Source organism: Halodesulfurarchaeum sp. HSR-GB (assembly GCF_031432215.1).
Taxonomy (GTDB): Archaea; Halobacteriota; Halobacteria; order Halobacteriales; family Halobacteriaceae; genus Halodesulfurarchaeum.
Window position 1 is genome coordinate 1,221,748 of sequence record NZ_JAVKGN010000001.1, and the last position, 109,147, is coordinate 1,330,894.

Sequence of the window (109,147 nt, forward strand, 5' to 3'; positions counted from 1 at the left end):
GCTCATCGAGGCCGGGATCGAGTCCGTGCCGGATTTGATTTCGGCCGACCCGGAGGAGTTGGCTGGCAACGTCGATGGGGTCTCGGCCGACCGGATCCGTGACTGGCAACAGAGCGTGGGCTGACCCCGAGAGTTTTAACCCGATCCCGGCCCTGGATTCCAGTAATGCGCCTCGACGAGTACATCGAGGGCTTCCAGCCCGACGAGTCGGCCCGCCGTCGCCGCCTCGCCGAGGAGAAGTCCTACGAGATCATCGATTACGTCGAGGACCTCCAGACCGGACTCCAGTCCTCGCTCCAGGGTGATTCGCTCGTGGGGAGTACCTCCCCGTCAGTGTTCGTGGGCCGCTCGTCGTATCCGAACGTGAGCACCGGGATTCTCGCGCCGGTCGGCCAGGAGGACACCGCGGCCGAGTTTGCCACCAGCGGCGAGTGGTACCAGCGAGGACTGGACATCGAGAACGTCCTGCAGTACCGCACCGGCTTGCTCAACTCCCGGCGTTCGGCCAAGGTGGACGTCGAGGACGTCTGGGACGGCTTTGTGGGCACCCAGCGGGAGGTCGCCATCGCTGATCGCCCGGTCGACGTCGAAATCGGGCTCCGGGACACCCCGGAGATCGACCTGGACCGGTATCGCAACCCGCAGGCCAACGCGCCGAGCGGTCCGAGCGCGACTGCCGACCGGGCGGAGTTGGGTGAAAATCCGCACGTGCCCCGGCAGGTCAAAAAGACCCTGGAGGACGACGACTGGCGGGCCGAGGGTGCGATGACCTACCTCTATCGCCGTGGCTTTGACGTGTACGACATCAATCAGGTGCTCTCGGTGGGCGCACTCGGCCAGTCGCAGAACCGACGGCTCGTGCCCACCCGTTGGTCGATCACGGCCGTCGACGACACCGTCTCGAAGTTCCTGCGGGGGTCGATCCGGAACGCGCCGTCGATCGACCAGGTGCAGGTATTCGTCAACGAGTACATCGGCAACCGGTACTGGGTCGTGCTGGCCCCCGGCTCCTGGGAGTTCGAACTCGTGGAGATGAAAGCCCCGGGCAGCATCTGGAACCCGGAGCCGACCGGCGAGATCTTCATGTCGAGTGCCTACGAGAACTACGAGGGCCGCTCGGGCTACGTGGAGGAGACCGCCGGGGCGTACTACGCCGCCCGTCTGGGCGTGCTCGAATACCTGGAATCGATCGGGCGGCAGGCCAAAGCGCTGGTGCTCCGGGAGGTGTCGGACGATTACTGGGCTCCAGTCGGGGTCTGGCAGGTCAGAGAGAGCGTGCGCAACGCCTTTGAGGAGGGGCCAAAGCCCGATCTGGCGGGCGAACCCGGCGTCGCCGAGACCTTCGAGTCGGCGATCGGACAGACCGTCCCCCACCTGCCGGTCTCGCTGGGTGCGCTTCGCCGGAAGTCAGAACTCGTCGCGGGCCGGCAGGCCGGCCTGGCGGACTTCCAGGCGTAGTGCCGGGGCCAGAAGGATTAATCGGGTTCCGCTCCCAGGTCGGGTATGAGCGATACTGACCCGTGGCGACCGGTGGCCCCCCGTGGTTCCCATCAGGGGTACGCCCTGCTCGGGGCGATCGCGGCGGGTATCGGTGGCATTCTTTTGGCCTTCGGGCTCTCAGCAGTCCTCGGTCTGGCTATTGGCGGGTTCTTTCGTGACCTGTCGCTTCTGGTCATGGTCGGTCTCCTCTTTCTCACGAGTGCCCTGGGGCTCGTGGGTGGGGGCGTCCTCTATCTCCGATATCGTGGCCTCTCGCCGCGAGCCTACGTCCCTGCGGACGTTCCCGGACTGCGTGATCTACTCTATGCAGGGGGTGGCTACGTGGCGGCGATGGGGCTTGTCTTCGCCGCCGGCGTGGCGCTCACCGTCGGTGGGGTTCAGCCGGAGACCACAAACCAGGCCGCGGAACTGGGCATCGAGAACCCGGAACTGCTGCTCTGGCTCGTCCCGCTCTCCCTTTTCGTGATTGCACCCAGCGAGGAGTTCCTGTTTCGGGGGGTCGTCCAGGGACGACTTCGCGAGGCGTTTTCGGCCCAACTCGCGATCCCGCTGACGGCCGCACTCTTCGCGCTGGTTCACTACTTCTCGTTGACGGGCGGCAGCGGGGCCCGATTCATCGCCATCGCGATCCTCTTCCTGCCGAGTCTGGTCTTCGGGGTGGCCTACGAGCGCACCGAGAACCTGGTGGTCCCAATTTTGATCCACGGCGTGTACAATTCCACCCTGGTGCTGTTGCTCTACGTCTCGATCTCGGTCATGGGAGACGTGCCCGCCGCGATCTGATTACTCCTCGGTCGGAACCGGGCCGGTACCGATGACCCCTTCGACGGCCTCGCGGAAGGCCTGTCGAGTGGGGAAGTACGTCTCGTCGATCTCCGCCAGGATGTCGGTGAGTTCCTGGGGCCCATCCGGCGTCCGGACGACGGTGTCGCCCTCTTTGCGGTCGATTTCGCTCTTCTGGATCGCCCAGGTCAGTCGCTCGGCGATCCGGGCGATCGGGGCGCCCTCCACGTCGGGGCCCGAACCCAGTTCGACGCCGTCCGCTTCGTCGGTGTCCTCGGCCATGGAAGGGGCTTTTCCCGGCCGCCGATTCAAGCTTTCGATGCACTGCGCCGGCGGCCCGTCTGACATAGTGTTATGGGCCTCCGGTTCCAACGGGGCCGTATGCCAAGCCTGGGGGAGACCTACGAGCGCCGGGTCGGGGTTGCGAGCCGCAAGCAGGTGCTCCTGGGAACCGGGCTCTTCGTCGCCGGGGCCGTCCTCCTCGTGGCCGCGATCCTGATCGGTGGCACTGGACTCCTGGTGGAGAACGGCTTTGGCGTCCTGGAGAGCCGGGAGATAGCGGGTATCCTCGGCGGCGTCGGGATCCCGGCGGTGTTCCTGGGGGTGACGATCGTCCTCCCAGCGACGCGGTTCCACAAGACCGCTGCCGGACTCGGGGCCGCCCTGGCCCTCGTCGGCGTGGCGCTCTTCCGGCATGCCTACCCCGAGAACTGGTATGCCAGCCCGGGTGTCCCCTCGACGCTGGTCCTGGGCCTGCTGCTGGTCTACTTCGCCGGCATCCTGGTCTCCTTCTGGACGCTTTTCACCGCCGTCGCGACCTTCAAGACCCGAAACGATCCCGGGGGCACGGTCTCGCTCTCTGTCGACAACCCGGGGGCGACGGTGCGGGCGGTCGAGGCCGTCCAGACCGAGTTCCAGAACGCCGGGAAGGCCATCAGCAGCGGTCTGGGCGGTATCGGGACCTTCGGGGACGAGACCGAAACCACGGATCTCGGGCCACAGCCCCACCAACAGGCCGGCTCCGTATCGGACGGCGGGGTCTCGGCGGACGCCGAGATCGTCGAACCGGGCGCGGAGCGTACGGCCCAGGCAGACGACGGCGAGGTGATGGACGAACCCGCAACCGGGCCGGATCAGTACTGTGGGAACTGTACGCACTTCGAGTACACCGAGCGGGACGGCGACATGCACCCCTACTGTGGGCTCTCAGAGGAGCCGATGGACGACATGGCGGCCTGCCAGTGGTGGCAGGGGAACGCGAGTTAATCGGGTAACTGCGCCCGGAGGTGTTCCCAGTGGCTCCCGATCCAGTAGAACTGCCCACAGTCCCGACACTGCCAGACCCGCTCGTCGGTGGGGTCGGGCCCGGCTTCTGGACCCGGTCCCGATTCGACCCGCGCTAACGGCCCGTTACAGCGCGAACAGCGGGTCGGCTCCGTCAGTTCGAGTTCGAACCCGGCGTCGGCCAGTTCCGCGAGCTGGTCCTGTGGATCGAGTTCCTTCAGCAGCAGGCTGTCACCCGCTCGCTCGGCGACGTCAACGTCCCGCGTGAGAAGCAGTCGCCCCTCCTGCTCGGCCCAGGCGAGGATCGCCTCGTCGGCCTCGATGTCCCGGTCGAGTGCGTAGGCCGTGTCGTAGCCAACCATCCGGAGAATCGAGACGAGCCCGCCGAGCATCACGTCGAGGAGAAGTCGGGTGTCCGCGGGCCGGGCCATCAGTGGAGGAACTCGCGCAGGCCGTCGATGTCACGGGTATTGAGCACGTCCTCGGCTTCTGCCCAGCCGCGACGGGCGGTGTGGACACCGAACCGCTGGTAGGCGAACTCGCTGGGCGCATGGGCGTCGGTGTCGATGGCGATGGTCGCGCCGGCTTCGATCGCCGCCTTGACGGCACGCCCCCAGAGGTCCAGCCGGTGGGGGTTGGCGTTGACCTCCAGGGCGACGCCGTTTTCGGCCGCCGCCGCGCCGAGCCGATCGGCGTCGAACGTCATCGCGGGCCGCTGGTTCAGCAGCCGACCGCTGGGATGGCCGAGCACGTCGACAGCCGGGTGTTCCATCGCTTTGATCAGGCGTTCGGTCCGATCCTCGTCGTCTCCCAGGTCCGCGTGTGGCGAGGCGATCACCACGTCAAGTTCACCCAGCACGGCCGCGTCGGTTTCGCCAACCGCGCCGTCCGGGCCGACGTTCGCCTCGATTCCGGTGAGGACCTCGATGGGTGCGTCCGCGGCGACAGCCCGTACCTCCTCGATCTGCTCGCGAATCTCCTCGTCCGCGAGCCCGCTGTCGCCGAACACGCCCGGTCCGGCGGCGTGATCCGAGATGACCAGATAGTCGTGGCCGTATTCGGCGGCTCCGGCCACCATCTCCTCGATGGAGTGGTTGCCGTCCGACCAGGTGGTGTGGGCGTGGAGATCGCCACGGAGATCCCCTGCTTCGACCAGATCGGGGAGCGAGTCCTCAGCGGCCGCCTCGATCTCCCCGCGGTTCTCCCGCAACTCCGGCGGTATCCAGGGCAGATCGATCGCCTCGTAGACACCTGTCTCGTCCTCGCCGGCGAGCCTGGTCCCGGCCCGGGTGTCCTGCTCGGCGCGCTCTGTGTCGGTGACGGCGAAGACCCCATACTCGTTGACCTTGCGCTCGCGTTCGATCGCCCGGTTCCGCAGGGCGATGTTGTGATCGCGACTGCCGGTGAAGTACACGAGTGCGCTCCCGAACTCCGCGGGATCCACCAGCCGAAAGTCGACCTGCATATCGGCCACGCGGAGACTCGTCTTGGTCTCGCCCGATTCGGCCACGGACTCCACACGCTCCCAGTCGGTGAGTTGGGCTGTGACCTCGGCCTTCGAGTCACTCGCGATCAGTACGTCCACGTCGCCGATCGTGGGTCGCCAGCGCCTGAGCGAACCGGCCAGGGCAGCCGCTTCCACGCCGTCGAGGTCTCTCGCGTACGCGAGGACGTCCTCACCGACCGGTCGGGCGTTCCCGAGCAGGACCCGTTCGCCGGCCTGTCTGGCGAAGGGGATGTTCGCCAAAATGTTCTGCTCGGTCTTGGCCCCGAACCCCGAGACGGACTGGATCTCGCCGGCCTCGGCGGCGGCTTCGAGATCGTCGAGGGTCTGGATGCCGAGTGCCTCGTAGAGCGCCCCAACCGTCTTCGGACCCACGCCCTCGACGCGGGTGAGTGCCGCCATGTCCACCGGCAGGTTCGCTCGCTCTGTTTCGAGTTCCTCGATCGAGCCGGTCTCGACGTACTCGATTATCTTCTCGCCGATGGCCTCGCCGACCCCCTCGATCGCCGTGACGGCATCCAGTCCCGACGCGGCGAGGTCCTCGATCGGCTCCGGGTGGGAGCGAACGTTCGCGGCCGCGTTCCGGTAGGCTCTGGGTTTGTACTCGACGTCTTGGGCCTCCAGGAGGGCCGCGAATTCCTCCAGCCGGTCGGCGACCGTGTCGTTTGTTACCACGTGTTCCCCCGGCGACCGCCTCGCTTCTCGTCCTCGCCGGTCACCGAATCGAGAAAGGATCGCCACCGCTTCTGATCGGCCCGTTCTCGTCGTCGCGTTTCGGCTTCGAGGTCGGTATCGGCGTCGGATTCCAGGGCCGTCAGCGCCCGATCGATCCCGAGAATCGACTCCGCGAGCCGTTCGCCGCGATCCCGGGAAATTTCCCCGGCCTCGATTTCGGCCCGGCGTCGCTTCCGCTCGGCTCGCAGCTCCCGGATCAGCGACTGGACATCTTCTTCCGATGGTTCGGGGCCTTCGCTTCTCGCGTCGAGGACGAACGCCGCGAGATCGATCTGCTCGCCGGCCACCTCCAGGGTGTCGGGGATCGAGGCCCCGACCGTGGCGCCCTCACGATCGATCCGTTCGAGGAGTCGCTCGCGTTCGTAATCCTGCACACCAGTTCGTACTCGGCCAAACCCCAAAAATCCACACGTCCGCCGTCGGGAGTTTTATCCCGAGGACTGACAAACCCGTGCCCATGGTGCGATGTGACTACTGTGGGCGCGAGGAGGGCATGCCGTACCAGTGTCGCATGTGCGGCGGCACGTTCTGTTCCGAGCACCGGCTCCCCGAGAATCACGACTGTCCGGGACTGGATCAGTGGGAGGACCCGGGCGGGGTCTTCGACTCGGGATTCGACGACTCGGTCTCGGGCTCCTCCACGCGGGCCGGGCGGAGTGTCCTCGAACGGCTCGGTCTGGGGAGCGGCCCGGGTGGGATCGGGGGGTACGTCCGGCGGAACATGACCTACGTCTTCCTCGCGATCATCTGGCTTGTCTTCCCGCTGGAACTCCTGGTCGCGTTCGGCCTCCAGGACGCACAGCTCTTTAGCGCCCTCTTCACGCTCGATACGAACCACATCGAGTACGTCTGGACCTGGGTCACCTCGATCTTCGCTCACTCCCCGACGAACTTCATGCACATCTTCTTCAACAGCATCGTGCTGTACTTCTTCGGCCCGGTCGTCGAGCGGAAGATCGGGTCGAAGGCCTTCGCGGCGCTGTTCCTCGTCAGCGGGGTCGCCGCCGGTCTGGCCCAGGTCCTCGCGACCCTGGCCGTCGGCGGGACGGCCACGGTCCTCGGCGCGAGCGGGGCCATCGCGGCGCTGCTGGGTGTCTTGACGGTGCTCAACCCGAACCTCCGGATCTACCTGTACTTCATCCTGCCCATGCCCCTCTGGGTCGCGACCGCGCTGTTCGCGGGCTACTCGGTGCTCGTGAGCACCGCTGGCGGAGTCGGATTCGGTGGCGTCGCGCAGATCGCCCACCTCGCGGGACTCGGAATCGGCCTGCTGTACGGGCTGTACCTCAAGCGGACTGGAACCCGCGCCCCCCAGCAGCTCCGGATCGGGGGCAGCGGGCCCAATCGCCGTCGTCGCCGCTGAGATGAAGCCGGTCCGTCCGGAGTACGTTCCGAACCCCGACGCCTCGCGGGACGAAATGGACGCCCTTCAGCGCGAAATCGCGAGTGTCGCCACGTTTGCCGACGCTGGCTGTCCCGCCCCCGCAGCCGTCGAGATCGAGGGGCCACTCGACCTCGACCAGCGGACTTCGCCAGCGGGCAACGAGCCAATCGTCGCCGGCGTCGATCAGGCCTTTCTGGACGGGGTCGCGGTGAGCGCCGTCGTCGCAATTCAGGGCGACTCGGTCGTCGAGGTCGCCTGTGGTCGGACCGAACTCTCGATCCCCTACATCCCCGGCTTGCTCTCCTTTCGCGAGGGCGGGCCGATAATCGACGCGCTCGACTCGCTCTCGGTCGATCCGGACCTCCTTTTCTTCGATGGGAGCGGGCGTATCCACTACCGACAGGCCGGGCTCGCGACCCATCTCGGGGTGCTCTACGACCGCCCAGCCATCGGCGTGGCGAAGAACCTGCTCTGTGGCCAGCCGGCCGAATCGCTGGCTGAACCGCTGCCGGCTGGCACCCAGGTACCGATTTATGCGGACGAATCGGTGACGGCTGAGCCGGGGACGATTCTCGGATACGCCTACCAGTCACGGCAGTTCCCGAACCCCGAGGTCCGGCACGTGAACCCCATTTACGTGAGTCCGGGCCATCGCGTGAGCGCCGAGACCGCCGTGTCGCTGGTCGCCGCGATGGGAGCCGGCTACAAGCTACCCGAACCGGTGCGCCTGGCCGATCGGGCCGCATCGGACTGCAAGCATTAACTGCCTCTCGGGCGAGGGTGGGGTATGGAACGGACCGTACTCGTCACCGGTTGCTCCTCGGGCATCGGCCATGCGACGGCCGAGGCCTTTCTTGCGGAGGGGTGGACGGTGATCGCGACCGCTCGCGAGGAGGCAGACATCACGGACCTCGCCGAGAAGGGAGCCCTCACCCACGAACTCGACGTGACTAAACCTGCCCAGTGCCAGGACGTGATCGACTGGACGATCGCGGAGACCGGGCGACTGGACTGTCTCGTGAACAACGCGGGCTACGCGCAGTTCGGCCCGCTTGAGGACGTGCCGACCCGACACGTCGAGTCCCAGTTCGACGTGAACGTCTTCGGCCCGCACCGACTCGTGAGGGCCGCCCTCCCCCACATGCGCGAGGCCGAACGCGGGACCATCGTCAACGTCTCCTCCGTTTCCGGGCTGCTCTCGGCGCCAGGAATGGGCGTGTACTCCGCCTCGAAGGCCGCCCTCGAATCGATGAGCGACGCGCTCCGGGCGGAGGTCACGCCCTTCGACATCGACGTGGCCCTCGTCGAGCCCGGGCCGGTGAACACGCAGTTCGAGGACCGCGCACAGTCCTCGCTCGTTGATCTCGACCGAACGGGAGCCTACGAGGACCTCTACGGTGCGCTCACCGATGCGGGAATCGTCGGCGAGATGGGTGCTGTCCCACCGGAACGGGTGGCCGCTGTGATTCTCGAAGCTGGGACCTCGACGGATCCGCAGTCGCGGTATACCGTCGGCCCGGCCGCGAAATACCTCACGATGGCCCGGTTGCTTCCGGACCGGGTCCGGGACCGCATCTTCTCGCTTTTGCGGAGGCTCGGTGCATGACACGGATTCAGAACCGGGCGGCACTCGCCCAGTCGCCGGCCCACGAGACGGTTCTCGACGCGCTGCTCGCTGGCATCGAGGCGAGTGACCCGGCGACGGTCGTCGAGTCGACGGTCTCACTCGACGGTGACCAGCTCCGGGTTGGAGAGACGACCTACGACCTGGCAGCCTACAGCGAGGTCGTCGTCCTGGGTGGCGGGAACGCCGCCTCGCAGGTCGCTCGGGCACTCGAAGCGGTCCTCGGCGACCGGCTCGACGGCGGGCTGGTTGTCACCGACGATCCCGTGGAAACCGAGCGGGTGACGGTGCGGCCCGGGGATCACCCGGTGCCGAGCGAGCGCGGCGTCGAATCCACCCGACAACTCCTGAACCGGGCCGCGGCAGCGACCGAGGAGACTCTCGTCCTGGGTGTAATCACCGGTGGCGGCAGTGCGCTGATGCCGGCCCCGGCGGCGGGCATCGAACTCGACGATCTGGTCGCGACAACCGATCAGTTGCTCCAGAGTGGCGCGCCGATCCAGGACATCAACGCCGTCCGCAAGCACCTCTCGGCGATCAAGGGCGGTCAGCTCGCGGCCCTGGCGGCCCCGGCGACGGTCGTTTCGCTCGTTCTCAGTGACGTCGTGGGGAACCATCTGGATGTGATCGCCAGTGGCCCGCTCGTTCCCGATCCGAGCACCTTCGCGGACGCCCAGGCCGTGATCGATCGCTTCGATCTCTCGCTGCCGGATTCGGTCAGCGAACGCATTCGAGCCGGCGTCGCCGGGGACCTCGAAGAGACGCCGAAACCGGGCGATCCGGTCTTCGAGCACGTCTCGACACACGTCATCGCGGACGGGATGACGGCCCTCACGGCCGCTGCGGACGTGACCGAGGCGGCGGGATATGACTCGCTCGTGCTCTCCTCGCGAATCGAGGGTGAGGCCGCCGAGGCGGCAAAGACCCACGCCGCGATCGCGAACGAGATCCGAGCCACGGGAACGCCGGTCGAACCACCAGCAGCGATTCTCTCCGGCGGCGAGACCACCGTCACCATCGACGGCGATGGGGGCTCCGGCGGGCCGAACCAGGAGTTCGCCCTCTCCGCGGGGCTGTCTCTGGACGGTTCGACTATCGTCGGCGCGGTCGACAGCGACGGGATCGACGGCGCGAGCGACGCCGCAGGCGCGCTCGTCGACGAGTCAGTCGTGGATCGCCAGGCGGCCCAGGCCGCCCTCGACGCGAACGACACCGGGGCGTACCTCCAGGCCCGGGACCGCACCATCGTGACGGGACAGACCGGGACGAACGTCAACGATCTGCGAATCCTGCTCGTCGAGGAGAACTCATTCCAGACAGGCGGCGACGAGTCGGAGTAACTCCTCCCCGCGAACTTCTTCGGCGAAGAGCGGGACCCGCTTCACGTCATAGCCCATGAAAAGCTCCTGGGCCGTTCCGAGTGCGGACTGCTGGACGTCCCAGCGTCGCTGACAGAACTGACAGCCATCGAGGTTCGGAGCGACGTACTCCCCGGGGGCCACGCCGTCGACGATCGATTCGAGTGGCTCCATCACGCGATTGACCACGACCGTCGAGACCGGAATTCCAAAGCCCTGCAACTGGTTCTCCAGTCGCTTTGCCTCCTCGACGGCCATCTCCTCGGGCACGGTCACGATCCGGAAGTCGGTCCGCTCCGGATCGGCGAGCAGCGCTCGCAACCGTTCGACGCGCTCGATCTGGGCGTCGAGATCCGGGCCTTCAGCCCCCTCCGACTCGCCGAACAGGCCCGTCAGGCTCTCGCCGAGCGAACCGAGTCGGTCCCGCAACCGGACGAACCGGCCCATCATCGTCTCCATCATCTCGGGCAGTTCGAGCAGTCGCAAGGTATGTCCGGTCGGGGCCGTGTCGATGACGATCCGGTCGAACCGGTCGTCGTCCAGGTACTCAAGCAAGAGTTGCATCGCCGCGGCTTCGTCCGCGCCGGGGAACTGGCCGTCCAGCAGGGGATCCGGCTCCTCGCCGCCCAGCAGGTCGCCGACCCCGCCCATCGAGAGGTCGCCACCGAACGCGCCGACCTCCTGGAGGGCCGTCTCCGGGTCGATCTCGACGGCGAAAAGCGGGATGTCCTCGCGGATTCGGGTCGGGGCGGATGGAATCGAGACGCCGTAGGCGTCTCCCAGCGAGTGGGCCGGGTCGGTCGAGACGACGAGGGTGTCGGTCCCGTCGAGAGCGCTGGCCAGCCCGGTCGCCGCGGCCATCGTGGTCTTTCCGACGCCACCTTTCCCGCCGTAGAGCACGTACTCGGCCGTCCCACCGGCCACGCCCGGTTCGAGGGAGTCGACCGCTTCGACCTCGATGTCGTCCATGCATTGTCTTCGCACGGAGCCGGGAGTATCTTTTCTTCGAGCGGCCCACAGGTTCTTGGCGGCGGCCGAGCGAGAGCCCCCATGGACGAACCCATCGAGGCCCGTCTGGGAGCGGCCCTCGACGACCGGGACCAGACGCTCGCGACCGTCGAATCGTGTACTGGCGGCCTGATCGGCTCGCTCGTGACCGACGTGTCGGGGTCGAGTGCCTACTTCGACCGTGGCTTTGTCACCTACTCGAACGCGGCCAAACTCGACCTGGGGGTCACCCGGGAGTCCCTGGACGAACACGGCGCCGTGAGCGAACCGGTGGCCCGCGAGATGGCCCAGGCCGCCAGAGACGCGGCGGGCACTACCTGGGCCGTTTCGAGCACTGGCATCGCCGGCCCGACCGGCGGGACGGCAGAAAAACCAGTTGGGACGGTGTACGTGGGGGTTGCGTATGCTGGGGAGTGGGGCACTGGAACCACCGGGACGACGGTCAGCCACCACGAGTACGACGGGTCGCGGACCGCGATCAAGTCACAGGCCGCCCGCGACGCGCTCAAGTCCGTCCTCGAAGCGGTCCGGGATCAGTAAACGGCCACGTCGTCGAACCGGCCGTCGTAGGCGACGTGGTCCGGATGGGTCGGCTCGGTCCCGGAGAGCAGCAGTCGGTCGAACTTCTTCCAGGTGTTCTCCCAGGCCAGGTGGGCGAATTCGGCCCGACAGCGCCAGTCGTGTCGCGAGCCGTTCCGCCGCTCGACACGGCGGTCACGCCCCTCCCGAAACGCTTCGAGCAGGGCCGCCTCCGAATCGATATCCCCCGAGATGGCCGTCCAGACCTCGCCGATCGTCTGTTTTCGATGGGCATACGAGGACCCGAACTCCGGCATGTCCAGAGTTTTGGCCATCTCCACGGCCCGTTCGTTGTGCTGTTCGAGGTGCTTTGGATTGTACACCTCCAGGGCGTCGATCTGGGATTCGTAGGCCCGCAGATCGCCGCGGTCGAGACTCACGGTCAGGAATTCGGGGTGTGGGGCCAGGACCACCGCGTCCTGACGGTCGAGTTCCCGCATGGCTCCCTCCAGGGTAATGAAGTCCGGGACCGGTTCGTCCAGCCCCAGCGCCAGCACGTGTTTGCGGTGTTGCCAGGGCCCGGTGAAAATTTCGCGGGCTGGCACCACGAGCAAGTCCTCGTCGCTCAGGCGCTCGGCCCGTCGGCGGGCCGCGGGAAGTCTGGTGAAGTGTGGTGCGTAGACCAGGACGTCGAGCCCGCGGGATTTCGCCCGTTCGACGACCTGTTCGTCGAGGATTTTCACGTGGGGATCGATACGCGTTTCCGACACGATTCGGGTTATACACGGCCCGGTAATCTCCCTTGCGAAACTGATCCCGCCGTGGGAAATCTTATGGGATCGCCTCGCCAAGGGCCGCTATGTCGCGCTGGCTCTGTGCGATCGAGGGCTGTATGGTGGGCTTCGAGGACGTCGAGTCCCTCCTCGCACACCAGAGAGACGATCACGAGGGTCACACCTGTGAAATCTGTGGGGAACGGGTCCCCGCGGGCTTTTTCGCCATCAGGCATGCCTTCGAGGAACACACGCGAGCCGAGTATGTCAGACACTACGACGGGGACTCCGACGCGATCCGGTGGCGAGAACAGATTTTGGCCTCCGTCGGGGAGCAGCTAACGGCCGCCGAGTAACTTACCGTTCGTCGCTGTCGAGCACCCGGATCTGGTCCCCACGGACCGTGACCGGGATCGGAACCGTCGCCTCGTAGAGTTCGACTGTCACCTGGTCCTTGCCCTCGTCGATCCGCTGGACCTGGGCCTTCTCGCCCTTGAACGGGCCGGCGATCAGTTCGACGATGTCCCCCTCCGCGATGCCCTCGACGTCGGGCTTTGGCGAGAGGAAGTGTTCGACTTCCGTGATGCTGCTCTCCCCGGGCACGATGCTCCGGGCGTGGGGGATGTCTTCGAGCACGCGCTCGAGCACGCCCGTGTCCTCGGCCTCGACCATGACGTAGCTGGTGAGTGACTCCGGGGCGAGCACGGCGTGGACTTTCTTCTCCTCGCGGTTCGCGATCATGCTCGCCACGGTCTGTTCCTGACTGGCCGTGGTTTTGACGGCGTATATCGACATGATCAGGCCCCCGGCAGTACACCCATGATGAGGAAGATGAGAAAGCCGATGAGGCCGATGAGGAGGATCCCGGCGGCCGCGATGAGCGAGATGCGGGAGAACTCCTCCCAGTCCGGAGTGCTGGCCAGTTTCAGCACCCGCGTGTAGGCGTTTAACTCGTAAGGTACGTCCATGGGCCTCCGTTTGGGGCGGGTGCTTTTCTATCTATTGGAAAACGCTCTCGCTACTCGACGTAATCGAAGTCCTCGAGTTCCTGGGCCGGGGTCTGCTCGGTCGCCTCCTCCTGCCGGCCGTAGATCTGCGGGGACTGGACGCCGGTGACGACCACCATCGTCCGCATGTGCCCGTCGAGGTCCTCGTCGATCGAGGTCCCCCAGATGATCCGGGCGTCCGGATCGATCCGGTCGTAGATCTCCTCGACGACGCCCTCTGCCTCCTCGATGGACATGTCTGGGCCGCCAGTGACGTTCACCAGCGCGGAGTTCGCACCGGCGATGTCCACGTCCAGAAGCGGCGACCGCAGGGCCTCCTTCACCGACGCCGTGGCCTTGCTGTCCGAATCCGCTTCGCCCAGGCCGATCATCGCGACGCCGCCTTTCTCCATGACCGTCCGCACGTCGGCGAAGTCCAGGTTCACGAGCCCCGGCTTGGTGATCAGTTCGGTGATTCCCTTGACCGAGCGCATCAGGATCTCATCGGAGATCTTGAAGGCCTGGCGGACCGGCAGTTGGCCGACCGAGTCCAGCAGTCGGTCGTTCGGAACGACGATGACAGTATCAGCCACGTCGCGCAGGCGTTCCAGCCCGGCCTCGGCGTTCGTCCGCCGTACCTCGCCCTCGGCCGTGAAGGGGGTCGTGACAACTGCAATGGTCAACGCGTCGGTCTCACGCGCGGCCTTCGCGACGACCGGCGCGGAGCCGGTGCCCGTGCCACCACCCAGGCCGGCGGTGACAAAGACCATGTCCGAGGTGGAGATCGTCTCGCGGATCTCGTCCTGGCTCTCCAGGGCGGCCTCCTCGCCGACCTGAGGGAGCGACCCGGCTCCGCGGCCCTGGGTCTTCTCCCGACCCATCAGGATCTTCTTGTCGGCCTGAATGTCGACCAGATGCTGGACGTCGGTGTTGGCCGCGACCAGCGACGCGCCGTGAATGCCCTCCTCGAACATCCGGTTGATCGTGTTGCTTCCGGCCCCGCCACAGCCCACGACGGTGATGTCGGTCTTGAGGTCCTCGAGGACCGCCTCGAGTTCCTCGTTTGTCATCTCCCCCGTTGGGTGTTCAGTGTCCCCCGAGGCCGCGCTCCCCGTTTCGGCCTCGTCGATCGCGTCCTCGACGATAGAGTCCATCTTGGCTATCGGTTACCGGATGAACCTTAATTACCTTTCCCCTATCGTCACGCGGCCGTCAGACGTCGAATCGCTGGGTTTCCCGACTGGAGACTGTCTCCGGTTCGATGGTCTCCCCGTCGACAGTGACCGACTCGCCCGCCGCGAGCCGGCCGAACAACGGCCCTTCGGGCACTCCGCGCTCGGCTGCCAGCGCCGGATCGAAGCCCTCCCGTTCGGCGATCACTTGCCCGTCGACTCGCTTCACCGTCTCGAACTCCCGTTCGAGCAGCCCGAGGAGGCCATCGATCAGCGCGTCGTAGGCCGCCTCGTCCGGAAGCGCGGCGCGATCGCCGACCCGGTTCCCGTTCTCCTCGCTCTGGTAGGCGACCGTGTGTGCCGCGACGGTCGCCACAGTATCCGCCGGGTCGATCGCCGCGGCGGCATCGAGCAGTTCGTCTGGAAGTGCGCGCACGTCCAGGTCCTCAGTCGCCGTCCGCTCGCCGAACCGAAGCCCGGATTCGACAGTCCCCAGTTGGGATTCCATCCGCTCGACGACGGCCGGATCGACGCCGCTGGTTTCTCTGATCCACGTCTCGCTCACGATCTCGTAGCCCAGTGACTCGAGGACTGCGGCCACCTCGGGGTAGTCCCCGTCGAAGACCGCGGCGGACGTGTTGCTACGCTCGAAAAGTGCCTGGACGAGATCCCGATTGGCTTCGGGGTCGCCGAGTTCCTCGAGACTCCAGTCCGCGGCCACGTGTCCGATCGCGGCGTCGGTCTCCAGGAGGAGCCGAGTTGGCTGGGGAGCGTAGTGGTTCCCGCCGACGGCGACGAACGTTCGTTCAGCGTCGGGGCCAACCCCTGCCAGTGACAGGATGGCCTGGGCGACCGCCCGGCCGCCAACCGAGTCGTCCCACTGCTCCGGGCCGCTGCCGAGTTCCACGAACATCGCGGGCGCGCCGTACTCGGTCGGGCCGTGGTGGGTACACTCCATCGCGACTTCGTATGGCTCCGGTGCGAGATAGTCGAGTTCGCGAATGACGTGTTTGAGCGCGCCAGGCGCGGGCTGGGAGACACTGCGCGGCTCGCCGCCGTACTCGGCGTCACCGAAGTTCCCCGTGAAGTGTGCACTCAAAAGCGGGCCGCTGTCCCCGGAGTGTTTCGAGGCCACGACGACATACTCCGGGTCGTCGAAGGCCGCCGCCACCTCGTCCAGTTCCAGGTGGAGCCGATCGAACTCGCGGAGTTCGAACGCACCGTGATGGTAGACCCCGGGTTCGGACTCGGTCCAATCGACGAGGTCCAGCAACTCCTCGGCGATCGTCACCGAAGCCTGATCCGCGGTGCTGCAGACGATTCCGATCACGGATTCGTGTAGTATCGAGCGGCGATTAAGGCCGTCGAAGCCCGTGGAAGTTTAGTTGCTCGCGAGCGTGAATCCAGACGATGAGTACTGGGCAACGGTTTGAAATCTTCGAGGACAGGGCCGGTGAGTGGCGATGGCGACTCGTCGCCGCGAACGGGAACATCATCGCGGACAGCGGCGAGGGCTACAGCTCGAAACAGGGCGCGAAACGTGGTATCCAGAGCGTGAAACGGGGCGCAGCCGACGCCGCCGTCGAAGTACTCGAGGACTGAACGGGCGGGAATCAATCGATCTACAGGCGGAACAGGCCGAGTGCCTCGGGGCTTGACCCCGAGGGTGAAGGCCGTAAGCTCGGCTAAACGTGTTCCGTTCGCTCGATGTACTGTTCAATCGTGCTGGTCGAAACATCACCAGCCGTCCCGACGTAGTACGATTCCTCCCAGAACCCACCGCCCCACAGGTATTCCTGTAATAGAGGTTCGTGCTGTTGCCACATCTCTCGTGCTGTAATGCTCTTGACTGTCCGTACAATCTCACTCGGGGCGTGTTTGGGATGTGCCGACAGAAACAGGTGTACGTGGTCGGGTGAGATGTGCAACGACAGAATCTCGTAGTTGTACTCGTCGCACACCGCTCGAAAACTCAATTCCAGTGAATCTTCTATCACACACACACAGTATTGGGTGTCGATACTTCGGACACCACACAAAGTGGTAGTTGACGTTGTATACCCTATGGTTTGACCGTTTCTCGCCCATACAGTCAGTGAGTGGACAAGATTTAAGCATTTCAGTGAATAAGCAATACGTGTGAGATGACTAAACGACTCACCGTGGACTTCGAGGACGAGCTATACAAGGAGTTCTCGAAGCAATGCATCGACGCTGAGAAAACTAAGTCCGAAGTCGTGCGTGGACTCGTCCAAGACTGGCTCAACGAATCCGAAGAATGACCGACGTACAGACTCTCGTGAAGACGCTGGATTTCCAACTGAACATCCATAGTGACAACGAGAGTCTGCTGGAAGACGCCACGCTCGAATCCCGGTGGGCGTACAACGAAACTATCCGTCTCGCCAAGCAGGGCGTTGACTGGGATGAAATCCCCGACCGTGTGGCCGACGACGCCGACCTCGTGAAAAATACCACACAGCGCGTCGTTGCGAAAGCACTCGGCGCGATGGAAAACTACCACGAGTACGAGGACTTCGGCCTGCCGAGCCACACCAAAGACGGCGCGTACCCGCTTCGAGCCAACTACAAAGAAGGCTACAACCTCACGCTCCGAGACGACGGTACTATCGAGTTCCGTATCAGTGCCAAACCGTACAAGCACGTCAAAGGCGTGCTGGAGGGCGACGACACCCATCTCGACATTCTGCGGACGGCACTCGCTGGTGACGAGTGGTCCATCGGGACAGCCGAAGCCCTGTTCCACGACGGAACACCCGAGTTGCACGTCAATGTCACGAACACCGAGCGTACCGTCCGAGAGAAACAGGACTCTCGGACAGTCATTGGCGTGGACGTGAACGAAGACAACATGGCACTGTCGGCACTGTCAGCAGAAGGCGTTGAGGATACGCTTGTCATTGACTTCCCCGAAATCAAGTTCGAGCGTCACCGCTACTTCACGATGCGAAAGCGGGTGCAGAACGCCGAGAAACCGAGTATGCACGATACGCTCGAAGGTCGGGAAGAACGGTTCGTCCGTGACCGACTCCACAAGGTGAGCCGTCACATCGTGGAATGGAGCCACCAGTTCGAGAAGCCGTGCATCGTCTTTGAAGACCTCAAAGAGATGCGCGACAGTATCGACTACGGCACTCGGATGAACCGACGCCTGCACCACCTGCCGTTCCGTGCGCTCCAATACTACACGTCGTACAAAGCCGCTTTCGAGGGCGTGCCAACGGCGTGGATTGACCCTGAATACACGAGTCAGCAGTGTCCGATGTGCGGACACACAGAACGGGCGAACCGCCACAGAAAGCGGTTCAAGTGCCGGTCGTGCCAGCATCAGGACCACGCCGACCGAAGTGCGAGCGTCAACATCGCTGTGAAAGGTATCGAGAAGCATCAAGACTGGAATGTGCCTGCTCTCAACAGCCTTCCCCAAGTGCGGAAGGTGTCGACCGAGAGACGAAGTCTCTCGTGATCCCGAAAATCTTCGATTTTCGGACGACGACGGCAGGCATCGGGGGCCGTGGACGCCCCGACCGTGACCTCGGATACCGCGAGAGGGCACCATCCCAATGGTATCCGAGGCGTGTCCGACTAATCCACGGGAAGCCTCGGGGTCGTTCGAGAGAGCGAAGCTCTCTCGTGATGACGAGACGCCTCCGGCGTCTCGAACCACTTGACCCCGAGGCAGTTCACTGGTCTGATTGGACATCGAAGGACCGACTGGTCAGGCTGAACATCGAACGATCTATCGCCGATAGTGGTGTTTCTCTCCGTTTCAGGCCTCCTCGGCGCTGTTTTGCCCCCTGGTCGGTCTGTCTCACTTCCCGGACGCGAAGAGCGGTCCCACCCTGGGGAACTGCCAGTTTCGAAGGATCTTGTGGCTTTTAAGGGTCCCCGGAGTGACCTGCAAACAGTAGCGATGTCCTGGTGCACTCGTGGATCGGACGGGGATTCGACGGCCGTGTCGGGACCGGGAGGGGCGGCGCCATGAATCGGCAAACAGTCGGTGCGTTGCTCGGTGCGATCGGGTTGACCGTCCCCTGGCTCGTCGTCTGGCTGTTCTCGGTCGAGGGGCTGTCGACGAACCTGACCGTGTTCGTCAGCGGCATCTCGGTGCTGGGAGCGGCGTTCCTCCTCGCCTGGGCGGCCGAGACGGCCGAGCGTGACGTGCCCCGGCCATTCGCGATCGCGGTGCTCGCGGTGCTGGCCGTCGCGCCCGAGTACTCAGTCGACGCCCTCTACGCCTGGAACGCGGGCGCCTTCGCCGGGACGCCCAGGGGGATCGAGGCCGGAAACCTCGCGGTTGCGAACATGACCGGGGCCAACCGGATTCTCATCGGGATCGGGTGGGCGGGAATCGCCCTGTTCACCGTCTATCGCAGTGGGGCGGACCTCGATCCCGCCGTCGAGCATCGGGACGGCTTGCTCGCTGACGCCGTGACCGTCCACAAGGATCTCGCGCTCGACATCACCTTTCTGCTGGCTGCGACGCTCTGGGCGTTTTTCGTCCCGCTCTTTGGCGGGATCGACGCCCTGGACATGGCGATCCTGGTTGGCATCTACGTGACCTACATTCTGGTCATTCTCCGGGGTGATATCGAGCCAGAGGAGGAACACGTCGGGGTGCCGGCGGCCCTCCAGGCCCAGCCGAAGTGGCGACGGGTCTCGACGGTTCTGGCGCTGTTTGCCTACTCGGGACTGATCATCTTCACCGCCGTCGAGCCCTTCGCTCACGGCCTCGAAACGATCGGGACGAACATCGGCGTGCCTCCCTTCTTCATGATCCAGTGGATCGCGCCGCTGGCCTCCGAGTCACCGGAACTCATCGTCGTGGTCTACCTCGTGAACAAGGCCCGATCCACGGCCGGGTTCAACGCGTTGATCTCCTCGAAGCTCAATCAGTGGACACTTTTGATCGGGACCCTGGTCGTCGTCTACTCGATCGCCTACGGCTCTTACGGCGTGCTCCCCTTCGACGCGAAGCAGGCGGCCGAAATCTGGCTGACCGCCGCCCAGTCCTTTTTCGCCCTCGGAATCCTCACGAACTTCGAGATCTCGGTCCGCGAGGCCCTCATGCTGCTGGGGCTTTTCGTCTCCCAGGTGGGCCTCGAATTCCTGATCATTCGGGATGCCGTGGCACTGCCCCTGACCAGCCACGAACTACTGCTGGTCTACACTGGCATCTATCTCGTCCTCGGGGCGTTCCTCTTTATCACTCGGTGGGGCGCGTTCACGACCCTTCTGGGTCGGGCGAGCCGGACGATCGGGGCGGCCTTGCCGTCTCGGTGATCGTGGGCGACAACGCTTAACCTGGCACGGGCCTGACCGCGGGTATGGAGGTTTACGGACTCGTCGGAAACCCCGTCGGGCACTCCGTCTCGCCCGCGCTCCACGAGGCGGCATACGAGGCCCGTGGGCTTGACGCACGCTACGTGACCCTGGAGACCGACCCGAACCGCCTCGGAGCGGCGATCGAGGGGGCAGCCGCCCTGGGGATCGACGGCCTGAACGTGACGATTCCGTTCAAAGAGGCCGTTCTCGAACTGGTCGAACCGGACGAGACCGCCGCCAAGATCGGCGCGGTCAACACGATCGACTTCTCGGGCGAAACGCCGACCGGGCACAATACCGACGCCGCCGGAGCCAGGCGAGCGCTCACGCACCACGATGTCGACCCGGGCGAGCGAACGGCCCTGCTGATCGGGGCTGGTGGGGCCGCCCGGGCGATCGGGTTCATGCTGGTTGAGGCCGGGGCGACCGTCCACGTCGCGAACCGGACCGCCTCGCGAGCCGAATCGCTCGCGGCGGACCTGGACGCGACGGGCCACCCACTCGATGCCGTTCCCGAGATTGCACCAGGCACTGATCTCCTCATCAACGCGACCAGCGTGGGCATGGAGTCGGATCGCTCGCCCGTGCCCGCGTCGATTTTCCGCCCGGAGATGGCCGTCATGGACGCCGTCTACACCCCGCTGGAAACACGATTTCTCAGGGACGCCGCGGCGGCCGGCGCCCAGACGATCGACGGGGCCTGGATGCTGCTCTACCAGGGGGTCGCCGCCTTCGAGCGGTGGACGGGACAAAATGCGCCAGTCGAGGCGATGAATCGGGCGTTGCGAGCGGAACTGGGGGCGGCGTGAATGTGGCGCGTTTCGCTGGTCGAGTGGCTTCGCTCGCTCTTTACGACCGGTGACAGCCCGGACCGGGACGTGATGGCCCCAGCGACGGCCACCGAACGGGCAGTCAAAGCACCGCTCTCGGAACTTCAGGAGGAGGAAACCGAGTCAAAGCTCCCCGGCTCCGTGGATGAAAAAGGACTTAGGACCGCGCGCGGAGGGTAGGGTTATGGATGCTGTCGTACTTGCGGGGGGATATGCGACCCGGCTGTGGCCGATCACGAAACATCGGCCAAAGATGTTTCTCCCGATCGGATCCGAAACGGTCATTGACCGAATTTTCGCCGAACTGGAGGCCGACGAGCGCATCGAGACGGTCTATGTGAGCACGAACGAGCGCTTTGCACCCGACTTTCGCGAACACCTCAAGAGCACTGACTACGAGAAACCACAGCTCTCTATCGAGGAGACGACCGCCGAATCGGAGAAATTTGGCGTGATCGGGGCCCTCGCTCAACTGGTCGACCGCGAGGGCGTGACGGACGATCTGATCGTACTGGCGGGGGACAACCTCATCAGCTTCGACGTGAGCGAGTTCGTGGACTTCTTCGAATCCAGGGGCACCCCGACCATCGCCGCCTACGACGTCGGCAGTCGGGAACGCGCCAAGTCCTACGGGCTGGTCGAACTGGACGGCACCGCCGTCACGAACTTCCAGGAGAAGCCGGCCGACCCGCAGAGCACGCTCGTCTCGATCGCCACCTATGCCTTCCCCGCCGAGTCACTCTCGCAACTGGAGACCTACCTGGCAGGTGACAACAACCCCGACGAGCCGGGGTGGTTCATCCAGTGGCTTCAGGAGCGGGGGCCGGTCCATGCCTTTACCTTCGACGGCGCGTGGTTCGATATCGGAACTCCGGAGAGCTACCTGGACGCCGTCCGCTGGGCCCTCGACGGGGAGACGGTCGTGGCCGAGGATGCCACGCTCGTCGACTCCACCCTCGGGGAGAACGTTCACGTCATGGGCGGGGCCCGTATCGAGGACTCACAGGTTCACAACGCCGTTATCTTTCCGAACACGACGATCCGTAACTGCGAGGTGCGGGACTCGATCATCGACGAGGAGACCTGCATCGAGAACATCGATTTCTCGGGGGCACTCGTCGGTGCTCACACCGACCTCTCCGCGTCGAACTGATCAGCCGAGCCGGGCGGACTCGATTTCGACGTGGCCACGGGTGCCATCCCAATGTGTCGTGTACTCGATTTCGATCGGCTGGTTCATGTGCGGACCCTCTGTGACGAGCGTCTCGAACTCGCCGCCCTCGCCCAAAACATGGACCCCGTACTGCTCGTTGAGGGCCTGTAACTCCGCGAACGCTTCGCGGTCGAGGGTTCGCCCGAGCCAGGATTCGTCGAGTCCCGCCGCGGCCACGGCCACGATCTTGATCGTAAAGCCCCGGTCGAGGAACCACTCGCCGAGTTCGACGGGATCCCGTCGCCAGAGCGGAGCGTACATGTCGATGCCCAGTCGGCGGCACATATCCGCGATTCGGGTGGCCTGGAACTCGCTCTCGATGGCTCCGACGGTTACACCGGCCAGGCCACCAGCGACCTCCTCGTCGAGGGCTTCGAGGGTTTCTTCGAGCGGTTCGAGCTCTTCGTCCCCGCGCTCGCTCGAATCGTGGCCCGTACTCGTGCCGCCGGGGACCGCCGTCAACTCGACGCCGATGCTCGTTGCAGCCAACTCGGCCAGGCGGGTTGCCGGCACGTGATAGAGATAGGAGTCACCCTCCGGGTGGACGGTCACCAGCCGATCCACGGCCAACCCGGCCTCCCGGGCCATGACGAAGGCTGCGACCGAGTCCTTGCCCCCGGAGAAGAGACTGACCCACTGCCCGTCTTCCATGCCTCAAATTCGTGCCCGAGCGGGAAAACCAGTCCGACTCAGGCCGCTTCGGGGTCCCGGTCGCCATCGTGGGTCAACCGCGAGGTGAGTCCGATCCCGAGCAGGCTCACGAATATCCCCAGGAGGACGAAGCCGGCCAGCCGGTGTTCCGGCGAGAGCGTGAGTCCGCGGATGGTGATCGCGCCGATCCGGGTCGGTTCGAGGACGATCCCATCGATGATGGCCGCCCGTTCCAGAAAGTACGCGGCGAATCCACGGACGACCAGTCCCATGGCCAGCGCCCCGAAGGGCAGGTTCAGGGAGGCGGTGCGAATCGTTTCGTCCCGGAGGACCTCGTCCACGAGCCGCCCGATCGAGGCTGCAATCGCGCCCAGGGCGATCCAGGGCACGCTGTAGTACGCGAAGGCCATCACGGTCACGAACTCTAACCCTTCGATCGGCAGTTCCGAGGCGCCAAGAACCCCCACGAAGATTCCGACGAGCGCGAGGCCGGCGGCGATTACGGAGGTCACGATCGAGATCCGCCCGGAGTAAAGCGCATCGCGGGCCTGCGTGGAGAGGGTCGCGAGCCGCTCGTCCACCCCGAACCCGCGATAGAGGAGGAAGGTGCCGATGACCGCCGTGATCGACCCGATGGCGACGGCCACGTCGCTCAACATGAGAATCGCCGGGAACACCAGCATGACGATCCCGATCGGGATCAGCACCGTGCCCCGGAGCTCCTCGTCCGCGAGGAACTGCTTGAGCAGGTAGTAGGTCGATTCGAGGTCCCTGGCCTGGCGGACGACCACGCGATCGACCGAATCGATCCGAATCCGGCTCTCGATGATCGGCAAGAGTCGCTCGTCCTCGGTGCTGTCGATGACGACCACTGCCGAGTCCGGATCGTGGATCTCGATCAACTCGTCGATCTGTTTTGCGATGGCCTGGTCGGCGGACACGACGTTCTCGGCGTTGCCCGAGACGATCCCGACGACGGCTGACTCCCCCGTTTCCTCGATGTCCCGGCCGACGGCGAGTGCCTCGAGTAACGTGTTGACCGTCGAGTCCTCCGGGTCTTCCATCCCGAATTCGACGATCAGATCGGAGACGGTCTCCACACCGCTAACGGGCAGGGAAACGCCGGTCTTGCCCGGGACGTCTCCGGTGCGATCGATCGCCACGACCAGGGTCTGCATCCGGCTGTCAACTCGCCCCGACGGAATAAAAACCTCCGGTGTCGCCTACAGGTGGCCGCTCTTCTGGAGCTTGCGCAGGTCCTCGGTGTCGAGGGTTTCGCCCTCCTTGAACCGCTCGTAGATCTCCTCGGCTTCCTCGCGAGCTTCCTGGCGCTTCTCCTCGCGCTGGTCCTTGCGCTGCTCTTCCTCCTTTTTGTCCAGTTCGCGCAGGCGCTTCTGGACCTCGACGAAGGCCTGGTGGTGTGCGTCGGCCGCTTCCTGTGCCTTGACGAACTCTTCGTGTGTCTCGTCGGCCCGGTCACGAACGTCGTCGGCCTCCCGGTAGGCCTCGATCATCTGGTTGTGATGTTTCTGGGCCCGGTCGGCCAGTTCGGTGACCTTCTCGTGGTGCTTGGAGGCTTCCGCCCGGACCTCCTCCGCGCGGTCGACGAACTCCTCGAGGTCGTCGTTCTGGTCGAGTTTCTCCTTGCGGCTCTGGTACTCCTCGCGTTTCTCCTCGATCTCCTCGATGAGTTCCCGCTCGTCCTCGGTCGAGAGGACCTCGGTCTGCTGTTTGAACTCCAGGTCCTCGATCTCGGATTTCAGCTCTTCGAGGTCCTTGCCCTCGTCCAGTTCGAGGTCGGCCTTCATGTCCTCGACCTTCTCGAAGAGCTCGTTTGCCTTCGCGTTCAGCTCGTTCCGGACCGACTTGTGAGCCTGGACCCGGTCGTTGAGCGTGTCCCGGATTTCCCGGTGTTCCTGGGCGCTGTCGACCTTTTCGCGAGTCTTCGCGTTGAGATCGTCCCGCTTGGAGGCCCGGGAGCTGGCGAGCTGGTTGAGCTCGTTGCGTCGGTCCCGGAACTGGCCGGCCTTCTTGATCAGCTGGCCCTTGGATTTCTCCTGTAGCTCTTCGTCTGTGATAAGTTCGTCCGCACTCGATACCGTGATTTCAACTTGTTCTGCCATTGTTTTACCCTCTATTCCATACTGTCACGACGTTCGCAGGGCAACGGCTCCTCATCGATCCGAAGCCAACGTGTGAGAACCTTCGATCGTTTGTCGGGCTGTGCGCGAACACTCGTGATCTTCTGGTATCTACGTGTATCCCGGGACCCTGATTAAGTGTTTCGCTGTTGAATCGCGGCATCACTTTCACTTTCACCCCGCGCCAGGGTCGCCATCAAGAGGGCTGCAGTGCTGGGTCCAACTATGCTCGCGGACCTTGCGCTGACCTGTACCCGCTGTGGGGCACCCCTCGATTCGAGCGACCGGAAGCTCTCGATGCGGACGCCCGATGGCCTGCGACACGCCTACGAGTGTGAGTGTGAGGCGATCACGATCACGGTCTCGGCCGACCCCGAGCCCGCTCGCGGGACACTGTCCCGTCGCGAGTAGCATCACTCAAGGGTGACTCCCGTGTAAGGCGGCTATGCCGATCGAGGAACGAATTTCGGCGTCGGGACACGAGTTCGTCCTGGCCGAACACGCGAGCACGTTCGAGGTGACTACCGACGACTACCTCACGAAAGCCGGCGACTGTATTCTGGGGATCGAAGCCGACCGTGCACCGGCGGATTTCGACGCCGAATTCGTCGCGGCGGCGAGTGATGCCTCGGCGACGATCACTGCAACCTTCCGCGCGGACGGTCGTGCGGTCTCCATCACGGGTCGTGGGGATCCGCGGCTCACCTTCGAGAACGAGCGGAGCATGGTCGGTCGCACAAGTGAATACGTCGACGACCGGACGATCATGGTCGAAGCCGACGCCGCCGCGGCGGACCTGGATCGGGAGTTCGTCGCCGCGCTCGCGAACGGGGCCGACCTTACCGTCGTACTGCGGGTCGAGTGAAGCCGGCGTGTTTCGGGGCCGACCAAAACTGTTGAACGGCCCGCTTCCCGACAGTCACCCATGACCGAGCGATCCGAACCTGCACACAACATCGCCGCCGGGACGCCTGCCGAGGAGCGTCCCGGGGGGCAGGACCCCCAAACCCGGGCCGAGGCGGTCGTGGATCGTCTGGGGGAGCTTTTCTGGCGAAGTACCTACGGCGATCAGGCGGCCTTCGAATCGCTCGTCCGGACGATCCTCTCACAGAACACGAGCGACCAGGCGAGCCAGCCGGCCCACGACGCGTTAATGGATCGATTCGATGGTGAAGGGGACCTCGCCAGGGCGCTTGCCGAGGCGGATCGCGAGGCGATCGTGTCCGCGATCAAGTCCGCGGGGCTGTACAACCAGAAGTCGGCTGTCATCCAGCGCACCGCCGAACACGTCCTCGAGGACTACGGGAGCGCCGACGCGTTCGACCGGTACGTGCGCGAGGAGGATGCTGTCGAGGTCCGAGACACGTTGCTCACGCTGAAGGGTGTCGGGCCGAAGACCGCGGACTGCGTCCTGCTCTTTGCGGGCGGACGAGACGGTGTCTTTCCGGTCGATACACACGTCCACCGTATCTACCGCCGTCTCGGAATTGCCCCACCGGACGCCGATCACGAGGCGGTTCGTGCGGTACTGGAGCGGGAGGTGCCGCCACGGAAATGTGGCTACGGCCATACGACGAGCATCCAGTTCGGGCGGGAGTACTGCACGGCCCGGGACCCTGTCTGTCTAGCGGACCCTGACGCCTGCCCGCTCTTCGATCTCTGTGATCGAGTCGGAGTAAATCTCGACGCCGGGACCGTCACCGATCCCGCTGAAACAGTCTAGACGAACCGGAAGGTTTCGAGGTTCTTCGGTGCGAACGTGCGGATGTCGTACTTGTGATAGAGCGCCGATGAGAGCTCCTGGGTGGAGCGTTCGTCGCCGTGGACACAGAGAATCTTCTCCGGACGGGGGTTCATCGTCTTCACGAAGTCCTCCAGGCCTTGCCGGTCGGCGTGGCCCGAGAACCCGTCGACGGTCTCCACGTCGACCTCCAGGCTGAGCCGATCGCTGCGACCGCCGCCCGAGGAGATGGGAATCTCGTCCCAGCCACTCTGGATCCGTCGGCCGAGGGTCCCCTGTGCCTGGTAGCCGACGAAGACCATCGTCGATTTGGGGTCGGGCCCGAGGTGTTCGAGCCAGGACATGATCGGGCCACCGGTGACCATTCCCGAGGTCGAGAGGATGATCGCCGGGTCGCCGTCGGTAATCTCGCGTCGCTCGTCCTCTCCGCCGTCGACCTGGTTGAACTGCTCGGCCAGGAATGGGTTCTCGTCGTCGTGGAAGATCCGGTCTCGCAGATCGTCACGCAGGTACTCCGGATAGGTGGTGTGAATCGCGGTTGCCTCCCAGATCATCCCGTCGAGGTGGATGGGAATCTCGGGAATCTCGCCCTTTCGCATCGCCTCTTCGAGGACGAGCATGATCTCCTGGGATCGGCCGACCGCGAAGGCGGGGATCAGGACCTTGCCGTCCTGCTCGACGGTCTCGTTGATGACTTCTTTGAGGTGCTCTTCGGCGTCAGCCTGGTCGGTCTGGTAGTCGTTTCGACCGCCGTAGGTCGATTCGAGCACCAGGGTCTCCACGCGGGGGAAGTCATTGACCGCCCCGTTGAACAGGCGCGTGTCCTCGTAGTGGATGTCACCCGAGAACGCGACGTTGTAAAGGCCGTCGCCGATGTGGAAGTGACTCACCGCCGAGCCCAGGATGTGGCCGGCGTTGTGGAGCGTGAGTTTGATGTCCGGCGCGATGTCGGTCACGTCGCCGTACTCCAGCGGGATGGTGTGATTGATCGCCTCCCGGACCATCTCGGAGTCGTAGGGCGGCGTGCGGCCCTCCTTGGCCGCGACGTCGAGGTAGTCAAGCGTGAGCAGCCCCATCAGGTCCCGCGTCGGCTCCGTCGTGTAGATCGGGCCGTCATACCCGTACTTGAAGAGCAGTGGGACGAGTGCCGAGTGGTCGAGGTGGGCGTGAGTCAGAACGACGGCGTCGATGTTCGTTGCGCCGGCTCCAAGCGCCTCTGGCACCTGGAGGTACGGCACGTCGTCCGAACCGGGTTTGTCACCCGCGTCGATGAGGATCCGGGTTTCGGGGGTCGAGAGGATGAACGCGGCTCGACCGACCTCCCGCGAGCAGCCCAGGGTCGTGATCCGGACCCACTCCTCGTCGGCCATCTTCTCGCGGTGGATCTGGCGGCCGACCCGTTCCAGAATGTCTCGGCGCTCCTCCCGTTGTTGTTTCAGGAAGTTCCGCACGTTCGAGACCGTCGAGGACTCGATCGGGGGTGTCCGGACGACTTCGGGCGTCCAGCCGGCCTCCTGGGCGATCTCCCGGAGCGTACTCCCGTGTCGGCCGATCACCAGGCCCGGTTTTTCGGCCTCGATGACGACCTCCCCGGTGTCCTCGTGGAAGTCCAGATCGGTCACGCCGGCCTCGTCCGGGATGACCCGCATGACGTCCTCGCGGGCCTTGTCGGGCCGGGAGAGTACCGCGGGGTCGGGACGGACCGTAATTCGTTTGCGGAGTTGACTCGCGAGATCCCGGATCAGGTCGCCGTTGCGGGCAAATCGCTTCGGGTCCCGTGTGTACACGACCAGCTCTGGGCCCTCGTATTTCACCTCGGTGACGGAGATGTCGGCCGGTACCGCCTCGGTGATCGTCTCGTGAAGTTCCTCTAGTTGCCGGTCTACAGCACTCATAGTCGAATAGTACGGGTTCGGTGGTCGGTCATTGCATCAGGATCTTTCTTCGCCGGGCCGAATGGCCCGGTCATGTTACACTCGGTAATGGATACGACTGCCCAACGTGGGGTGCGGGAATCGACCGTGAGAACCCGCTTTAACGACGTATTCACGGTGCCCGATATAAAAACCTTCGCACCAGTTTCGCCTGCTCAGGTCATCGACGCCAACCGGGCAATGTACACCAGACTCACGAGGTGATCGGCCGTCTGGAGGGGTTGCCCGGCGCCGTCTGTACCACCGTCTTCGAACACTCTGACGTAGTCCCGGAGGTCGGAGGCGGCCCCCTCCCCGAGCCAGCCGATGTCGGCGTAGTACTCCAGGGCCTGGAGAGTCTGTCTGGACCCGGCCTGCTCGAGGGTGAACTGCAACCACTCGAAGACCGTGAGCCTGCCGGCGTACTGGTCGGGGACCCGTTCGAGATACGGCCGTTCCAGATCTGTCGGGTCAGCCCCGCCCTCGAGGAGGATGAGTTCCTTGAGTCGCGACTCTGGGAACTCGCCCGCCCCTGTGTTCGCCGCAGCGAGGTCCTCGCGGAGCGCTTCGATGTCTTCCTCGCGGACACTGCGTGCCGATTCCGCGGTGTTCCGGTCCGTCAGATCAGATCGTGGTGGCGGTTGTGTCATGGTGGGCAGCAACGTCGTTGCTCGGCCATTCTCGGAGTTTAGTCATTAAACTACTGGCCCGATTTTCAAAACCAAGAACGGGCAGTCCAGTATCGATGCCCCCAGCCGCCGATCGTCCCTCCAAGCCCGAACCCGGTCACGTGTGCGTAGACGTTGCTGATCGCGGGGCCGGCAAACGGATCCGCCGGGACGAGCGCGATAGCGCTCGTGAGCAGGACAGTACCGACCACCGTCGTGAGGAGTGCGGTCGTTCCAGCCCGGGGCCATCGGTCCACTGGACGCTGTCTATCCTGCTCGCTTCGGATTCGACTGCCCACGTCGAAAAGCAGGACCGCGACGCCGGCGCCAAGGATCCCGATAACGGTCGTCCAGGGCGGGTCGCCGACCACCCAGAGCAGCCCCACCAGCGTGCCGATCAGGACGTTGCCGCCGACACTGATCGCGACACGGCGGTCGAATTCCCGATGGAGAAAACCCAGAAAGAGCACGTAGAGCAGTCCCAGCATGGCTGCGACGACAGCGGACACACCGCGAGCGGCATAGCTGAGACTGGGGCTGAGCCAGCCAAAGGCCAGGTCGCTGACGAGTGCAGAGCCCGGCGGCACGACCAGTAAAATTGCGACCCCGGAGAGCCGGAACCACCACCGCTCCCGGATGAGCCAGGCGATTCCGTAGGCGACACCCGCCACGAGCCCGTAGCCCACCAGGTTTTCGACCAGGTGCGCTGTCGAGTGGTGGACTGCCCAGTGACCGAACAGGCCCTGGAGTGTGGTGGCGTCGGCGGAGTGGGTCAGACTCGCAAGGAGGGCTTCAGAGCCGGCAAAATGAATGAGACTGAGCGTCAATGGAATGACCAGCAATCCCGCCACGTCGAGTCCGAGGATCGTGAAGTCGACGTGCCGGTCGATCGTGCCCATACTGTCTCTCCGCTTTGATCGACTAATTCGCTTGTGGCCGGAAAGTATTATCGGAGCCGATAACTGCCGCCCTAATTACTTATACTACGATTTTGAACGGACTGGATAGGCAGGCACCAGCCCGGTGCTTGTGAGGACCCATGATACGCAACACACTCGGATCGATCAAGGAACGTTTCCCCGACTCGGGGGAACACGGTCAGGTTGGTATCGGTACCCTGATCGTGTTCATCGCGATGGTGCTGGTCGCGGCCATCGCGGCAGGCGTGTTGATCAACACGGCCGGCTTCCTGCAGAGTTCGGCCGAACAGACAGGCGAGGAGAGCACCGAACAGGTCACGAACCAGCTCCAGATCGTGAGTACGACTGGGGAGGTCGCGGCGACGGAGTTGACGATCGAGAACGAGAGTTCGGAGGACGCATTCAGCGTCCACGAGGACCTGACCTTCGAAGCCACGGTACACGATAACAACAACTCGCTGGATGATCCAGCAAACTTGACTGAGGAGGGCGGTGATGCGACCCTCCAGCTCGGCGATCTGAACGACACCCACACGGTGAAAGTTTCGGACGTCACGCTGAACGACGACGGGGCTGACACCTACACGCTCCAGTACTGGAACCCCGATGAGTTCGACCAGCCGCGGGAAGCGACGTTCAACGCCAGCAAGAATCTGACTTACGAAGGTAACGAACCTGGGGCCTTCGCCGAACTGACCCTTGATGGCACGACCGTCGAGATCAACAACACCAACGCGACAGTCTCGGGCTCCGACGAAGGGGTCACGCCGCTGGTCTCGGACATCGAGATGATCGTGACCCAGGCACCCGGTGCGAACGACATCGACATGAAGGGCACCACGATCAGCATGGTCGCCCCTGATGGCAGTCACGACCTCGTCTACCGAGGGCCTCCAGGTGAAACCGATCCTGTCGAGGACACCAGCTTCACCCTCTCGGCGATTCAGGACGACGACAACACCGTTCCCGTCCTGACCTCCGGTGATCGCTTCACGATCCACGTCGATCCTGGCACCTTGGCAGCAGGCACCAGCTCGGAAGTCTCCATCACGACGCCCTCGGGCGCGACGAAGTCCATGGAGATCCGCGTCCCTGACTCGCTCGCCAACCAGGAAGCCGTCAGTCTCTAACGTACGGACACCGCTTCGTTTTTCTTCTCTCCCGGTCCACGAACGTCGTGGCTAGTCTGTGTTATCGCAACCGATAATGGCAACCGTACTTTCTTATAGTAATTTGCTGAACGGGGTGGTAGGCAGGCACCCAAGCGGTGCTTGCGAGATACTATGATACGCGACACACTCGGATCGATCAAGGAACGGCTCCCGAAATCGGGAGAGCACGGCCAGGTCGGTATCGGTACCCTGATCGTGTTCATCGCGATGGTCCTCGTCGCGGCCATCGCGGCGGGCGTACTGATCAACACGGCTGGCTTCCTGCAGAGTTCGGCCGAACAGACCGGCGAAGAGAGCACCCAGCAGGTCACGAACCAGCTGCAAATCGTTAGTACGACCGGGCTGGTCTCCTCCGCGGAACTGACCGTGGAAAACGATAGTGGTCAGAACTTCGACATCCGGGAGAGTGAGGTGCTACAAGTCAACGTGACCAACTCGTCGGATTCGGGAACCGCGTCCCTCATTGAATCCGATGCCGATGACCCCACAACCCTTGAGCTCAAAGATTATAACACAACCTACAATGTCACCGTGAGCAATGTTGAGGTCAACGACGGCGACGAAGCCAGTACATACACGCTTCAGTACTGGGACCGGCAAGACGATGATATGGATGAGCCTCGGACAGCTACGTTCAACGCCAGCCGGAACCTAACTGCTGATGGCGATGCTTCTCTGACGGTGACCTACGACGATACTGACTACTCGGTCGATACCGGCGATGCTCCCGAATCCTTCGACGTCTCTGCCAGCGACGACAATGTGGAGCCTCGGGTGAGCCAGATCGAAATGATCGTGACCCAGGCACCCGGTGCGAGTGACATCGACATGAAGGGCACGACCATCTCACTCGTCGCCCCCGACGGCAGTCACGACCTGATTTACGAGAACCTGAACGATCAGGCCGCCCCCGCCGAGGATGAATCCTTCACCCTCTCGGCCGTTCAGGACGACGACAACACCGTTCCCGTGCTGACCTCCGGTGACCGGTTCACGATGCACATCGATCCGGGCTACCTCGACGCCGGCACGAGCTCGGAAGTCTCGATTACGACCCCCTCAGGCGCGACGAAGTCCCTCGAGATCCGGGTCCCTGACTCCCTGGCGAACCAGGAAGCCGTGAGCCTGTAAGGCCCATATCTTCTCTCACTTTCGAACGCTTTCGAACCACACCACACCACCAATGAACACGACACGCGTGCTCCTGATCGGCGTCATCTTCCTCGGGCTCGCAGCCTCGGGACCACTGCTGCCCACCGGCGCGAACGCCCAGGCGGACTGTGACCCGATCGAGGATCGCTCGCTCTGCATCGAGGCTGTCGAGTTGAGTGAGGAGTCACTCGTCCTCGGTGAACAGGGCGAGTTCACCGTGACGGTGCGAAACACGGGCGAGACCGTCACGAGCGGGACGGTCGTGCTCCACACCGCCAGTCCCGAGAACGAGACCGAGTCCTACGAGGTCGAGACGGTCTCGATCGATCCCGGCCAGGAGGCCAGTGTCTCGCGGGCGATCAACGCCAGCACGGTCGGCACACACGGCCTCCGGTTCACGGTTCTCGACGCCGAGACCCGCGAGCCCGCCGACGTCTCCGACGTGCACACGATCGAGGTGCTCGAAAGTCACCCTGCTGAACTCGGCGGGCCCATCGATCGCACCGAACTCGCATTAGTCGCCTTCCTCGGTGCCATTCTCTCCCTCGTCGGGTTGGGCTATCGAATGGTCCAGTCCTGATATGGCGGGACGGCGGCGGCACGCGAACCGCCACACGCGAAGCCAGGAGGGCAGGGGGGCCGATTCTGGACCCACCCGGGCCCAGATCGGGGCCGGAACGATCGTCATTCTCGTGGCCGTCCTGATCGTCGCCGCGACGACGGCTGGCGTCCTGTTCAACGTTACTGACGTGCTCCAATCCAGGGCTGATCTCACGGGCGAGGCCGTCACGGCAGAGGTCGACTCCCCGCTCACGGTCGTCGCAGTGACGGGGCGCGTGGATCAGACCGCTGATCCCCGTCGGCTGACCGACGTTCGGGTGATCGTCTCGGCCTCACAGGCGCCGGCTTCGGTGGACTTGCGACGGGCGACGGCAATCGTCGAGACGCCGGCTACGGTCGAGGAAATCGAATACAGCGCCGCGGGAGCAACTGTGGGCGAGACCTTCTCCGTCGAAGCGCTCGCGGATTCCGATAGCTCGGCCCCCGTCATCACCGAAACTACCGATCAGTTCGCGGTGGTGATCGAGACGCCACCGCTTGGTGTCCACGACCGGCTCGGGGTTCGGCTCCAGCTGGAATCGGGGGCCACCGAACGGATCCAGATCCGGGTTCCCGAACGGATCCGGACCGAATCTGCCGTCTCGCTCAGGTAGTCACCCACCGAATTTGGGGGGCGGGATGAGTACAAATATACCCCTGCCGCTGGTACTCCTGCACAGTGCCTTCGCTCTTCGGACTGGAACGTGACGGGGACATCGAGACCCTGACCGCGGTGGTTACCGAGAGTGACAACCCGACGGTGAGAGAGCGGGCCGCCGAAATCCTGGGCAGTCTCGACGAGACTGACGACGACGGCATCGAGGCACTCGTCGAGGTCGTACAGACAGACGACAACGAGGCCGTCCGAGCGGCGGCGATCGACGCGTTGACGGCCCTCGATGCGATCGACGGTCTCCTCTCCGCGCTGGGTCGGGACGTTCCGGCGGCCGCTGCCGACTGGAAGAAAGCCGAGACCTTCGTCCAGGATCTCTCGGCGGACGCGCCGGAACTCCGGATGGCCGCCGCGAACGTCCTGGGCCGCCTGGAGAACGAAAACGCCGTCAATCCGCTGGTCGAGTCCCTCTCCGATCCGGATCCCCGAGTGCGGGTCCGGGTGGCTCGCGCCCTCGGTCGGATCGCAGATCCGGGGGCCGCGGGCGCGCTCGTCGAACATCTCCAGGGAGAACCGCTCCCGGTCAGGCGGGCGGTTGCTGACGCGCTGGGCTATCTGGGCAATCGGCCCGCCCTCGACGGACTGCTCTCGATGGCCGATGACGGCAGCGAGGCGATGCGACGCACGGTGGCTGCCTCGCTCGGGCGCTTTGGCAACACGGAGCCGATCGACACGCTCGTGGATCTGCTCGGCGACGAGAGCGATCTGGTCAGGCGGGCGGCGGTCTTCTCACTGATCGAGATCCTCTCAAACGTCGACGCCTCGAAGAGCGACGAACTCAGACAGGCCGTCGTCGATCGAATGAGCGCGAGCGGTGATCCGAGCATCGTCCAATCCCTCGCCGAGATCATCGAGGAGGGAACCCAGCTTCACCAACGGCGCAACGCCGTGTGGATGCTTGGGCGGGTGGCCGAGGAAGGCGATGGGGTGGCTATCGATGCCCTCCTGTCCGTCCTGGACGACGATGATCAGTTAATCCAGCAGTTCGCTACCACGAGCCTGGCCGAGATCGGTGGCCGACGGGTCGAGACCGAACTGCTGGAGGTGCTGGATACCGGGAGCGAGGCGGCGGTTGGAAAGGCCGCGTTCACGCTCGGGAAAATTGGGGGTGACCGCTCGCGCCAGAAACTCGAACGGCTGGTCGACGAGACCGAGAGCGAGGAGGTACGGCAGTACGCCTTTTCGGCACTGTCGAAACTCGAACAGTCCGCTCCTGATATCGAGGATTTCGAGTTTTGAATGCTCAGACAAATGTTTTATAGCGACCACGTGAAGGGCAAAGTAGCATGATGTCGGCGGGGGCGGCCGGGTCGTGGTCGATTCGACGGGGAGCTTCTCGCCCGTGGAGGGGATGGGAATGAGCGAGTCCGAATACAAGATCGAGGACACGAAAGGCAAGTTCCTCCAGGCGGTCAAAGACGGCCGACGGCTGAAGGACGCCGACTGGTCGCCCGGCCGGATCATCCTCTCGAACAAACGGCTCATTCTGGTCAGCAACGACGGGAAGCGGACCCTCCCGCTGTCGAAGATCACGAGCCTGAGCGGTCGGTACGACGTGAACCAGACCGTCGCCAAGGTCTCGGATTACGTTAGTATTCAGCTCGCGAACGAGAGTGTGGTGCTCATTTCCCTGGGTTCGAACACCGAGTCCTTCGAGTTCTCGCTTTTCGGTGCCATGTTGGACCAGGAGCAAGTCCAGGTCAAGCACCCGGCCGTCGAAGGTGGGGTCGTCCAGGATACCACCTACGAGCAGGCCCGTGTGAAAGTCTCCGATGACGACCGGGAACTCAACGTCGCACTCTCCTCCGGCGCCTTTGTCCCGATCGATCTGGACGACGTGGGAAGTGTGGAGGCGGACAATCAGCAGGTAGCTGGGACGGCTCGGCCCATCCTCAAGGTCGAACACGCCCAGGAGGGGACCAGCGTCCAGACCTACTTCGCTGGCGAGTCCCACGCCATGGCCGTGCTCGAATCACTTTTCAAGCGCGGCGTCGAGCAGAGCCAGGGCGCAGTCGACCTCTCGGAGACCGAAAAGCGGGTCCTGATGGGCCTGTACTCGGGTGTCTCCGCCTTCGAAATTCCGGACTTCCTGGGGATGGACGTCGACGAGGTCGAGTCGATCTACGAGCGGCTCATCGAACTCGACATCCTGGAGGAGGTCCGAACTCGCCGGGAGGTCACGATGAAGACTCGCGGGCGGAACATCGCGAGTGAAGTCATCAACGAGGAGTGATCACAGGTTGACCTGCTCGAGGTTCTCCCCCACGGCCAGTTTGCCGGTCGGGGTGAGTTCCCACCCCGAGTCGGACTCTTCGAGCAGGGACTTCTCGGCCAGCCGGCGGAGCATCGTCGAGACCCGACTCGCGTCCACGCCGAGCATCCCCGCGAGATTCCCCTCACTCGCACCCGAATAGAGTCCCACGAGGATCTCGATCTCCTCGTCCCGCAGGTCGATCTCCGCGAGATCCTTTTTGAGCTGGGTGTACTCGATCCGGAGGAACCGGCCCAGCACGTTCATCTTCCGCTCGGGTTGCAGGGCGATCTCGCTCGTCGCGATCTCCCCGCCATCTGCGTGCCGAACCGAGAGTACGGGTCGGGTCCGACCGGCCACCTCCCGTTCGATCCGCTCGAAGTGTGAGACCGTCGACACTTCGATCTCGAAGGGGCTTTCAGCTCTGAATCGCACCGTCGCCGAATCGACGAAGAGCGAGGCTCGCTCGTAGGCTACGTCGGTGATCCGGCCACCCACCTTTGCGGGGTGTTTGACCGCGACCACGGTATCGTTCAGCACGGCCTTGAAGAGCAAGTTGGTGAAGCGCTCGACGGTCTCGTCGGCCCCTTCGATCAGGGCGGCGCGTTTGGATCCGGCGCGCTCGTACGCGACTGTCACGGTGTCCTCGAAGAAGGCCCGGAGCTCGGAGGGGGCGCTTCCGTAGGCGATGTCGAACACGTCCCCGACACCGAAGTTCACGCGGTCCTCGGGGGTGACGAGGACCACTTCCTCGCGGTTCATCACCACGCGGCCCCGGACTGGCTCGTCGTACCGGCCGGTATCGGGAACCACGTCCGTGACGAAGTCCGCGACGACGGAATCACCCATTTGTCGATCAAATCCTGGGACGGCGGGCTCTTAGATCACTCGATCAGTCGATAGATCCGAAGCCGCGGGTCGGCGGCCTCGAACCGTGCTTTGATGTCCGGCGGGATCGTTTCGGTCTGGCCGAGGACGAGATAGCCACCCGGCCTGAGGGACTCGCTGACGGTCTCCAGGATCGGGTGTTTGTACTCGCTGTCGAGATAGATACAGACGTTTCGACAGAGCACGAGGTCGAAGCCCGATTTTGGATCGCCGGTGATCAGATCGTGGCGCTCGAAGCTGATGAGGTCTTTCACCCGCTCTGTGAGTGCGATTCGGTCCCCGTCCTGGGAGACGTATTCCAGGGGATCATCGAGGAAGGAAAGCTGGTCTTCGAGGTCGGTCGTCCGGGTGCTCTGATAGACGCCCTGGCGGGCCCGATCCAGGGCGTTCTCGTCGATGTCGGTCGCGAGAACGTCGACCGACCGTGGCGAGAGCCCGGCGTCGAGGGCCAACATCGCGAGGGAGTACGGTTCGCGGCCGTCCGCACACGCCGCACTCCAGATGTCGACCGACCGGTTTGTCGCTGCGAGGTCCTGAACGACCTCCCTGAGTGCGTGCCAGACCTTCTCGTCCCGGAAGAAACTCGTGACGTTGACCGAGAGCGTATCGAGCAGCTCGGCCCGCTCGTCCTCGTCTCGTTTGAGCAGGTCGAAGTACGCCCCGTAGTCCTCGGATTTGGTCCGCCGCATGCGGGCTGAGATCCGTCGGTCGAGGTAGGACTCGTCGTAGTAACTCGATGCGAAACTCGTCTCCGATTCGATGTACGTGATGAGGTCTTCGAAAGCGTTCATAGCACTGTCGTCTCCGCGTCCACCCGTTCGATCGTCAGGGCTCCGGTCGCCGGGTGAAACGACACGGAGCGGCCCGAGCTGCCCCCAGTCTCTTCGGCGGCAAGGTCGATCTCTGCCTCGGTGAGGGCTGTTCGGGCGGCCGAGACGTTCGTGTCGCCGATCGGTTCGTCGGTCCCGATGTCGAGCATCGACGAGCCGCCGGTCAGCTTCGCTGTCAGTGCTTTCGGGTCGGCACCGAGGGACTCCAGTTCGGCTGTCAACAGCTCGATCCCCGAATCGACGTACTTCGGCGTCGGTTCCTCAGCGGCTGGGAGGGTCGGGAGCATTGCATGCAGCAGGCCGCCGATCCCATCGCCGTCGTGGATGGCGACGGCCACACAGGAACCCAGCCCACTGGTCACGATCTGTCGTGGCTCGTCGGTCACCGCCATGTCAGCCACGCCAACCCGGATCCGCTCCCCCCGTGTCTGCATTTCAGACACGCTCCACAGTCGAGACGTCCAGATCCTCGTCGAGTGCCGAGATGACCGACTGGAACCCGTCGGCGTCGGGGAAGGCAAAGAGCCGGCAGGTAAGCGGGTCTTCGGCGGTGATCGCCACGTCGAAGACGTAGGCGAACTCCTGGTTGCGGCCGAGCTGGACCGCGACGGACTCCAGGACGGCCTGGCCCAGATCGTCGACGAAGTCCGGCACCGAGTGATCGATGGTCGTCCCCAGGGCGTTGGCCCACCCGTCGATGAACCCGCTGGCCGTGATGTTCCCGATCTCCTCGATCGCACTCCGCTGGATGCCCTCGTCGGTGGCGTCTCCCGGCACCAGGGCCTCGGTGACCGTCCTCGCGTGTTCGGCCTCGAAGAGGACCGCGAGAAAGCCGTCCATCACCCCGGAGAACTCGAAGACCGTGCCGACGTACTCCGACTCGTCGACCGCCCCGGAGACGTCCTTGATGGGGACGAAATCGAGATGGGTGACCGCGACGTCGGTCGCCAGGCCGGTCATCGCTTCCAGGTTCTCGGCGACGGTCTCGGCCCCGGCGGCGGTCAACCGGATGAACGTCGAGAGCTCCTGAACCGACACCGCCGAGTCGCTGGCGTCGGCGGCTGCCTCCTGGAGCATCTCGAGGAAGCTCGTCGGGTCCGGGAGCAGGTAGAACCGGCATTCGTGGCCAGTTCCGACCTCGATCTGGCTCTCGAAGACGAAGGAGAATTCCGCCAGGTCCGCATCGGGAACCCGCTGGGTCGGGTCCTCGATCGTCGTCGGGGTGGAGATGTCGATGGTCTCGGCGAGCTGCTCGGCCCACCCATCGACGAAGCTGCTGGTCAAAATGTTCCCGACCTCGTTGAGGTAGGCGGGGTCCGGGTCCGGACCGGTTCCAGCCAGTTCGGAAAGCACGAAATCGGCGCTTTCGCCGTCGAAGACCAGGAGTGCGTGCCCCTCCAGTCCGCCCTCGTACTCGACGGCAATCGCCGTCTCGAAATCGGCGACCAGGGCGTCGATCGAGTCGATCGGGGCGAAGTTGACCTTGGTCGTTTCGACGAAGGTCTCGGCGTCGGTCAGGGTGGCAAGGGCCTCAGCAGCCGTTGTCGCACCGGCGGTTCCGATCCGGTTGAAGGTGCCAAGGGAGGCGAGATCCACACGCATGTCAGATCGAGTTGATGAGTTCCACGAACTCCTCGATGTTCGGGAACGTGTAGATGGTCGCCTCGACGTCGACATCCGGGGCCTCAAGGGTCGAGTCGAAGACCAGTGCGATCTCGTGTTTGCCAGCCTCGACGCTGTGCTCGACGATCGTGTCGCCCTCGGCTCGCAGCAGTTGGGGTGTCGAGATGTCGATGGTTCGCCCGAGGACGTTCGCCCAGCCGTCGATGAAGCCACTGGTCATGATGTTGCCGACTTCCTTGATCGCCGATCGTTCCATCTCCGAGTAGGTTGGGCCGCCGCTCGGTTCGCTCCCGAGCATCGAGTGAGCCAGTTTTTTCGCGCTCTCATCCTCGAAGAGGATCAGTACCGACCCGTGTGGGTGTTCGAGCAGGGGCACGTTGACACCAACGACCCGCTCCCGGCCCAGATGTGCCCCCAGATCCTCGATGTCAAGCACATTGATCTTCGTGATCTGCATCTCCGTCTCGACGCCGGTGAGCTGGGTCAGATGTTCCGCGACCGTCTCGGCACCGGCCTTGGCGAGCCGGTTCACGTCCCTGAGCCGCCTGATGTCGATCTTCGTGGACATGATCAGAGTGTCGCCACGTCGAGGATGGTCACCACGTCGCCCTCCCCGAGGACCGCCGCCCCGGAGAGGCCCGGAATGCCGCTCAGGATGCCCTCGAAGGGCTTGACGACGACCTCCTCCTGTCCCTGGACGGCGTCACAGTGCAGGGCCACCTGGCGTTCCGTGTCCCGGATCTTGACGAGCATGCCGTCCCCGTTGCGTGTCTCTCCGGGCACGTCGAGGGCCCTCCCCAGGCGCACGAGCGGATAGACCGTGTCGTCGTAGGTGACCACTTCCTCGCCGTCGACCTGCTTGAGCGGGCGCATCCGGCTGATCTCGTCGATGGTCTTGATCGGGATGCCGTATTTCTCCCCGCCGGACTCCACGAACAGCACCTTCACGATGGCGACGGTCACCGGCAGGGTGAGTGTCACGGTCGTCCCCTCGCCCGGGTCGCTCGTGACCGACACCGAGCCATCGAGTCGCCTGACGGTGTCGTTGACAACGTCCATCCCGACCCCGCGCCCGCTGACGTCTGTTACCTCCTCCGTGGTCGAGAACCCGGAGTGGAAGATCAGCTCGGCCACCTCGTCTTCCGCCAGGTCCGCCGCCTCTGCACTGTCGAGAATGCCCTTCTCGACGGCTTTCGTTCGAACCGCGTCGTGATCGACGCCCTGGCCGTCGTCGATCACCTGGATCTTCACCCGGTCCCGCTCGCGCTCGGCCCGGAGCGTGATGGAGCCAGTCGGGTCCTTGCCGGCGGCTTCGCGCTTCTCGGGGGGCTCGATCCCGTGGTCGACTGCATTCCGCAGAATGTGCATCAGCGGGTCGCTGATCTCGGTGAGGATCGTGCGATCGAGTTCGACGTCGTCACCCTCGATCGTGAACTCGACCTGTTTGTCCTCCTCGCGGGCGAGATCCCGGACCAGTCGGGGAAACTTCCCGACGATCTTCTTCATCGGGACCAGCCGCATGTCCATCACGGTGTCCTGGAGGTTCGAGGTGATCTTGTCCAGATCGTCGAGTTCCTCTTCGGTCCGGCGGTCGTTCGCTCCGACGCTCCGGCGGAGCTTGATCCGGGTGGTCACCAGCTGTTCGACCAGGCCGTGGAGCTCGTCGAGCTGGTCGACGTTCACGCGGACCGATTGGATCTCGCCGACCGAGTCCGTGCCCGACCCGCCAGCGTCCGCCGCTGTCGTCTCCGTCTCGCTTCCGGCGCTCTCGGTGTCGAGTTCCTGGACGGTGACGTTCGTGACGTCCCCGTTTTCCGCGATCACCGAGGCGACGTCGCCGGCGTCTGTCGCGAGTGCCAGTGCGAAGTCCTCGTCGTACTCGCCGTCCTCGATCGCGTCGATCTCGGGGACGGCCCCGAGAACGTCGAAGGTCTCCTGGATGTCCTCCAGAACGAACATCGCGTCGACGCCGGGCATCTCCGAGTCGGCCATCTCCACTGTTGCCTGTACCACCCGATCGCCGTCGGCGTCCAGTGTCGCTGGATCGAAGGCGACGTCCTCGGTGGTCGATTCCTGGGCAGCCGTCCCGGTCGCCGGCTCGTCGGCCTTCTCAAGGACCGCTCTGAGGTCCGTGATCGTCGGCCGCACGTTTCGAGTGACCTCACCGGCGGCCTCGATCTCGTCGAGACAGGCCTCGATCTCGTCGACGCCGGCGAAGATGTGGTCCATCCGGTCGGCGGTGACCGCAATCTCGCCCTGGCGCATCGCGTCGAGGAGGTCCTCGACGGCGTGGGCGAGGTCCGAGGCGTCCTCGAAGCCCATTGCTCCGAAGTTGCCCTTCAGGGTGTGGGCCGTCCGGAAGATCCGGTCCATGGCCCCGTCATCCTCGGGGTCGCTCTCGAGGGTGAGCAGCGCGTTGTTCAGCTCGGTGACGTGGTCTTCGCCCTCGCGGACGAATTCTTCGAGATAGTCTTCCATCAGGTTCGGTCCCGTATGGTGTCGAGAACGGCGTCGACGAGTTCGTCCGCCGGGTACACCTCGTCGACACAACCGGTCTCGATGGCTCGGCCGGGAATGCCGAAGACCGCGCTCGTTTCCTCGTCCTGTGCCAACACCTGGCCGCCGATGGCGTCGATCGCCTCGACCCCCGCCGCTCCGTCCGAGCCCATGCCCGTCAGGACGACGGCGGTGACGGGATCGTCGATCGTCTCGGCGACGGACTCCATGGTCACGTCGATGGCCGGCCGCACGGAGTGGACGGGCGCGGACTGTTCGAGTCGCACCCGGAGCCGACCACTGCTATAGCCGCTCACGACCATGTGGTAGTCGCCTTTCGCGATCAGTGCCTCGCCGCCTCCGATTCGGTCCCCGTCACTCGCTTCTCTGACGTCGTAGGCCGACCGCCCGTCCAGTCGCTTCGCGAATCGCCCGGTGAACTGATCGGGCATGTGCTGGACCACGAGGACCCGGAAGTCGGCGGCACGCGGGAGACCCGCGAGAATCGACTCCACGACGTTCGGGCCACCGGTCGAGGCCCCAATCACGAGGGTCGGATGGTCGACGTAGCCCCCCTCGCGATCGGCCGCCGATCGCTGGCTCGTCGAAATCGCCTGTGCGGTCGGATCGGATTGGGCGACCGACTCGACGGTGCGAACCAGTGCCTCGGCGTGGGCGGAGAGGTCAGTCGAGATGGTCCCACTCGGCTTCGCGAAGAAGTCGACGGCGCCTTTCTCCATGGCCTCAAGCGTGGCGTCGGCCCCGTCGGTCGTCAGCGCCGAGAGCATCATGATCGGGACCGGGTCCCGGTCCATGATCGCCTCGACCGCCTCGATGCCGTTCATCTCGGGCATCTCGACGTCCATCGTGACGACGTCGGGATCGTGGTCGGCGACGAGTTCGACCGCCTCGCGACCGTTTGCGGCCTGGGCGACGACGGTCAGCCCGGCGTCCTCGAGGATGTCGGTGATGACCGTCCGCATGAAATGCGAGTCGTCCACGACCAGGACGCGTGTCATGCCGCGAGGACGTCCTCGATGGCGTCCATCACGCTGGGCTTCTGGAACGGTTTGGTGATGTACCCGTCCGCGCCCGCCTTGACTGCCTTTTTCATCTTCTCCTCCTGTCCGATGGACGTGCACATGATGACGTGAGCGCCGGCGTCGGCGTCCTTGATGGCCGCCGTCGCCTCGATCCCGTCGCGGATCGGCATCACGATGTCCATCATCACCAGGTCCGGGTGGTGCTCCTTGTACATCTCGACGGCTTCGACGCCGTTCTCCGCCTCGCCGACGATCTCCAGTTCGCCTTCCAGGATCTCGCGAAGGAGATTCCGCATGAACTCCGAGTCATCAACGAGAAGCACGTCCTGTGCCATACGTAGCCAGTTAGTAGAAGGGGTACTATAAAGTCACCCCGTCCGTTATCAGATATGATTGTCGGTCAGGCACCCGGCCCGTCAGTCGAGATCGCATCGATCAGTCGGGCGATGTCCAGCCAGAGCACCAGCGAGATGTCCTCAGGGACCCCATCCTCGTCCACCTCTCCGAGGTGCTTTCGGAGCACGCCCTGGACGAGGTCGGCCTCGATCGCGCTGGTCTGGATGCCCGCCAGATCGCCGTTCCGATCGATCTGTGCGGGTGGGTAGCCGGTGACCTCCTCGACGGACCCGACCCGGATCCCGATCTTCTGCTTGTCGCCGTCGCGATCCAGGACCAGGATGTTCTCGGCCGTCCCATCGTCCTCGATTGCGAGGAACAGCGTCGGGTCCACCACGGCTGTGGTCTCCCCCCGGAGATCCATCACACCCTCGACCGCCTCGGGGGCCCGCGGGACTCTGGTGATCTGTTTTGGCTCGACGATGCTGTCGACCGCGTCGATGTCGATCGCACAGCGTTCGGCTCCGAGCGTGAACTCGACCACCTCCGTGGCTGGTTCCGCGGCAGTCTCCTCGCGCTTCTCGGGGGCCATCGCGGTGTCGGAATCGGTGGCGGTCATCGTCACTGTCCCAATCACCGGCAGAGTGGCGTATAATTGTTTCGCGGTAGCTATCAAAATCGAAAGTCAGGGGAAGACCAGGCCGTCGTGCTCCCGAACCGTCTCCAGGAGGTCGCCGATCGAATCCTCGGGGTCGAGGTCGTGTTCCTCGAGGTACGCCAGCAGGCCCGTGACTGGGTAGCGAACGCGGACGTTCGACTCCGAGAGCAAGATCCCAAGGGTGTCCTCGACCGCCGTTCCGTCCCCGACCTGTTGGGCGTACCACATGAGCAGGCCGTCGAAGGCCATTCCGATGTCGTCGGAGGCAAGTTGCTGATGGCTCACGTTCTCGCCCGTCTTGGCCGCGAGCCGGTAGGCGTACTGGCTGTCGGTTCGACGCAGGTTCGCGCCGATCCAGCGTTTGACGTCACTCCCCCGTAGCTCCTGGAACTCGGTCCCCGCGGACCCCTGCTGAGTCGTCTTTTTCGTCGGTGCTTCGGTGTCCGGGGTCGACCGGTGGCGATCACCTTCGGGTGCCGTTTCTATCGTGGATCTGTCGACGTCGGGTCGACCTTCCGCCCCGATGACGAACCGGCTCTCGTCCAGTTCCGCCACTTCCTCTTCCTCCCTGAAATCCAGGTCCTCGGGCGTGAGAACTGAGTCGTCCGGCATCTCCTCCTGATCCCGAGGCGGGTCCATACAGCGACCTTTGGTGCTCAGGGTCATAAATCCACCCCGGGCTACGTCGTTCTCAAAATCGAGAGGGGTGCCGGGCGTTTTAAGTGGATTATCCTCCCAAAACAGGGCATGGAACACAACGTGAGGTGGCCCCCGTGAACGAGGAAACAGTCGTCGTGACCGACGGCGTCACGGTGACCAAGTCCTTCGACGCCGAGGAGTTCCCGGTCCCCGCCGTGACCTTCGCGGTCGAGTCGACCCGGACGGAGCCGGTCGAGTTGACGATTACGGATACGATCCCCGAGGACTTCGGGATCGAGCAGATCGGGTTCCACCCTGAGTACGGGAGCGAGGACTGGACTGCCACCGGGAATGGTGAAGTCCGATTCGAACGCACCGTCGAATCGGACGCGAGTTTCACCACGCTCTATGGTATCAGAATGGCCGCCGACACCGAGCCGACACGCTTCCTCGAAAAGCCGACTGTCGAGGTGAACGCAGGCACTCCGGCGGACGGCTCCGAACCGGAACCTGAAGCGGAGGCGGAGATGGAGGCAGACGGCGTCGTCCCTGCCGAGAGCTCCGAACTCGTCAGGGAGTTGGCCCGGGGGGATCGAGAGAGCGTCCCTGGACTGGCCGAGGAGACCACCGGTGACGAACCTGGCGAGAAATCCGGGGACGAACCCGGCACGGAACCAGTCGAAGCCGAGGAAGCGGCCCGCAGGACGGTTGCTGGACTGATCGAGGAGACCGTCGCGGAATCCGAGGCCGCCCCGGCGGAGATGTGGGCGGAGGCTGACGAGACTGAGTCAGAAGCTGATTCGGACGAGACCGACCCCGAAACTACCGCCGGCGAGACCGACCCGGAGACGGATACGGCGGCCCAGACGGACGACGTCGAACCGACAGCCGAGACGGCGGACGAACCGACCGAAACGTCGGCCCCGGACGAGGGCCTCGAGGCGACTGTCCCCGAGGAACCGACTCAGCCGGCGGCGGACGCCGACGCGGAACCAGTGGAAGCCGACGCCGCCGCGGACCAACCCACCGACCCTACCCCCGAAACACCAATGGAGCCCGAGACAGAAACCGAGTCGATCGCCACCGCGCTCGCCGAAGAGATCGAGGCCGGAACCGTCGACCAGGACGCTTTGGCGACGATCCGCGAGGCGGTCCGGACCGAGTCGCCGAGCGATCGCGTTCGGATCGAACACCTCCAGACCCGGCTCTCGGACCTGGAGGCCTACTCGGATGCCTTAGAAGAGTTCATCGACGACAACGGCGGCGCACAGCAGGTACTCTCGGACCTGGAGGCAGAAATCAACTCCCTGGGCGCGGACCTGGCTCACGTGGAGGAGCGACTCGATGTGGCCGAGACTGACCGGGACACGATGAACGAGCACCTGGAGAACCTCACGGACACCGTCGAGGCCATCGCCGGCGTGGCCGAGCAGATCGAACGGTTGCGTGGAGATCTCGAGGCGCTCGACGAACGGGTCGATGAGGTGGAGTCCACGCAACTCGAACTCGAATCCCTGTCCGAGCAGGTCGACGCCCTCGAAGCGGAACTCGAGGCCGTCCAGGAGTGGCGTGACCAGCTTTCGGACGTCTTCGGGTGACTGAGTCGATGACCACGGTCCAGATCTTGATGGACGACCGGGTCGTCGGGACCCGACCGATGGGTTTGCGGGCCGAACACGGTTTTGCAGCGGTCGTTGGGGACGTGCTCTTCGACACGGGTCAGACCGGCGAAGCCGTCGAAAACGCCCGTCGGCTCGGGCTGGAGACGAGCTACGAGCAGATCGTATTGAGCCATGGTCACTACGATCACACCGGCGGCTTGCCGGCGTTTCTCGACGGAGCCGAAACCGTGTACGCCCATCCCGATGCGTTCGATCCGAAGTTCCAGGACGGGACGTACATCGGGCTCCCGTATCGGCGGGCGCGACTGGCAGCCGACGTCGAAATCCACACCCACGAAGGGCCGGTCGAGGTCGCCCCAGGAATTCACGCCCTCGGGGAGGTCCCTCGCCCCCATCCCGACAATCCGCTCGGGACGACGGTTCGTTCGGACGGCTCCCGCGTGGCCGACCAGATCGCGGACGACCAGTCACTGGCGGTGGAGATGGCGAATGGTACCGCGCTCGTCTGTGGCTGCTGTCACGCGGGGTTGCGGAACACGATCGAACACGCAGAAGCGGTGACCGGCGAGCAAGTTCGGGCCGTCATCGGCGGGACACACCTGGTCGGATCGAGCCCCGCGGAGATCCGGGAGATCGCCGACTGGATCGGCGATCGACTCGATCTCTTCGCGCCCTCTCACTGCACCGGTCACGTGGGCGAGCGGATCTTCGCCGAGCGGTTCTCCGAAGCCTACGAGCACGTGGGTGTCGGGTCCACGATCGAGGTCTGATCAGCGCAGCCCAGCCGTTTCGAGGTACTCGTGGGCCACCACGCGGGGATGGCGTTTCCCGATATCGACCTGTCTGACCAGCCGACGCATCTCCGAGACGTCCTCGAAGGTGGGTCCGATCCGGTTGAGAACGTCCATGACCTCGGGATGGGAGCGGACCAGGTCGTTTCGAACCAGCGGTGCCGGGTTGTAGATCGGGAAGAACTGTCGCCGGTCGTCGAGTTCCTCCAGGTCGTGGATGTCGATGAGGGCGTCCACGGTCAGCCCCATGGTCACATCGACCGTCGACCGGCCGATCATCTCGTAGCGCTCCTCCGAGGCGTCGATCGTCTCTGTTCGCTCCCAGACTGCATCCTGAACCTCGGGCTCGAAACCGTGGGTCTCAAGCAGGCCGCGCCAGCCGTCGTCCCGGTCCCGGAAGTCCGGCCCGACGACGGCGTTGAGCTCGCCGTCGTGGTCGTTGGCGTAGGTCGCCAGGTCGTCCAGGGAGTGAACACCCGTCTCCTCACACCAGACCCGGGGCGCGAGGATGCCGTAGGTGTTGTTGTGAGTCGCCCGCTCGCCGTACGTGAGTTGGTAGGTCGACTCGATTCCCTGCTTGGCCGTCTCGTAGAGCTTGTGGGTGTCCGTAATGGACTCGGTTCGGTCGAGGAACTCCCCGTAGATCGTGCCGGTGTACTCCCAGTAAAGGTCCAGATCGCCGTTCCGTAGCTGTCGGAAGTTCTCCTCGGTGACACCGGTCCCCACCTGATCGACCGGCGAGAGGTCGGTTTCGGCTTCGAGGAGTTCGTAGGCGAGATAGGCGAGGATCTTGTTCGCGGTGAAGGGCTTGGAGCCGATGACGATCGGGGTGGACTCGGCCGCCGCGACACTCTCGCGGGTCTCCGAGTCGAGCGTTGTGACCCCCTGGACGTTCCGGTACTCGTACCCGCCGAGTTGCTCTTCGAGCACGGTCGCCTGCGCGGAGAGGGTCTTCACGTCGTGACCGATCGCGGCGAACTCGCCCTCCTGGGACTCCATGGCCTGGACGACGCTGTCGGTCTCGTCGGTGGTCTGCTGGGCGAGGTCGTAGAGTTCGTCGGCCATCTGTGAGACCTGCTGGGCCGCTTCTGCCTGTTCGGCGGTCGCGTCGTTGATCTCCTGAACCCCGACGTTGGTCTCCGTGGCCTGCTCGGCGATCTGCTCCAGTGACTGGAGGGCTCCCTCGACGGTCTCGATCCCGCTGGAGACGTTCTCGGCCGTCGCGTCGAGTTCTGCCGCGGTGTCCTCGGCGTGGCTGTGAACGTCGGTCAGCAGGCTCCCGATCTCGTCGGTCGCCTCCTGGGTCTCCTCCGCGAGGGACTTGATCTCCTCGGCGACCACAGCAAAGCCGTCCCCGGCCTCGCCCGCCCGGGCGGCCTCGATGGAGGCGTTCAGCGCGAGCAGGTTGGTCTGATCGGCGATGTCAGCGATGAACTCGACGACTTCGTCGATCTCGGCGGTCTGATCCGTGAGGTGTTCGGCGGTCTCACGGGCCCCGGAGACGCCCGTTTCGATCTGATCGAGTTCCTCAACGGCCCGCTCGGCGGCCTGGCCGCCTTCTTCGCCACGCTCGGCCATCCGCTCGGACTGATCGGCCACGTCGTCGGCCGTCGCAGTGACCTCCTCGATGGTTGCCGAGACGTTTGCCATCTCCGCGGAGACGGCCTCGACGTTGGCCTCCTGTTCGTCGGTGGCGTCGCTGATCGTCTCGGTCGACTGGCGGACGACCTGGCTCTCCTGGCGGACGTCCTCGATGCCGCGGGTCGCCTCCTGGCTCGTGTCGGTGACGTCCCCGGCAAAGCGGTCCACGGTCGCGAAGGTGTGTTCGAGGGATTCGGCGACAGTATCCAGCAGCGATACCGTCTCGGCGAGTTCCGGATCGTCCGGCGAGACGGTCGGTCGGGCCGTGAAGTCTCCCTCGGCCATGGCCCGGAGTACGGACTGGATCTCGCCGATCGCTTCGTGTCGGTCGTCCCTGGGCTCCTCCCGGTCGGTGTCTGTCGTTGATGTCGCGTTCATGTGTGTCTTTCAACCGAGTAGCGCCGACGGCTCGACCCAGACCACGAACCGATCATCCACTCTGATGACTCCGCGTGTGGTCGCCGAACTGGTCGACTCGTCGACGCCTGCCGACGTGACCGACAGCACCTGGTGAACGTCGTCGATGAGGAGGCCGGTCCCGTCTTCGTCCGCCAGGACGACGATCCGCTGGCCGCTGGTGGTCGCATCCAGATCCAGGGCGACCGTCGGATCGACGATCGTGGTCGTCTCTCCGCGGAGGTCCACGACACCCTCGACTTCCGGAGCCGCGTTCGGGACGGCCGTGATCTCCTCGTCGGCGTCGACGATCTCTTCGACCTGTGTGATGTCGATGCAATATCGGTCGTCTCCCAGCGAAAATTCGAGGACACTTGTATCTTCGTTACTCATTATCAATCTGCTCATACCGGAACCGAATAAGGATTGGGGCTTGGGCCGTTGACTGGTAACTGTCAGCACATTTTCCCACGGAATAACGCCGGTACTCTTTTGCCACCCCCATGATTTGTCGTCAAGTGATGGATCCGGAGGCGGTGTTGCGTGTCCTTGGAAACAAGTACAACGCCCAGATACTTCGGGCAACCCACAAGCCGAAGTCCGCACAGGACCTTTCGGAGGAACTAGATATTCCGATCGCAACCTCCTATCGCCGAATCGAGGAGCTGCAGGACCACGATTTGCTGGCCCTCGAGGGCCAGGAGTTCTCGGATGAGGGTCGTCGGACCAAAGTCTACCGTCGCAAGATCGACGAGATTGCGGTTTCCTTCGGGAACGGTGACTGCGAACTGGATCTGACCCGGCGGACGGAGGCCAAAAACAACCTCGTCGACGTGTGGTCGGATTTACGCGACCAGGCCTGATTATTGAAAATTGAAATCGGCGGGCAAAATTTAAGTGCCAGTTCCAGGGACTTCAGCGTGTACCGTGGCCCCCATAACACTTATCGAGGCCCTCTATGCCGTCTTCAGCGGGACACTCGCCCTCGCTGGTCTCTCGGTCGTCGCGCTCGCCATTCAGGCCTACGCCGACATCCGACAGCCCGCGATGCTCCACCTGTCGATCGGGTTCGTCCTCATCGTCGCCGCCGCGCTTGGGACGACAATCAGTACGTTCCTCGGCGATTACTCACACGTGGTTGGTCTCCTGACGGTCAACTACGCCATCACGACCGTTGGGTTTCTCTTCGTCATGTACAGCATCGTCTCGCGCAACTAATTCATCGTCCGAACCAGGACCGGACCCGACCGAGAAGCTGGGTTCGATCCGCTTCGTTTTCGAGTCCGGCTTCGTCGATGAGCGTCTCGAGTGGGACTTCCATGACCGGACCGGGTTCCTCGTCGATCTCCGCCCCACTTTCTGGATCGACCCACTCGAATCCACCGGGATCCCTCGGTGAGTCCTCGCCGAATTCAAGTGTCTCCGCGAGCGAAGCCGCGAGGCGTCTGTAGGCGACGGCTGCCGGCGTGGACTCGTTCTCGAAGACGACTGGAACGCCCGTTCGAATGCTCCTTTGAACTTCGCTGTCGGCCGGGACGCTGACCGTCACCGAGCCGGTGGTTCCGAGGGCCGTCGCGAGTCCCTCCACGTCGTCGAAGGAACCGGAGCCCGTCCCAGTGAGGACAGCCCCGACGACGGGCACTTCCAGCCGCTCGACGAGTTCGCCCGTCTTGGACGCGTCGGTCAGGGAGTGCAGTTCCGCGGTCGTGACCAGGAGGACGCCGTCTGCTACATCGAGCGCCGCAGCGACGTCGTCGCTCAACCCGGCCCCGGCGTCGAGGACGACCACGTCGAACGCCGATTTGAGTTGGGCGATAATCGCTTCGAGGGAGTCCGTTCCCGCGTCGGCGTACTCGCGCAGGTCGGTCGCCCCAGGAACGACCGTGAGCCCGCGAGCCTCGTGAAGCGCGGCGGAAAGCGGGGCTCGCTCGGCGAGTACGTCGTGGATCGTCGCTTCGGGCTGGGTGAGCCCAACCATCGCGCCCAGATTCGCCATCCCCAGATCGACGTCCACGACCGCGACGCGGTAGTCCCCGGCGAGGGCCGCACCGAGGTTCACCGCCGTCGTCGTCTTGCCGACGCCACCCTTCCCGGAGGCGACCGCGAGGGCGTAGCCTTCGGCGTCCGCGCCCGGCATGCTGTCCTGTGTTTTCCGTGTTCCATACATAAGTGTGCCTGCTGCGATCAGATCCCCAACAGGGTGCCAACGAGTTCCAGCGTTCCGGCTCCGATGATCGCGGTCAACCACGTGAGTGCCACGAAGTGCATGTACGCGTTCACCGTGTGTCCGCCATCGACGACCCGGACCATGAAAGCGGAGATGAGGGCGTTGATCAACACGGTCAGGGTGAGCAGGTACTCGATCAGGTCGACGTCGTACACCTCCGTGTGGATGAGCGAGTCGAAGTCGAAACTCCCCGTCGAGGCGAGGCCGGCTGACAGCCCCGAGAGCTGATCGACGATCCCCAGCCCGATGAAGAAGGCAAACGTGGCCGCGGCGGAGATCCCATAGAGGACACCGATCAGGGTCATCGTCGACTGGCTTCGGCGCTCTCTCAACTGGAGCACCTCGTTCATGTTCTCGCTTATAAGCTCCCCGAGATGTTTGGGATCCCCGCCCATCTGTCGTCCGACGAGGTACATCTCGCTGAACTTCTGGATGAGGTAGGAGTGGGCGTCGGCGGTGAAAAACCGCCAGGCCTCCTCGGGGGAGAGCCGCATTTTCAGGCGGGTGTAGAGATCATCGACGTTCTCGGTCAAGGGGCCGAAGTCCTTCTCGCGGAGCCCCTCCAAAACCGCCGTCGTGGTGGTCTGCTGGGCGGTCTCGCTCGATCCGAGCGCGCGAATGAAACTCACGTACTCGCTGTCTCGATCTTTGATGTCTCCTTCCTCCTGTCGGGCGACCAACCCCGGGATCAGCAGCGGTGTCGTCGGGAATGCGGCGTAGATCGGCAGCGGCACGGCGTCTGGGTCGATCCCGGTCGCCCCGAGCATCACCGCGAGCGTGGCAGCGATCGCAAGGATGGACAGCGACCCACCCACGAGGACCGCCCGTCGCATGCGTCGCTCCGTGGGTGTCGTCCGATGGTCGGGCACGTGCCAGACCGGGTCCGTCGGCGAGACGGTGTAGATCGCGTAGAGAAAGCCCAGCTGAATGAACGAGTACATCACGACGACGGCCGAGACCGTGATCGTGGGGTCGGTCCCGGAGATGATCGGCAGCACGGTGCCAAAGACCAGCGCGAAGGTGACCGAGAGGATCATCGAGAGGTACAGGTCTTTCATGACCTCCAGGTTCTCCAGTTGGCCCTCGTAGATGGTCGTGTAGTTCTGGATGATCGCCGACTGCTCGCTCACCAGATAATTCGAGAGGCTCTCCCCGGCGTTGATCGTGTAGGAGAGCCGATCGAAGAAATCGGAGACTGCGTCGCTGGGGACTTTTTTCGCCCGCATCCGGCAGGCGTCGTCCAGGCTCTGGTTCCAGGTATCGACGAGCTGAACGATCCGACGGGTCTCCTCGGAGAGCGGGCCGTAGTCGTCCGTGGCGGCGATCCGCCGGAAGACCTCTACCCGATCGATGTTCGTCGTCGAGAGCACCGTCATGTGGGTCACGTACAGATGAAAGACTTCCTCCATCCGCTTTCGACGCTGATCCAGTCGGAGTTTGGGGTAGATGAAGGCCGCCACGACGATCAAAAGCCCCAGCGCCGGCATGGGGAGCCGGACGAAAAGTGGCATCTCCAAAACGATCGCAGCCACGATCGTGAGCAGGAAGAAGAGGGCCCCGGGGAGGAGAATAGCCCCCACATAGCGGGAGACCGGGATCTCCATCTGGCGGTAGGCGTCCCTGATGGACACGAGCAGGGTGGAGAGCTCGAAGGAAACGTCCGCCTCGGATTCAGTCGCCATCTCAGAGGTCCCGTCGGGCCATCGTGAAGGGGAGGCCCTCGACGCCGTCCCGCTGGAACGCGGCGACGACGTCGTTGAAGTCGTGATAGCCGATCAGGTCCTCCTGGATGATGCGTTCGATGATCTCGGTGCGGAAGTCCATCTCGTCGTAGATCTCGCGGGTGTCCTCGTACCCCAGCAGCGTCGCGATCTGCTCTTCGAGCACATACGAGTTGTTTCGCCCCTGGAAGACGATCTCGTCCTCGACGGGGTCCCAGTAGAAGGCCTGGCGGGTCACGACCCCGCCCATCTCCTTCGAGTAGCCCTCGATCTCCTGAACGCTGGTGACCCGGCGAAGCACGTCGTCGCCCTGTTTCACCCGGTTCTGGAACAGCGCCACGTCGGCGTTGTCCATGAACGTCTCCGGGACGTTGATCGGTTCCCCAGTGAACCGCTGGATCATCGAGACGATGTCGCTGGCGTGGAAGGTCAACATGACCGGGTGGCCCGTCTGGGCGGCCTGGAAGGCCATCCGACCCTCGGCCCCTCGAACCTCACCCACGATGATGTAGTCCGGGCGGGACCGCAGCGCCGCCGCAACCAGGTCGAACATGTCCACGTCGGCGCTGTTTTCGCCCTGTCCCTCCCGGGTCAGGAGCTGTTGCCAGGTGTCGTGTGGCGGCAGGACCTCCGCGGTGTCCTCGGCGGTATAGATCTTCGAGTCCCGGGGAATGAAGGCCGTGATCGCGTTCAGCGTCGTCGTCTTGCCCGAGGCGGTCTCCCCGACCACGAAGACCGTCTGTTCGTTCTCCAGACAGAGCCAGAGATAGGCCGCCAGTTCCGGGGAGAGCGTGCCCCACTTGGTTATCTGCCCGACCGAGAGCGGGACCTCATCGCCCTGACGGATGGTGAGCGAGGGGCCTTTGAGACTCACGTCACTCGAATAGATGATGTTGATACGGGAGCCATCCGGGAGCGTGGAGTCCACGATCGGGTCCGAGTCCGAGACCGGATCGCCCATCCGCTCGCCGATGTTCCGCAGCCAGTTGTCGAACTCCGCCGAATCGCCGAAGTCCACGGTCGTTGGCAACAGGCCGTAGGTCCCGTGGTCGACGTAGGTCTGGTGGGGGCCGATGACGTGGATGTCCTCGTTGTACGGGTCCCGCATCACGGGTTCGAGCGGTCCCAACCCCACGATGTCGCGGTTGAGTCGGTAGCGGATCGTGTCGTAGGTCGTCTCCGAAACCGGAATTCGTCCCATTCCGAGGGACTTCTCGACGGTTTCCTGGAGGGTCCGTCCGGGCCGCCCGGCGGCGGCTTTCGCATTACTGACCAGCCCGCTCGGGAGGGTCGCCTCGACGTCCACATCGAGTGAGATCTGGCCGCGCGAGTCCCGGGTGAGCCGATCCGGCGCGGCTGTTTTGAGCCGCGCCAAGAGCCCACCACCGGCCGCCTCGCCGATTCGAACCGTCCCCTCCAGCAACTCCTCGATCCGGTCTGTGTACTCCGACTCGGCCTCGGGAGCGGGGTGCTGGACGGACTTCTCCAGGATGCGAGTCCGCACGTCGTCGAAGACGGCCTGTTCGGGGCCGGAGAGTTCCGGCTCGATGGTGTGGTACTTGGTGTCTTTTCCCACGTCGCCGTAGACGTGACAGAAGATCGGGCCGCCGACGTTGTAGAGGACGTTTGGCTTCTCGGCCTCCCATTCACCACTTGGCTCCTCGATGTACTCCGGGAACTCGCCGGTGAACTGTTTGAACCGCTGGAGGTACTCCCGAAGGTGGGGATGTCGCCCCGCTGCTTCGCGCAGTTCGTGTCCCAGTTCGCGAGAGCCGTGATCCGGCATTTTAGGCCACGCTCCGGCTCTCGATGACGATTCCGGTGCCCGATCGAACCGAGAACCCGATCGAGTCACCGACCTGTTCGCCCATTCCGGCAAACCGCCGCACCTGGATCGACCGCCGGACGTCGTTGCCGACCTCGGCCATCTGGAGTTCCAGGAACACGTCGGCGATCGACCGGAAGGGGCCGATCGCCTCCTCGTCCACCGTCGAGGGGTCGACGGTGAGGACGATGACCTTCCCCTGGGTGACGATGTCCCGGAAGAAGGAGATGATCTCCAGGGCCGCCTGTCGCTCCTCGTTCTGGCGGACCAGGGCCTCGAAGTTCGGATCGTTGCGGAGGATGGCGTCGAAGGTGTCGATGATCACCACTTCGGCCTCCCACATCCCCTCGGCCTCCATCAGCCGCTTGAGCAGCTTTTTCCGGTTCGTGTCGTCTTTGGCCCCGCCTCTGAGGGCGTTGCCACCCGTGTCCACGTCCGCGTGGAGAAAGAGGAGCCGTTCGTCGAGCAGGTGTTCCTCGACGCCGTAGGAAAGGGAGTGCATCTGGTCGATGAAACCTGTGACCGTGAGTTCGGTCGAGAGCAGGGTCACGGAGACATTTTGGTCACACAGCCCGTAGGCCAGTCGCTGGCTCAGCGCGCTCTTGCCCGCCCCATAGTCGCCTTCCACGAGGACGATGCTCCCCCGGGGGATCCCGCCGCCGAGTTCGTTGTTGAGCCGATCGCGTTCGTCCAGGCCGAGCGAGTAGAGGCGTTGGTGTTGGCTCATGTTCGGAAGTCAAAGCGTTCGCGGTTGCCGTTGACGTTCAACACGACGCGGTGGTCGGTGTCCGCTCCCAGGGAGACATTCGAGACGGTGAGTCGGGCGACCGACCCCGGCTCCCACTGGGCGGCATCAAGGACCTCGATCGATTGGTCGGTTCGGTACTGGCCGTCGATCACCGTATCGACCGTGGTCGGATCCGTCGAGAGGGTGTTCGAGCCGGTGTTCTTGAGGAGGAGTGTGACGGTGTTCGTCCCATCGTCGTAGACCTGGCCGCTCCCCGGATCGCTGATGACCTCGATATCCGTGCGGATCTCCTGGCTCACATCGAGGCTCCGGTCGTCGAGGGCCTCACTTAGCTGGCTCACCCCGCCGGTCATCGCGCCCGCGACGCTTCCCGCCACGAGCACGGCTGCGATGAACAGGATGAGCGTCTCCGAGGAGACGATCGCCATTAGGGGTAGCCCTCCGTGGCTGTGACCCCTGGCCCGGTCACGACTTTTACGGTGATCGGTTCGGAGTGGTCCTCCCGGACCGAGATCGTCAGCTCCTCCCGTGGTTGCCAGAGATCGGTCCCGTCCGTGCCTGCGGTGAGCGTGCCATCGTCGGTACTGACGGTTCGGGTCGTGTTGATCTGGTAGGTACCGTTTAGCAGGAGGTCCGTGTCTGTGACCGACAGGGTGTTCGTCCCGTCGTTTCGCACCGTCACCGTGATCGCGTCCGGTGAGACGCTGGTGTCGTGGGTCACGTTCACGATTTCGACCTCGGTGTTCGCTCGCTGCAGGTCACTTGCGGATTCGATCTCGCTTGCGTCCTGTACGCTCTCGTAGCCGTTGTACGCCGTGGTGTAGAGCATGCCGGCGCTGGCGACGGCGGCGATGAGAATGATCGCCGTCCCGCCGCTAACGCTGAATCCCATCCCCCTTGAGTGTGGAGATGCGGTCGCCGAAGGCACGATCTAAGTGGCCGGTCCCCAGGTCCTCGATATATCTGAGGCTCCGGCGGTGATCCTCCATCGTGAGATCCGTGGGGCCCGACTCGTCCCGGTAGGGGTATTCCGCGTCTGCGATTCCCTGGAGGACCCCGATGCAGTGATCGCGCATCGGCTCGCCGATCCAGCCGATCCGTTCGTAGTGATTGATCGCCCGGATGGCGTTCCGGGCGTCGAACTCGCTCACCAGATAATCGAGCCACTCCAGCAGGAGCACGTCGGCCAGGTAGCCATCGGGCGGGTCCACGAGATGTGGCTGATCGGCGGCGTCGGCTGCGGTCGCCGCCCCGAACTGGAAGCCCCCCTCGCCGGCCGCCTCGTCCTCGTCGTCTGGCTGTGGGTCCCCGACTGATTCTCCGGCAGCCGTTGTGTCGTCGACGGCATCGACAGCCTCCGAAGCGGGCCCGCTTGGGTCTGTGGTGGATTCGGGCTCGCTCTTCGCGCCGACTCCGACGGTCTCCTCGCCCGCGGCCAGGTCGTCCTGCTGGAAGAGGTCCGCTTCTTCTGTCCCGTCTTCGGTAGTTTCAGCGGCCGGTTCGGTTGTATCCGTCTCCGCCTCGGTGGGCTCCTCTGTTTCGAGGGCCGTCTCTTCGGCCCAGTCTGCCTCGCCCGATTCGTACTCGGCTTTCAGTTCCTCGAAAGACGTGCCACCGCCGGAATCGTCGGTTTCGTCGTCGGTCATTGCTTCGTCTTCCCCGTCTTCCAGGTCGTCGAAATCGTCGAACTCGGTTTCCTCGCCCCCGAGTTCCTCGTCGAACGCCCCCGCTTCGAAGTCGTCGAAACCGTCTCCGTCGTCTGTCTCCGCTGTCGCGTCGGAACTCTCCTCCTCGAAGTCGTCGAAGGCATCGTCCTCGAAGAAGTCCTCGGCCTCGGCGTCCGCGATGTCCGATTCGAGGTCTTCCTCCTCCTCCGCCGCGCCCGATTCCTCTTCATCGCCGCCGAACAGCCCGAAATCCCCGGACCCGCCCATGCCCGCATCGGGGCTCACGTCGTCGACGAAGGGGTTGACCCCGCGGGTCACCATCTCGTAGATCTCGAGCAGCTTTCGGACGTTCTCTTCGACGTCGTCGACCTGTTCGCTGATCTGTTCGTTCTCGCTGCGGACGGTGTTGGCCGTCGAGGAGACGTTCGCGATCTCGCTTTCCAGGTCCTCGATCCGATTCTCGAGTTCGGAGGAACTCGCACCGTTCCCCTCGTCCATCCCGTCCATCCCGCCGAAGTCGTCGTCGAACCCGTCGACATCGAACTCCTCGTCCATCCCGAAATCCGAGTCGTCCTCGGCGAACTCGCCGGCCTCGCCCTCTGTTTCCACGTCGTCGGCGCCGTCATCGCCCAACCAACTCACGAGGCCCACACCTACGAGGCCCAAAGAGAGGAACTCCGGAAGGATCGGGCCGAGATCGACGAGTACCATTGGTCCCAGTTCACGCGTAGAGTACTATTAATCTTCGCCTCCAACTATAGAATCTGATAAACGAGAAACCGGCGCAATCGCCCGAATTCAGCCCATACAGTGGTGACTCGGAAATTTGGAGGGGCATCCGCACGAACCCTGACCGAAAATCGGGTTGATTCAGGCGGCCTCTTCTTCGTCCTTGCCGGTCACAACTGAGACGTTCTCCAGATCGGTTTCGGTCACCTCCGGGGATTCGGCGTCGGACACGGGCGGTTCGTCGTCAGCGTCGAGCGTTTCGTCTATCTCCTGGCGGATCCGCTGCTCGCGTTTCTTCTGTCCTTTTCGCTCGCGTCCCCGCTTCGTGTCACCCATGGGTTGTCAACTGTTCCCAATGCACTTAACCGTTCCCGCCGTGCCATCTGTGACGACTGGGTGGTCGATCGACGGTCGCTCCAGGGTCCAAATCGGTGGACTGTTGAATTACGACACCTGACTGTGGACCGATGTCTCACTCGTCCACCGAGGACGTCCCGCTGGATCATCCCGACCGGTGGGCGTCGTTGCACACGCTCTTTGCGGAGTGTCTGAAAGCGCCGACCGAGGGATTCGTCGAGGAGGTTCGTGCGGGGCGCCTGGAATCTGAGCTGGTCGATCATGCCGATGTGCTGTCCCTTTCCGTTTCGGACCCGGCCCCGCCTCACCCGGCGGATCGGGCCACCCTCCAGCGCGCCTATCTCTCCCTTTTCGAGGCCATGGAACAGCCCTTTGCACCGCCAGTCGAGTCCCCGTACAAGCCCTGGTACGGCGATCGATCGGGCGGGTTGCTCGGCGGTCCCCCGGCCTCGGATATGGAGAACCGATACGAGGCCCTTGGTGCGTCGCCGCCGCCAGCGTACCCGGCCGATCACGTCGCCCTGCTGCTGGAGTATGGGGCCTTGCTGCTCGATGCCGGTGCAATCGAGGAGTACCGCTCGTTTTTCGATGACCACATGGACTGGCTCCCGGCCTTTGCCGAACTTATCGAGGATGCCAGGGCGGACGAGCCGTTCTACGACTGGACGATCGAGACACTCCGCGAGGTACTGGCCGATCTGCGGACGCGACTCGACATCTCCCCACCGACGGAAGCGGCCATTGAGGAGATGGCCGATCGAGTAGACGGGTCGACCGTGCCCGAGCAGGCAGACGCCGTGTTCGACCCCTAAGACACCATCGTGGCCTGTGCGGGTCGGCCGTTTTGGTGCCGGCGTTGTGGGTAGTCCGTCCACAATTATAAAGCACTGTGGCGAGTATGATAGTTACAGAAGCACATCGCGGCAGTGCCCAGTTTGGAGTTAGTATGCCCCAGCAGACACCCACCGAATCGACGCGAAATCACATGAGCGAGCGGGGCGTCAAGGTCGTCTTCGAGATCGTCCCGAAAGGCTCCTGTTTCATGGACCAACTCGAGGGGCAGGTTTCTGACGTGGAGTTGCACTTCCCGAACGGGGAGTGTCACGCCGACGTTACTGTCTCCGAGGACGACGGCGTCAATCCCTGCCGCGTGGAGGTAATCAATTACAGCGGCGAAGTCTGCCAGAACTGCCCAGGTACGATCTTCGCGAACTACGGGCTCGTGCCGCGGTTTTTGGAACGCAACGACGACGAGTTCGTCGTCCAGACTCACCTCCCGACGAACCACGAACTGTCGGACGTGGTCGCCGACCTCCGTGAGGTCTCAGAGCGGGTCACGGTTGTACGGATCGTGGACATGCGAAACGAGGACGTCTCGGGGATCACCGCGGAGGTCGATCTCTCCCAGCTGACGGCTAAACAGCACGAGGCCCTGGAATCCGCCGTGAAAGGCGGGTACTACGGGCTCTCACAGGAGGTGTCCCTCGAAGTGTTGGCCGATGAAATCGGCATCTCGACCTCGGCGCTGTCTCAGCGACTCGCCCGGGCCGAACGCCACGTGTTGACCCAGCTTTTCGAAGAGGAGTAGCACGGCGGGCTGTTCCCACGGGGCGGGAATTTCGCCATTGTTTTTGCACAACCGAACGTAGATCGGAACATGGGTGTTCATCGGTCCGCTGCCGTGCCTGCAGGCTCCTCGCAGAGCGAGGAACGCGAACTGCGGATCGTTCTCGAGATCGAACGGGGCGGCCCGTGTAGCCTGGACGACCTGGCTGGTCGGGTCCTCGACGTGGACGTGCGGCTGGACGAAGAGACCTGTAACGTCGACGCCACGGTCAGGGACGACGAGGACGACCAGGTTCGCACGGTGTTCTTTACCGACGACCTCTGTGATCACTGTCCGGGCAAGATCTTCGCGAAACACGACTGTCTGCCACGCTACAGACGAATCGACGACGGCTCCTTCATCATGGAGACCTACGCCTCGGATACGGACACGGTCGCGGAGATCGTCAACGAGGTCCGCACCATCTCCGATCACGTCTCGGTCAAGTCCATTGTGCCGACGGACGACGGTGAGGTCTCGGAGATCGACATCGTGGATCTCACGTCGCTGACGGCCAAACAGCGACGGGCGCTCCACTACGCGAAGGAAGCGGGCTATTACGATTCCGGGGAGTCAGTCCCCCTGGACCACCTGGCGGAGCGAATGGGTGTCTCCACGTCCGCGCTCTCCCAGCTGCTTCAGCGTGCGGAGGCAAACGTTCTCCGCCAACTCGACTGTGACTGTTGACCGGGCCGTGTGACAGGCTCCCACGAAATGTGGGGCACCCCTTATAAAACCTAAACCGATCCCGAGTCACGGTCATCCTTGAAGCACTCCTATAACTACGTGTATGGAGCGAAACATCAACCGTCGACGGTTCCTCGAGATCTCCGGTGCCGCAGGAATGGCCGCGATCGCCGGCTGTGCCGGTGATGGTGAGGACACGCCGACAGACACGCCGGAACCGACCACGGCGGAACCGACCACGGAAGAGCCCACGACCGAAGAGCCCGCGGCGGATTATACGCCGCCCACCGAAACCGAGAACGCGCTGGTCGAGCCGGCGACGCTCAAGGAATGGGTGGACGCGGAACTCGTCAACAGCGACGACGTGTACGCCGATCCACGTGTAGCGGTCATTCGTGTCGACGCCGGCAACTACGACTCGGGTCACGTTCCGGGCGCTGTTCCGCTCGCCAGTGACGATGCCGAGGGGTCGGCGACACTCGCGACGACACGTGTCGAGGGCCTCGCTCAGACACAGAAACTCGTCCCGCACGGGGAGACCGTCGACCAGATCATCCAGAACGCTGGTGTCGGGCCAAACACGACGATCGTGCTGGCCGGCGACAACCCGATGTACGCCGCACGGGCCTACTGGGTACTTCGGTTCTGGGGCTTCCCCCGCGAGCGCGTGAAAGTCCTCCAGGGCGGATCGAGTGCCTACGACGACGAGTTCGGCCTGGTTTACGAGGACGTCCAGACGCCGGATACGAATTACACCGTCAAGGGATTCGAGGAGCCGAACTACAACAGCCGCAAGGGCCTAAACGAGCTGATTCAGGACGTCGATGCAATCAACGCGGGCGAAGACGCCCCGTCGATCCTCGACCAGCGTGGTGAGGGCGACGGCGAGGGCGAAGCGAAGATCGCCGGCAGTCATATCGACCAGGCCGGGGCCTACATCGACGGCGACAGCTTCACCGCGCCGAACCCGTGGAAGTCCGCTTCCGAGATCGAGGAGCACGTCAACGGGTACGAGGGCGTCGACGCGGCGAACGGCGACATCGTGACCATGTGTCACAGCGGGTTCAAGGGCACGATCGCCTTCTTCGCTCTCGACGGGATCGTCGGCAACGAAAACGTCGCGCTGTACGACGGCTCCTGGAGCTTCAGTTGGAGCCAGTACAACGGCGAGCAGGACCCGACTCCCAACGAAGCGTGGCGGACCGACATCAACGAACGGACCGTTGGCGAGATCACGGACACGAGTCAGCTCGATATCGATCCGGATCTCAACGCGGAGCTGACGGAATTGGCGACACTCGACGCGAACCAGGTCAAGAAGGACGCCATCGAGTACATCGTTGGGGACACGAGCGGCGGCTTCGGCTGCGGCTCGTAAGCGAATCGACCCGGCCCAGAGTTTTCTCCGATTTTTCGTGCTCGTCGAGCGCCGCCCTAACTCCCTCGATATCGTGGGACCAACTCACACAGAGGTTATAAAACCTTAACCGGTCCCGAGTGTGGGCTATCTCGGTGGAGTCCCCTGCACTAGTTGTAGAGAGCCATGCGCTTACCGAGCAGACACACATCGGATTCGACGGTGATCCGAGGACAAGACGACAGTTCGGAACCGCCCACGACTGGGTGGTGTGGAGGTGCCGATCGATGAGTAACCAGGCCCAGAGTTCCAGCGGGCTGACCCGCCGGACGTTGCTGAAGGCAGGGAGTGCCGCCGCCGGTGCAGTCGCGCTCGGTGGCTGTCTCTCCAGTGACGATGGGACCGATTCGGGCGGCGCGGACGTCTCTAAGGCATTCAGTAACTGCTGGATGTGCTCGCACAACTGCGGGCAGGAGGTGACCGTCGTCGACGGGTCGGTCGTGAACATCACGGGTGTCGATGGTCATCCCCGGGGGAGTGCCGGCCCGGGAACCGAAGGGACCCTCTGTCCGAAGGGACTGGCCCAGCAGGACAAGACTCACGATCCAAAACGGGTCAAGGAGCCACACATCCGGAAGGACGGCGAACTGCAGAAGGTCAGCTGGGATGAGGCCTTCGAGTACACCGCCGACCGGCTGGTCAGCTTCGCGGACGAATACGGCGCGGAGACCTTCCTCGACGCCACGAGCTGGGCCGAAACGTCGATATTCCGGACCATCTGGCGTGATCTTTACGGGTCACCCGAACGCATCAGCCGCGGGATCCACGTCTGTGCGGGACCGACCTTCGTCACCGGCGGTATGATGGGCGTGGGTTCGAACAACCGCGTCCCGGACTACCAGAACAGCGATTACATCATCGCCTGGGGCCGCAACCAGCTCAACTCCTTCGCCGGGCAGTTCGAGGCCAAGGGCACACTGGAGGCCATCGAGAACCGGGGCGCGACCCTGGTCACGATCGACCCCCAGCACACCATCACCGCCGAGAAGTCCGACAAGTGGCTCCCGATCGAGCCCCGGACCGACGGCGCGCTGGCCCTGGCGATGGCCAACGTCATCATCGAGGAGGAGCTCTACGACGAGGATTTCGTCGAGAACTACACCTACGGGTTCGACGCCTACAGGGAAGCGGCTGCGGACATGCCGCCGGAGGACGCGGCTGAGATTACGGGCATTCCCGCCGAGGACATCCGGGAAGTCGCCCGTGGCTTCGCGGAGGCGGCCCCCCGAGCGGGCATCTCGGTCTGGACCGGGACGGCACAGATGGGCAACGGCTGGAAGGCCACCCAGAACATCACCGCGCTCAACGGCCTCGTCGGGAACATCGACCGACCCGGCGGCCTGCGGCTCTGGGAGTACCCGGGAACGGCCTCCTTCGGACAGGTCTGTGAACAGGACTACACGAACCGCGCCGAGTTCCGGGAGCCGGCACTGAAGAAATACGACGAGTACAGCGACTATCCGGTCCGGCACATCGAGGGTATCGCCCACAACCTCGTGCCCGAAATGGTCGACAACGGCCACATCAATGGCATTGTTGTGCACCACGACGACCCGTTGAAGGACGGGAACGCGGACGAGTGGGTCGAGGCCATCGAGGAGATGGCACTCGTCATCTCGATCGACGCCTACTGGAACGGCGTCTCCCGGAACGCGGATATCGTCCTTCCCGAGGCGACCTCTCTGGAGAAGGACACGCTTGGCACTGGCAACTGGTCGGCCTACCCCAAGCACAAGTGGGTCACCGGCGGCAAGGCAGCCGTCGAGCCGCAGTGGAACACGAAACCGGACTTCGACATCCTGACCGGCATCGCGTCGGCGATGGCGGAGAAGACGGACAACGACGACTGGCGGATCTTCGAGCAGTGGGACTCCCACGAGGAGTTCATCGACGACCAGCTTTCGACGCTGGATCTCACTCTCGAAGAACTCTCGAGCGGCGAGAAGAACTACGAGCTGGTCGAAGAGTACGACTACGAGAAGTGGAAGGACAACGATAACTTCGTCTTCCGCTTCGACCTCGATCAGGTCGGAAGCTTCGCCCAGGCTGCGGAGGAAGCCGGTATGGACACGGCACCCGAGTGGATCCCACCGGGAACCTATGGGGACTCGACCAGCGACGAGTACCCGCTTGAGTTCTACGACGTGCGGTCGGTTTTCTTCTCCCACGGGAGCAACCAGCCCCACGAGCGCCTGCGGGATCACTTCGCGAAACGCAACGATCTCAACGAGGAGGATTACCGGGGCAACTACCTCCACCTCAACCCGAAGGACGCCGAGCCACGGGGCATCGAGACCGGTGACATGGTACAGGTGGAGTCCGAGTCCGGCAGTGGCGAACTCATGGCCCACGTCACGGAGAACGCCCGTCCCGGCTTTGTCACTGCCGAGTATGGCTTCGGCGAGACCTCGGCGACGCCGGACGGCGAGGGTATGAACACGATGACACTTCACGACAAACAGATGGACCCGATTACGGGACAGGTGGACAGGCACATCGCCGTCGATGTCAAACCCGCGGGGGGTGACTGACGATGGCAGTCGAAAGCGAACACTGGGTCTTCTACTTCGACCCGAACCGGTGTATCGGCTGTCACGCCTGCTCGGTCTCCTGCAAGCAGTTCCACGGTCGGGGCTCGGATACCGACGACTGGCGAACGGTCACCCACCACCAGAAGGGGACCTACCCCGACGTCGAGGACGTCCCGCTGTCGATGTCCTGCATGCACTGTCACGACGCCCCGTGTGAGAAGGTCTGTCCGACAAACGCCATCGAGAAACGCGAGAGCGACGGGATCGTGACGATCAACCGGGACGACTGCATCGGCTGCAAGTACTGTGGCTGGGCCTGTCCCTTCGGCGCGCCGGTTTACGGCGACGACGGGCTCATGTCCAAGTGTAACATGTGTCTCGGGCGCGGTCCCGGCGGCGGGGCTGATGTCGAGGACACGCCCAAACACGAACTCGAGGACCAGGTCGAGCCGAACTGCGTCTCGGACTGTGTCGGCGAGGCCATCAAGGCCGGCCCGCAGAAGGAGATCATCGAAGAGGCCTCCCAGGCTGCCGCGGAACGCTTCAGGTCTGGGGCGGTGGCCAACGGTCGCGTGATCGTCGAACCGCTCCAGGATAGCACCTCGGCCGTCGACGGAAGCGTCGGCGGGACGAAGGAAGTCACCACGCCGTACAACGCAGGGGACTAAGCATGAGCGCGATAGGAGCCAGTGAATGGCTATGGTTACCCCACGTCCACTGGGGCGTGTTCATCGCCACGTACCTCTTCCTGGGGGGCGTGGCCGGTGGTTCGTACCTCACCTCGACCTGGGCCAGTTTCATGAAGAGCCTGATGGACGCCGACAACTGGCTCGGCCGCCTGCTACTGGCCCGGACCGACGATCCGGAACACCGCTTCGCGTGCGCGGAGACCTCCCGCTGGGGTTCGGTCATCGCCCTGATCGCCATCGGGGTCGGGAGCATCGCCCTGCTCTCACACCTCGGCGCGCCGCTGCGCGCGCTGACCTTCGCGTGGAACTTCACGAACTACGGCTCCTGGATGGTCATCGGGACCTGGATGATCATCACGTTCTCCCTGATCGCGGTCCTGGAGACCCTCTGGCTGCACTTCGGCCGTGATCTACGGGGCAAATCCGGTCTGAGTCTCTTCCCCCGAAAGATCCTCGGATGGATCGACGGGGTGATGCCCTGGCGGACGGAGCGGGGTATCGTCTGGCTGCTCGACCGGCTCGCGGACATCACGCGACTCCCGAACCGTGTCTGGGGTGCCTTCCGGATCTTCGGTGCAGTCGTTGCCGTGCTCGTCGTGGTCTACACGGCGATGCTCCTCAGTGACATCGCGGCGGTGCCGGTCTGGAGCCGAACCTACCTCCCCTTCATCTTCCTGATGAGTGGCGTCTCGACGGGTATCTCCGCGGCGCTTTTGGGAACGGTCATGAGCGGTGGCGCGCTGACCCGTGTCAATCACCGGTTCTGCCTGACCGACGACGCGATCATCATCGTGGAGCTGGTCGCCATCGGAGCGCTGCTGTCCTTCCTCTCGGGGTCGGCTAACCTCGGGGCACAGGCGACACTCTCCGAACTGCTGGGGACCTATCAGCTGGCCTTCATCGGTGGGGTCCTGATCCTTGGGACCGGGCTCCCCGTGGTGATATCGCTGACGGTGACCATGTTACACCAGTTCACGGACTTCGACGAGACGCCCTTCGGGCGCAAAGTGCTCACCGGAGGCTACGCGACGAAGTACGTCCTGGTGCTGGTCGGCGGCTACCTGCTGCGCTATGTCGTGTTGCTGGCTGCCGTGAAAACCCCGCTTGCCGTCCCCGGACTCTAGCATGGCTGATCACCATCGTGAGGAGCGGACGTTGCCGGCCCGCGGATCCTGGGAACAGCTCCAGGTGCTGCTGTCGAACTGCCTGCGCCACCCAGATGAGGACCTCAGGCGGGCTATCGAGGACGGGAGCCTCTACGAGGACCTCTCCCGGACGATGGCGGACGTGGGGCTCACTGAGCCCTCGCCTCCGCCGTCGATCGACGGTCGAAATCTGACCGAAGACTACGAGGCGCTGTTCGGGGCCTTTCGACGGCCCTTCGCCCCGCCCGCTGCTTCCCCGTACAAGGAATGGTACGGGGATCACGAGGGCGGCCTGATGGAGGGCCCGCCAGCCACGGCGATGGAACGGCGCTACGCGGCCATGGACGCCGCCGTTCCGGAGGCTTACCCGGCCGATCACCTCGCGCTGGAACTGGAGTACGCGAGCGTGTTGACCGAGGCCGCGGAGATCGATGAGCTGGCCACGTTCGTCGAATCGGAACTGGACTGGATCGACCCCTTCCAGGAGCTGGTTGACGCGGCCGTCGCCGAGGCGCCGTTCCACCGGTGGTGTGTGGACGTGCTGGGCGAGGTTCTCGATCACCTTCGGGCGACCCTCGGCGTTTCGGCACCGGAACCGAAAGCGGTCGAACAGATGGCCGAGCGAGCGAGATCGAACGTCGAGTGACATGGACGACCCGACCGGGTTGAATCGCAGCTCCTACCGGCTCGAATTCCGGGTCAGACCGACCCGAACGTGTCCGGTCCGTGAGTTCGATGGGACGATAACGGATATTTCTGTCTTCCGCACGGAGGACGGGATCAACTGCGAGCTCGTCGTCCGCGAGGAGGGCGAAACAGCCGTGAAACAGCTCGAACGCCCGCTTTCCAGCCCGTGTGCGTGCGCGGCGGTTTTCGAGTCCGGGTCCGTTCCACGGGTGCGTCCGTCTCGGTCGGCGGCCGGTGAACTGCTGCTGACTACCTACGTCGACTCCTTCGAGGCGGCCCAGTCGATCCGGGCCAGGCTGGACGACGTCGCGGACGCTGTCGAACTGGTGGACTACTGGAAGGTCGACCGCGAACAGACAGCCTGGCCCGCCCAGATCGATCTCGCGGCACTTACCGATTCACGCCGGGAGGCGTTGTTCCGTGCGATCGACGCAGGATACTACGAGCACCCACGACAGACGACCCTCTCGGAGCTTGCCTCGCTGGCTGGTCTCGACGAGTCAGCCTTCGAAAGTCGGCTTCGCGAGGCCGAACGGGAGATCCTCAGCCAGATTTCCGCCTCGCGGTAGCGGTCGCCACTGTTTTTCCAGTTGGGCTCGTCCCCACGCCATGACCCAGGCCTTTGTCATCGGTGGGACCCGCTTTATCGGCCGGCATCTCGTCGAGACGCTGCTCGCCCACGGGGACGACGTGACGATTTTCAACCGCGGGCGTCACGAGAATCCGTTCGCGGACGAGCCCGACGTCGATCACGCCACCGGCGATCGAACCGAGCCTGACAGTCTCGAACGCGCCGCCCAAGCCGTCGAGCCGGACATCGTCTTCGACATGGTCGCCTACCACCCCGAAGCCGTCGAACACGCGACGCGGGTGTTCGCCGACGCCGACGCGTACGTCTACGTGTCGAGTGGGGCCGCCTACGCCGCGGAGGAGGTGCCCAAACGAGAGGACGAAACTCCCCTCGAACCGTGTTCGTCCGAACAGGCCATTGACGACACCCCCGAGACCTACGGCAATCGGAAAGCAGCCGGTGATCGGGCGGTGTTCGAGGCCGCCGACCGGGGCGTCAACGCGATGGCGGTCCGGCCGCCGATCGTCTATGGCCCCCACGACTACACCGAACGACTGGCCTACTGGCTGCACCGGATCGAGAATCAGGGGCGCATCGTGGTGCCCGGCGACGGCACGAACCTCTGGCAGCGGGCGTACGTCGAGGACGTGGCCCGTGGGCTCCGGCTCGTCGCGGAGCGTGGCACTCCGGGCGAGGCGTACAACGTCGGCGATCGCAACGCCGTCACGCTGGATCGGATGGTCGAGTTGGCCGCGAGGGCTTTGGAGACCGACGTGGACGTCGTCCACGCCAGCAATCGCGAACTCTCGGTCGCCAATCTCGACGCCGAGGCGTTCCCGCTCTACCGGCCGTATCCACACCTGCTCTCGACGGCCAAGATCGCGGCCCTGGGCTGGGATTCGACCCCGGTCGAGACGGCGATGGCCCGCACCGTAACTGACTACCGAAAGAGTTCCCGAACTGGCATCGAGAACGGCCCCGATCGCGATGTAGAGGAGCGCGTGCTCGCGGTTCTGGAGACGCTCTGAGTGGCGGCCGGCTCCCGTGGTTGTTTATGTGTCCCGCCGAAGAAGCCAAACCATGTTCGAGAAATCGACCTGGATTCGGCTGCCCCGGAACGTCGTGGTGGGCCACGACGTGCTCGCCAGGGCCGGCGAGGTCATCACGAGCACCCACCTCCACGGTCGGCCGCTGGTCGTCACGAGCGAGACGCCGAAGGCGGTGGCCGGGGACTTCCTCCTGGAACGGCTCGAAGAGGCGGGTTTTGATCCGGCGGTCGTCGTCATCGAGGAAGCCTCCTTCGGAGCGGTCGAGCGCGTGCTGGAGGCGGCCGAGACGGTCGAGCCCGGCTTTCTCGTCGGCGTCGGCGGGGGCAAACCCATCGACATCGCGAAGATGGCCGCGGATCGGCTGAACGTAGGTTTCGTCTCGGTCCCAACTGCTGCCAGCCACGACGGCATCGTGAGCGGCCGCGGATCGGTGCCCGAAGGTGATACCCGCCACAGCGTCGCGGCCGCACCCCCGATCGCCGTCATCGCGGATACCGGGATCATCGCCGAAGCGCCCTGGGAGCTTCTGACTGCCGGGTGTGCGGACATCATCAGCAACTACACCGCGGTCAAGGACTGGAAACTCGCTAATCGGTTGAAGAACGTCGAGTACTCCGAGTACGCCGGGGCCCTCTCACAGATGACGGCAGAACTGCTCCGGGACGCCGCCCCCTCGATCAAACGCGGACTGGAGGAGTCCGCCTGGATCGTGGTGAAGGCACTCGTCTCCTCGGGCGTGGCGATGAGCATCGCCGACTCCTCACGACCGGCGAGCGGGGCCGAGCATCTCTTCAGCCACCAACTCGACCGGATCGTGCCCGGCAGCGCGCTTCATGGCCACCAGGTCGGGGTCGGCTCGATCCTCACCGAGTACCTCCACAGCGGCGCGGACGGGGAGTGGCGAGCCGTGCGGGACGCGCTTGCGAGTATCGACGCCCCGACCACCGCCGACCAGCTCGGGATCAGCGACGAGGCGGTCATCGAGGCGCTCACCACGGCGCACCTGATTCGAGACCGGTACACGATTCTCGGGGACGGTATCGAGGAGGCGGCCGCTATCGAGGCGGCTACCAGGACCGGCGTCATCTGATTTTGGCTAGCCTAAAAACCTGCAGTTTCCGCCCGTTCTCGAAGGGGTTTATGGATCGCCCTGTTTCTCTGAGGTACGAATCATGCGAACCGAACCCTATCAGAAGTGCCAGTCCTGTGGCCGGCCGCTCGAACACTCGACCGTCTATCGCAATCACGCGTACTGTGGACAGTGTTCGCCAGGACTCGGCGGAACGACACTGTAGGGCTTTTGCGCATCACTTTACCGGTGCAGTGAAACCTTTAAGCGGGTTCATCCCCCACGCCAGTCGGGATGGAGACGCTACGCACCGGACTCTCTTATGACGACGTCTTGCTCGTGCCACATCGCTCGCCAGTCGACAGCCGTGAGGAGGTCGACCTCTCGACTCACCTCACGCCGTCGATCGAGCTTGCAAACCCGCTTTTGAGCGCGCCGATGGACACGGTGACCGAGGCCGAAACCGCGATCGAACTCTCCCGAATCGGTGGGTTCGGCACGATCCATCGGTTCCTCTCGATCGAGGAGCAACTCGCGGAAGTCAGGGCGGTGAGGGCGGCCGGCGAACGGGTCGGGGCTGCAGTCGGGATCAGCGAGGACTACCTGGAGCGGGCCGAGCAGACGATCGAAGCCGGCGCGACCGCCGTCATGGTCGACGTGGCCCATGGGCACCTCGAACGGGCCCTCGATGCCGTCGCTGACATCGACCGCGAGTTTCCAGACGCGGAGCTAATCGCGGGGAACGTCGCGACCGCCGAGGGGGTCCAGGACCTGGCTGCAGCCGGTGCGGACGCGGTCAAAGTCGGTATCGGGCCCGGCTCACACTGCACGACCCGCGTGGTCGCCGGGGCCGGCGTGCCCCAGCTCACGGCCGTCTCGGACGCCGCCGAAGCCGCGGCGGACCTGGATGTCCGGATCATCGCCGATGGGGGTATCAGGAACTCGGGGGACGCGACGAAGGCACTCCTGGCCGGCGCGGACACCGTGATGATGGGCCGGTTCTTCGCGGCGATGGACGAGTCGCCCGGCGAGATCGTCGAGGTGGACGGCGAGCAGTACAAACGCTCCCGGGGGATGGCGACCACGGCCGCGAACGACGCTCGGACCGACAAGCAAAACAGCGAGCCGACGGCCGACGAGGGCGTCGAGGCGCTCACGCCACTGGCGGGCCCGCTGGCCGAGGTGACGACGGAGTTCCTCGCAGGCATTCGCTCGGGGCTGAGCTACGTGGGGGCAGCGACCATCCCCGCGGCCAGGGACCGTGCCGAGTTCATCCAGGTCGCCCCGGGAGCCAGACGCCGGGAGGGAGCGCACTTCGATCACGACTGGGAGAACCCGACGGTGAAGTGACCGGGCGGAACTGAAACCTTTTTTAAACCGGTCGCCGTGGCCGATAGTATGCGGCTGGCCTTCGTCTCGGCGACGACGATTCATCACGCCGACAGCGACGGCGCAGCCCGGTTGAACCGCCTGGCCACGGCACTTTCCGAACGCGGTCACGAAGTGACGGTCATCACGGCGAAGTGGTGGCAGGGTGATTTCGTGGAGTTCGAGCAGGACGGGCTCACCTATCACGCGGTCGGCGACGGCTCGACCGGTGGGCTATCCACGCCGCTGGGAGTCGTCAACGCCATCAGGGAGGTCGATCCCGACGTGGTCCACGCGGCCTGTGAACTGCCGAACTGGATCGTTGCGGCACGGATCGGCGCGACGCTGTCGGGGGCCGGCCTGCTCGTCGAATGTTACGATCCACCGGAGACGACTGGTGGATTTGGGGGCTGGCTCAGATCTGCGGGGCTTCGGGCTGCCGATGCGATCGTCACGCCCTCGACGACGGTCGAGACCACCGTCAGAGCGCTGGGCGTCGATGCCGCGGATATACAGGTCATCCCGACGGGCATCGACATGGACCTGGTTCGGGAGACAGCACCAACCGAAAGCGGGGACATCGTCTACTCCCGCCGGCTTGATGACGGCGCGAACCTCGAAACCTTGCTCCTGGCCCTGGCCGAGTTCCGCGAGTACGACTGGACGGCGACGATCATCGGTGACGGGCCGCGTCGGGCGGCCTACGAACGCCAGGCCCGGGACCTCAGGATCGACGACCGGGTGACCTTCGTCGGGGACCTCCCGGTCGCGGAGCGGATCGCCCGGTTCAAGGCGGCCCACGTGTACGTCCACACCGCCGAGTACACGCCGTTCGCCCACGACCTGCTCCGGGCCCTCGCGGCCGGGTGCGTGTCGGTGGTGGAGTACCACGAGGCAGCGAGCGCTCACGAACTGGTCGAGCACGAGGAGCGTGGGTTCACGGCGACCAGCCCGGAGGAGCTTACCCGCCGACTCGCCGCGGCCGGGGACCTCGAACGACGCACCTTCGACGAGGCGTTTGCCCGGTTCGACGACGACGCCGTACTGGAGACCTACCTCGATCGCTACCGATCGATCCGCTCCTGAGTCGCTGGTTGGTCAAGCCTTTTGGTGGCCCCACACGATCGTTCGACGATGCGATCACACTTCTTGCAGGCGGCCCGCGGGGAGGAAACTGCTCGCCCGCCGGTCTGGCTGATGCGCCAGGCGGGCCGCTATCTCCCCGAGTACCGCGAGCTCCGGGCCGATTACACCTTCCGCGAGGCCATCTCCACCCCGGACGTGGCGACCGAGATCACGTTGCAACCGTTCGAGCGCTTCGGCCTCGACGCCGTCGTGATCTATTCGGACATTTTGGTCGCCCTGGAGCCACTGGGCATCGACTATCATCTCGAATCCGGCGTGGGACCGGTTATCGACGACCCGATCGAGACGCCGGCGGCGATTCCAGACCACCACGAACCGGTCGCCGAACGGCTCGACTACGTGGGCGAGCTGATCGAGCGCGTGAGTGAGCACGTCGGCGACCGGGCGGCGACCCTGGGATTTGCCGGCGGGCCCTTCACCCTCGCCTCCTATGCGGTCGCGGGCGAGCCCGCCAAAAATCACATCCCCGTACGGGGGTTCCGGGCGGCCCATCCCGCGGCCTTCGAGGAGTTGCTCGGGACGTTCGCGGACGTGGTTCGGGAGTATGTCCGGTTCCAAGTCGAGCATGGGGCCGACGCCATTCAGCTATTCGACACCTACGCGGGATTGCTGGGGCCGGAGGATTACCGCGACTACGTGTTACCCCTCCACCAGGAGATCCTCGAGGCCGTCGACGTGCCAACGATCGTCTTCGTCCGGAACATGGGCGGTCGGCTCCCGACCCTGGCCGAGAGCGGCGCGGACGTGGTCGGGCTCGACTGGACGGTCGACATGGCCGAGGCCCGGGAGACCCTCGGCGAGCAGCCTGTCCAGGGCAACCTCGATCCGACCGATCTGCTGGGCGACCCCGAGTTCGTCCGGCGGCGAACGGAGTCGATCATCGAGGCTGCCGGTCCGGACGGACACATTCTCAATCTCGGGCACGGCGTGAATCGCACCACGCCGGTGGAGTCGGTCGCGGCCTTCGTCGAGACGGCGAAATCCTGGGAGTGGTGATCACTCGACGGGCGCGTTCAGGCAGAAGGTTCCCGGTTCGTCCCGGCACTGACACTGGCGAAGCTGGTGGTACGCGGGGTCGAAGTCGGCGAGGAACGGTTCGATCAGGTCCCCGAGGACCGTCGCGAGCCGTGGATCGTCGTGTGGCACTGGCACCCGGTAGAACTCCAGGCCCTGTGTTTCGGCTGCCTCGCGAAGTTCGACGTCGAGTTCGTGAAGCGTCTCGGATTGCTCGTGGAGGAAACTCATCGGCTCGACGACGACCCGGTCGGCCTCGATCGATTCGAGGGCGTCCTCGATGTCCGGTTCGGTCCAGGGGATGTCCCGGTTCGCGTGGTTCTGGAAGCCCAGCGTGTAGGACTCCGGTCCCAGCAATGCGGCCATGGTGTCCGCGTACTCCGTGACGTACTGGTCATAGCGGCTGCCGGCCTCCAGATACGAGGTGGGGGTCCCGTGGGCCGAGAAGAGCAGTTCGGTCCCCGGGGCCGCGAGGTCCACCCCCTGTGCCTGGAGGAACGACTGGACGTTCTCGACCCGGAGCCGGGTGTAGGTAGCGTGACGGTGCCAGCCGGTGACGGCACGAAACTCCACGTCGGCGTCGTGGTCAGCCAGTGCCGATTCGAAATCCCCGACGGCGGCGATGTTGGTCGAGGGGCCCGAAAGCGGATACACTGGGACGACGATCACGCGATCGAGGTCCTGGGCAGCCACCTCGGCAGCCACGTCGTCGATGAGCGGGTCGGTGTACTGCATCGCCAGAAATACCGCCGGGTCGAATCCCCGGGCGGCGAGTTCGTCCTCGACGGCCGACTGCTGGTCCCGGGCCTGCGCGTCGAGCGGGGAGCCACCGATGGTCTCGTACTCCTCGATGAGCCCGCTCGCACGGCGGGACGCGAGTTCGCTGGCCCGATCGCGGGCCGCGGCCTCGCTGTCGAAGCGCTCCAGATTGGCGTTGTCCAGAAAGATGCGTTCGAGGAAGGGTTCGACGGCTTCTCGGGTCGGTTCGGCGGGTTCGCCGAAGTTGAGCAACACGACGCCTGCGTCCATGCCAGCAGGTATGTGGGCGTCCGGGGTATAGTTGTGGGACCCCTCAATCGTGGCGGAAGGCCCGGGTACCCGTGAACACCATCGCCAGATCATGTTCGTTCGCGGCCTCGATGACGGCCTCGTCGTTGACCGAGCCACCGGGCTGGATCACGGCCTCGACACCCGCTTCGGCCGCGAGTTCGACCCCGTCCGGGAAGGGGAAGAAGGCGTCACTCGCCATGACACTCCCTGCCGCGGACTTGCCCTCGGCGTCCCGATCGGCCTTCTTGGTCGCCAGGTCGACGGCGTCGACTCGACTCGCCTGTCCCATCCCGATCCCGACCGTTTCGGTGCCGGAGGCCAGGACGATGGCGTTTGACTTGACGTGTTTGGCGGTCTGCCAGGCAAACAGCAGTGACTCCAGTTCGGCCGCGGTTGGCTCGCGTTCGGTCACCGTCTCCAGATCCGCCGCCTGGGGGGCCTGGAGGTCACGCTCCTGTACCAGCCGACCGCCGACCAGCGGCTTCTCGACCTGTCCCAGCGTGTCGCCGTCGAATTCGCCGACGTCGAGCACGCGGAGGTCGTCTTTTTCGGTCAGCACGTCGAGGGCGTCGGCTGTGTATCCGGGTGCGACGACGGCCTCCTTGAACGAGTCGACGATGGCGGTCGCGGTTGGTTCATCACAGGGTCGGTTGAGGGCCACGATCCCGCCGAACGCGCTCTTGGCGTCCGTGGCCAGTGCGTCCTCGTAGGCCTCGCTGAGGCTGTCGCCGACCGCACACCCGGCCGGGTTGGTGTGTTTGATGACCGCGGCGGCCGGCGCTTCGAACTCCCGGATCAGGTTCAGGGCGGCGTCGGCGTCGTTGTAGTTGTTGTAGGAGAGGGCCTTCCCGGTCGGATTTCGCTGTTCGGCGTCGACCACGCTGGCGGCCTCGTTTCTTGGATCGGCATAGAGGGCGGCCTCCTGGTGGGGGTTCTCCCCGTATCGGAGTTTCCGAACCCGGTCGGTGGAGGTGAATCGTCGGTGGGGAAAGGCCCCGCCGTCCTCCGTGACCGTGACCTCGTCTCCATCGATTGTCACCTGTCCCGCCGCGATCATCTCGATCGCGCGGGGATAGGCCGTGAACTCGCCCTCGTAGAGGACCCGGCGTTTCAGATCCGCCGGGTCGTCGTCGGGATAGACCGGCACCGGCTCCTGGGTGATGATCGGGCCCGCATCGACGTGTTCCTCGATGACCGAGCCATCCTCGGCGACGGCGTCGGTCACGAGATGGACGGTACACCCCGAAACGGCCACCCCCGCCGCGAGGGCCTGTTCGTGGGCGTTCTCGCCCGGGAAGGACGGCAACAGCGAGGGGTGAACGTTGAGCGTCGGCGGCGCGGCTTCGAGGAACGTCTCGGACAGGATTTGCATGTAGCCATCGAGCGCGACGAGATCCAGGTCGTAGTCGGAAAGCACCTGCAGGATTCGCCGTTCGTGTTCCCGGCGGTCCATCCCCGGGGAGCGCTCGACGACGGCCGTGTCGATCCCCCGATTTTCGGCCTTCTCGATGATCGGCGCGTCGGCGTGATTCGACACGACGACCCCGAGGGTCGCATCCCCCGGCTGTCGATCCTGGATGTGCAAGAGATTTCGACCGCGGTTGCTCGCGAGTCCGGCGATAATTGGCATACTGGATAGCCCGGCGTGCACTCGCAAAATCGTTGTGGTCCCTGCGCGAACGATTATCCACTGTCGTGCATATCTCCGTGACTCCAGGCGGGAAACGGGACGAATATATTCACGAACGTGGAACGACTCGACCGACATTCTTAACCGGCGACCGCGGCCACACCGACACATGTCAAACGATCGTGGCCCGCTGTGGGCCGTTTCGCCGCTCGACGGTCGGTACGCCGACCGGACGGCCCCGCTCGTCGAGTACGTGAGCGAGGCGGCGCTCATGCGTGCCCGCGTGACCGTCGAGGTGGAGTACACTATCGCCCTCGCTGATCTCCAGGCGACCCCCGTCGAGATCGATCCCGAACTCCGGGAGTCGATGCGGGACTGCTACCGGGACTTCGATGAGTCGGACGCCGAGTTGATCAAGGCCATCGAGACGACCGGCGCCAGGGGCTATGCCGCGACCAACCACGACGTCAAGGCCGTCGAGTACTATCTGCGGGAGGCCACACCCGAACGGGTCCATCCCTGGTTGCACTTCGGCTTGACCAGCGAGGACGTCACGAACCTGGCCTACCGCATTCTGATCCGGGACGCCATGGAGTCGGTGTTACTGCCTCGACTGCGGGTGATTCGTGAGGAACTGACCGACTTTGCACACGACCACGCCGACCTCCCGATGCTCGCCCGAACCCACGGCCAGCCTGCAACGCCGACGACCTTCGGCAAGGAGATGGCGGTGTACGCCGCGCGGGTGGGCCAGGGAATCGCGGCCGTCGAATCGGCGACAGACTCGCTCGCGGGCAAACTCGGCGGGGCGACCGGGACGTTCGCGGCTCACGCCGTGGCCTATCCTGATGTCGACTGGCCGGGCTTTGCCCGCGAGTTCGTCACCGATCTGGGGCTCTCTTACCTACAGCCGACGACCCAGATCAATCCCGGCGACGACCTGGCGACGCTCTTCGACGCGCTGGCCCGAGTAAACCGGGTGCTGGTCGACCTCGACCGGGACGCCTGGCAGTACGTGAGCCTGGGCTATCTGGGCCAGGAAGCCGCGGCGGGCGAAACCGGTTCCTCGACGATGCCACACAAGGTCAACCCCATCGACTTCGAGAACAGCGAGGGCAACCTCTCGCGGGCCAACAGCGATTTGGGCTTCCTCGCGGAGACCATCACGACCTCCCGCATGCAGCGGGACCTCTCGGACTCGACGGTCAAACGGAACATGGGGGTCGCACTCGCGCATTCGCTTTTGGGCTACGTGAAACTCGAGGCCGGCCTGGCGAAGGTCGTGCCCCGCGAGTCGGTCATGGCCGAGGACCTCCAGGCCAATCCGGCGGTGATCGGCGAGGCGATCCAGACGGTCCTCCGGCGTGAAGGGAATCCGGACGCCTACGAACTGGTGAAAGAGGCCACTCGGGGCGAGTCCGTCACCATGGCGGACTTCGAGGCCCTCATCGAGGACCTTGATGTCGATGCGTCGACGAAAGAAACGCTGCGTTCACTCACGCCGGAATCGTACACCGGCATCGCCGCTTCGATCGCACGAGACGTGTGATCACTCGGCCACGAGCAGTGTCTCGAGGCCGTCGGTGAGGATCGCTCCGGCCTGCCGGACGGCGTCGATCGGAACGTACTCGCGCTCGCCGTGGGCGACCGGTCCCTGTTCGTCGGCCAGCACGCCCGGCCCGAAGACCACGGTCGGCGCCATTGAAGCGAAGTACGCAGCCTCGGTCGCAGCTCCGAAGGTTCGAGGTTCGCCCGCGCCGGCAGCCACCAGCGCCTGACTGACCGCCGCGTCGGCATCTGTCTCGAACCCTTCCAGGAACGGGGTCTCCCGCTCGGCCGGCTGGACCGCGACGGTGAGATCCTCGGAGACGACCGAGCGGAGGTGAGTCTGGAGCGACTCGAAGAATTCGGGTGCTCTCTCGGGTGGCACGCTCCGCCGATCGATCGTGAGTGTTGCTTCCGACGGGATCCGGTTGGTGGCTTCGCCCCCCGAGACGAGCGTGGGGGTCAGTGTGGGGGCCCCGAGCCGTGGATGGGTCGCGGGTCCGTGTTCGTCGTCGTAGCTTTCCAGGCCCGCGATCGCGTCTTTGAGCCCCGAGATGGCGTTCACGCCCGATTCAGGCGTGGCCGCGTGAGCACCCCGGCCACCGAGGTGGACCGTCCCCTGAAATCGGCCCCTGGCGGCCACACACACGTCGAGCCCGGTCGGTTCGCCCACGATGAAGCCGTCGGCGTCCAGTTCGAGTGCCGCCGCGCCGGTCGACTCCCGCTCCTCGTCGGGCGTGAGCGCGAGCGTGAGCCGGCCGGTTTCGGGTTCGGTCCGGAGGAAGGCTGCCAGTATCGCCGCGAGTGGCCCCTTCGCGTCACAGGATCCTCGGCCGCGGATCTCCGTCTCGGTCCGTTCGAGCGGGTGATGGGGCGGGACGGTGTCAAGGTGCGTGTTGAGAACGATCCGTGGCTCTCCGCTCCCTTTATCGGCCAGCAGGTTCCCCGCGTCGTCGATCCTGACTGTTTCGCCGTTGGCTTCCAGGGTCTCCCGGACCAGTTCCCGCATCTCCGTGACCGACTCGGTCGAGGGGGTTTCGACGGCCGTTTCGAGGAACTCGATCGGGTCGAAACTCATCGACTCCCCGCCTCGAACTCGACCGTTCCCTCGCGCTCGAAGGCCGTTGGGCCCGCGAGCGTGGCTGGCCCGTCTGCCGGTACGGTCACCGTCAGCGTGCCCCCTGGTGGCGACACTTCGATCGGTTCCCCGGCCGCAGCCAGCTCTTGCCTGACGGCGACGGCCGCGATCGCGACCGCGCCCGTCCCACAGGACTGGGTCTCGTCCTCGACGCCCCGCTCGTAGGTGCGCTGTCTGAACTCGCTGGGGCCGACGTACTCGGCAACCGTGACGTTCGTGCCCGCCGGAAACTCATCGGCGTAGCGGATCGGCTGGGCCATGGCCTCAAGGGCAACCTCCTCGACCGACCGGAGGAACGCGACCGCGTGGGGCACACCTGTGTTCACAGCCGAGATCGTCAGCCCCTCGAAGGGCTCCTCGATCATCGGTCCCTCCGATTCTACGGGGATTTCGGCCGGCTCGAAGCTCGGTTCGCCCATCTCGACGGTCACGTTGGTCTCGTCCGCATCAACTTCCGCGAGTCGGTCCCCGGCTGGGGTTTCGAGTCGGAACTTCCAGTCCCCGGTCTGTTCGTGGGCCCACCGGGCGGCCACTCTGGCCCCGTTGCCACACATCTCGGCCGTGCTGCCGTCCGGCTGGTAGAGCGTGAAGCCGACCCGGGTGGGCTCGGTTTCGGGATCGAGCTCCAGAAAGAGGATCCCGTCCACCCCCAACTCCACACAGGCCGACTGGGCGAACGCCGCCCGGTCGGTTTCCAGGGCCGCGGCTTCGACGACTGCGAATGCGTTGCCCGTCCCATGGTACTGGCGGTAGGGAACGTTCATCTGTCCACCTCCGAGTTGATCACGTCCTCGACGGTTTCCCGGCGTCTGACGAGTTTTGTCGAGCCGTCTTCCATGGCGATTACGGGTGCTCGCGGCCGGCTGTTGTACTGGCTCGCCATCTCGATGCCGTAGGCGCCGGTGAAGCCGACCCCGTACAGCTCACCTCGCTCTGGCTTCGGGAGACGCCGGTCCCGGGCGAGCACATCGGTACTCTCACAGATCGGGCCGACAACGGAGACTGTCTCGGTCTCTCCAGCCTGGTCCCCGGTGAGTGATTTGACCGGGTGGTAGGCGTCGTACAGGGCCGGTCGGAGCAAATCAGTCATGCCCGCGTCGACGCCAGCCAGGACGCCGTCGCCGGCCGGCTTGACGGTGTTGACCCGGGTCAGGAGGACCCCGGCGTCGGCGACCAGATACCGTCCCGGCTCGATGCGAAGTTCGGCGTCAACCCCCGCGAGTGCCTCGCGGGTCGCCGTCGCGATCGCGTCCAGGTCGAGGGGTTCTTCGTCGGGTCGGTACGGGACGCCGAACCCGCCGCCCACGTCGACGAACTCCAGGTCGGTATCGAGGTCCGTCGCGACCGACGCGATGGTTTCGACGACCGCTCGGTGGGCCGCCAGGCCGTCGTCCAGGATGCCGCTGCCGGCGTGGGCGTGCAAGCCGACCACGTCGAGTCCCTGCTCGGTCCCGGCCGCGACCGCCTCCGGGACCCGATCGACCGGGATCCCGAACTTGGCGTCCGCGCCGGTCGCGACCGCGTCACTGTGACCGGCACCTGTCCCTGGATGGATTCGGATCGCGACGCCCCCGTCGAAACCACGTTCCGCGAGGCGGTCGATCGTGTCCATCGCGTCCACGGTGATGGTGATCGGCGCTCCGCCGCCAACCAGGACGGCATCGAGGTCCCTGGCTGGCGCGTTGACGGGAGTGTACTGCACGTTGGCGGGGTCGAAGCCGGCTTCGAGCGCACGGCGAACCTCCCCGGCTGACGCACACTCGGCGCCGACACCAGCGTCTGCAAGTGTCTGCAGCACTGCCCGACCGGCGTTTGCCTTGACAGCGTACAGCAGCCTGGCGTCCGGAAACGCCGTCTGCAACCGGTCCAGGTTCTCGCGGATTCGATCCAGGTCGATGACGTAGGCGGGGGTCCCGTGGGTTTCAGCGATCTCCTGCAGTGGGTCTCGCTCCCAGTCGTCCAGACGGCGTACGGTCGGTCCAGTCATGAACTTCGAAGCTCCGCCTCGCGCTGGGTTGCGTCCCGTGTTTCGGCCTCGATGTCCATGGCGACGACCGCGGGCTTGTACGCGCCGCCGCTGAACAGTTCGTGTTCCCCCACGCTGGATTCGACGAAGCGAGTGAAGGCTCGCCGGTTGGGCGGAAGCTCGCCATAGTGGATCTCCTCATCGACCAGATCGTAGACCGGAATCCGCGGCGTCAGTAGCGTGTTCTCGCCGACGACACTCCCCTCGCCGACGACGAACCCGGAGGTCACCCGGGTGCCTGCACCCAGGGACACGTCGTCCTCGATGACGACCGGCGTGTCCTCGACGGGTTCCAGCACCCCGCCGATCAGGGTGTTTCCGCCAAGCTTGACGTTCTCGCCGATCTGGGCACACGAACCGACCGTGTTCGCCGAATCGACCAGCGTGCCGTCGCCGACGTACGCGCCGATGTTGACGAAACTGGGGCTCATCAGGATCGCGTCGCTGCCGACGTAGGCCCCTCGGCGGATCGTGGTGCCGTTGGGCGTGTTTCGGGTGCCGCGCTCGCCCAGATCAGCGGTTTCCCGAAGGCCCAGCACGTCGTGGTAGGTCACGTCGCCGTAGGTCCGGGGCTCGATCTCCCGGAGTGAGAAGTTGAGCAGAATTCCGGTCTTGACCCACTCGACGGCTTCCCATCCGTCGGTTCGGGGCTCGGCGGCGCGAATATCGCCCGCTTCGAGGGCGGCGAGGAACTCCGCGAGTACCTCGCGTTCGGCTGTGCCCGGTTCCGTCAACTCGCCCGAATCGTAGCGATGCTTGAGGTCGGTGATGTCGGCTTCCAGCGTCATTGATCGGTCTCGCTCAGTTTCGCTGCGATCGCTGCAAATCGGTAGAATCCCGGTTCCTGGTCGACAAGCCAGCTCGCGGCGTCGAGGGCTCCCTCTGCGAAGACCGAGCGTGAGCCGGCCCGGTGGGTAAGCGAGAGGGTCTCCCGGTTGCCCGCGAGCAGTACCTCGTGTTCGCCAGTGATGTCGCCGGCTCGGCGAGCGTGAACGCCGATCTCGCCGGCTTCCCGCGGGGCCTCGCCCTCGCGACCGTGCACCCGCGCTGCGGGCCCGCCCCGGGCCTCGTCGATCCGGTCGAGGATCAGCGAGGCGGTCCCGGAGGGAGCATCGCGCTTGCCGTTGTGGTGGGTCTCGGTCAGTTCGATGTCGTACTCCGAGAGTGACTCCACGGCCGCCGTCACGGCGTCGATCAGGGCCTGGATCCCGCGGGCGAAGTTCGCGCCCAGCAGGACCGGCGTCTCCTCGCCGGCGGCTTCGAGGGCGGCCCGCTGCTCGTCGTCGAACCCAGTCGTGCCAGTCACGATGGGGACGCCGGCGTCGGCCGCCAGGGTGACGTACTCGACAGCACTCTCCGGGCCCGTGAAGTCGATGATTACGTCGGGTTCGGTCTCGGTGAGTAGCGTCTCGAACCGCCGGGCTGGCTCCACGTTCTCCAGCTGTGGGTCGGCGTCCCGGTTCACGGCGAAGGCGACGGTGAGCCCGCGCTCCTCGGCTGCGTCCCGGACTGCCTGGCCCATCCGGCCGGTCGCGCCGGTGACCCCGATTCGGAGGCCCTCGCTCATTCGGCTCCCTCCGCGAGGTCCGCGAGGACCGCTTCGAGCTCACGGCGGTTCTCCGGGCTGATCGTCGAGAGCGGGGAGCGAAGGCGACCCGTGCCGTGCCCCCGGATCTCCATTGCGGCCTTGACCGGGATCGGGTTCGTCTCGGCGAAGAGGGCCTCGACCAGCGGGGCGAGTTCCCGGTGCACCTCGCGAGCCTGTTCGTAGTCGCCCTCGAGCGCGCTGTGAACCAGTTCGACGGTGCGCTCGGGTTCGACGTTCGCGGCGACGGAGATGACCCCAGTCCCGCCGACCGAAATGATCGGGAGGGTCAGGCCGTCGTCACCGGAGAGGACCGAGAACTCCTCGGTGGCCGTGCGCCGGGCGACCTCGCTGACTCGGCCGAGATCGCCACTCGCGGCCTTGTAGCCCACGATGTTCTCGTGGCTCGCCAGGTTCACTGCCGTCTCGACGGCGATGTTTCGGCCCGTTCGCGAGGGGACGTTGTAGATGATCTGTGGCAGGTCGACCTCGTCCGCGATCGCGCGGTAGTGGGCCTCCATTCCGGCGGGTTCGGGCTTGTTGTAGTACGGCGAGATGAGCAGGAGCCCGTCCGCACCGGCTTCCTCCGCCCCGCGAGAGAGGACGAGGGCCTCGTGGGTTGCGTTACTTCCCGCTCCGGCGATCACGGGCACATCGACTGCTTCGACGACTGTCTCGACGACGTCGACGTGTTCCTGGTGGGTCAGCGTGGCGCTCTCGCCGGTCGAGCCCACTGGTACGACGCCGTCGACGCCGGCTGCTTCGAGCCGGGTCGCGTTCGCCGCGAGTCGATCGTGGTCGATACTCCCGTCTTCGAGAAACGGCGTCGTCATTGCCGGGTAAACGCCGGTCGTGAGATCGTGTGTCATTGGTGGTCGGTTGGTGGGTGGGGTGTTTCATTAGTGTGCTGATACGGGCGAGTGATGGGTGCGTCCAGTTAGCTGCTGGTCGCAGGATGGGAAACGGCCCGAAACGGGGTCCGAACCCGCAACGAGCCATGTGATCACTGCCCACGTTTCAGAACAGGTCGAAACTCGCCTCCTGGCCCGTCGTGACCGCCGGTGGAAGCGAGTATCATGCTCGAAGGCTGACCGTCCAGGGTTAAAGCTGTTTTGGGCTCCCGGGCCGCCCGGTTTTTCAACGGGGCGCTCGAACGGGGAATCGAATGCTCGTCTTGGGGGACGCCCACGCGAATACACCCGACCGCCGTGCAGCCCTGATGCGCGCCTATCGGGCCGCAGACCCGGACGTCGCCCTCCAGCTCGGGGACCTCTTTTACTACGACCTGCCGGTCGAGACCTACTTCATCGCGGGCAACAACGAGGACTTCGACGTGATCGACGCGCTGCGACACGGCCGGGTCCGGAGTCGGAATACCAGAAACGTCCGACTGCTCGACAGCCGCGCCGTCGAACTCGAAGGCCTCCGGATCGGCGGGCTCTCTGGCAATTTCGCACCCACCCAGTACGAGAAGCCCCGATCCGCGCTTCGTGGCGACCGGCGGCGACACTTCGTCCGGGCCGACGTGGAAGCCCTCAAACGGGTGGGCTCGGTCGACGTGCTGCTCACCCACGAGGCCCCACACGGGACTGACGTCGACGAGGAGTACACCGTCGGGTGCCGGCCGGTCGACGAACTCATTTCGGCACTCTCGCCCGATCTCTGTTTGACTGGACACCACCATCAGCACACCGAGACGACTTTCGGTGACACACGGGTGATCACCACCGCGCCGGCCTGGGAGTCCTACTACGAACTGGACCCGGACACGCTCGCTGTGGCCCGTCACGAGACACCCGGCCCGGACGAGGAAGCGGAGGTTTAACATCGCCCGGGAAGACGACAGGGTATGACCTCGATCCATCCCGGGCAGCGCGTCGCGGTCCTTGCCGACGCGCAGAACCTCTATCACTCCGCACAGAGTCTTCACTCCCGGAACATCGATTACTCGAAGCTCCTCTCGAAGGCCGTGCAGAACCGCGAACTCACACGGGCCATCGCCTATGTCATACGAGCCGACTCCCCCGAGGAGGAGAGCTTCTTCGAGGCGCTTGACGACATCGGCTTCGAGACCAAGATCAAGGACATCAAGACCTTCCAGGACGGCTCGAAGAAGGCTGACTGGGACGTGGGCATGAGCCTGGACGCGGTGACCCTGGCCGATCACGTCGACACGGTCGTGCTCTGTACGGGCGATGGCGATTTCTCCCGGCTGGTCTCCCATCTCCGGCACGAGGGGGTCCGCGTGGAGGTCATGGCCTTCGAGAGTTCGACCGCCGAGGAACTCAGGGCGGCCGCCGACACGTTCATCGATCTGGGAGATCGGATCGAAACGTTTCTGCTTTGAAGGGATTCGGACGGTTTTAACTGCGGGGTCACAATAGAGACGGGTATGAACGAGACGCCCACCGACCGGAAACGGGACCTCCTCGGGCGCGTGCTGGTCCCGGTCGCAAACGTGGACGACGCCGAGAGAACGGCTCGAATCCTCGCAACCTACGATCCGGGCGAGATCGTCGTGCTTCACGTCGTCGAGAAGGGCGAAGGAGTGCCGGACAAGACGCCGGTCGAGCAATCCGAAGAGATCGCGGCGGAGAGTTTCGCCGTCGTGCGCGAACACTTCCCGGATGCCGAGACCGAGACGGCGTACGCCCGGGACGTGGTGGGCGCGATAATCGAAACGGCCGGGGCCGTCGAGGCGACCTCGATCGTCTACCGCCCGCGCTCGGGCGGTCGGCTGATGCATTTTCTCTCCGGTGATCTCTCGCTCAAGCTACTCACGCGGGCTGACCGGCCGGTCGTCTCTCTCCCCGAAGCATGACCGAGGAAGAACTCGCGAAAGACCTGGGCCTGATCTCGGCGATGACCATCGGGATCGGGACCATGATCGGGGCCGGGATCTTCGTGCTCCCCGGTGTTGCGGCCCACGCGGCCGGGCCAGTCGTGGTGCTCTCCTTCGTCGTCGGGGGCGTGATCGCGATGGTGAATGCGCTCTCGATCTCCGAACTCGGGACGGCCATGCCCAAGGCGGGCGGCGGGTATTACTACATCAACAAGGCACTCGGGCCACTGTTCGGCTCGATCGCCGGCATGGGTGACTGGATGGGGCTTGCCTTTGCCTCGGCCTTTTACTCGATCGGGTTCGGTCAGTATCTCGCGGTCTTCGTTTCGCTCCCGGAATTCGGTTTTCTCAACCAGATTCAGGTCGGAGCGCTGGTCGCGGGGCTCGTCTTCGTCGGAGTCAACTACATCGGTGCGAAGGAGACCGGCGGGGTCCAGACGGTCATCGTCTTTCTGCTCCTTGGCATCCTCACGCTGTTTTCGATTGCCGGCTTCTTCTCCTTTGACTACGCCACGCTCATCAGCGAGGGTGGTCTGGCTCCCTTCGGATTCGGACAGATCCTTCCGGGGACGGCGCTCGTCTTCGTTTCCTTCCTGGGCTATGCGAAGATCGCGACGGTTGGCGAGGAACTCCGCAATCCAGGGCGCAACCTCCCGATCGCGCTCATCGGAAGCGTGGCCATCGTGACGGTCATCTATGCGATCGTCGTCTCGATCATGCTCGGTGTGGTTCCGTGGCCCGATCTCAGCACGGACGCGCCGGTCGCCCAAGCGGCCGAGGTGGCCTTTCCCTCCGCTATCGGGCCGATAACCGGGGTCGCGGGTGCCGCGGCCGCGGTGATGACCGTCGGCGCCCTTCTGGCGACGGCTTCCTCGGCCAACGCCTCGATTCTCGCCTCCGCGCGGATCAACTTCGCGATGGGTCGTGACAAGATCGTCACGGACTGGCTCAACGAAGTCCATCCGAACTTCTCGACGCCCTACCGGTCAATTCTGGTCACGGGCCTGCTTATCGTGGTGTTCATCGCGCTTCTGGGCCGGGAAATCGAAATACTCGCGAAGGCCGCGAGTGTGCTCCATCTCATCGTCTATGCCCTGATGAACGTGGCCCTGATCGTCTTCCGGGAGGCAGAAACGCCGGAGTACGACCCGGACTTCACAGTCCCGTTTTATCCGTACACTCCCATCCTTGGAACCGTTCTCTCCCTGGGGCTCGTCGCCTTCATGGACAATTACGAGATCGCGCTGGCCGGGGCCTTCGTGGCCGGCGCGGTGATCTGGTACTTCCTCTACGCGCGGGACAACACGACCCAGGAGGGCGTACTCTCGGACTTCATCGCGTCCCGGGAGGAGCAGTTCCCCGACCAGGTCGTTGATGCCGCAAACGCCGTGGCCCCGAACGGGGACGAAGGGCCGACGATCATGGTACCGGTCATGAACCCTCGGACGGAGACCGCACTCATCACCCTGGCGAGCATCCTCGCCCGCCAGCAGGGCGGTCGCGTGCTTGCGACACACATCGTCACCGTCCCGGACCAGACATCGTTGCAAGCCGCAGCGCGCAATCGAGAACAGATCGACGCACGCTCCTCGGAGCTTCTTTCGGCGGCGACCGAGGACGCGGCACAGTTCGGGGTTCCGATCGAGACTCGGACGATCCTCTCTCACCGGGGCCTCGAAGAGGTCTTCGACGCCGCGAGAGACCACGACGCCGATACGGTCGTCATGGGTTATGGCGGGGCTCGCTTCGCTGGTGGTCGCGCCGAGCGGGCACTCGACGAGTTGACACACGACCTGCCCTGTGACTTCCTGGTCCTCGACGCGGAGGAGTTCGATCCCGCGACGGTCTTGCTCCCCACGACGGGTGGCCGGTCCTCTGAGCTTTCCGCCGACGTGGCCCGGGCACTCCAGGCGGCAGTCGATTCCTCGATCTCGTTGCTCCACGTGGTCGACGCGGGCGAGGAGACCGCCGGCGAGAAGTTCCTCACGGAGTGGGCCACCGAAAACGATCTCACCGACGCCGAACAGATCGTGGAGACGGGGTCCCCGTCGTCGGTCATCGCCCGTCTCGGCGGCGAGTACGACCTGGTCGTCCTGGGAGCGACCGAGCGGGGCCTGCTCTCCCGGGTGATACAGGGCTCGCCGGCGCTGCGGAGTCTCGAATCGCTCGACGTGCCAGTACTACTGGCCGAACGGCCGTCCTCCCGTTCGCTCTGGAGTCGGCTGTTCCGGCGGACGTGAACGAAGCCGCTAAACCGCTCCCGACCCCAGGACGGCCATGCACTCGGCGGCACAACTTCGCACCGTAGCCGACTACCAGTTCGGGGCTGGGGCCGGGCAGGCGCTTTTTCCACCCGACGTGGACCGGACGATCCAGCGCTCCGCATCCGGTCGCCCGCGCCAGGTCATCCAGGACGGCGACCGGCTGGTGAGTCTGGGTACTGATGGCCGCTTCACGCTCGGTCTGGCCGGTGGGCAGGCTCTCCAGGCAGCGCTGGATCCTCCGGCGTATCGGGTCGTCGTGGGTGACGAGAGCGAGCCGTTCGTCAGGGACGGAAAGAACGTCTTCGCGAAGTTCGTCCAGTCGGTCGATCCGACGGTGCGTGCGGGCGACGAGGTACTAATCGAACACGAACGCGGCGAACTCATCGCGGTTGGCCGGGCCGAACTCGACGCGTCGGCGATGCTCGACTTCGAGACGGGCATGGCCGTGCTCGTCCGCGAGGGCGCTCGCTGAGTGTCCCAAACGCCACGCTTTTCTCCCCGGCTTCCAACCCTCGGGTATGTTCGGAGGCGGCGGCATGAACCCGCGCAAGATGGAACAGCTCATGGACCAGATGGGGATCGACCTCGACGAACTCGACGCCGTCGAGGCCACGATCACCCTCGAAGACGGGACCAAACTCCACTTCGACGAGCCCGAGGTCACCCGCATGGACGCCCAGGGCCAGGAGACCTACCAGGTCGTCGGCGAACCAGCGGAACACGAGGCGGAGTCCGAGGAGAGCGAGTCCCCGGCCGAGTCCGGGACTGGGATTCCCGAGGCCGACGTCGAGATCGTTGCCGAGCGGGCCGGGGTTCCGACGGAGACAGCCCGACAGGCCCTCGAAGCGGCGGATGGCGACCTCGCGGCGGCCATCGACGACCTCGAGTGATTCTCCTCGTCCGCGGCGACCGGGAGTTTCTGGTCGAACCGGGTGCGGAACTCCACACCGATCTGGGGGTCGTGCACGTCCCCGAGGACGTCGAACCCGGTCAGCAGGTCGAGAGCCATCTGGGTGAGGCCTTCGGGGTCCGGGCCCTGCGGGGACCGGACCTGTTCAACCACCTGGAACGGACCGGCGCGCCGATGATGCCCAAGGACATCGGCCTCCTGGTCGGGCACACAGGCGTCGCGGCCGGCGACCGGGTGCTCGACGCCGGCACCGGGACAGGCGTGCTCGCGGCCTATCTCGGTCGGATGGGGGCCGCGGTGACGACCTACGAGCGTGACCCCGACTTTGCCGAGGTGGCCCGCGAGAACATGAAACTGGCTGGGGTGGCCGAGACCGTCGAGGTTCGGACCGGCGACCTGACCGAGGCGCTTGGGGACCTGGCTGACTTCGACGTGCTCACACTCGACACGGAAGACGCACCGACCGTCGTCGCTCGGGCACCCGATCTGCTCGTCTCCGGCGGTTTCCTGGCCGTCTACTCGCCGTTCATCGAGGCCGCTCGCGAGGTCGAACACACGGCTCGCGAAGCGGGTCTCGGGGACATCGAGACGACCGAGACCATCCAGCGGCGGATGGACTTCGACGACCGTGGGTCCCGTCCCTCCACGAAGGGCGTCGGTCACACGGGCTATCTGACCTTCGCACGGATGGTGTAACGGAGGCGGTGGCACGTCCCCCACAAGTGGGCCGGCTTATTTCCACTATGGTCTGGTGGCTGTTCCCATGACAATTGAGGCTGGGTGAGAGAAGTAGCATCCGCGAGAGCGGGTTCGAAGAACCCGCTCGAAGCGGTTCTCCACGCCTTCGGCGTGGCTTTTTTGGTCCAGATTTTTGGAGAGGGGGTTCCGCAGCGAGCGGTAGCGAGCGAGGAACCCCGTCTCGAAAAAGGTGGGTGTCAGTGATCGTCTTCTCGCCAGCGGTGATCGCACTCCGTACAGACGAAAAAGCGGGTCTCTGACTCGTCGGCCGAGCGGATCTGCTGCATGTACCAGTAGGCCGTATCGTTCCCACACTCCGGGCACTCGGTCTCGGTCGTCGGCAGCCCGGTGTCACCGCCCGTTCCGGTCTCGATGACCTCGCTTACCTCCTGTTCCTCCGAGAGGACGTAGTTCGCGTCGGGGTTCTTGGGCTGTCGGTTCTCACAGCTGGTACACACCCAGAACTCGCCGTCGGCTCGCATCATCGAGCCGCATTCGTCACAGAACTCCATTGGGGGCCAGTTCTCGATTCGCGGGCTTAAGGCCGTTGCTCGCGCGACCGGTTTCCAAACAGGGAAGGCATCGAGTCAGTAATCCCCACCATGGCCGTTTTCGGCACCGACCGTCGGGTCCTCGTGCTGGCATTCGCACGGATGGCCGACGAGATGGGCAACTCCTTTCTCATCATCGTCCTGCCGCTCTACATCGCCTCCGGACAAATTCAGCTCGATGCTCTGTTGGGCACCCAGGTTCCAATCCTCTCGATCACGGTCACGGAATCGCTTCTGATCGGGCTCGCACTCTCGATGTTTGGCTTTCTCAACAGCTTCAGCCAGCCCTTCACGGGGCGGTTGACTGACCGGGCGGGCCGGCGAAAGGTCTTCATCCTCTTCGGGCTTGCAATTCTGGGAATCGGAAGCGGGGGATACCTCTTCGTCTCGCAGTACCGCTGGGTTCTCTTCTTCCGGCTCCTGCAGGGAATCGGAGCGGCTTTCACCATCCCGGCGACGGTCGCACTCGTAAACGAGTTCGCGACGAGTGCTCGGACCCGCGGGGGCAACTTCGGGGTCTACAACACCTTCAGACTCATCGGATTTGGATTCGGCCCGATCGTCGCCGGCGTCGTCGTGGAATTCTGGGGCTTCGATGCGGCCTTTCTCGTCGCGGTTGCAGGGGCGTTTTTCAGTTTCCTCCTCGTCTATCTCTTCGTCGAGGACCCCGAAGAGACGCAGGCGAGTGCGGGAAGCGACCTCTCCATTGCGGTCAGGGGGCCACCGGGCTATCTCCTGGATCCGGTTTTCACCCTCGGTCTGGGCACCGTGGCGATGGGGATCGCGATCGCACTCTTTGCGCCCCTCGAGGGCCAGATCAACGCTCGCCTGGGCCAGTCGTCAGTTCTCTTCGGGGTCCAGTTCGGGGCGGTGACGATCGCGAACATCCTGCTGCAGATCCCGATCGGGCGGGCGAGTGACGGGTATGGGCGTCGTCCGTTCCTCGTCGCCGGATTCCTGATTCTCGTTCCCTCGACGCTCGCGCAGGGGTATGTCCTCTCGCCGCTTATGATGACACTTGCACGGTTGGCCCAGGGGGTCGCCGTCGCGATGGTCTTCGCGCCCTCGCTGGCGCTGGCCGGTGACCTTGCCCGCGAGGGGGCCTCGGGAACCACGCTGTCGGTGCTCACCATGGCCTTCGGGTTCGGGGTGGCGGTGGGGCCGCTTTCGGCCGGCTTTCTGGAGCGCTTTGGCTTTCACGTGCCCTTCCTCGCGGGTAGCGTCCTCGCCGTGCTGGCCCTCCTCTTGGTCTACACGCAGGTCGAGGAGACGCTCACGGACACGAAATCGATCTTCGGCTCCTGAGCCAGAAAGGGGAAATACCTCGGCTTAATCCCCGTAGATATGCCCCTCTCCGAGACGGCCCGGTCGCGGCTCGCGGATATCCTGGAACGTGAACCCACGAAGAACAGCGAGCTCCAGGCGGCCTGGGATATGGACAGCGGCAGCGAGGTCCACCAGTACCTCGAATCCGAACTCAAACCCTACTACTATCGAGACGATAACAGTTTGATTCGAGTGACACCCGAGGGCGAGGCGGTGCTCTCAGGCGAGACGGGTGACGGGCCGGCCGTCGCCTTTGCCGGAATCGAGGAGGCGGTCTTCGGGGCGGTTCCGGGCCCCGAGGAGCGGTCGGCGAGTGTCGTCGCGATCCTCCACGAGGTGCGCGATCAGGGAGCACCAGATGCTGGAGTCGAGGCGGTCCGGGCCGCGCTCCGGACGCTCACCCAAAAAGACGTCCTCGAACGGATCGACCGAACTGTCCCGACCTACCGGCTGGCGGTGCCCCGTTCCGATGTCACGGTGCTGGAGACGGAGTGACACCTCGCGCTCCGTTCTCGCAAGATTCGTTTGACCGTCTGCCCCGGTCCGCCTTCGATGGGCCAGCCACCCTGTCGGTGCTGGGGCGGTTCGGGCTGGAAGTGTGGACAGTTACCCCGACACTCCCGCGGGGTCTGGGTCCGTTCGAAGGCTGCACACGTCGGCCTGTAGCCGTACCGACCCACGGTCAAATCGAAGTGCGCACAGTCCGGCCGCATCGACTCGACGTAGTGACGCCACCCGCGCTCGTAGGCCCGCTCGGCGATGTCGTATCGCTTCTCCGATTTTGCGGCCCGTGACAGCACCTCGAACCGGGCTGCTGACTGGTCGTGGGACCCGCCCTCGGGTCGATCGAGAATGTCGATGCCGGCCTGGTCCGTCGTGAGGGTGCGCGGTCGCCAGAGCACGTCGACGCCGTCGGGCCCCAGCGTGAGAATCCCGACCTCGGAGGGGATCCGTTCCAGGAGCGCTGGTTCCACTCGCGAACCGGTGCCGGTCGTCGCGAGCCAGACCTCGTCGGCGATCCCGGCGGCGACATCTCGCTCTAGTTGGTCCGTGAGTCGACGGGCGGCGCTCGCGTCCAGGTCGGGTTTGTTCTCGATCGCGACGATTCGGTCGACCCAGTCGGGATACTCTTCGACTCGGCGAATCTCGATTTGACCCCCGCGCTTGCGGGATTCGAGGGCGTCACGGGCCGTCGCCTCGTGGATCGACTCCCTGACGTACCGCCAGGGATAGCCCGGGTGTGGAAGGGCCTCGCGGTAATAGGTCCAGGATTCCGGGGCGTGCTGGAGGACGTGGCGAAGGTCGCTGTTGAGCCGCTCGGAGCCGAACGCGGCGCGGGTCTCGAAGGCATCGGGTTCGACCTCGATCACGATGGTGTCCCAGCGACGCTGCTGCCAGCCCAGTTGGCGGGCGACGATGGCCGGTGTCGGCTCACCCGCTGGTGGCCACTCCTGTTCGGCCCAGGCACAACTCGCCAGTTCGAAGGCGAACTCGCTGTCCCCGGGTGGGAAGCTCACACGTCCAGTTCGTCGATGTGTTCGTGGGCATCCCGCAGGATGTCCCGCGGACCGTCCTGAGTGATCGTGTTCAGTGCCTGCTGGTAGTCCCGCCACTGGTGGTCCCGGTGTTCGTGGGACAGTTCGGCACTGGCCTCGTAGGACTTCGCGACGAACAGGTGCACGGTCTTGTGGATCCGGTCCCCGTTCGCCTCGAAGACATAATCGTATTCCTCGCGGAAGCCATCGAGCAGCCTGAAATCGCTGATCCCGGCCTCCTCCTGTACCTCTCTGATTGCCGTCTGCTGGAGTTCTTCGTCCCCCTCGACGCCGCCTTTGGGGAATTCCCAGTCCCCGGGGCGGCTCTTCAGTAGGAGGTATTCACGCCGGCCCCGCGTGTCCCGATAGAGAATGGCCCCGGCGCTTGTCGCTTCAACCGTCATTACTAGAGCGGTACACGGTGGCGTAATAAGAGAATGTCGGAGTGTGTGACTCCACGACAGGCTCGACTCGCATACTACAGGCTTTTCCCGTCGCTCGTCCTCCCTTCGCCCATGACCACCGTCCTCCACCTCACGCTGAAGAGCGGCGATCGGGAGACACTCGATTCCGTCGTCGAGACGATCAAACGGACCGTCCGCCGGAAGGGAACTGAGCTCAAAGGCCCCCACTCGGACGCCCCGACGGAGTATCGCGTGCCGCTTTACAAGCAACTCGACGGCGATTCGACGGCCCGATACGACGACTGGCAGTACACGGTCTATCAGCGTCGCTTCGAGCTTCGCGGTCGGGACGAGGTCGGTCGGCAGGTCCTCGAGTGGGACTATCCGGAGTCCGTTCGCGTCGAGGCGACTGTCGATCGCACCTGAAAAGAAAACCCGAACGGCCTAGAAAGCGCTCTCGCCGACCGTCTCGAGGTAGGTACCTTCGCCGATGTGGTCTTCGGTGTCCCACTCCTCAATTTCGACCATCACTCTCGTGTTTTCCCCGTCTTCGGGGACGTTTTTGATCCGGAGGATCGAGTCCCCAATCCGGGCCTTTGCTTTCCCGTCCCGCATCGACGTGATCATCACCTCGATCGTCTCGCCCGGCTCGTAGTCCGGCTTCGCGGTCCGGAGCTTCCAGCCGGCCATGTACTTCTCGACGAAGCTCATACTCGGCTCACCTCCTCGGACCGGCGGTCGGAAATGTACTCACGACCGAACCCGGTGATCGCCGCGAGGATGAACACGGCGAGCAGCAGCCATCCGTGGAACACGTACGGGATGACGTCGGCCGGATTGACCAACATCACGTTACCGAACTGATCGACCGGGCTGCCGGGCCCCGTCATGGCACCGTATCCGGCCAGAATACCACCGCCCCACGGGAAGATGTATCCCAGCGCGGAGGTGTTGGCGTCGAGGATGTTCGCCCGGCGGTAGCCGTTGATGTTGAACTTCTCACCGATGCGCGCGATGTACGGCGAGATGGCGATCTCCGCGGCCGTGTTGATCGTGATCATCGCGTTGACGATCGCCGTCGAGAAGACCATCGTGAGCTCGGCGCTCCGAACGCTCGTCGCGACCTTTTCGAGCAGCACGTCCTGGATCGCCTCGAAGCCGCCGCCCTGGATCATGATCCGGGCCATGGCGACGATGAGCAGGGTCAGGACGATCAGCGGGAAGAAGCCCACCGCACCGTTGAGCAGGCTCCCACCGACCCCTGCCGTATCAGCAACGACGACGCCTGGAATCGCAGTCCACGCGCTCTCTTCGGTCACCTGTAGGGCGACGATGTCGGCGACCGAGGAGAGGCCGAAGACGAGGTTGAACACGATCGCCGCGATCAACCCCCACGAGATGGCCTCCACAATGTGCCGTCCCCGAATCGCCGTGACGATGACGATTCCCATCGAAATAAGGTGGATAAGTCCTGGTGCGGTCCCTTCGAGTGCGGCCTGGCCGCCGGGGGGTGCGCCAGCCATCATGCCACCCACGACGAGGTAGAGTGCGAATGATGGGACCGCGGCCAGAATCGCATACTTGAACCGGGAGGCCACGACGCCACCGATGTCCGAGTCCTGAGTCACCGCGCTGACAATCGTGGTGTCACTGACCGGTGCCAGGTTGTCGCCGAAGACGGCCCCGGACAGGATCGCCGCGAACATCAACACGGGATTGGCGCCCAGAAGGACGCCGGCCGGGAAGAACAGTGTCACGAACGCGACAGCTGTCCCGTACCCGGTCCCGATCCCCGTCGCGAGCACCGCGGCCAGCACGAAGGTTGCAGCCGGGAACGTCGCCGCGTTGACGCCGATTGCGTCCGCGGCCCAGATCAACCCGTCGACGAACTGTCCAACCTGCATCGTGTTCGCGAACATGCCGGCCCACAGCCAGGCAACGATCGCCGTCGCCGCGACCCGCTGAGTCATGCCTTCGAAGATGGTATTCGCGTAGGTCTTCCAGTTCCCCTTCGCGAAGAACATCCCGACGATGGTCGCGATCAGGGCCCCGACCACCAGTCCACTCGTTTGCCCAATGCCAAGGATTCCACTCTGGAAAATCGCCCAGAGGATGAATAGGACGAGCGGTATCGTACTCGCCCAGACGCCCCCATAAAACTCGATTTGGGGGCCTTCCATTGCCTCTTCGGCTTCACGCAACTCCTCGTCTACGCCTGTGTCTTTATCATCCGGACCTGCCATGTTTGTGTATCACCCACACTATCCATCAACGACCACCTACTTAACCGATTTGGTTGTTTGGGTCCCCGCCGGGGGTCGATTCCCTCGAATCAGGTTCGCAATTCGAATTACTGGCGGCTATCGTTAGGGGGCCCATTACCTGTCTGACCGATCACACGTCCCGTCAGACATCCGACAGACACCCGCTCGTCTCGACGAGTTTTGACGGGGGCCACACAACACCGCTCAGTACTTGGGGGACGCCCCGGTCACCTGGTAGACCGACTCCATGATCGCATCTCGTTCTCGTTGCCACTCGGCAAACTCGGCGGGTGACTCGGGGTAGGTCTCGTAGTGGTCAAGCAGGCGGTCGGCCACGTCTTTGGTCTGATACAGCTGGTAGAGCAAGCGCCAGTGGCCCAGACTCCCCAGCATGGTCCGGAGCTTGAGCCCCAGCCCGAAATCGGCGGTCCCGGCATAGAGTGCCTCCGAGACCTTCTCGGCCGGAATCGAGGCCAACAGGTCCATGAGTTGCTCGACCTCGACGGCCGTCGTCAAAATGTTGTACACGTCCAGACTGGCGTATCGGCCCCCGAAGTGGTCCATGATCCGTTCGTTGTACTCCCAGAGCACGTCCTCGCTCGCGTCGCCGGCTTCGAGCGCGTCGATGGCGCTTTCACCGGCGTACGTGCCGGCGTAGGCTGCTCCAGCAATGCCCCCGCCAGTCGTGGGGTTCACGTGGCCCGCGGCGTCTCCCGCCGCGAGATAGCCCGGTGCGACAGCGGAGTCGTAGGGGCGGCGAGTCGGGATAGCCGCACCGAGTTTGTCGAGCACTTTCGCGTTCCCGAACTCCGGTCGGGACTCCAGGTCCTCCCGGAGAGCCTCGACCAACTGCATTGGCTCCGCGGTCATCTGGAACCCCACGCCGGCGTTGATCTCGGTCCCGGTTCGGGGGAAGTACCAGATGTATCCCTCCGCGCGATCTGTGGGTTTGAAAACCAGGGCGTCCTCGTAATCGACCGGCTCCTCGACCTCGATGATCTCCCGATAGGCCGAAGTGAACTGCCGGTAGTTCACGTTCGTGTCGAATGTCGTCTCCTCGAGGTCGGCCTTGTCCTGCAGGAGCGAGAGCGCACCTGCAGCGTCCACGACGATCGGGGCCTCGAAAGCCTGGGGCTGGCCGTCCTGCATCGCTGTAACGCCCGTTACCTGCCTCCCGTCCTGGAGAACGTCCGTGACGGCGGTGTCGAACTCGAAGGTGGCACCCGCGTTCTGAGCGCCGTCGATGATCGCTTTCCCGAACGCCAGTCGGTCGATCACGGCCAACTCTCCCGGCACGGGGATGTCGACGACCGTGTCGGCCTGTGGGATCTCGAATCGGCCGTGATCGACGTCCGGGTTGCTGATCGCGTGTTCGAAGGTTGATTTCGGAATGGAGTCGGGGAACTCGTCGGCCCCCTTCAACGCGTCCCCGCAGGCGATGTGTCCGGCTTCGTCCTCGGATTTCCGTTCGAGTACCGTCACGTCGTATCCGGCCCGGGCGATCGTCGCAGCGGCGTAGGCACCAGCGGTCCCGGCCCCGACGACGATGGCGTCTTTCTCTACGGGAGGCATGCACACGGATATACACCCGGGATGAAAACCGTTGTCGGTCGGCCCCATTCCGAGAGCCGGCCGGGGCCGCGTGGGAGAAAAGGGTTATAGGGGTGATTTCCCTACACGACTGCATGACAACACACACCGTCGAGTTCGTCGGGACCGGCGAGAAGATCGAGGTGGCAGAGACCGAGACGATCCTCGACGTCGCGGTTCGGGAGGGGATCTCCCAGGAGTACTCCTGCCGCGTCGGGATGTGTCTGGCCTGCTCGGCCGAGATTATCGAAGGCGAAGTCACGCAGCCTGGCTCCCGTGGGCTCACGGAGGCCGAAGCCGAGAACTACGCGTTGACCTGTATGGCCCGTCCGGAGACGGACCTCAAACTGGACCGGGGCTCCTATCCGCCGAGTATCGAGGCCGAGGAGCCGACCGGCGAACCGGCCGACGACTGATCAGTAGATTAGCTGGTCGTCGCCCTCGCTCATGTAGAGGGTCCGCGCGGCGATGTTCGTCGCGTGGTCTCCGACCCGTTCGAGGTCCCGGATCGTGAGCAGGAGCCGCGAGACGTCGTTCATCAGCTGTTCGATCTCCGCGTCGTCAGTCCCGTTCGAAATGTTTCGCTCCATCAGATCACGGACGACGGCCTCGGAGGCTTTTCGGCACATCTCGTCGACCTCGTCGTCCCGATCGGCGATCGCCAGGCAGGTGTCGTGATCCTCCGTTTCGAAGGCCTGCATGGCCGTCTCCAGCATGTCGAGGGTCTCGTCCCCGATCGACTGGATGTCGACCTCCGGGAACACGTCCCGCTCGGCGTCGAGACTGTAGTCGGCGAGGTTCGTCGCCAGGTCCCCGATGCGTTCGAGGTCCGTGATAATCTTGAAGGAGGCCGCGATAAATCGTAGATCGGAGGCCACCGGCTGCTGAAGGGCCAATAGGTCGACACAGTCTCCCTCCAGATCGAGATACAGTTGATTGATCTCGGCGTCGCCCTCGATGACGTTCATCGCCGCCGTATCGTCTTTCGATTCCATCGCAGACAGCGCCGTCCGTAACCGGTCTCCCACGAGTTCCCCCATGTAAAGCACGTCGCTGCGCAGTTGATCGAGCTGCTCTTGGTAGCTCTCTCGCGCCATACCTATACCGTGGGCGTCCCCGTAATGTACTCTTCGGCAGCCACAGATAACCCGTGACGAAATGTATAGAAGCCACGGGGCCCAATGATCGGGATAATGGACGATTACGGGTCACTCGCCGACGCACTCGCGTTCGGACCGCCAGTGACCGTCGACGGCCCCGATCGAGTCGCCGTGACCGAAGCCCGACTTGCGGACTTCGAGATCACGACCGAAGCCGTCGAGATCATCTGTGCGACGGGGAGCAGCTACACCGCCGACTGGACCGGCCCGACAGTCGGCTCGTTGCTCGACGCGGCTGGCGTGGAGCCGGACACGACCCACCTCCTCGTGGTGTCCGCCGACGAGTACGCCGTCACGATTCCAATACGCGAAGCGCTGGGCGGCGTGCTCGCCTTCCTGAAAGACGGCGTCCCGATCGGGGCCCACCAGGAGTACACGAACCGGCTGGTTACCCCCGGGACCGAGGGGGCACGAGATATCAAGGGCGCGGCCCGCATCGAACCGCTCACGCTCGAACCTGGTGAGGACCCGGAAGCCCTCGAAAACCTCTTTCCCGAGGGCGAACGGTTCACGGCGAATCGAGTCGAGCACGACGCGGAAGAATCAGCGGAACGGTCCCAGTAACGCTCAGAAGACGTCCGAAAGCTGGTCGCTGACCTGTCGAATGCGATTGATGTCGTCCTCGAAGTTCTCGAACTTCGTTTCGAGCTCCGCCACGGTGAGCTGCAGGTCCTCGACGTCCGCGAGTCGCTCGTCCATCGCGTCTAGATCGCCCTGAAGGCGCTCGATCCGTTCGAGTTCCGCCTCCATCTGGGACGTGTCTTCGGCGACGGATTCGACTGTGTCGGCCAGCTCGGCCCGCGCTTCGACCGCCGACTCGATCTGTTCCTGTATCGACTCGATCTCCGACTGGACGTCGGCGACGGCCGACTCGGCGTGTTCGATTTGGGATTCCAGCCCGTCGACCGACTCGGCCACCTCGCTCGCTTGCGCCTCGACCGACGTCACGGTCTCTTCGAGCCCGTCGACGGTGCCTTCCAGGTCCTGGTGGTCGGTCTGGAGGTCCTGCAACCAGGAGATCTGCTCGGCCTGTTCTGCGGCGAGTTCCTGCAATTCGTCCTCGGTGGCCTCCTGTGCTGTGGCGAGCTGGGACTGCTCGTCCTGGAGGGATTGGAACTCGTCGTCGACCGTCTCGACCTGCGATTCGAGGTCGGCAACTTCCTGCTGGGTCCGATCGACCGTCTCCAGGAGGTCCGCCTGTGTACTCGCGAGGTCGGCGATCTCGTCGTCGAGGGCGTCCTGATAGCCCGCCAGCTCGTCCAGTTCGGTTTCCAGGGTGGTCTGGTCCTCGGCCAGGTCCGTCTGTGCCGTTTCGAGGGACTCCTGGGTCCGTTCCAGCCGTTCGAACCCGCCTTCCAGGTCCTCGACGTCGTCTTCGAGATCCTCGATGTCGTCCTCGAACTCGTCGACCTCCTCGTCGAGGTCCTCGACATCCTCCTCGACGGCTTCGAGATCGGTTTCGATGTCGTCCTGGCCCGCTTCGAGGGCCGCCTGGCCGGATTCAAGCGTGTCCAGGCGTGATTCGACGGCCTCGAACTCGGGGGCGAGCATCGTCGAGATGTCCTCGCTGGTCCCGGCCGCATCGATGAACGACTCCAGGGCGTCCGTGTAGGCCTCTAGCTCGGCCACGCGGGACTGGAGGTGTTCGACCTGAACTGACTGGCTCCGCGAACCCGTCGAGAGCGCCGACGCGAGGGCCTCCCTGTCGGCCTCGTCGACGGCGCCCGATTCGAGTTCCGCCACGAGGGCCTCCACGATGGTCTCGAAGTCGGATTCGCCCTCGATGGTTTTCGATTCCGGCTCGGGTTCGGCATCGTCCTCGGCGTCCCCATCGCCGACGGCCGCTTCGACCGTCGCCTCCGTGTCGAGGCCACCAGTGGCGTCCGTTGCGCCCGTATCCGTGTCCGCCTCGGCCGTCTGAACCGGCGAATCACCGGTGACGGACGGGGTTGTTTCGGTCGATTGTGCCTCGGAGTCAGCACCGCCGTTCGACGGCGATCCCCCAATGATCTCCGCGTCGTCGTCCGGCAGGGACTCCGCTGTGGCCGTCGACTCGGCCGTCTCGCTCGCACCCAGGTCCTCACGCGAGTCAGTTACGTCCTCGCCTGCCGGGTTGATCGGGGCGGGGTCCACGTCCAGGGACGGTTCGTCGAGCAGCGGCGTCGGGTCCGTCCGGTCGTCCATGCGGATCCCGTAGACGGTCGTGAGCCTCTCCGTCGGCGCGAGTTCGCGCTCGAACCGGAGCGTGCCGTCACTCCGGGCCGTCCAGTGTTCGCTCCCGTAGTCCGGGTGGAACCCGATCTGGTCGATGTCGAACTGATCGGGCACCGTCTCGGTCAGGCGAACCGAGACCGGCTTGCTTCGCTCGGATGCGATCTCCATCCGCACGGCGGGGACCGGAAACCCCTCCGCGTCGAAGGACTTCTCGACGGTGATCCCGTCTACCTGGACGACCTGTTCCTCAGTCATGGCGACCCCCTCGGCGTGTCATGTGTACACGAAAAGGGTGGGTCAACAGCCTCTTAAAGCCGTGGTTACTCCAGATCGACTCGATCGCCGATCTCCACGATGTCGATCCGCGAGGGTGCCTGTCGGGAGCGGCGGTGGTCGAACAGGGCGGTCGGATCCGCCGTCAGCCCCTTCCACATGTCCCAGTGGGTCGGCAGGAGCCGATCGAGTGAGAGTTGTTCGGCGGCGTCGATGATCTGGGTCTCGTCGCTGTACCACGTCGTCTTCTTCGGCTCGCGGGTAGTTTTGTCGGGGATCATCCCGGTCGAACCGAACGGGAGGATTCCCAGGTCGATGTCGTACTCTTGGCCGATGGTCGCCAGGGCTGGGTCGGGCTTCGTGTCCCCGCCGTGGAAGACGGTCACGCCGTCGTACTCGATCAGGTAGCTCACCGGCTCGGCCGCGTCTGGATCGAAGGCCGGCTCGACGTGGACGGTCACATCCCCGAACGCCCGTGATTCGCCCGTGGAGACGACGTCGTACTGGTCGGGTTCGACGCCGTAGGTCTCCGTCCAGGTCTCTTCCTCGCGAGCCTTTCGGACGCTCTGTTCCGGGCCGAGGAACGTGGCCCCGGTTTCCGTGAGAATGGGGGCCTGGCTCGGGCCGTGCACGTGGTCGGTGTGCTCGTGTGTTGCCAGTACGGCGTCGGCTTCCTGAACGTCGCCTGGCTCGAAGGGAATCGGGATCATGCGAACTGTCCGAGGTGGATCGCCGGTCCCCAGGTACGGATCGATGAAGAGGGTGGTTCCGTCACCGGCCTTGAGAATGAAGCCGTTACAGCCGAGATACCACAGGGCGAGGCCGTCCGGATCCGCCGCGGCGACGGCCTCGGGCAGCCAGTCGCCCCAGTCGCTGTGAATCGCCATATCGGCGGTTTGTCGGCCTGGCCTAAGCACCTTCGGTGTGGAGTGCGGGGACCGGACGGGTTATACCTCCCTACCCAATAGAGCGGCGTAATGAGCGATTCGGACGGCTGGGAGGGTGATCTCCGGGACACTGGACTCGCCCTGAAACACGACCGGGAGTGGGACTACGAACTCGAACGCGTCGCGGAGGCGGTAACGGAACAGGCAGCCGAAACCGTTGGCCTGCAGTTCCCCGAGGGAATCAAGCGACGCGCGCCGAAGGTGGCACGGGACCTTGAGGAGCATCTGCCTGACCGGGTGCGGATCTACATCTCCGGGGAGGCCAACTTCGGGGCCTGTGACCTGGACATGGATCTGATGCGTCGGACCGACGTGTTCGTCCACTTCGGGCACTCCCCGATGGTCGAATCGGAGGGGGTGGTCTACGTCCCGCTGTTCTCGAACGTCGACGTCGAACCGATCATGACCGAAGCCGTCGAGCACTTGGAGCCCGGCGAGGTGGGTCTGGTGACCACGGCCCAGCACATGAACAAGTTCGACGCGATGCGGGCCTTCCTCGAAGACCGGGGCTTTACGGTCCAGACTCGCCGGGGGGACGAACGACTCACCCACGAGGGCCAGGTCCTCGGTTGCAACTACGCGAGCGCCAAGGTTCCCGCCGAGCAGGTCCTGTATGTCGGTGGTGGTGGCTTTCATCCCTCCGGGCTCGCCATGGACAACCCCGAGAAGGACGTCATCATCGCGGATCCGGTGAACAACGTCGTCAAACCCGCGTCCGCGGAGAAGTTCGTCAAACAGCGCTACGCCGCGATCCACCAGGCGATGGACGCCGAGACCTGGGGCATCATCGCGGGGACGAAGATCGGCCAGCGTCGCCACGGCATCGCCGAACAGCTCGCCGCGGAGAACGAGAACGCCTCCCTCATCACCCTCGACGAGATCACCCCCTCACACCTCAAGAACTTCGGCCTCGACGCCTACGTGAACACCGCCTGCCCACGGATCACGACCGACGACGGGCCCCAGTTCGACCAGCCGCTTTTGACCCCCCAGGAGTACCGCATCGCCATCGGGGAGGAACCGATGGACGCACTCGAGTTCGACACCTTCGAGGGGACGTGGTGATGAGTCCCCCGACGATGGGAGACCAATGGGACTGAAAGCCCGTCTCGAAGCCGAACTGGGGGGCGTCTCGGACTTCGAGGACCCGATTCGGGATCTCGAACAGTATCGCACGCCGGCCTCGGTCGCCGCGCATCTCGTCGCGCTGGCCGACCTGGAGGGGGACATCGAGGGGCAGACGGTGATCGACCTGGGGACCGGAACGGGGATGCTCGCGCTGGCCGCGGCACTGCGATCACCTGACCGGGTGCTGGGCGTCGAGATCGATCCGGCCGCGCTCGAACAGGCCCGGGCGAACGAACGATCGCTGTCGAGCATGCCGGTCGACTGGATTCGTGGGGACGCGACGGCCCTGCCGGTCGATCTGGCGGGGACGACCGTCGTCGCCAACCCGCCCTTCGGGGCCCACGAGGACAATCGCCACGCCGACCGGGAGTTCCTCGAAACGATCGCCGGGGACGCCGCCGTCTCGTATACGATCCACAACGAGGGGAGCCGGGAGTTCCTGGAGGCCTTTACGATGGACAACGGCGGTCGGATCACCCACGCCTACGGGGTCGAGTTCCACGTTCCAAAACAGTTCAGACATCACGACTCGACCAGCCGGACGATCCAGGCCGAACTCTACCGCGTCGCCTGGGACTAGGCTCCAGCGGCCCGGAACACCACGACGCGGGTGTCCTCGTGACCCGCTATCAGCGAGGAATTGTCGTGCTCGATTCGAATTTCACCGATCGTGATTTTTTCGCCCGGTTCGGGTACCGGGCCCCGGTCCGGAGTCCCGATCTGTGCCGACTCGGCTTCGGCTTCCACACGCAACGCGAAGCTACCGTTCCGTGGCGCGACCGTGATCGTCCGGCCAGCAACCACCGCGTCGGCTGTCGCCGCGTCGCTCGCATGGATCGCAGTGGGATCCTCCTCGCCAGGGGCGGCCCGGACGAGGACCGCCGCGTCGCCCCCGACGGCTTCCCATCCCGTCCGGCGGATTTCAATTGACTCCCGCCAGCCCAACCCCCCGACTGTCACCGTGGCTCGATCCGCGTTCGCCAGCCGACCCGCGGAGACGGCCTGCGTCCAGAGATGCCGTTTCTCGCTCGCGACGATCACGCCGCTGACCGTGGGCGGGGACGGCGATTCGACAAACGAGACGTTGAGCGGTTCGTATCGCGGGTCGGTGGCCGCCTCGGCGTAGCCGACCTCGTAGTCCGCGACGGTGACCGTGTCCCCCGGGGCGGACACGGCCCCGGTGGCGGTCAGGTTCACCGGCAGGGCAATCCCGCCCATGATGAGAACCGGGACGACGAGCAGGCCGATCGAGAATTCGCGGGCCGAGAGGTCCGTGATTGGGGATCGACGAAGGCTCGCTGCCACCGTGATGAGGACGGCGACTCCCAGCAGTAAGACGAATCCTGGAGCCCGGAACAGGCGGTAGCGCTCCACCCCGCTGTACCACCAGAGCGCCCAGAGCGTGAGCGAACTTCCCACCAGCACGCTCGCGACGAAGAGCCGCCAGGGATCCGTTCGGACGGTCTCAGTCCGATATCGCTGCCAGGCCAGTCCCAGCCCAACACCGAGCAACAATCCCAGCAGATGGGTCTGGACCGCGACGTTGGCCCACCAAGGGGCCCCATAAGACGTTCCGGCCGTGGCGGTCTGGATCGGGTTCCGGAGGGTCCAGAACGTGGTGGTGAGAAACTCCTGCCCGATCAGGCCGGCGACCGTCACAAGGGGGTAGTGGACGAGCGCGAACCCGACCGCCGCGAACACGACCCCGGAGAAGCCGATGATCGGGCCCCAGGCAAACAGACTCGTGAGAAGCGCGACGAGCACGACGCCGGCCGGAAACCCAAGCACCCGGGCGTAGGGGTTGGTCCGGAGCGAACTGAAGGCGGACTGCCCGCGGGTCCGTGGGTAGTGCCCGACGGCAAATTCCGCGAGCGTCCCGAAGACGAGGAATCCGGCCAGGTTCCCGACCAGATGCCCCAGGCTCTGGTGGGAGAGCGGCGCGGCGACCATCCCCAGCGGGTAGCGGAGCGACCAGGAGACGAAGGGCAACGTGAGCAGGTGGTCGTGCCCGTATCCGCCCTGGACGAAGAAATAGACCACTGCGAGCAGGCCCGCCGTAAGCAGCGTTCCGAGTGGGAGTCCGAAGAGCAATCGGGTCCGAACCCGACGCCAGGAAATCGCCTGTGAGCCACGCAGGCGGTGAACGAGAACCAGCGCGAGGCCGCTCGCGACGAGGACAGCAATGCGCGCTCCGAGGGCGAGCGGATCCATGCTCGCCCGTTGGCACGCCAGCCCAAAACGTCTCCGGCCCTCGTGGCGGGTCGAAACGTTCAAACGACTCACTAGAATACAGAGCCACATGGATCTCCGGGTCATCGAGCGCGACGAATCGGAACTCGTCATCGAAATCGCCGGCGAGGATCACACGTTCATGAACGTCCTCAAAGGCGCGCTGCTCGAGGCCGAGGAAGTCTCGGCGGCGACCTACGACGTCAATCCCGAACAGTCGGGTGGCCAGACCGAGCCAGTACTAACACTCAAGACCGAGGACGGAACTGACCCGCTCGAGGCGCTCGAACGGGCGGCGGGACAGATCAAGCAAAAACTCACCGACTTCCAGGACGCCTTCGACGCGGCAGCCAGCTAGAGTCGAACCGGCACGCCGTGGTCGTCGAGGTACTCCTTGGTCTCCTGAATCGTGTACTCGTCGAAGTGGAAGATCGACGCCGCGAGCGCCGCGTCCGCACCGGCCTCGAAGACTTCGAGCATGTGACGGGGATGCCCACAGCCGGAGGAGGCGATTACGGGGGTCGAGACGGCGTCGCTGACCGCTTCCATCAGCGGGAGGTCATACCCGTCCTTGGTGCCGTCCTTGTCGATGGAGTTGATGAACATCTCGCCGGCCCCGCGCTCCTCGGCCTCCTGAACCCACTCTAGGACGTCGAGGTCCGTGCCGGTTCGACCGCCGTGGATCGTGGCCTCGAACCAGGCCGACTCGCCGTCGATCTGGACGTAGTGTTCCCCTTCTTCGTCGAACCGGCGGCGGGCGTCGACGCTCAAGAGGATACACTGGTTCCCGAAGGCGGTTGCGCCCTCCGTGATGAGTTCCGGGCGCTCGATGGCGCCGGTGTTGATCGAGACCTTGTCGGCCCCGGCACGCAGGGTCTCTTTGATGTCCTCGACCGTACGAATCCCGCCGCCGACGGTGAGCGGGATGAACACCTCGTCGGCGACCTGCTCGACCACGTCCAGCATCGTCTCCCGGCCTTCGGCCGAGGCGGTGATGTCGAGGAAGGTGAACTCGTCGGCTCCAGCCTCGTTGTACTCCTTTGCCATCTCGACGGGATCACCGGTGTACTCCAGGTCCTCGAACTGCACGCCGGTGTAGACCGCCGCGTTCCCGTCCTCGTCGACGTCGACGTCGATACAGGGGATGATCCGCTTCGTGAGCGTCATCGTCGTCCCTCCTGGGGCCAGTCGGCCCCGACCTGACTGTGCATACTGGACGTGTCTCTATCCCGAGTAAATAGGCTACCGGTTACCGCAACGGTCTAGATCCCGATGATGGCCTCACACTCCGGACAGACCGTCGCGATGGCCCGCGAAGGCTCCCCCTCGGTCGATTCTGACACCTCTTCGGTGGGGTTCAACTCGATCATCTCGGCGTCAACGTGGGTGATCTCGGCGCTGCAGGCTGGACATTTTGCCATATCGGGCCCTCTCCCGCCGGAATGATAAGCCTGCTGTCAATTGAATTTGGGCGAATGCAACTCTCGGTTACCTCTCCGTGGCTTCGATACGCCAAAGTACCCGGCGGTTCGAGATGGAGGTATGAGCGACGACGAACCCGCCGAGGAAGGCAGAGTCACGGCACCGATGCAGGCGTTCGAATCCAGTGAAGTAACGATCGGCTTCGTCGTACTGCTGATCGGTCTGGCGATCGCCTTCGTCCTCCCACTGGCCTTCTAACCGGTCATCCGAGCGTTTCGAGGGTCGACCGGAATTCCGTAATCTGTGCAGTGTCGTAGTCGACCGTCTCGTCTTCGTCAGCGACGGTCACCGAGAGTCCACCCGCCGTGGTTGTCGTGCCGAGTGACTGGACAGCCATTCGATCCCCGACAGTTTCCGTCAGGCCTTCGCGGTCGGTCGTCTCGACGACTACTCGACCCGGGGCCTCCGAGAAGAGCGCGGCGGCACTCGGCACGGTCGCGTCGACGCCACCATCTTCGTGAATCATCTCGGCGAGGGTCACGGCCAGGCCGCCGTCGCTCACGTCGTGGACGGCGGTGGTGCTCTCCAGGCTTGCAGCCTCGATGATCGTCTCGATCACTTCACTCGGGTTCTCGGGCAGTTCGGGGAACCGATCCGCGCCACCGAGTTGGGCCAGTAGTTCGGCCCCACCCAGTTGCTCCGTGAACTCACCGAGCAGCACCAATTCTCCCTCGCCCTCGACCGCGAGCGTCGGTGCGTCGAAATCCGGGGTGGTGCCGATCATGGCCAGCGTGGGCGTCGGCGGAATCGGGCCGACGTTGGAATCGTTGTAAAGCGAGACGTTTCCGCCGACCACGGGCACATCGAGATCGCTGCAGCCGTCGGCCAGGCCGTCGACGATCGCCGCAAATTCGCCGTAGACGTCCGGTTTCTCGGGGTTCCCCGCGTTCACGCAGTCGACGGTCGCGAGCGGGCTTGCGCCCTTGGCCGCGAGGTTCGTGGCGTTCTCCAGGGCCGTCGCGTACGCGCCCTCGTAGGGTGCGGTGTCCGTCCAGGTCGGTTCGGTGCCCGAGGTGATCGCGAGGCCGGTCTCGGCCTCGCGAATGGCCAGAATCCCCGCGTCATCGCCCGGCCGCATGGCCGTCCGCGCGCCGACCTCGTGATCGTACTGGCGGTAGACCCACTCGTCGCTCGCGGCGTTCGGACTGGCGAGGATCGTCTCCATGGCCTCGCGCAGGTCGATATCCGGCAGATCCGGTTCGGGCTGTTCGGGGTCGATCGTCGGCAGGTCGTTCATCGGGGCCCCGTCAGCCACGAAAATCGCCGGCACGTCGACGACGGTCTCGCCGTCGAAGTGACAGACATAGCGGCCGGTGTCGGTGGTCTCACCGATGACCGAAATCCCCAGATCGAAGCGCTCGGCGATCGCCTCGACCCGCGAGACGTGCTCCGGGCGCACCTCGTAGACCATCCGCTCCTGGGATTCGGCGAGCAGAATCTCCGTCGCGTTCATTCCCGTCTCGCGGAGGTGGACGTTCCCGAGGTCGATGTCGGCCCCCAGGTCGCCCTTCGCGACCAGTTCGGAGGAGGCCCCGCCCAGGCCCGCCGCACCCAGGTCGCGGGCCGATTCGATCAGGCCCTCGTCGATCAGGACCTCGTTGGCCTCGATGAGCAACTTCTCGGTGTAGGGGTCCCCGACCTGAACTGCCGGTCGGTCCTCCGTCTCGGCGTCCTCGCCGAGGTCCTCGCTCGCGAAACTCGCCCCGCCGAGGCCGTCACGACCGGTCGCGTTGCCGACCAGGACGAGTTTGTTCCCCGGGGCACTCGCTTCGGCGGTCACGAGTCGCTGTTCGTCGACCAGTCCCACACAGGCGACGTTCACCAGCGGGTTCCCTTCGTAGCCGGGGTGGAATCGGGTGCTCCCGGCGATCGTCGGGACCCCGATCGAGTTGCCGTAGTCGCCGATTCCCTCGACGATCCCTTCGAGGAGATAGCGCGGGTGTTCGTCGGCGAAGTCCCCCACATAGAGGGAGTCCGCGAGGCCGATGGGGTAGGCTCCCATCGAGATGATGTCCCGGACGATCCCGCCGACCCCCGTCGCGGCCCCGTCGTAGGGGTCGACGTAGGAGGGGTGGTTGTGGCTCTCGATCCCGAAGGCCACGTAGGTGTCATCATCGAGGCTGACGACGGCGGCGTCGTCGCCGGGGCCGACGACGACCTGCTCGCCTTCGCTCTCGAAGGCACCCAGTAGCGGTCGGGAGGAGCGATACGCACAGTGCTCGCTCCAGAGGTTCTCGAACAGCGCGGCCTCCGGTCTCGTGGGCTCCCGGTCGAGGGTCTCGGTGACCCGTTCGCGGTCCGGTTCGGCCAGAGTCATTCATCTCATTGATCATTCCCGGCGACTAAATGGTTTGTTATGTGCACGATGGTGGATTACGCGAGATCGGTTGGTTTTTGCAGGGCGGTATCGAAGCCGATTGCGTGCTCACCGTCGAGCTCCACACCCACTCGGCCCGTTCGTACGACGGTCGGGACCCCGTCGAGATGCTCCTGGAGCAGGCTGCAGCCGTCGGGCTCGACGCCATCGCGGTGACCGATCACGACGCGTTCGACGCCAGCCAGCGGGCGGTCGAACTCGCCCCGGAGTTCGATCTCATCGGAATTCCGGGGATGGAGGTCACCTCCGCGGCCGGTCACGTTCTCGCGCTCGGCATCGATCGCAAGATTCCGAAGGGGCTGCCCTTTTCGGAGACCCTCGACGCGATTCACGAGGCCGGCGGCATTGCAGTCGTCCCCCACCCGTTCCAGAAGTCCCGGAGCGGGGTCGCCCCGAATATCTCTCGGGCCGCATTGGCTTCGGCTGACGCCATCGAGGTGTACAACTCGCGGCTCCTCACGGGCCGGGCCAATCGCAAGGCACGGGCCTTCGCCGAAAAACACGGGGTGCCACAGACCGCCGGGTCGGACGCCCACATCGCGGAGATGGTGGGGCAGGCGATCACCGCGGTCGACGCCAAAAGCCACACGGCCGATGGAATCGTCGACGCGATTCGCGAGGGGAAAACGACGGTCGAGGGCCATCGTACCCCCTGGCACATCAGCTTCCGGCAGGCCGCTGGTGGGGCCAAACGCCGCGTGAAAAACCGGCTCGCGAGTTTCTTCTGACCGGATCGAAACCCTTACCGAACGACCACCCGTTCGGATCGACAATGACAGACGAGCCGGTCGAGGCGGCCGACGTACGGCGCGTCGCGGACCT

General features: G+C 64.7%; 120 protein-coding genes and 2 pseudogenes (2 of these 122 running past the window's edge). 64 read left to right on the forward strand and 58 right to left on the reverse strand.

Annotation, left to right across the window (positions count from 1 at the left end):
- The 3 genes in view from RH831_RS06405 to RH831_RS06415 are tightly spaced (at most 45 nt apart) and all read left to right on the forward strand, a layout consistent with a single transcriptional unit that may run on beyond the window.
- On the forward strand, window positions 1–124 hold the 3' end of the coding sequence (locus RH831_RS06405) for a DNA topoisomerase I (RefSeq protein WP_310553397.1). It extends 2,354 nt beyond the left edge of the window; 124 of the gene's 2,478 nt are visible here — the last part of the coding sequence; the start codon falls outside the window, past its left edge; its stop codon occupies window positions 122–124.
- 41 nt (window positions 125–165) lie between these two features.
- The gene (gene nreA, locus RH831_RS06410) at window positions 166–1,458 is read left to right on the forward strand and encodes a DNA repair protein NreA (RefSeq protein ID WP_310553398.1); all 1,293 of its coding nucleotides are present in this window, start codon (window positions 166–168) and stop codon (window positions 1,456–1,458) included.
- A 45-nt stretch (window positions 1,459–1,503) separates the two neighbouring features.
- The gene (locus tag RH831_RS06415; protein WP_310553399.1) at window positions 1,504–2,283 is read left to right on the forward strand and encodes a type II CAAX endopeptidase family protein; all 780 of its coding nucleotides are present in this window, start codon (window positions 1,504–1,506) and stop codon (window positions 2,281–2,283) included.
- Here RH831_RS06415 and RH831_RS06420 read toward each other — a convergent pair whose 3' ends face one another.
- Window positions 2,284–2,565, reverse strand: a complete 282-nt coding sequence (locus RH831_RS06420; RefSeq protein ID WP_310553400.1) for a DUF5789 family protein — start codon at window positions 2,563–2,565, stop codon at window positions 2,284–2,286.
- Between the two features lie 99 nt (window positions 2,566–2,664).
- Here RH831_RS06420 and RH831_RS06425 point away from each other — a divergent pair, with 99 nt between their 5' ends.
- Complete coding sequence (locus RH831_RS06425; protein WP_310553401.1) at window positions 2,665–3,549, forward strand: hypothetical protein; 885 nt, start codon at window positions 2,665–2,667, stop codon at window positions 3,547–3,549.
- Here RH831_RS06425 and RH831_RS06430 read toward each other — a convergent pair.
- Genes RH831_RS06430 through RH831_RS06440 form a run of 3 tightly spaced genes read right to left on the reverse strand, consistent with a single transcriptional unit; the run spans window position 3,546 to window position 6,180 of the window.
- The gene (locus tag RH831_RS06430) at window positions 3,546–3,998 is read right to left on the reverse strand and encodes a Mut7-C RNAse domain-containing protein (protein ID WP_310553402.1); all 453 of its coding nucleotides are present in this window, start codon (window positions 3,996–3,998) and stop codon (window positions 3,546–3,548) included. The two genes, RH831_RS06425 and RH831_RS06430, sit on opposite strands and share 4 nt — an antisense overlap.
- On the reverse strand, window positions 3,998–5,746 hold the full coding sequence (gene polX, locus RH831_RS06435; protein WP_310553403.1) for a DNA polymerase/3'-5' exonuclease PolX: 1,749 nt from the start codon (window positions 5,744–5,746) through the stop codon (window positions 3,998–4,000). The genes RH831_RS06430 and polX overlap by 1 nt, the downstream gene beginning before the upstream one ends.
- Window positions 5,740–6,180 (reverse strand): DUF5788 family protein, encoded by a 441-nt coding sequence (locus RH831_RS06440; RefSeq protein ID WP_310553404.1) that lies wholly within the window; start codon window positions 6,178–6,180, stop codon window positions 5,740–5,742. The genes polX and RH831_RS06440 overlap by 7 nt, the downstream gene beginning before the upstream one ends.
- 83 nt (window positions 6,181–6,263) lie before the next feature.
- On the opposite strand from RH831_RS06440, the gene RH831_RS06445 reads away from it, so the two are divergent.
- The 4 genes from RH831_RS06445 to RH831_RS06460 are packed head-to-tail and all read left to right on the forward strand — an operon-like array spanning window position 6,264 to window position 10,154.
- A complete protein-coding gene (locus RH831_RS06445; protein ID WP_310553405.1) occupies window positions 6,264–7,169 on the forward strand; it encodes a rhomboid family intramembrane serine protease in 906 nt (301 codons plus the stop codon).
- Window position 7,170: 1 nt separating this feature from the next.
- On the forward strand, window positions 7,171–7,953 hold the full coding sequence (locus RH831_RS06450; RefSeq protein ID WP_310553406.1) for an endonuclease V: 783 nt from the start codon (window positions 7,171–7,173) through the stop codon (window positions 7,951–7,953).
- A 24-nt stretch (window positions 7,954–7,977) separates the two neighbouring features.
- On the forward strand, window positions 7,978–8,796 hold the full coding sequence (locus RH831_RS06455) for an SDR family oxidoreductase (RefSeq protein WP_310553407.1): 819 nt from the start codon (window positions 7,978–7,980) through the stop codon (window positions 8,794–8,796).
- Window positions 8,793–10,154, forward strand: coding sequence for a DUF4147 domain-containing protein (locus RH831_RS06460; protein ID WP_310553408.1), 1,362 nt, complete (start codon window positions 8,793–8,795; stop codon window positions 10,152–10,154). Before RH831_RS06455 ends, RH831_RS06460 begins: the two co-directional genes overlap by 4 nt.
- Here RH831_RS06460 and RH831_RS06465 read toward each other — a convergent pair.
- On the reverse strand, window positions 10,122–11,141 hold the full coding sequence (locus RH831_RS06465; RefSeq protein WP_310553409.1) for an ArsA family ATPase: 1,020 nt from the start codon (window positions 11,139–11,141) through the stop codon (window positions 10,122–10,124). The two genes, RH831_RS06460 and RH831_RS06465, sit on opposite strands and share 33 nt — an antisense overlap.
- Before the next feature lie 81 nt (window positions 11,142–11,222).
- Here RH831_RS06465 and RH831_RS06470 point away from each other — a divergent pair, with 81 nt between their 5' ends.
- Window positions 11,223–11,720 carry a CinA family protein gene (locus RH831_RS06470; RefSeq protein ID WP_310553410.1) on the forward strand — a complete coding sequence of 166 codons (498 nt, stop codon included), beginning with the start codon at window positions 11,223–11,225 and terminating at the stop codon, window positions 11,718–11,720.
- On the opposite strand, the gene RH831_RS06475 is transcribed toward RH831_RS06470, so the two are convergent.
- Window positions 11,714–12,469 carry a PHP-associated domain-containing protein gene (locus RH831_RS06475; protein WP_310553411.1) on the reverse strand — a complete coding sequence of 252 codons (756 nt, stop codon included), beginning with the start codon at window positions 12,467–12,469 and terminating at the stop codon, window positions 11,714–11,716. The genes RH831_RS06470 and RH831_RS06475 overlap by 7 nt on opposite strands.
- Window positions 12,470–12,558: 89 nt before the next feature.
- On the opposite strand from RH831_RS06475, the gene RH831_RS06480 reads away from it, so the two are divergent.
- On the forward strand, window positions 12,559–12,828 hold the full coding sequence (locus RH831_RS06480; protein ID WP_310553412.1) for a hypothetical protein: 270 nt from the start codon (window positions 12,559–12,561) through the stop codon (window positions 12,826–12,828).
- A gap of 1 nt (window position 12,829) precedes the next feature.
- Here RH831_RS06480 and RH831_RS06485 read toward each other — a convergent pair whose 3' ends face one another.
- From RH831_RS06485 to RH831_RS06500, 4 genes are read right to left on the reverse strand one after another with little or no spacing between them, the layout of a single operon-like run.
- Window positions 12,830–13,267 carry a transcription elongation factor Spt5 gene (locus RH831_RS06485; RefSeq protein ID WP_070365257.1) on the reverse strand — a complete coding sequence of 146 codons (438 nt, stop codon included), beginning with the start codon at window positions 13,265–13,267 and terminating at the stop codon, window positions 12,830–12,832.
- Window positions 13,268–13,269: 2 nt separating this feature from the next.
- Complete coding sequence (locus RH831_RS06490; RefSeq protein ID WP_070365256.1) at window positions 13,270–13,440, reverse strand: protein translocase SEC61 complex subunit gamma; 171 nt, start codon at window positions 13,438–13,440, stop codon at window positions 13,270–13,272.
- Window positions 13,441–13,490: 50 nt separating this feature from the next.
- Window positions 13,491–14,612, reverse strand: a complete 1,122-nt coding sequence (ftsZ, locus tag RH831_RS06495) for a cell division protein FtsZ (protein ID WP_070365255.1) — start codon at window positions 14,610–14,612, stop codon at window positions 13,491–13,493.
- 58 nt (window positions 14,613–14,670) lie between these two features.
- Window positions 14,671–15,960 carry a D-aminoacyl-tRNA deacylase gene (locus RH831_RS06500; protein WP_310553413.1) on the reverse strand — a complete coding sequence of 430 codons (1,290 nt, stop codon included), beginning with the start codon at window positions 15,958–15,960 and terminating at the stop codon, window positions 14,671–14,673.
- Between the two features lie 80 nt (window positions 15,961–16,040).
- On the opposite strand from RH831_RS06500, the gene RH831_RS06505 reads away from it, so the two are divergent.
- Window positions 16,041–16,232 carry an HVO_2922 family protein gene (locus tag RH831_RS06505; protein WP_310553414.1) on the forward strand — a complete coding sequence of 64 codons (192 nt, stop codon included), beginning with the start codon at window positions 16,041–16,043 and terminating at the stop codon, window positions 16,230–16,232.
- An 83-nt stretch (window positions 16,233–16,315) separates the two neighbouring features.
- Here RH831_RS06505 and tnpA read toward each other — a convergent pair.
- Window positions 16,316–16,718 (reverse strand): annotated as a pseudogene (gene tnpA / locus RH831_RS06510) (IS200/IS605 family transposase).
- A gap of 56 nt (window positions 16,719–16,774) precedes the next feature.
- On the opposite strand from tnpA, the gene RH831_RS06515 reads away from it, so the two are divergent.
- The 6 genes and pseudogenes from RH831_RS06515 to RH831_RS06540 all read left to right on the forward strand — a co-directional run bounded on the left by RH831_RS06515 (window position 16,775) and on the right by RH831_RS06540 (window position 21,959).
- Window positions 16,775–16,912, forward strand: a complete 138-nt coding sequence (locus RH831_RS06515; protein ID WP_310553415.1) for a plasmid partition protein ParG — start codon at window positions 16,775–16,777, stop codon at window positions 16,910–16,912.
- Window positions 16,909–18,240: pseudogene (locus tag RH831_RS06520) on the forward strand (RNA-guided endonuclease TnpB family protein). Before RH831_RS06515 ends, RH831_RS06520 begins: the two are co-directional and overlap by 4 nt.
- A gap of 392 nt (window positions 18,241–18,632) precedes the next feature.
- Complete coding sequence (locus tag RH831_RS06525; RefSeq protein WP_310553416.1) at window positions 18,633–19,934, forward strand: sodium:calcium antiporter; 1,302 nt, start codon at window positions 18,633–18,635, stop codon at window positions 19,932–19,934.
- A gap of 44 nt (window positions 19,935–19,978) precedes the next feature.
- Window positions 19,979–20,785, forward strand: coding sequence for a shikimate dehydrogenase (locus tag RH831_RS06530; protein ID WP_310553417.1), 807 nt, complete (start codon window positions 19,979–19,981; stop codon window positions 20,783–20,785).
- The gene (locus RH831_RS06535) at window positions 20,786–20,986 is read left to right on the forward strand and encodes a hypothetical protein (protein ID WP_310553418.1); all 201 of its coding nucleotides are present in this window, start codon (window positions 20,786–20,788) and stop codon (window positions 20,984–20,986) included. It begins immediately after the preceding gene.
- Window positions 20,987–20,990: 4 nt separating this feature from the next.
- Window positions 20,991–21,959 (forward strand): NDP-sugar synthase, encoded by a 969-nt coding sequence (locus tag RH831_RS06540; protein WP_310553419.1) that lies wholly within the window; start codon window positions 20,991–20,993, stop codon window positions 21,957–21,959.
- Here RH831_RS06540 and RH831_RS06545 read toward each other — a convergent pair whose 3' ends face one another.
- The 3 genes from RH831_RS06545 to RH831_RS06555 are packed head-to-tail and all read right to left on the reverse strand — an operon-like array spanning window position 21,960 to window position 24,793.
- On the reverse strand, window positions 21,960–22,670 hold the full coding sequence (locus tag RH831_RS06545) for a diphthine--ammonia ligase (RefSeq protein WP_310553420.1): 711 nt from the start codon (window positions 22,668–22,670) through the stop codon (window positions 21,960–21,962).
- A 38-nt stretch (window positions 22,671–22,708) separates the two neighbouring features.
- A complete protein-coding gene (locus RH831_RS06550; RefSeq protein ID WP_310553421.1) occupies window positions 22,709–23,848 on the reverse strand; it encodes a DUF373 family protein in 1,140 nt (379 codons plus the stop codon).
- Window positions 23,849–23,893: 45 nt separating this feature from the next.
- Window positions 23,894–24,793 carry a phosphoserine phosphatase gene (locus tag RH831_RS06555; RefSeq protein ID WP_310553422.1) on the reverse strand — a complete coding sequence of 300 codons (900 nt, stop codon included), beginning with the start codon at window positions 24,791–24,793 and terminating at the stop codon, window positions 23,894–23,896.
- A gap of 243 nt (window positions 24,794–25,036) precedes the next feature.
- On the opposite strand from RH831_RS06555, the gene RH831_RS06560 reads away from it, so the two are divergent.
- From RH831_RS06560 to nth, 3 genes are read left to right on the forward strand one after another with little or no spacing between them, the layout of a single operon-like run.
- Complete coding sequence (locus RH831_RS06560) at window positions 25,037–25,222, forward strand: hypothetical protein (RefSeq protein WP_310553423.1); 186 nt, start codon at window positions 25,037–25,039, stop codon at window positions 25,220–25,222.
- A 40-nt stretch (window positions 25,223–25,262) separates the two neighbouring features.
- Window positions 25,263–25,676 (forward strand): DUF371 domain-containing protein, encoded by a 414-nt coding sequence (locus RH831_RS06565; protein ID WP_396275461.1) that lies wholly within the window; start codon window positions 25,263–25,265, stop codon window positions 25,674–25,676.
- A gap of 60 nt (window positions 25,677–25,736) precedes the next feature.
- Window positions 25,737–26,534, forward strand: a complete 798-nt coding sequence (gene nth, locus RH831_RS06570) for an endonuclease III (protein WP_310553425.1) — start codon at window positions 25,737–25,739, stop codon at window positions 26,532–26,534.
- Here nth and RH831_RS06575 read toward each other — a convergent pair.
- The 3 genes from RH831_RS06575 to RH831_RS06585 all read right to left on the reverse strand — a co-directional run bounded on the left by RH831_RS06575 (window position 26,531) and on the right by RH831_RS06585 (window position 30,032).
- Window positions 26,531–28,447, reverse strand: coding sequence for a beta-CASP ribonuclease aCPSF1 (locus tag RH831_RS06575; RefSeq protein WP_310553426.1), 1,917 nt, complete (start codon window positions 28,445–28,447; stop codon window positions 26,531–26,533). The two genes, nth and RH831_RS06575, sit on opposite strands and share 4 nt — an antisense overlap.
- 194 nt (window positions 28,448–28,641) lie before the next feature.
- A complete protein-coding gene (locus tag RH831_RS06580) occupies window positions 28,642–29,115 on the reverse strand; it encodes a FlaD/FlaE family flagellar protein (RefSeq protein WP_310553427.1) in 474 nt (157 codons plus the stop codon).
- Window positions 29,116–29,180: 65 nt separating this feature from the next.
- Window positions 29,181–30,032, reverse strand: coding sequence for a hypothetical protein (locus RH831_RS06585; RefSeq protein ID WP_310553428.1), 852 nt, complete (start codon window positions 30,030–30,032; stop codon window positions 29,181–29,183).
- 140 nt (window positions 30,033–30,172) lie between these two features.
- Between RH831_RS06585 and RH831_RS06590 the strand changes: the two genes are divergently transcribed.
- The 6 genes from RH831_RS06590 (at window position 30,173) to RH831_RS06615 (ending at window position 35,883) form a co-directional block, all read left to right on the forward strand.
- Complete coding sequence (locus RH831_RS06590) at window positions 30,173–31,183, forward strand: archaellin/type IV pilin N-terminal domain-containing protein (protein ID WP_310553429.1); 1,011 nt, start codon at window positions 30,173–30,175, stop codon at window positions 31,181–31,183.
- A 153-nt stretch (window positions 31,184–31,336) separates the two neighbouring features.
- Window positions 31,337–32,356, forward strand: coding sequence for an archaellin/type IV pilin N-terminal domain-containing protein (locus RH831_RS06595; RefSeq protein WP_310553430.1), 1,020 nt, complete (start codon window positions 31,337–31,339; stop codon window positions 32,354–32,356).
- Between the two features lie 52 nt (window positions 32,357–32,408).
- Complete coding sequence (locus RH831_RS06600; RefSeq protein WP_310553431.1) at window positions 32,409–32,957, forward strand: hypothetical protein; 549 nt, start codon at window positions 32,409–32,411, stop codon at window positions 32,955–32,957.
- 1 nt (window position 32,958) lies between these two features.
- Window positions 32,959–33,591: a hypothetical protein gene (locus RH831_RS06605; RefSeq protein ID WP_310553432.1), complete on the forward strand. Its 633-nt coding sequence runs from the start codon at window positions 32,959–32,961 to the stop codon at window positions 33,589–33,591.
- Window positions 33,592–33,656: 65 nt separating this feature from the next.
- A complete protein-coding gene (locus RH831_RS06610; protein WP_310553433.1) occupies window positions 33,657–34,889 on the forward strand; it encodes a HEAT repeat domain-containing protein in 1,233 nt (410 codons plus the stop codon).
- Between the two features lie 118 nt (window positions 34,890–35,007).
- Entirely contained in the window at window positions 35,008–35,883 is an 876-nt protein-coding gene (locus tag RH831_RS06615; RefSeq protein ID WP_310553434.1) for a CheF family chemotaxis protein, read from the forward strand.
- Here the strand turns inward: RH831_RS06615 and RH831_RS06620 are convergent, their stop codons facing one another.
- The 10 genes from RH831_RS06620 to RH831_RS06665 all read right to left on the reverse strand — a co-directional run bounded on the left by RH831_RS06620 (window position 35,884) and on the right by RH831_RS06665 (window position 44,414).
- Entirely contained in the window at window positions 35,884–36,750 is an 867-nt protein-coding gene (locus tag RH831_RS06620) for a CheF family chemotaxis protein (protein ID WP_310553435.1), read from the reverse strand.
- A 35-nt stretch (window positions 36,751–36,785) separates the two neighbouring features.
- Entirely contained in the window at window positions 36,786–37,580 is a 795-nt protein-coding gene (locus tag RH831_RS06625; RefSeq protein WP_310553436.1) for a protein-glutamate O-methyltransferase CheR, read from the reverse strand.
- Window positions 37,577–38,053 (reverse strand): chemotaxis protein CheD, encoded by a 477-nt coding sequence (locus tag RH831_RS06630; RefSeq protein ID WP_310553437.1) that lies wholly within the window; start codon window positions 38,051–38,053, stop codon window positions 37,577–37,579. The genes RH831_RS06625 and RH831_RS06630 overlap by 4 nt, the downstream gene beginning before the upstream one ends.
- A 1-nt stretch (window position 38,054) precedes the next feature.
- Window positions 38,055–39,221 (reverse strand): chemotaxis protein CheC, encoded by a 1,167-nt coding sequence (locus tag RH831_RS06635; RefSeq protein WP_310553438.1) that lies wholly within the window; start codon window positions 39,219–39,221, stop codon window positions 38,055–38,057.
- 1 nt (window position 39,222) lies between these two features.
- On the reverse strand, window positions 39,223–39,810 hold the full coding sequence (locus RH831_RS06640) for a chemotaxis protein CheC (protein WP_310553439.1): 588 nt from the start codon (window positions 39,808–39,810) through the stop codon (window positions 39,223–39,225).
- Window positions 39,811–39,812: 2 nt separating this feature from the next.
- Window positions 39,813–41,720, reverse strand: a complete 1,908-nt coding sequence (locus RH831_RS06645; RefSeq protein WP_310553440.1) for a chemotaxis protein CheA — start codon at window positions 41,718–41,720, stop codon at window positions 39,813–39,815.
- Window positions 41,720–42,757, reverse strand: a complete 1,038-nt coding sequence (gene cheB / locus RH831_RS06650) for a chemotaxis-specific protein-glutamate methyltransferase CheB (RefSeq protein ID WP_310553441.1) — start codon at window positions 42,755–42,757, stop codon at window positions 41,720–41,722. The genes RH831_RS06645 and cheB overlap by 1 nt, the downstream gene beginning before the upstream one ends.
- Window positions 42,754–43,116, reverse strand: a complete 363-nt coding sequence (cheY, locus tag RH831_RS06655) for a chemotaxis protein CheY (protein ID WP_070365228.1) — start codon at window positions 43,114–43,116, stop codon at window positions 42,754–42,756. The genes cheB and cheY overlap by 4 nt, the downstream gene beginning before the upstream one ends.
- Window positions 43,117–43,181: 65 nt before the next feature.
- Window positions 43,182–43,736, reverse strand: coding sequence for a chemotaxis protein CheW (locus RH831_RS06660; protein WP_310554140.1), 555 nt, complete (start codon window positions 43,734–43,736; stop codon window positions 43,182–43,184).
- Window positions 43,737–43,802: 66 nt separating this feature from the next.
- Window positions 43,803–44,414 (reverse strand): hypothetical protein, encoded by a 612-nt coding sequence (locus RH831_RS06665; protein ID WP_310553442.1) that lies wholly within the window; start codon window positions 44,412–44,414, stop codon window positions 43,803–43,805.
- Between the two features lie 134 nt (window positions 44,415–44,548).
- Here RH831_RS06665 and RH831_RS06670 point away from each other — a divergent pair, with 134 nt between their 5' ends.
- Together RH831_RS06670 and RH831_RS06675 are read left to right on the forward strand one after the other, a co-directional pair.
- A complete protein-coding gene (locus tag RH831_RS06670; RefSeq protein WP_310553443.1) occupies window positions 44,549–46,012 on the forward strand; it encodes a hypothetical protein in 1,464 nt (487 codons plus the stop codon).
- Window positions 46,013–46,020: 8 nt separating this feature from the next.
- Window positions 46,021–46,806 carry an MBL fold metallo-hydrolase gene (locus RH831_RS06675; RefSeq protein ID WP_310553444.1) on the forward strand — a complete coding sequence of 262 codons (786 nt, stop codon included), beginning with the start codon at window positions 46,021–46,023 and terminating at the stop codon, window positions 46,804–46,806.
- On the opposite strand, the gene RH831_RS06680 is transcribed toward RH831_RS06675, so the two are convergent.
- Both RH831_RS06680 and RH831_RS06685 read right to left on the reverse strand, forming a co-directional pair.
- Window positions 46,807–48,846 carry a glycine betaine ABC transporter substrate-binding protein gene (locus tag RH831_RS06680; protein WP_310553445.1) on the reverse strand — a complete coding sequence of 680 codons (2,040 nt, stop codon included), beginning with the start codon at window positions 48,844–48,846 and terminating at the stop codon, window positions 46,807–46,809.
- Between the two features lie 9 nt (window positions 48,847–48,855).
- Window positions 48,856–49,257, reverse strand: coding sequence for a chemotaxis protein CheW (locus RH831_RS06685; RefSeq protein ID WP_310553446.1), 402 nt, complete (start codon window positions 49,255–49,257; stop codon window positions 48,856–48,858).
- Window positions 49,258–49,385: 128 nt separating this feature from the next.
- On the opposite strand from RH831_RS06685, the gene RH831_RS06690 reads away from it, so the two are divergent.
- A complete protein-coding gene (locus RH831_RS06690) occupies window positions 49,386–49,727 on the forward strand; it encodes a helix-turn-helix domain-containing protein (protein ID WP_310553447.1) in 342 nt (113 codons plus the stop codon).
- Between the two features lie 64 nt (window positions 49,728–49,791).
- On the forward strand, window positions 49,792–50,082 hold the full coding sequence (locus RH831_RS06695) for a hypothetical protein (RefSeq protein WP_310553448.1): 291 nt from the start codon (window positions 49,792–49,794) through the stop codon (window positions 50,080–50,082).
- Between the two features lies 1 nt (window position 50,083).
- Here the strand turns inward: RH831_RS06695 and RH831_RS06700 are convergent, their stop codons facing one another.
- The 8 genes from RH831_RS06700 to RH831_RS06735 form a co-directional block, all read right to left on the reverse strand.
- Window positions 50,084–51,001: a MinD/ParA family protein gene (locus RH831_RS06700; protein ID WP_310553449.1), complete on the reverse strand. Its 918-nt coding sequence runs from the start codon at window positions 50,999–51,001 to the stop codon at window positions 50,084–50,086.
- A 47-nt stretch (window positions 51,002–51,048) separates the two neighbouring features.
- Window positions 51,049–52,773 (reverse strand): archaellar assembly protein FlaJ, encoded by a 1,725-nt coding sequence (flaJ, locus tag RH831_RS06705; protein ID WP_310553450.1) that lies wholly within the window; start codon window positions 52,771–52,773, stop codon window positions 51,049–51,051.
- Between the two features lies 1 nt (window position 52,774).
- Complete coding sequence (locus RH831_RS06710; RefSeq protein ID WP_310553451.1) at window positions 52,775–54,598, reverse strand: type II/IV secretion system ATPase subunit; 1,824 nt, start codon at window positions 54,596–54,598, stop codon at window positions 52,775–52,777.
- Window position 54,599: 1 nt separating this feature from the next.
- Window positions 54,600–55,364, reverse strand: a complete 765-nt coding sequence (locus RH831_RS06715) for an ATPase domain-containing protein (RefSeq protein WP_310553452.1) — start codon at window positions 55,362–55,364, stop codon at window positions 54,600–54,602.
- Entirely contained in the window at window positions 55,361–55,813 is a 453-nt protein-coding gene (locus RH831_RS06720) for a flagellar protein G (protein WP_310553453.1), read from the reverse strand. Before RH831_RS06720 ends, RH831_RS06715 begins: the two co-directional genes overlap by 4 nt.
- Window positions 55,813–56,277: a fla cluster protein FlaF gene (locus tag RH831_RS06725; protein ID WP_310553454.1), complete on the reverse strand. Its 465-nt coding sequence runs from the start codon at window positions 56,275–56,277 to the stop codon at window positions 55,813–55,815. Before RH831_RS06725 ends, RH831_RS06720 begins: the two co-directional genes overlap by 1 nt.
- Window positions 56,261–57,763 (reverse strand): FlaD/FlaE family flagellar protein, encoded by a 1,503-nt coding sequence (locus RH831_RS06730; protein WP_310553455.1) that lies wholly within the window; start codon window positions 57,761–57,763, stop codon window positions 56,261–56,263. Before RH831_RS06730 ends, RH831_RS06725 begins: the two co-directional genes overlap by 17 nt.
- A 159-nt stretch (window positions 57,764–57,922) precedes the next feature.
- Window positions 57,923–58,117: a hypothetical protein gene (locus RH831_RS06735; RefSeq protein WP_310553456.1), complete on the reverse strand. Its 195-nt coding sequence runs from the start codon at window positions 58,115–58,117 to the stop codon at window positions 57,923–57,925.
- 131 nt (window positions 58,118–58,248) lie between these two features.
- Here RH831_RS06735 and RH831_RS06740 point away from each other — a divergent pair, with 131 nt between their 5' ends.
- The 15 genes from RH831_RS06740 to hemE all read left to right on the forward strand — a co-directional run bounded on the left by RH831_RS06740 (window position 58,249) and on the right by hemE (window position 73,099).
- Window positions 58,249–58,950: a molecular chaperone TorD family protein gene (locus RH831_RS06740; protein WP_310553457.1), complete on the forward strand. Its 702-nt coding sequence runs from the start codon at window positions 58,249–58,251 to the stop codon at window positions 58,948–58,950.
- Window positions 58,951–59,084: 134 nt separating this feature from the next.
- A complete protein-coding gene (locus RH831_RS06745) occupies window positions 59,085–59,726 on the forward strand; it encodes a helix-turn-helix domain-containing protein (protein WP_310553458.1) in 642 nt (213 codons plus the stop codon).
- A 69-nt stretch (window positions 59,727–59,795) separates the two neighbouring features.
- Complete coding sequence (locus RH831_RS06750) at window positions 59,796–60,431, forward strand: helix-turn-helix domain-containing protein (RefSeq protein WP_310553459.1); 636 nt, start codon at window positions 59,796–59,798, stop codon at window positions 60,429–60,431.
- A 103-nt stretch (window positions 60,432–60,534) separates the two neighbouring features.
- A complete protein-coding gene (extH, locus tag RH831_RS06755) occupies window positions 60,535–61,809 on the forward strand; it encodes a selenite/tellurite reduction operon rhodanese-like protein ExtH (RefSeq protein ID WP_310553460.1) in 1,275 nt (424 codons plus the stop codon).
- A 266-nt stretch (window positions 61,810–62,075) separates the two neighbouring features.
- On the forward strand, window positions 62,076–64,379 hold the full coding sequence (locus RH831_RS06760; protein WP_310553461.1) for a molybdopterin-dependent oxidoreductase: 2,304 nt from the start codon (window positions 62,076–62,078) through the stop codon (window positions 64,377–64,379).
- Window positions 64,380–64,381: 2 nt separating this feature from the next.
- Complete coding sequence (locus RH831_RS06765) at window positions 64,382–65,047, forward strand: 4Fe-4S dicluster domain-containing protein (protein WP_310553462.1); 666 nt, start codon at window positions 64,382–64,384, stop codon at window positions 65,045–65,047.
- Between the two features lie 2 nt (window positions 65,048–65,049).
- Window positions 65,050–66,192: an NrfD/PsrC family molybdoenzyme membrane anchor subunit gene (gene nrfD, locus RH831_RS06770; RefSeq protein WP_310553463.1), complete on the forward strand. Its 1,143-nt coding sequence runs from the start codon at window positions 65,050–65,052 to the stop codon at window positions 66,190–66,192.
- Between the two features lies 1 nt (window position 66,193).
- On the forward strand, window positions 66,194–66,859 hold the full coding sequence (locus RH831_RS06775; protein WP_310553464.1) for a molecular chaperone TorD family protein: 666 nt from the start codon (window positions 66,194–66,196) through the stop codon (window positions 66,857–66,859).
- A 1-nt stretch (window position 66,860) separates the two neighbouring features.
- Complete coding sequence (locus RH831_RS06780; RefSeq protein ID WP_310553465.1) at window positions 66,861–67,469, forward strand: helix-turn-helix domain-containing protein; 609 nt, start codon at window positions 66,861–66,863, stop codon at window positions 67,467–67,469.
- 40 nt (window positions 67,470–67,509) lie between these two features.
- On the forward strand, window positions 67,510–68,499 hold the full coding sequence (locus RH831_RS06785; protein WP_310553466.1) for an NAD-dependent epimerase/dehydratase family protein: 990 nt from the start codon (window positions 67,510–67,512) through the stop codon (window positions 68,497–68,499).
- A gap of 52 nt (window positions 68,500–68,551) precedes the next feature.
- The gene (locus RH831_RS06790) at window positions 68,552–69,610 is read left to right on the forward strand and encodes an NAD(P)-dependent glycerol-1-phosphate dehydrogenase (RefSeq protein ID WP_310553467.1); all 1,059 of its coding nucleotides are present in this window, start codon (window positions 68,552–68,554) and stop codon (window positions 69,608–69,610) included.
- 82 nt (window positions 69,611–69,692) lie between these two features.
- The gene (locus RH831_RS06795) at window positions 69,693–69,815 is read left to right on the forward strand and encodes a hypothetical protein (protein ID WP_257785450.1); all 123 of its coding nucleotides are present in this window, start codon (window positions 69,693–69,695) and stop codon (window positions 69,813–69,815) included.
- A 68-nt stretch (window positions 69,816–69,883) separates the two neighbouring features.
- A complete protein-coding gene (locus RH831_RS06800; RefSeq protein WP_310553468.1) occupies window positions 69,884–70,939 on the forward strand; it encodes a guanosine monophosphate reductase in 1,056 nt (351 codons plus the stop codon).
- Window positions 70,940–70,987: 48 nt separating this feature from the next.
- Window positions 70,988–72,043, forward strand: coding sequence for a glycosyltransferase (locus RH831_RS06805; RefSeq protein WP_310553469.1), 1,056 nt, complete (start codon window positions 70,988–70,990; stop codon window positions 72,041–72,043).
- A gap of 48 nt (window positions 72,044–72,091) precedes the next feature.
- A complete protein-coding gene (hemE, locus tag RH831_RS06810) occupies window positions 72,092–73,099 on the forward strand; it encodes a uroporphyrinogen decarboxylase (RefSeq protein WP_310553470.1) in 1,008 nt (335 codons plus the stop codon).
- Here the strand turns inward: hemE and hemH are convergent, their stop codons facing one another.
- Together hemH and purH are read right to left on the reverse strand one after the other, a co-directional pair.
- The gene (gene hemH, locus RH831_RS06815) at window positions 73,100–74,146 is read right to left on the reverse strand and encodes a ferrochelatase (protein ID WP_310553471.1); all 1,047 of its coding nucleotides are present in this window, start codon (window positions 74,144–74,146) and stop codon (window positions 73,100–73,102) included.
- 43 nt (window positions 74,147–74,189) lie between these two features.
- Window positions 74,190–75,797, reverse strand: coding sequence for a bifunctional phosphoribosylaminoimidazolecarboxamide formyltransferase/IMP cyclohydrolase (gene purH / locus RH831_RS06820; RefSeq protein WP_310553472.1), 1,608 nt, complete (start codon window positions 75,795–75,797; stop codon window positions 74,190–74,192).
- A 169-nt stretch (window positions 75,798–75,966) separates the two neighbouring features.
- On the opposite strand from purH, the gene purB reads away from it, so the two are divergent.
- Window positions 75,967–77,346, forward strand: a complete 1,380-nt coding sequence (gene purB / locus RH831_RS06825; RefSeq protein WP_310553473.1) for an adenylosuccinate lyase — start codon at window positions 75,967–75,969, stop codon at window positions 77,344–77,346.
- On the opposite strand, the gene RH831_RS06830 is transcribed toward purB, so the two are convergent.
- From RH831_RS06830 to dapA, 6 genes are read right to left on the reverse strand one after another with little or no spacing between them, the layout of a single operon-like run.
- A complete protein-coding gene (locus RH831_RS06830) occupies window positions 77,347–78,420 on the reverse strand; it encodes a M20 family metallopeptidase (protein ID WP_310553474.1) in 1,074 nt (357 codons plus the stop codon). It abuts the gene before it with no gap.
- Window positions 78,417–79,244, reverse strand: coding sequence for a diaminopimelate epimerase (dapF, locus tag RH831_RS06835; RefSeq protein WP_310553475.1), 828 nt, complete (start codon window positions 79,242–79,244; stop codon window positions 78,417–78,419). Before dapF ends, RH831_RS06830 begins: the two co-directional genes overlap by 4 nt.
- Window positions 79,241–80,467 (reverse strand): diaminopimelate decarboxylase, encoded by a 1,227-nt coding sequence (gene lysA / locus RH831_RS06840; protein WP_310553476.1) that lies wholly within the window; start codon window positions 80,465–80,467, stop codon window positions 79,241–79,243. Before lysA ends, dapF begins: the two co-directional genes overlap by 4 nt.
- Window positions 80,464–81,294 (reverse strand): 2,3,4,5-tetrahydropyridine-2,6-dicarboxylate N-succinyltransferase, encoded by an 831-nt coding sequence (locus RH831_RS06845; protein ID WP_310553477.1) that lies wholly within the window; start codon window positions 81,292–81,294, stop codon window positions 80,464–80,466. The genes lysA and RH831_RS06845 overlap by 4 nt, the downstream gene beginning before the upstream one ends.
- Entirely contained in the window at window positions 81,291–82,073 is a 783-nt protein-coding gene (gene dapB / locus RH831_RS06850; RefSeq protein ID WP_310553478.1) for a 4-hydroxy-tetrahydrodipicolinate reductase, read from the reverse strand. Before dapB ends, RH831_RS06845 begins: the two co-directional genes overlap by 4 nt.
- Entirely contained in the window at window positions 82,070–82,960 is an 891-nt protein-coding gene (dapA, locus tag RH831_RS06855; protein ID WP_310553479.1) for a 4-hydroxy-tetrahydrodipicolinate synthase, read from the reverse strand. The genes dapB and dapA overlap by 4 nt, the downstream gene beginning before the upstream one ends.
- 296 nt (window positions 82,961–83,256) lie before the next feature.
- On the opposite strand from dapA, the gene RH831_RS06860 reads away from it, so the two are divergent.
- From RH831_RS06860 to RH831_RS06890, 7 genes are read left to right on the forward strand one after another with little or no spacing between them, the layout of a single operon-like run.
- The gene (locus RH831_RS06860; RefSeq protein WP_310553480.1) at window positions 83,257–83,916 is read left to right on the forward strand and encodes a metallophosphoesterase; all 660 of its coding nucleotides are present in this window, start codon (window positions 83,257–83,259) and stop codon (window positions 83,914–83,916) included.
- Between the two features lie 24 nt (window positions 83,917–83,940).
- Window positions 83,941–84,438 carry an NYN domain-containing protein gene (locus RH831_RS06865; protein WP_310553481.1) on the forward strand — a complete coding sequence of 166 codons (498 nt, stop codon included), beginning with the start codon at window positions 83,941–83,943 and terminating at the stop codon, window positions 84,436–84,438.
- Between the two features lie 45 nt (window positions 84,439–84,483).
- Window positions 84,484–84,912, forward strand: a complete 429-nt coding sequence (locus tag RH831_RS06870) for a universal stress protein (RefSeq protein WP_310553482.1) — start codon at window positions 84,484–84,486, stop codon at window positions 84,910–84,912.
- The gene (locus tag RH831_RS06875) at window positions 84,909–87,173 is read left to right on the forward strand and encodes an amino acid permease (RefSeq protein ID WP_310553483.1); all 2,265 of its coding nucleotides are present in this window, start codon (window positions 84,909–84,911) and stop codon (window positions 87,171–87,173) included. Before RH831_RS06870 ends, RH831_RS06875 begins: the two co-directional genes overlap by 4 nt.
- Window positions 87,174–87,210: 37 nt before the next feature.
- The gene (locus tag RH831_RS06880; RefSeq protein ID WP_310553484.1) at window positions 87,211–87,669 is read left to right on the forward strand and encodes a PUA domain-containing protein; all 459 of its coding nucleotides are present in this window, start codon (window positions 87,211–87,213) and stop codon (window positions 87,667–87,669) included.
- A 46-nt stretch (window positions 87,670–87,715) separates the two neighbouring features.
- Entirely contained in the window at window positions 87,716–88,087 is a 372-nt protein-coding gene (locus RH831_RS06885) for a nascent polypeptide-associated complex protein (RefSeq protein ID WP_071933205.1), read from the forward strand.
- Complete coding sequence (locus RH831_RS06890) at window positions 88,084–88,803, forward strand: methyltransferase domain-containing protein (RefSeq protein WP_310553485.1); 720 nt, start codon at window positions 88,084–88,086, stop codon at window positions 88,801–88,803. The genes RH831_RS06885 and RH831_RS06890 overlap by 4 nt, the downstream gene beginning before the upstream one ends.
- Window positions 88,804–89,042: 239 nt before the next feature.
- On the opposite strand, the gene RH831_RS06895 is transcribed toward RH831_RS06890, so the two are convergent.
- Entirely contained in the window at window positions 89,043–89,357 is a 315-nt protein-coding gene (locus RH831_RS06895) for a transcription factor S (RefSeq protein WP_310553486.1), read from the reverse strand.
- A gap of 90 nt (window positions 89,358–89,447) precedes the next feature.
- On the opposite strand from RH831_RS06895, the gene RH831_RS06900 reads away from it, so the two are divergent.
- Both RH831_RS06900 and RH831_RS06905 read left to right on the forward strand, forming a co-directional pair.
- Window positions 89,448–90,701, forward strand: a complete 1,254-nt coding sequence (locus RH831_RS06900) for an MFS transporter (RefSeq protein WP_310553487.1) — start codon at window positions 89,448–89,450, stop codon at window positions 90,699–90,701.
- A gap of 39 nt (window positions 90,702–90,740) precedes the next feature.
- Entirely contained in the window at window positions 90,741–91,217 is a 477-nt protein-coding gene (locus tag RH831_RS06905; protein ID WP_310553488.1) for a DUF5797 family protein, read from the forward strand.
- Here RH831_RS06905 and RH831_RS06910 read toward each other — a convergent pair.
- Complete coding sequence (locus RH831_RS06910; protein WP_310553489.1) at window positions 91,166–92,239, reverse strand: DUF5787 family protein; 1,074 nt, start codon at window positions 92,237–92,239, stop codon at window positions 91,166–91,168. The two genes, RH831_RS06905 and RH831_RS06910, sit on opposite strands and share 52 nt — an antisense overlap.
- Window positions 92,236–92,661 carry a bis(5'-nucleosyl)-tetraphosphatase gene (locus RH831_RS06915; protein WP_070365180.1) on the reverse strand — a complete coding sequence of 142 codons (426 nt, stop codon included), beginning with the start codon at window positions 92,659–92,661 and terminating at the stop codon, window positions 92,236–92,238. Before RH831_RS06915 ends, RH831_RS06910 begins: the two co-directional genes overlap by 4 nt.
- Window positions 92,662–92,772: 111 nt before the next feature.
- Between RH831_RS06915 and RH831_RS06920 the strand changes: the two genes are divergently transcribed.
- A complete protein-coding gene (locus tag RH831_RS06920) occupies window positions 92,773–93,087 on the forward strand; it encodes an uS10/mL48 family ribosomal protein (protein WP_070365179.1) in 315 nt (104 codons plus the stop codon).
- 18 nt (window positions 93,088–93,105) lie between these two features.
- On the opposite strand, the gene RH831_RS06925 is transcribed toward RH831_RS06920, so the two are convergent.
- The 3 genes from RH831_RS06925 to RH831_RS06935 form a co-directional block, all read right to left on the reverse strand.
- Window positions 93,106–93,372, reverse strand: coding sequence for a hypothetical protein (locus tag RH831_RS06925; RefSeq protein ID WP_310553490.1), 267 nt, complete (start codon window positions 93,370–93,372; stop codon window positions 93,106–93,108).
- Entirely contained in the window at window positions 93,369–94,904 is a 1,536-nt protein-coding gene (locus RH831_RS06930) for a Na+/H+ antiporter NhaC family protein (protein WP_396275431.1), read from the reverse strand. Before RH831_RS06930 ends, RH831_RS06925 begins: the two co-directional genes overlap by 4 nt.
- Before the next feature lie 225 nt (window positions 94,905–95,129).
- A complete protein-coding gene (locus RH831_RS06935; protein WP_310553491.1) occupies window positions 95,130–96,497 on the reverse strand; it encodes a geranylgeranyl reductase family protein in 1,368 nt (455 codons plus the stop codon).
- A gap of 113 nt (window positions 96,498–96,610) precedes the next feature.
- On the opposite strand from RH831_RS06935, the gene RH831_RS06940 reads away from it, so the two are divergent.
- A complete protein-coding gene (locus RH831_RS06940) occupies window positions 96,611–96,931 on the forward strand; it encodes a 2Fe-2S iron-sulfur cluster-binding protein (RefSeq protein WP_310553492.1) in 321 nt (106 codons plus the stop codon).
- Here RH831_RS06940 and phoU read toward each other — a convergent pair whose 3' ends face one another.
- Window positions 96,932–97,612 (reverse strand): phosphate signaling complex protein PhoU, encoded by a 681-nt coding sequence (gene phoU / locus RH831_RS06945; RefSeq protein WP_310553493.1) that lies wholly within the window; start codon window positions 97,610–97,612, stop codon window positions 96,932–96,934. It lies immediately after the preceding gene.
- A gap of 84 nt (window positions 97,613–97,696) precedes the next feature.
- Between phoU and RH831_RS06950 the strand changes: the two genes are divergently transcribed.
- Window positions 97,697–98,239 (forward strand): molybdopterin-dependent oxidoreductase, encoded by a 543-nt coding sequence (locus RH831_RS06950; RefSeq protein WP_310553494.1) that lies wholly within the window; start codon window positions 97,697–97,699, stop codon window positions 98,237–98,239.
- Between the two features lie 3 nt (window positions 98,240–98,242).
- Here RH831_RS06950 and RH831_RS06955 read toward each other — a convergent pair whose 3' ends face one another.
- Entirely contained in the window at window positions 98,243–100,144 is a 1,902-nt protein-coding gene (locus RH831_RS06955) for a hypothetical protein (RefSeq protein ID WP_310553495.1), read from the reverse strand.
- A 65-nt stretch (window positions 100,145–100,209) separates the two neighbouring features.
- Entirely contained in the window at window positions 100,210–101,049 is an 840-nt protein-coding gene (locus tag RH831_RS06960; protein WP_310553496.1) for an MBL fold metallo-hydrolase, read from the reverse strand.
- A 90-nt stretch (window positions 101,050–101,139) separates the two neighbouring features.
- On the opposite strand from RH831_RS06960, the gene dph2 reads away from it, so the two are divergent.
- Window positions 101,140–102,174 (forward strand): diphthamide biosynthesis enzyme Dph2, encoded by a 1,035-nt coding sequence (gene dph2 / locus RH831_RS06965; RefSeq protein WP_310553497.1) that lies wholly within the window; start codon window positions 101,140–101,142, stop codon window positions 102,172–102,174.
- 25 nt (window positions 102,175–102,199) lie between these two features.
- Window positions 102,200–102,817, forward strand: coding sequence for an METTL5 family protein (locus tag RH831_RS06970; protein ID WP_310553498.1), 618 nt, complete (start codon window positions 102,200–102,202; stop codon window positions 102,815–102,817).
- On the opposite strand, the gene RH831_RS06975 is transcribed toward RH831_RS06970, so the two are convergent.
- Complete coding sequence (locus RH831_RS06975; RefSeq protein ID WP_310553499.1) at window positions 102,814–104,448, reverse strand: rhomboid family intramembrane serine protease; 1,635 nt, start codon at window positions 104,446–104,448, stop codon at window positions 102,814–102,816. The two genes, RH831_RS06970 and RH831_RS06975, sit on opposite strands and share 4 nt — an antisense overlap.
- An 88-nt stretch (window positions 104,449–104,536) precedes the next feature.
- Between RH831_RS06975 and RH831_RS06980 the strand changes: the two genes are divergently transcribed.
- A complete protein-coding gene (locus RH831_RS06980) occupies window positions 104,537–104,824 on the forward strand; it encodes a DNA-directed RNA polymerase subunit L (RefSeq protein ID WP_310553500.1) in 288 nt (95 codons plus the stop codon).
- Here RH831_RS06980 and hisF read toward each other — a convergent pair.
- Entirely contained in the window at window positions 104,821–105,633 is an 813-nt protein-coding gene (hisF, locus tag RH831_RS06985) for an imidazole glycerol phosphate synthase subunit HisF (protein WP_310553501.1), read from the reverse strand. The two genes, RH831_RS06980 and hisF, sit on opposite strands and share 4 nt — an antisense overlap.
- A 95-nt stretch (window positions 105,634–105,728) precedes the next feature.
- Window positions 105,729–105,887, reverse strand: a complete 159-nt coding sequence (locus RH831_RS06990) for a hypothetical protein (protein WP_310553502.1) — start codon at window positions 105,885–105,887, stop codon at window positions 105,729–105,731.
- A gap of 121 nt (window positions 105,888–106,008) precedes the next feature.
- Between RH831_RS06990 and RH831_RS06995 the strand changes: the two genes are divergently transcribed.
- Complete coding sequence (locus tag RH831_RS06995; RefSeq protein WP_310553503.1) at window positions 106,009–106,146, forward strand: hypothetical protein; 138 nt, start codon at window positions 106,009–106,011, stop codon at window positions 106,144–106,146.
- Window positions 106,147–106,150: 4 nt separating this feature from the next.
- Here RH831_RS06995 and purL read toward each other — a convergent pair whose 3' ends face one another.
- On the reverse strand, window positions 106,151–108,265 hold the full coding sequence (gene purL, locus RH831_RS07000) for a phosphoribosylformylglycinamidine synthase subunit PurL (protein WP_310553504.1): 2,115 nt from the start codon (window positions 108,263–108,265) through the stop codon (window positions 106,151–106,153).
- Between the two features lie 104 nt (window positions 108,266–108,369).
- Between purL and RH831_RS07005 the strand changes: the two genes are divergently transcribed.
- Window positions 108,370–109,053 carry a PHP domain-containing protein gene (locus tag RH831_RS07005; RefSeq protein WP_310553505.1) on the forward strand — a complete coding sequence of 228 codons (684 nt, stop codon included), beginning with the start codon at window positions 108,370–108,372 and terminating at the stop codon, window positions 109,051–109,053.
- Window positions 109,054–109,097: 44 nt separating this feature from the next.
- Window positions 109,098–109,147 carry the 5' portion of an Asp-tRNA(Asn)/Glu-tRNA(Gln) amidotransferase subunit GatC gene (gene gatC, locus RH831_RS07010; protein WP_310553506.1) on the forward strand. The gene runs 229 nt beyond the window's last position, so the window shows 50 of its 279 coding nt (coding positions 1–50); the start codon lies at window positions 109,098–109,100; the stop codon falls past the right edge of the window.

What these genes read in the sequence shown, in the direction of transcription:
- RH831_RS06540 (WP_310553419.1), top strand. Translation starts at nt 20,991, where the DNA reads ATGGATGCTGTCGTACTTGCGGGGGGATATGCGACCCGGCTGTGGCCG.
- RH831_RS06685 (WP_310553446.1), bottom strand. Translation starts at nt 49,257, where the DNA reads ATGAGTAACGAAGATACAAGTGTCCTCGAATTTTCGCTGGGAGACGAC.
- RH831_RS06605 (WP_310553432.1), top strand. Translation starts at nt 32,959, where the DNA reads ATGGCGGGACGGCGGCGGCACGCGAACCGCCACACGCGAAGCCAGGAG.
- RH831_RS06845 (WP_310553477.1), bottom strand. Translation starts at nt 81,294, where the DNA reads ATGACGCTGGAAGCCGACATCACCGACCTCAAGCATCGCTACGATTCG.
- RH831_RS06490 (WP_070365256.1), bottom strand. Translation starts at nt 13,440, where the DNA reads ATGGACGTACCTTACGAGTTAAACGCCTACACGCGGGTGCTGAAACTG.
- RH831_RS06960 (WP_310553496.1), bottom strand. Translation starts at nt 101,049, where the DNA reads ATGGCGATTCACAGCGACTGGGGCGACTGGCTGCCCGAGGCCGTCGCC.
- RH831_RS06875 (WP_310553483.1), top strand. Translation starts at nt 84,909, where the DNA reads ATGACCGAGGAAGAACTCGCGAAAGACCTGGGCCTGATCTCGGCGATG.
- RH831_RS06460 (WP_310553408.1), top strand. Translation starts at nt 8,793, where the DNA reads ATGACACGGATTCAGAACCGGGCGGCACTCGCCCAGTCGCCGGCCCAC.
- RH831_RS06805 (WP_310553469.1), top strand. Translation starts at nt 70,988, where the DNA reads ATGCGGCTGGCCTTCGTCTCGGCGACGACGATTCATCACGCCGACAGC.
- lysA (WP_310553476.1), bottom strand. Translation starts at nt 80,467, where the DNA reads ATGACTGGACCGACCGTACGCCGTCTGGACGACTGGGAGCGAGACCCA.
- RH831_RS06765 (WP_310553462.1), top strand. Translation starts at nt 64,382, where the DNA reads ATGGCAGTCGAAAGCGAACACTGGGTCTTCTACTTCGACCCGAACCGG.
- RH831_RS06830 (WP_310553474.1), bottom strand. Translation starts at nt 78,420, where the DNA reads ATGAGTTTCGACCCGATCGAGTTCCTCGAAACGGCCGTCGAAACCCCC.
- nrfD (WP_310553463.1), top strand. Translation starts at nt 65,050, where the DNA reads ATGAGCGCGATAGGAGCCAGTGAATGGCTATGGTTACCCCACGTCCAC.
- RH831_RS06905 (WP_310553488.1), top strand. Translation starts at nt 90,741, where the DNA reads ATGCCCCTCTCCGAGACGGCCCGGTCGCGGCTCGCGGATATCCTGGAA.
- nth (WP_310553425.1), top strand. Translation starts at nt 25,737, where the DNA reads ATGACCGAGCGATCCGAACCTGCACACAACATCGCCGCCGGGACGCCT.
- RH831_RS06620 (WP_310553435.1), bottom strand. Translation starts at nt 36,750, where the DNA reads ATGGGTGATTCCGTCGTCGCGGACTTCGTCACGGACGTGGTTCCCGAT.
- RH831_RS06575 (WP_310553426.1), bottom strand. Translation starts at nt 28,447, where the DNA reads ATGAGTGCTGTAGACCGGCAACTAGAGGAACTTCACGAGACGATCACC.
- purH (WP_310553472.1), bottom strand. Translation starts at nt 75,797, where the DNA reads ATGCCAATTATCGCCGGACTCGCGAGCAACCGCGGTCGAAATCTCTTG.
- RH831_RS06660 (WP_310554140.1), bottom strand. Translation starts at nt 43,736, where the DNA reads ATGACCGCCACCGATTCCGACACCGCGATGGCCCCCGAGAAGCGCGAG.
- RH831_RS06710 (WP_310553451.1), bottom strand. Translation starts at nt 54,598, where the DNA reads ATGCCGGATCACGGCTCTCGCGAACTGGGACACGAACTGCGCGAAGCA.
- RH831_RS06750 (WP_310553459.1), top strand. Translation starts at nt 59,796, where the DNA reads ATGGGTGTTCATCGGTCCGCTGCCGTGCCTGCAGGCTCCTCGCAGAGC.
- RH831_RS06680 (WP_310553445.1), bottom strand. Translation starts at nt 48,846, where the DNA reads ATGAACGCGACATCAACGACAGACACCGACCGGGAGGAGCCCAGGGAC.
- RH831_RS06485 (WP_070365257.1), bottom strand. Translation starts at nt 13,267, where the DNA reads ATGTCGATATACGCCGTCAAAACCACGGCCAGTCAGGAACAGACCGTG.
- hemH (WP_310553471.1), bottom strand. Translation starts at nt 74,146, where the DNA reads ATGGACGCAGGCGTCGTGTTGCTCAACTTCGGCGAACCCGCCGAACCG.
- RH831_RS06595 (WP_310553430.1), top strand. Translation starts at nt 31,337, where the DNA reads ATGATACGCGACACACTCGGATCGATCAAGGAACGGCTCCCGAAATCG.
- dapF (WP_310553475.1), bottom strand. Translation starts at nt 79,244, where the DNA reads ATGAACGTTCCCTACCGCCAGTACCATGGGACGGGCAACGCATTCGCA.
- RH831_RS06880 (WP_310553484.1), top strand. Translation starts at nt 87,211, where the DNA reads ATGCACTCGGCGGCACAACTTCGCACCGTAGCCGACTACCAGTTCGGG.
- RH831_RS06585 (WP_310553428.1), bottom strand. Translation starts at nt 30,032, where the DNA reads ATGGGCACGATCGACCGGCACGTCGACTTCACGATCCTCGGACTCGAC.
- RH831_RS06555 (WP_310553422.1), bottom strand. Translation starts at nt 24,793, where the DNA reads ATGGCAGAACAAGTTGAAATCACGGTATCGAGTGCGGACGAACTTATC.
- RH831_RS06640 (WP_310553439.1), bottom strand. Translation starts at nt 39,810, where the DNA reads ATGTCCACGAAGATCGACATCAGGCGGCTCAGGGACGTGAACCGGCTC.
- RH831_RS06895 (WP_310553486.1), bottom strand. Translation starts at nt 89,357, where the DNA reads ATGGAGTTCTGTGACGAATGCGGCTCGATGATGCGAGCCGACGGCGAG.
- RH831_RS06560 (WP_310553423.1), top strand. Translation starts at nt 25,037, where the DNA reads ATGCTCGCGGACCTTGCGCTGACCTGTACCCGCTGTGGGGCACCCCTC.
- RH831_RS06600 (WP_310553431.1), top strand. Translation starts at nt 32,409, where the DNA reads ATGAACACGACACGCGTGCTCCTGATCGGCGTCATCTTCCTCGGGCTC.
- RH831_RS06455 (WP_310553407.1), top strand. Translation starts at nt 7,978, where the DNA reads ATGGAACGGACCGTACTCGTCACCGGTTGCTCCTCGGGCATCGGCCAT.
- RH831_RS06675 (WP_310553444.1), top strand. Translation starts at nt 46,021, where the DNA reads ATGACCACGGTCCAGATCTTGATGGACGACCGGGTCGTCGGGACCCGA.
- RH831_RS06795 (WP_257785450.1), top strand. Translation starts at nt 69,693, where the DNA reads ATGCGAACCGAACCCTATCAGAAGTGCCAGTCCTGTGGCCGGCCGCTC.
- RH831_RS06550 (WP_310553421.1), bottom strand. Translation starts at nt 23,848, where the DNA reads ATGCAGACCCTGGTCGTGGCGATCGATCGCACCGGAGACGTCCCGGGC.
- flaJ (WP_310553450.1), bottom strand. Translation starts at nt 52,773, where the DNA reads ATGGCGACTGAATCCGAGGCGGACGTTTCCTTCGAGCTCTCCACCCTG.
- dapA (WP_310553479.1), bottom strand. Translation starts at nt 82,960, where the DNA reads ATGACACACGATCTCACGACCGGCGTTTACCCGGCAATGACGACGCCG.
- RH831_RS06415 (WP_310553399.1), top strand. Translation starts at nt 1,504, where the DNA reads ATGAGCGATACTGACCCGTGGCGACCGGTGGCCCCCCGTGGTTCCCAT.
- RH831_RS06580 (WP_310553427.1), bottom strand. Translation starts at nt 29,115, where the DNA reads ATGACACAACCGCCACCACGATCTGATCTGACGGACCGGAACACCGCG.
- RH831_RS06615 (WP_310553434.1), top strand. Translation starts at nt 35,008, where the DNA reads ATGAGCGAGTCCGAATACAAGATCGAGGACACGAAAGGCAAGTTCCTC.
- RH831_RS06760 (WP_310553461.1), top strand. Translation starts at nt 62,076, where the DNA reads ATGAGTAACCAGGCCCAGAGTTCCAGCGGGCTGACCCGCCGGACGTTG.
- dapB (WP_310553478.1), bottom strand. Translation starts at nt 82,073, where the DNA reads ATGAGCGAGGGCCTCCGAATCGGGGTCACCGGCGCGACCGGCCGGATG.
- RH831_RS06990 (WP_310553502.1), bottom strand. Translation starts at nt 105,887, where the DNA reads ATGGCAAAATGTCCAGCCTGCAGCGCCGAGATCACCCACGTTGACGCC.
- purL (WP_310553504.1), bottom strand. Translation starts at nt 108,265, where the DNA reads ATGACTCTGGCCGAACCGGACCGCGAACGGGTCACCGAGACCCTCGAC.
- RH831_RS06425 (WP_310553401.1), top strand. Translation starts at nt 2,665, where the DNA reads ATGCCAAGCCTGGGGGAGACCTACGAGCGCCGGGTCGGGGTTGCGAGC.
- extH (WP_310553460.1), top strand. Translation starts at nt 60,535, where the DNA reads ATGGAGCGAAACATCAACCGTCGACGGTTCCTCGAGATCTCCGGTGCC.
- RH831_RS06625 (WP_310553436.1), bottom strand. Translation starts at nt 37,580, where the DNA reads ATGAACGCTTTCGAAGACCTCATCACGTACATCGAATCGGAGACGAGT.
- RH831_RS06935 (WP_310553491.1), bottom strand. Translation starts at nt 96,497, where the DNA reads ATGCCTCCCGTAGAGAAAGACGCCATCGTCGTCGGGGCCGGGACCGCT.
- RH831_RS06980 (WP_310553500.1), top strand. Translation starts at nt 104,537, where the DNA reads ATGGATCTCCGGGTCATCGAGCGCGACGAATCGGAACTCGTCATCGAA.
- cheB (WP_310553441.1), bottom strand. Translation starts at nt 42,757, where the DNA reads ATGACACGCGTCCTGGTCGTGGACGACTCGCATTTCATGCGGACGGTC.
- RH831_RS06465 (WP_310553409.1), bottom strand. Translation starts at nt 11,141, where the DNA reads ATGGACGACATCGAGGTCGAAGCGGTCGACTCCCTCGAACCGGGCGTG.
- RH831_RS06920 (WP_070365179.1), top strand. Translation starts at nt 92,773, where the DNA reads ATGACCACCGTCCTCCACCTCACGCTGAAGAGCGGCGATCGGGAGACA.
- RH831_RS06630 (WP_310553437.1), bottom strand. Translation starts at nt 38,053, where the DNA reads ATGCAGACACGGGGGGAGCGGATCCGGGTTGGCGTGGCTGACATGGCG.
- RH831_RS06450 (WP_310553406.1), top strand. Translation starts at nt 7,171, where the DNA reads ATGAAGCCGGTCCGTCCGGAGTACGTTCCGAACCCCGACGCCTCGCGG.
- RH831_RS06870 (WP_310553482.1), top strand. Translation starts at nt 84,484, where the DNA reads ATGAACGAGACGCCCACCGACCGGAAACGGGACCTCCTCGGGCGCGTG.
- RH831_RS06780 (WP_310553465.1), top strand. Translation starts at nt 66,861, where the DNA reads ATGGACGACCCGACCGGGTTGAATCGCAGCTCCTACCGGCTCGAATTC.
- RH831_RS06470 (WP_310553410.1), top strand. Translation starts at nt 11,223, where the DNA reads ATGGACGAACCCATCGAGGCCCGTCTGGGAGCGGCCCTCGACGACCGG.
- RH831_RS06950 (WP_310553494.1), top strand. Translation starts at nt 97,697, where the DNA reads ATGATCGGGATAATGGACGATTACGGGTCACTCGCCGACGCACTCGCG.
- RH831_RS06545 (WP_310553420.1), bottom strand. Translation starts at nt 22,670, where the DNA reads ATGGAAGACGGGCAGTGGGTCAGTCTCTTCTCCGGGGGCAAGGACTCG.
- RH831_RS06940 (WP_310553492.1), top strand. Translation starts at nt 96,611, where the DNA reads ATGACAACACACACCGTCGAGTTCGTCGGGACCGGCGAGAAGATCGAG.
- RH831_RS06505 (WP_310553414.1), top strand. Translation starts at nt 16,041, where the DNA reads ATGAGTACTGGGCAACGGTTTGAAATCTTCGAGGACAGGGCCGGTGAG.
- RH831_RS06725 (WP_310553454.1), bottom strand. Translation starts at nt 56,277, where the DNA reads ATGGGATTCAGCGTTAGCGGCGGGACGGCGATCATTCTCATCGCCGCC.
- RH831_RS06925 (WP_310553490.1), bottom strand. Translation starts at nt 93,372, where the DNA reads ATGAGCTTCGTCGAGAAGTACATGGCCGGCTGGAAGCTCCGGACCGCG.
- RH831_RS06530 (WP_310553417.1), top strand. Translation starts at nt 19,979, where the DNA reads ATGGAGGTTTACGGACTCGTCGGAAACCCCGTCGGGCACTCCGTCTCG.
- RH831_RS06900 (WP_310553487.1), top strand. Translation starts at nt 89,448, where the DNA reads ATGGCCGTTTTCGGCACCGACCGTCGGGTCCTCGTGCTGGCATTCGCA.
- RH831_RS06665 (WP_310553442.1), bottom strand. Translation starts at nt 44,414, where the DNA reads ATGGACCCGCCTCGGGATCAGGAGGAGATGCCGGACGACTCAGTTCTC.
- RH831_RS06915 (WP_070365180.1), bottom strand. Translation starts at nt 92,661, where the DNA reads ATGACGGTTGAAGCGACAAGCGCCGGGGCCATTCTCTATCGGGACACG.
- phoU (WP_310553493.1), bottom strand. Translation starts at nt 97,612, where the DNA reads ATGGCGCGAGAGAGCTACCAAGAGCAGCTCGATCAACTGCGCAGCGAC.
- RH831_RS06775 (WP_310553464.1), top strand. Translation starts at nt 66,194, where the DNA reads ATGGCTGATCACCATCGTGAGGAGCGGACGTTGCCGGCCCGCGGATCC.
- RH831_RS06785 (WP_310553466.1), top strand. Translation starts at nt 67,510, where the DNA reads ATGACCCAGGCCTTTGTCATCGGTGGGACCCGCTTTATCGGCCGGCAT.
- dph2 (WP_310553497.1), top strand. Translation starts at nt 101,140, where the DNA reads ATGAGCGATTCGGACGGCTGGGAGGGTGATCTCCGGGACACTGGACTC.
- RH831_RS06865 (WP_310553481.1), top strand. Translation starts at nt 83,941, where the DNA reads ATGACCTCGATCCATCCCGGGCAGCGCGTCGCGGTCCTTGCCGACGCG.
- RH831_RS06590 (WP_310553429.1), top strand. Translation starts at nt 30,173, where the DNA reads ATGATACGCAACACACTCGGATCGATCAAGGAACGTTTCCCCGACTCG.
- ftsZ (WP_070365255.1), bottom strand. Translation starts at nt 14,612, where the DNA reads ATGGACTCTATCGTCGAGGACGCGATCGACGAGGCCGAAACGGGGAGC.
- RH831_RS06445 (WP_310553405.1), top strand. Translation starts at nt 6,264, where the DNA reads ATGGTGCGATGTGACTACTGTGGGCGCGAGGAGGGCATGCCGTACCAG.
- RH831_RS06480 (WP_310553412.1), top strand. Translation starts at nt 12,559, where the DNA reads ATGTCGCGCTGGCTCTGTGCGATCGAGGGCTGTATGGTGGGCTTCGAG.
- RH831_RS06970 (WP_310553498.1), top strand. Translation starts at nt 102,200, where the DNA reads ATGGGACTGAAAGCCCGTCTCGAAGCCGAACTGGGGGGCGTCTCGGAC.
- RH831_RS06995 (WP_310553503.1), top strand. Translation starts at nt 106,009, where the DNA reads ATGAGCGACGACGAACCCGCCGAGGAAGGCAGAGTCACGGCACCGATG.
- RH831_RS06735 (WP_310553456.1), bottom strand. Translation starts at nt 58,117, where the DNA reads ATGGGTGACACGAAGCGGGGACGCGAGCGAAAAGGACAGAAGAAACGC.
- RH831_RS06975 (WP_310553499.1), bottom strand. Translation starts at nt 104,448, where the DNA reads ATGGATCCGCTCGCCCTCGGAGCGCGCATTGCTGTCCTCGTCGCGAGC.
- nreA (WP_310553398.1), top strand. Translation starts at nt 166, where the DNA reads ATGCGCCTCGACGAGTACATCGAGGGCTTCCAGCCCGACGAGTCGGCC.
- RH831_RS06955 (WP_310553495.1), bottom strand. Translation starts at nt 100,144, where the DNA reads ATGACTGAGGAACAGGTCGTCCAGGTAGACGGGATCACCGTCGAGAAG.
- cheY (WP_070365228.1), bottom strand. Translation starts at nt 43,116, where the DNA reads ATGGCACAGGACGTGCTTCTCGTTGATGACTCGGAGTTCATGCGGAAT.
- RH831_RS06860 (WP_310553480.1), top strand. Translation starts at nt 83,257, where the DNA reads ATGCTCGTCTTGGGGGACGCCCACGCGAATACACCCGACCGCCGTGCA.
- RH831_RS06720 (WP_310553453.1), bottom strand. Translation starts at nt 55,813, where the DNA reads ATGGCGATCGTCTCCTCGGAGACGCTCATCCTGTTCATCGCAGCCGTG.
- RH831_RS06525 (WP_310553416.1), top strand. Translation starts at nt 18,633, where the DNA reads ATGAATCGGCAAACAGTCGGTGCGTTGCTCGGTGCGATCGGGTTGACC.
- RH831_RS06745 (WP_310553458.1), top strand. Translation starts at nt 59,085, where the DNA reads ATGCCCCAGCAGACACCCACCGAATCGACGCGAAATCACATGAGCGAG.
- hemE (WP_310553470.1), top strand. Translation starts at nt 72,092, where the DNA reads ATGCGATCACACTTCTTGCAGGCGGCCCGCGGGGAGGAAACTGCTCGC.
- hisF (WP_310553501.1), bottom strand. Translation starts at nt 105,633, where the DNA reads ATGACGCTCACGAAGCGGATCATCCCCTGTATCGACGTCGACGTCGAC.
- RH831_RS06645 (WP_310553440.1), bottom strand. Translation starts at nt 41,720, where the DNA reads ATGGAAGACTATCTCGAAGAATTCGTCCGCGAGGGCGAAGACCACGTC.
- purB (WP_310553473.1), top strand. Translation starts at nt 75,967, where the DNA reads ATGTCAAACGATCGTGGCCCGCTGTGGGCCGTTTCGCCGCTCGACGGT.
- RH831_RS06515 (WP_310553415.1), top strand. Translation starts at nt 16,775, where the DNA reads ATGACTAAACGACTCACCGTGGACTTCGAGGACGAGCTATACAAGGAG.
- RH831_RS06740 (WP_310553457.1), top strand. Translation starts at nt 58,249, where the DNA reads ATGTCTCACTCGTCCACCGAGGACGTCCCGCTGGATCATCCCGACCGG.
- RH831_RS06635 (WP_310553438.1), bottom strand. Translation starts at nt 39,221, where the DNA reads ATGCGTGTGGATCTCGCCTCCCTTGGCACCTTCAACCGGATCGGAACC.
- RH831_RS06800 (WP_310553468.1), top strand. Translation starts at nt 69,884, where the DNA reads ATGGAGACGCTACGCACCGGACTCTCTTATGACGACGTCTTGCTCGTG.
- RH831_RS06730 (WP_310553455.1), bottom strand. Translation starts at nt 57,763, where the DNA reads ATGGTACTCGTCGATCTCGGCCCGATCCTTCCGGAGTTCCTCTCTTTG.
- RH831_RS06700 (WP_310553449.1), bottom strand. Translation starts at nt 51,001, where the DNA reads ATGCCGGGCGCGGACGCCGAAGGCTACGCCCTCGCGGTCGCCTCCGGG.
- RH831_RS06715 (WP_310553452.1), bottom strand. Translation starts at nt 55,364, where the DNA reads ATGAGCCAACACCAACGCCTCTACTCGCTCGGCCTGGACGAACGCGAT.
- RH831_RS06790 (WP_310553467.1), top strand. Translation starts at nt 68,552, where the DNA reads ATGTTCGAGAAATCGACCTGGATTCGGCTGCCCCGGAACGTCGTGGTG.
- RH831_RS06690 (WP_310553447.1), top strand. Translation starts at nt 49,386, where the DNA reads ATGGATCCGGAGGCGGTGTTGCGTGTCCTTGGAAACAAGTACAACGCC.
- RH831_RS06885 (WP_071933205.1), top strand. Translation starts at nt 87,716, where the DNA reads ATGTTCGGAGGCGGCGGCATGAACCCGCGCAAGATGGAACAGCTCATG.
- RH831_RS06535 (WP_310553418.1), top strand. Translation starts at nt 20,786, where the DNA reads ATGTGGCGCGTTTCGCTGGTCGAGTGGCTTCGCTCGCTCTTTACGACC.
- RH831_RS06430 (WP_310553402.1), bottom strand. Translation starts at nt 3,998, where the DNA reads ATGGCCCGGCCCGCGGACACCCGACTTCTCCTCGACGTGATGCTCGGC.
- RH831_RS06930 (WP_396275431.1), bottom strand. Translation starts at nt 94,904, where the DNA reads ATGGCAGGTCCGGATGATAAAGACACAGGCGTAGACGAGGAGTTGCGT.
- RH831_RS06420 (WP_310553400.1), bottom strand. Translation starts at nt 2,565, where the DNA reads ATGGCCGAGGACACCGACGAAGCGGACGGCGTCGAACTGGGTTCGGGC.